72 protein-coding genes (1 of these 72 only partly in view) are annotated in these 106,388 nt (G+C 47.7%); 68 read left to right on the plus strand and 4 right to left on the minus strand.

The features are described 5' to 3' along the window. The 19 genes from K8S19_07325 to K8S19_07415 form a co-directional block, all read left to right on the plus strand. A protein-coding gene (locus K8S19_07325) for a flagellar biosynthetic protein FliR (GenBank protein ID MCD4813485.1) crosses the window boundary here: on the plus strand, positions 1-674 show its 3' portion. It extends 100 nt beyond the left edge of the window; only the last 674 of its 774 coding nucleotides appear in the window; its start codon lies beyond the left edge, outside the window; the stop codon is at positions 672-674. A 22-nt stretch (positions 675-696) separates the two neighbouring features. Further along, positions 697-1,764, plus strand: a complete 1,068-nt coding sequence (gene flhB / locus K8S19_07330) for a flagellar biosynthesis protein FlhB (protein MCD4813486.1) — start codon at positions 697-699, stop codon at positions 1,762-1,764. Continuing rightward, a complete protein-coding gene (flhA, locus tag K8S19_07335; protein ID MCD4813487.1) occupies positions 1,752-3,833 on the plus strand; it encodes a flagellar biosynthesis protein FlhA in 2,082 nt (693 codons plus the stop codon). The genes flhB and flhA overlap by 13 nt, the downstream gene beginning before the upstream one ends. 44 nt (positions 3,834-3,877) lie before the next feature. Beyond that, the gene (locus K8S19_07340) at positions 3,878-5,362 is read left to right on the plus strand and encodes a sigma-54 dependent transcriptional regulator (protein ID MCD4813488.1); all 1,485 of its coding nucleotides are present in this window, start codon (positions 3,878-3,880) and stop codon (positions 5,360-5,362) included. Positions 5,363-5,383: 21 nt separating this feature from the next. Beyond that, on the plus strand, positions 5,384-5,680 hold the full coding sequence (locus K8S19_07345; GenBank protein ID MCD4813489.1) for a hypothetical protein: 297 nt from the start codon (positions 5,384-5,386) through the stop codon (positions 5,678-5,680). 50 nt (positions 5,681-5,730) lie between these two features. Then, complete coding sequence (locus tag K8S19_07350; protein MCD4813490.1) at positions 5,731-6,519, plus strand: FliA/WhiG family RNA polymerase sigma factor; 789 nt, start codon at positions 5,731-5,733, stop codon at positions 6,517-6,519. Positions 6,520-6,589: 70 nt separating this feature from the next. Next, on the plus strand, positions 6,590-6,901 hold the full coding sequence (locus K8S19_07355) for a hypothetical protein (GenBank protein ID MCD4813491.1): 312 nt from the start codon (positions 6,590-6,592) through the stop codon (positions 6,899-6,901). 19 nt (positions 6,902-6,920) lie between these two features. Then, complete coding sequence (locus tag K8S19_07360) at positions 6,921-7,658, plus strand: PilZ domain-containing protein (protein ID MCD4813492.1); 738 nt, start codon at positions 6,921-6,923, stop codon at positions 7,656-7,658. 63 nt (positions 7,659-7,721) lie between these two features. Then, complete coding sequence (locus K8S19_07365; protein ID MCD4813493.1) at positions 7,722-8,579, plus strand: HDOD domain-containing protein; 858 nt, start codon at positions 7,722-7,724, stop codon at positions 8,577-8,579. Between the two features lie 17 nt (positions 8,580-8,596). Next, positions 8,597-9,640 carry a HAMP domain-containing histidine kinase gene (locus tag K8S19_07370; protein ID MCD4813494.1) on the plus strand — a complete coding sequence of 348 codons (1,044 nt, stop codon included), beginning with the start codon at positions 8,597-8,599 and terminating at the stop codon, positions 9,638-9,640. A gap of 237 nt (positions 9,641-9,877) precedes the next feature. Then, entirely contained in the window at positions 9,878-11,338 is a 1,461-nt protein-coding gene (locus K8S19_07375) for an SH3 domain-containing protein (protein ID MCD4813495.1), read from the plus strand. Between the two features lie 121 nt (positions 11,339-11,459). Further along, entirely contained in the window at positions 11,460-12,758 is a 1,299-nt protein-coding gene (locus K8S19_07380; protein ID MCD4813496.1) for an SH3 domain-containing protein, read from the plus strand. A gap of 122 nt (positions 12,759-12,880) precedes the next feature. Beyond that, the gene (locus tag K8S19_07385; protein MCD4813497.1) at positions 12,881-13,870 is read left to right on the plus strand and encodes an AAA family ATPase; all 990 of its coding nucleotides are present in this window, start codon (positions 12,881-12,883) and stop codon (positions 13,868-13,870) included. Positions 13,871-14,282: 412 nt separating this feature from the next. Then, complete coding sequence (locus tag K8S19_07390; GenBank protein ID MCD4813498.1) at positions 14,283-15,161, plus strand: DUF58 domain-containing protein; 879 nt, start codon at positions 14,283-14,285, stop codon at positions 15,159-15,161. A 20-nt stretch (positions 15,162-15,181) separates the two neighbouring features. Then, positions 15,182-16,225, plus strand: a complete 1,044-nt coding sequence (locus tag K8S19_07395) for a hypothetical protein (GenBank protein ID MCD4813499.1) — start codon at positions 15,182-15,184, stop codon at positions 16,223-16,225. Continuing rightward, entirely contained in the window at positions 16,222-17,211 is a 990-nt protein-coding gene (locus tag K8S19_07400) for a VWA domain-containing protein (GenBank protein ID MCD4813500.1), read from the plus strand. The genes K8S19_07395 and K8S19_07400 overlap by 4 nt, the downstream gene beginning before the upstream one ends. A 24-nt stretch (positions 17,212-17,235) precedes the next feature. Then, a complete protein-coding gene (locus tag K8S19_07405) occupies positions 17,236-19,035 on the plus strand; it encodes a VWA domain-containing protein (GenBank protein ID MCD4813501.1) in 1,800 nt (599 codons plus the stop codon). Between the two features lie 44 nt (positions 19,036-19,079). After that, entirely contained in the window at positions 19,080-20,942 is a 1,863-nt protein-coding gene (locus tag K8S19_07410) for a BatD family protein (GenBank protein ID MCD4813502.1), read from the plus strand. Then, the gene (locus K8S19_07415; protein ID MCD4813503.1) at positions 20,939-21,703 is read left to right on the plus strand and encodes a tetratricopeptide repeat protein; all 765 of its coding nucleotides are present in this window, start codon (positions 20,939-20,941) and stop codon (positions 21,701-21,703) included. Before K8S19_07410 ends, K8S19_07415 begins: the two co-directional genes overlap by 4 nt. Here the strand turns inward: K8S19_07415 and K8S19_07420 are convergent. Then, entirely contained in the window at positions 21,660-22,088 is a 429-nt protein-coding gene (locus tag K8S19_07420) for a transposase (protein ID MCD4813504.1), read from the minus strand. The two genes, K8S19_07415 and K8S19_07420, sit on opposite strands and share 44 nt — an antisense overlap. An 80-nt stretch (positions 22,089-22,168) precedes the next feature. On the opposite strand from K8S19_07420, the gene K8S19_07425 reads away from it, so the two are divergent. From K8S19_07425 to K8S19_07595, 35 genes are all read left to right on the plus strand, one after another. Continuing rightward, positions 22,169-22,417: a T9SS type A sorting domain-containing protein gene (locus K8S19_07425; protein ID MCD4813505.1), complete on the plus strand. Its 249-nt coding sequence runs from the start codon at positions 22,169-22,171 to the stop codon at positions 22,415-22,417. A 594-nt stretch (positions 22,418-23,011) separates the two neighbouring features. Beyond that, positions 23,012-23,755, plus strand: a complete 744-nt coding sequence (locus tag K8S19_07430; protein ID MCD4813506.1) for an outer membrane lipoprotein carrier protein LolA — start codon at positions 23,012-23,014, stop codon at positions 23,753-23,755. Between the two features lie 37 nt (positions 23,756-23,792). Continuing rightward, entirely contained in the window at positions 23,793-24,164 is a 372-nt protein-coding gene (locus tag K8S19_07435; protein ID MCD4813507.1) for a GxxExxY protein, read from the plus strand. A 95-nt stretch (positions 24,165-24,259) separates the two neighbouring features. Then, the gene (locus K8S19_07440; protein ID MCD4813508.1) at positions 24,260-25,855 is read left to right on the plus strand and encodes a T9SS type A sorting domain-containing protein; all 1,596 of its coding nucleotides are present in this window, start codon (positions 24,260-24,262) and stop codon (positions 25,853-25,855) included. Positions 25,856-25,944: 89 nt separating this feature from the next. Further along, complete coding sequence (locus K8S19_07445; GenBank protein MCD4813509.1) at positions 25,945-27,543, plus strand: T9SS type A sorting domain-containing protein; 1,599 nt, start codon at positions 25,945-25,947, stop codon at positions 27,541-27,543. Between the two features lie 44 nt (positions 27,544-27,587). Then, entirely contained in the window at positions 27,588-28,538 is a 951-nt protein-coding gene (locus tag K8S19_07450) for a hypothetical protein (GenBank protein ID MCD4813510.1), read from the plus strand. 35 nt (positions 28,539-28,573) lie between these two features. Continuing rightward, entirely contained in the window at positions 28,574-50,098 is a 21,525-nt protein-coding gene (locus K8S19_07455; protein MCD4813511.1) for an Ig-like domain repeat protein, read from the plus strand. Next, positions 50,089-51,306 carry a hypothetical protein gene (locus tag K8S19_07460; protein ID MCD4813512.1) on the plus strand — a complete coding sequence of 406 codons (1,218 nt, stop codon included), beginning with the start codon at positions 50,089-50,091 and terminating at the stop codon, positions 51,304-51,306. Before K8S19_07455 ends, K8S19_07460 begins: the two co-directional genes overlap by 10 nt. Before the next feature lie 143 nt (positions 51,307-51,449). After that, positions 51,450-52,436: a hypothetical protein gene (locus K8S19_07465; protein ID MCD4813513.1), complete on the plus strand. Its 987-nt coding sequence runs from the start codon at positions 51,450-51,452 to the stop codon at positions 52,434-52,436. A gap of 182 nt (positions 52,437-52,618) precedes the next feature. Beyond that, complete coding sequence (locus tag K8S19_07470; protein ID MCD4813514.1) at positions 52,619-53,584, plus strand: NHL repeat-containing protein; 966 nt, start codon at positions 52,619-52,621, stop codon at positions 53,582-53,584. 322 nt (positions 53,585-53,906) lie between these two features. Then, on the plus strand, positions 53,907-56,864 hold the full coding sequence (locus tag K8S19_07475; protein ID MCD4813515.1) for a LysM peptidoglycan-binding domain-containing protein: 2,958 nt from the start codon (positions 53,907-53,909) through the stop codon (positions 56,862-56,864). A gap of 198 nt (positions 56,865-57,062) precedes the next feature. Beyond that, positions 57,063-57,230 (plus strand): hypothetical protein, encoded by a 168-nt coding sequence (locus K8S19_07480; protein MCD4813516.1) that lies wholly within the window; start codon positions 57,063-57,065, stop codon positions 57,228-57,230. 109 nt (positions 57,231-57,339) lie between these two features. Beyond that, positions 57,340-58,731, plus strand: coding sequence for a 2-isopropylmalate synthase (locus K8S19_07485; GenBank protein ID MCD4813517.1), 1,392 nt, complete (start codon positions 57,340-57,342; stop codon positions 58,729-58,731). A 3-nt stretch (positions 58,732-58,734) separates the two neighbouring features. Beyond that, positions 58,735-59,979, plus strand: a complete 1,245-nt coding sequence (icd, locus tag K8S19_07490; protein ID MCD4813518.1) for an isocitrate dehydrogenase (NADP(+)) — start codon at positions 58,735-58,737, stop codon at positions 59,977-59,979. Positions 59,980-60,110: 131 nt separating this feature from the next. Further along, the gene (locus K8S19_07495) at positions 60,111-60,365 is read left to right on the plus strand and encodes a hypothetical protein (protein MCD4813519.1); all 255 of its coding nucleotides are present in this window, start codon (positions 60,111-60,113) and stop codon (positions 60,363-60,365) included. A gap of 267 nt (positions 60,366-60,632) precedes the next feature. Next, the gene (mdh, locus tag K8S19_07500) at positions 60,633-61,583 is read left to right on the plus strand and encodes a malate dehydrogenase (GenBank protein MCD4813520.1); all 951 of its coding nucleotides are present in this window, start codon (positions 60,633-60,635) and stop codon (positions 61,581-61,583) included. Positions 61,584-61,621: 38 nt separating this feature from the next. Then, on the plus strand, positions 61,622-62,464 hold the full coding sequence (locus K8S19_07505; GenBank protein MCD4813521.1) for a fumarate hydratase: 843 nt from the start codon (positions 61,622-61,624) through the stop codon (positions 62,462-62,464). Further along, entirely contained in the window at positions 62,461-63,015 is a 555-nt protein-coding gene (locus tag K8S19_07510) for a FumA C-terminus/TtdB family hydratase beta subunit (protein MCD4813522.1), read from the plus strand. The genes K8S19_07505 and K8S19_07510 overlap by 4 nt, the downstream gene beginning before the upstream one ends. Positions 63,016-63,103: 88 nt before the next feature. Further along, on the plus strand, positions 63,104-65,053 hold the full coding sequence (locus K8S19_07515; GenBank protein ID MCD4813523.1) for an aconitate hydratase: 1,950 nt from the start codon (positions 63,104-63,106) through the stop codon (positions 65,051-65,053). A gap of 551 nt (positions 65,054-65,604) precedes the next feature. Next, complete coding sequence (locus K8S19_07520; protein ID MCD4813524.1) at positions 65,605-66,828, plus strand: hypothetical protein; 1,224 nt, start codon at positions 65,605-65,607, stop codon at positions 66,826-66,828. A 23-nt stretch (positions 66,829-66,851) separates the two neighbouring features. Then, the gene (locus tag K8S19_07525; GenBank protein MCD4813525.1) at positions 66,852-68,198 is read left to right on the plus strand and encodes a hypothetical protein; all 1,347 of its coding nucleotides are present in this window, start codon (positions 66,852-66,854) and stop codon (positions 68,196-68,198) included. Positions 68,199-68,602: 404 nt separating this feature from the next. Further along, positions 68,603-69,148 carry a peptidylprolyl isomerase gene (locus K8S19_07530; GenBank protein ID MCD4813526.1) on the plus strand — a complete coding sequence of 182 codons (546 nt, stop codon included), beginning with the start codon at positions 68,603-68,605 and terminating at the stop codon, positions 69,146-69,148. A 694-nt stretch (positions 69,149-69,842) separates the two neighbouring features. Beyond that, the gene (gene pyrR, locus K8S19_07535) at positions 69,843-70,463 is read left to right on the plus strand and encodes a bifunctional pyr operon transcriptional regulator/uracil phosphoribosyltransferase PyrR (GenBank protein MCD4813527.1); all 621 of its coding nucleotides are present in this window, start codon (positions 69,843-69,845) and stop codon (positions 70,461-70,463) included. Between the two features lie 4 nt (positions 70,464-70,467). Next, on the plus strand, positions 70,468-71,406 hold the full coding sequence (locus K8S19_07540; GenBank protein ID MCD4813528.1) for an aspartate carbamoyltransferase catalytic subunit: 939 nt from the start codon (positions 70,468-70,470) through the stop codon (positions 71,404-71,406). Further along, positions 71,390-72,682: a dihydroorotase gene (locus K8S19_07545; GenBank protein ID MCD4813529.1), complete on the plus strand. Its 1,293-nt coding sequence runs from the start codon at positions 71,390-71,392 to the stop codon at positions 72,680-72,682. The genes K8S19_07540 and K8S19_07545 overlap by 17 nt, the downstream gene beginning before the upstream one ends. Before the next feature lie 12 nt (positions 72,683-72,694). Further along, complete coding sequence (locus tag K8S19_07550; GenBank protein ID MCD4813530.1) at positions 72,695-73,453, plus strand: dihydroorotate dehydrogenase electron transfer subunit; 759 nt, start codon at positions 72,695-72,697, stop codon at positions 73,451-73,453. After that, entirely contained in the window at positions 73,450-74,376 is a 927-nt protein-coding gene (locus K8S19_07555; GenBank protein ID MCD4813531.1) for a dihydroorotate dehydrogenase, read from the plus strand. Before K8S19_07550 ends, K8S19_07555 begins: the two co-directional genes overlap by 4 nt. Further along, positions 74,373-74,942 carry a phosphatase PAP2 family protein gene (locus tag K8S19_07560; protein ID MCD4813532.1) on the plus strand — a complete coding sequence of 190 codons (570 nt, stop codon included), beginning with the start codon at positions 74,373-74,375 and terminating at the stop codon, positions 74,940-74,942. The genes K8S19_07555 and K8S19_07560 overlap by 4 nt, the downstream gene beginning before the upstream one ends. Positions 74,943-75,495: 553 nt before the next feature. After that, positions 75,496-76,596 (plus strand): polysaccharide deacetylase family protein, encoded by a 1,101-nt coding sequence (locus tag K8S19_07565; GenBank protein ID MCD4813533.1) that lies wholly within the window; start codon positions 75,496-75,498, stop codon positions 76,594-76,596. Between the two features lie 15 nt (positions 76,597-76,611). Further along, positions 76,612-77,340, plus strand: coding sequence for an orotidine-5'-phosphate decarboxylase (gene pyrF / locus K8S19_07570; GenBank protein MCD4813534.1), 729 nt, complete (start codon positions 76,612-76,614; stop codon positions 77,338-77,340). Beyond that, positions 77,337-77,930 (plus strand): orotate phosphoribosyltransferase, encoded by a 594-nt coding sequence (gene pyrE / locus K8S19_07575; protein MCD4813535.1) that lies wholly within the window; start codon positions 77,337-77,339, stop codon positions 77,928-77,930. Before pyrF ends, pyrE begins: the two co-directional genes overlap by 4 nt. Before the next feature lie 23 nt (positions 77,931-77,953). After that, entirely contained in the window at positions 77,954-78,385 is a 432-nt protein-coding gene (locus K8S19_07580) for a peptidylprolyl isomerase (GenBank protein MCD4813536.1), read from the plus strand. A 30-nt stretch (positions 78,386-78,415) separates the two neighbouring features. After that, positions 78,416-79,333: a CPBP family intramembrane metalloprotease gene (locus K8S19_07585; GenBank protein MCD4813537.1), complete on the plus strand. Its 918-nt coding sequence runs from the start codon at positions 78,416-78,418 to the stop codon at positions 79,331-79,333. Between the two features lie 371 nt (positions 79,334-79,704). Further along, complete coding sequence (locus K8S19_07590) at positions 79,705-80,121, plus strand: hypothetical protein (protein ID MCD4813538.1); 417 nt, start codon at positions 79,705-79,707, stop codon at positions 80,119-80,121. 49 nt (positions 80,122-80,170) lie between these two features. Next, positions 80,171-81,472: a SpoIID/LytB domain-containing protein gene (locus K8S19_07595; protein MCD4813539.1), complete on the plus strand. Its 1,302-nt coding sequence runs from the start codon at positions 80,171-80,173 to the stop codon at positions 81,470-81,472. On the opposite strand, the gene K8S19_07600 is transcribed toward K8S19_07595, so the two are convergent. Further along, positions 81,400-83,724, minus strand: coding sequence for a DUF2723 domain-containing protein (locus tag K8S19_07600; protein ID MCD4813540.1), 2,325 nt, complete (start codon positions 83,722-83,724; stop codon positions 81,400-81,402). The two genes, K8S19_07595 and K8S19_07600, sit on opposite strands and share 73 nt — an antisense overlap. Before the next feature lie 232 nt (positions 83,725-83,956). Here K8S19_07600 and K8S19_07605 point away from each other — a divergent pair, with 232 nt between their 5' ends. Both K8S19_07605 and K8S19_07610 read left to right on the plus strand, forming a co-directional pair. After that, the gene (locus K8S19_07605; GenBank protein ID MCD4813541.1) at positions 83,957-85,951 is read left to right on the plus strand and encodes a hypothetical protein; all 1,995 of its coding nucleotides are present in this window, start codon (positions 83,957-83,959) and stop codon (positions 85,949-85,951) included. Between the two features lie 218 nt (positions 85,952-86,169). Beyond that, positions 86,170-86,727 carry a hypothetical protein gene (locus K8S19_07610; GenBank protein ID MCD4813542.1) on the plus strand — a complete coding sequence of 186 codons (558 nt, stop codon included), beginning with the start codon at positions 86,170-86,172 and terminating at the stop codon, positions 86,725-86,727. Positions 86,728-86,767: 40 nt separating this feature from the next. On the opposite strand, the gene K8S19_07615 is transcribed toward K8S19_07610, so the two are convergent. Then, on the minus strand, positions 86,768-87,133 hold the full coding sequence (locus K8S19_07615) for a hypothetical protein (GenBank protein MCD4813543.1): 366 nt from the start codon (positions 87,131-87,133) through the stop codon (positions 86,768-86,770). A 16-nt stretch (positions 87,134-87,149) separates the two neighbouring features. Further along, a complete protein-coding gene (locus K8S19_07620) occupies positions 87,150-88,445 on the minus strand; it encodes an adenylate/guanylate cyclase domain-containing protein (GenBank protein MCD4813544.1) in 1,296 nt (431 codons plus the stop codon). A 520-nt stretch (positions 88,446-88,965) separates the two neighbouring features. Between K8S19_07620 and K8S19_07625 the strand changes: the two genes are divergently transcribed. From K8S19_07625 to K8S19_07680, 12 genes are all read left to right on the plus strand, one after another. Further along, positions 88,966-91,332 carry a DUF2298 domain-containing protein gene (locus K8S19_07625; protein MCD4813545.1) on the plus strand — a complete coding sequence of 789 codons (2,367 nt, stop codon included), beginning with the start codon at positions 88,966-88,968 and terminating at the stop codon, positions 91,330-91,332. 104 nt (positions 91,333-91,436) lie between these two features. Then, positions 91,437-93,392 carry a TIGR03663 family protein gene (locus K8S19_07630; protein ID MCD4813546.1) on the plus strand — a complete coding sequence of 652 codons (1,956 nt, stop codon included), beginning with the start codon at positions 91,437-91,439 and terminating at the stop codon, positions 93,390-93,392. A gap of 73 nt (positions 93,393-93,465) precedes the next feature. Further along, positions 93,466-94,425 carry an NHL repeat-containing protein gene (locus K8S19_07635; GenBank protein ID MCD4813547.1) on the plus strand — a complete coding sequence of 320 codons (960 nt, stop codon included), beginning with the start codon at positions 93,466-93,468 and terminating at the stop codon, positions 94,423-94,425. A 14-nt stretch (positions 94,426-94,439) separates the two neighbouring features. After that, positions 94,440-95,630, plus strand: coding sequence for an NHL repeat-containing protein (locus K8S19_07640; GenBank protein MCD4813548.1), 1,191 nt, complete (start codon positions 94,440-94,442; stop codon positions 95,628-95,630). 211 nt (positions 95,631-95,841) lie between these two features. Then, positions 95,842-97,101: a hypothetical protein gene (locus K8S19_07645; GenBank protein MCD4813549.1), complete on the plus strand. Its 1,260-nt coding sequence runs from the start codon at positions 95,842-95,844 to the stop codon at positions 97,099-97,101. Beyond that, positions 97,098-97,856: a glycosyltransferase gene (locus tag K8S19_07650; protein MCD4813550.1), complete on the plus strand. Its 759-nt coding sequence runs from the start codon at positions 97,098-97,100 to the stop codon at positions 97,854-97,856. The genes K8S19_07645 and K8S19_07650 overlap by 4 nt, the downstream gene beginning before the upstream one ends. 114 nt (positions 97,857-97,970) lie before the next feature. Continuing rightward, positions 97,971-98,627: a class I SAM-dependent methyltransferase gene (locus K8S19_07655; protein ID MCD4813551.1), complete on the plus strand. Its 657-nt coding sequence runs from the start codon at positions 97,971-97,973 to the stop codon at positions 98,625-98,627. A gap of 76 nt (positions 98,628-98,703) precedes the next feature. After that, a complete protein-coding gene (locus K8S19_07660; GenBank protein ID MCD4813552.1) occupies positions 98,704-99,852 on the plus strand; it encodes a glycosyltransferase in 1,149 nt (382 codons plus the stop codon). Between the two features lie 37 nt (positions 99,853-99,889). Beyond that, positions 99,890-100,558, plus strand: a complete 669-nt coding sequence (locus K8S19_07665) for a class I SAM-dependent methyltransferase (protein MCD4813553.1) — start codon at positions 99,890-99,892, stop codon at positions 100,556-100,558. A gap of 8 nt (positions 100,559-100,566) precedes the next feature. Further along, positions 100,567-101,409, plus strand: a complete 843-nt coding sequence (locus K8S19_07670) for a glycosyltransferase (GenBank protein MCD4813554.1) — start codon at positions 100,567-100,569, stop codon at positions 101,407-101,409. Between the two features lie 268 nt (positions 101,410-101,677). Next, positions 101,678-102,640 carry a hypothetical protein gene (locus K8S19_07675; protein MCD4813555.1) on the plus strand — a complete coding sequence of 321 codons (963 nt, stop codon included), beginning with the start codon at positions 101,678-101,680 and terminating at the stop codon, positions 102,638-102,640. A gap of 33 nt (positions 102,641-102,673) precedes the next feature. Beyond that, positions 102,674-106,330 (plus strand): glycosyltransferase family 39 protein, encoded by a 3,657-nt coding sequence (locus K8S19_07680; protein ID MCD4813556.1) that lies wholly within the window; start codon positions 102,674-102,676, stop codon positions 106,328-106,330. Positions 106,331-106,388 lie beyond the last annotated feature (58 nt).

Consider the following 106,388-nt stretch of genomic DNA (forward strand, 5'->3'; position numbering starts at 1 on the left):
CCAATCAGATTAAAGTGGTCATCGCCGTGGTACTCACGTTGGTTTGTATGGGATTGCCGCTGGTGGAAAGTTCAGGGGCCACGTTAAGCATCCCTCTTTTTATGCTGTTTTTGATAAAGGAATTGGTGGTTGGATTTGCCATGGGGCTGTCGATCACATTGATTTTGTTCGCCTTTCAAGCTGCCGGAGAATTTCTGGGATTTCAGATGATGTTTTCAGCGGGCGCCACGTTTATGGCATTTACTCAGGAGCGTGCAACCTTTATTGGTACCTTCTTTTACATTATGGCATTGCTGGTGTTTGTCACCATTGACGGTCATCACTGGTTGATTCAGGGACTGTATCAAAGTTACCGGATTTTGCCGGTTTTTGATATGCCCGCCGGGATCGGAACGTTGTCCATGTGGGTACATATGACCGGGCAGCTTTTTGCGATTGGAATGCAACTGGCGCTCCCGGTGATTATGACGCTTTTTATTACCAATCTTATGCTGGGGATGATGGCAAAAACCATGCCGCAGCTCAATATTTTTATTGTGGGACTACCCATACAAATTGCAGTGGCGTTTTTTTTACTGTTCCTTATTATTTACAACCTTTTGTTTGCAGAGATTACCATTTTTAAACAGTGGGCGGCATCATTTTACAGCTTGATCAGACAATTTGCACCGTAAGTTTAAAAAAGGGAAATGAATTATGGCGGATACCAATAAAACCGAACCATGTACGCCGAAAAAACGGTCGCAAGCAAGGGATCGCGGTGAAGTCGCCCGCAGTATGGAATTGGGTGCAGCCATGAATATGATTGTCGGTCTTTCGGTTGTATTTGTACTGGGAGGATATATTTTCGGTCAATTCTCAAATTTGCTGCATGAAATGCTCAATACCCTGGAAAAGGTCCCTTTGAATCAAGCCAGTGTGGTTGAAGTCATGCGTCTGGCAGGCGGCAAGGTCGTGATGATACTGCTGCCGATTATGGCGGCGATTATGGTTGCTATGACAATCATCAATTTTATTCAAGTCGGGTTTAAAATTACACCTCAAGCGATGCAGCCAAAATTCAGCAAACTAAGTCCGATCAACGGTGTAAAAAAAATATTCGGGATGCGCGGCTGGATTGAGCTGGTGAAGTCAGTCGTCAAAATAGGCATTGTGTCCGTCATCGTATGGTTTACCGTGAAGGAGCATCTGCCGATCATGGTTGCTCACATCGGGTCTCCGCTCAAGCAAAGCCTGCCGGCAGCGACAAAACTTTTTTGGGATGTTATTTGGCGGCTGGGGATGTTTTTTTTTGTGGTGGGAATCGCGGACTATGTTTGGCAAAAGTATGAGTTTGAGCGAAAAATGCGCATGACCAAGCAGGAAGTCAAAGATGAATACCGCCAGGCGGAAGGTGATCAGAAAATAAAGTCGTCACGCCGGGCCAAGCACCGTCGTTTGGCGCAGAGCCGTATGGCGGCCGAGGTTGCCAAAGCCGATGTGGTCACAACCAACCCGACGCATTATGCAGTCGCCCTGCGGTATGATCAATTTAAAATGCGTGCTCCCAAGGTTGTTGCCAAAGGAGAACGGCTCTGGGCAAAAATGATTATCCGGATTGCCCGTAAACATCAGGTGCCGGTGATTGAGAACAAACTTGTGACCCGCGCCATGTACCATAATGTGGAAATAGGCCGGGAAGTTCCACCCAAATTATATCGGGCGGTCGCGGAAGTGCTGGCAGCACTCTACAAGTTAAGGAGTAAACGCGGATGGCGGACATAAAGACGCAACCATCGGGAATTTCATTTGCGAAAATAGGCGAGCTGGGTATTGTTTTTGGGATCATCATGCTCCTGGTCATCATGGTTATTCCACTACCGACCGTGATTCTCAGTTTTCTCATTGTGGCTAATTTGGGGTTGGCACTGGTGATTTTAATGGTGTCTATTTATATTACAAAACCCCTGGAGTTTTCGTCCTTTCCTTCGATTTTATTGATTATGACACTGTTTGATTTAACGCTGCATATTGCAGCCACCCGAAAAATTTTAACCGAGTCACATGCCGGGGAGGTTATCCGCGGTTTTGGTGAGGTGATGACCGGCGGGAATGCCGGTGTGGGGTTGGTCCTTTTCATTATCATAAGCATTGTACAATTCCTGGTTATTACCAAGGGCGCGGAGCGTATTTCCGAGGTCTCGGCCCGGTTCACATTGGATGCAATGCCGGGAAAGCAGATGTCCATTGATGCAGACCTCAATGCCGGAATCATCACCAATGAGGAAGCGAAAGAAAAGCGCACGGAGATCGGGGAAGAGGCTAATTTTTACGGGGCCATGGATGGTGCCAGTAAATTTGTGAAGGGAAATGTCATTGCATCATTTGTTATTATTGTCATTAATATTATTGGCGGTATTATTGTCGGGTTTGTTAAAAGTCAGCTGTCCTGGACAGAGATTTTTAGAACATACACCCTGCTTAGCATCGGCGAAGGTTTGGTGATTATTTTGCCGTCCTTTTTGGTGGCGGTATCCTCAGCGATTATTATTACCCGCGCCGCCTCCCACTCAACCCTGGGGGAGGATACGCTTCAACAAATGACCGCCCGGCCGGTTGCGCTGAAGGTGGTTGCATTTGCCACGTTTCTGTTCGGGTTGTCGGGTTTTTTTACCGAGATGCCGACAATTCCATTCTGGATTATCAGCCTGATGCTTATCCTGACAGCCAAAGTAGTGGAATCATCCCAGAAAAAACAAGTGACACAGCCGGCAGACGGGCAAGCCCGGGAAGAGGAACCTGCGGAAATGGTGGCACCCTTTTTATTGGTGCCGCCGGTAGAACTGGAATTAGGTTACGGACTGCTGGGGATGGTGGACTCCCAACGCAGGGGCAATTTACTCAACCGCATCAAAATGGTCCGGCAGAATTTGGCGGTGGAACTGGGTATTGTTGTGCCGCCCATCCGGGTCAAAGACAATATCAAGCTGGCGCAAAATAAATATATTATCAAGATCAAAGGTGTGGAGCGTTCCAGTGCGGAAATATATCCCGGGCATTTTCTGACAATGAATCCGGCCGGGATCAAAGAAAATATTCCCGGGATTAAGACCAAGGAGCCGACATTTAATTTGGATGCGTATTGGGTTACCGAGACCTGGCGGGACAAGGCAGAGACGCTGGGGCATACGGTGGTAGATGCCGCCACAGTGTTGATTACCAACCTGATGGAAGTGCTCAAGAGCAATGCCCATGAAATTTTGGGACGGCAGGAAGTTCAGGTTTTGGTGGATCACTTGCGTCCAACCTATCCGAGCGTGGTGGATGAACTGCTGCCCAACATGATGACGTTGGGTGAAGTGCAGCAAGTCCTGAAAAATCTGCTGCGGGAGCGCGTACCGATTCGCGACATGGTCACGATTTTAGAGACATTGTCGAATAGTGCTAAAAATAATAAAGATATTGATATGCTGACAGAACAGGTGCGGCTGGCACTGGGAAATTCCATCTGCCAGCAATTCCAGAGTGATAAAAATATTATGTCGGTCTTGACGATTGACCCGGGAATTGAACGCATCATTGCGGAATCCGTTCAAAATACACCGCATGGATTTACCTATAGTGTTGAACCGGGACTGTTGCAGAAACTTTATTCACAACTGGGCAGGATTATGGAAAAAGTTTTGCCGAAAACCAGGATACCCGTAGTGTTGTGTTCTCCGCAGGTGCGGTTTCATTTGAAAAGGTTGACCGAGAGGGTTTTTCCCCAGTTGGTCGTGTTGTCCTACAGCGAAATTCCACAACAATTTAAAGTACAGTCGCTGGGGATGGTGGATTTACCGGCACCCAGTTAGCTGACAGGGCGGACCGGTAAGTTGGAAGAAAGGCGTGAAATAGTATGGAAAGAAATAAAAAAATGAAAATTGCAGCCATTGATGATGAACCGGAAATTTGCTGGTTGATCACCCGGATTTTGGAAGAGGAAGGGCATATTCCACTGGTGGCGGACAATGGTCTCGATGGGCTGGCCATGGTCCAGGCGGAAAATCCTGATGTTGTTTTTTTGGATCTTCGCCTGCCTGGAATGGACGGGTTGGAGGTTTTGCGGAAAATCCGGGAATTTGACAAACAGATGATGGTTATCATCCTTTCGGCGTTTGAGAGTTTTGAAGCCGCAGTTCAGGCAATGAAGCTGGGGTCCTATGATTTTTTAACCAAACCAATCAACGTAGAGGAAATGAAGATCACGTTACGGAACGCCTTGCGGACAAAAAAACTGGTTTCTGAGGTGGAAACGCTCAAACGCCAGGCAGCCTTGACCTGGGAGGCCAAACAAATTATTGGTAATTGCCCGGAGATCCAAAATATTTACCGGCAGATTGAATTGGCCAGTCAGCATAATATCGCGGTTTTAATCCTTGGGGAGAGCGGGACGGGTAAAGAATTATTAGCCAAGGCGGTTCATTTTAACAGTACACGAAAAAAAGGACCCTTCATTTGTATCGATTGTTCCACCATACCTGAAAATTTAATTGAGAGCGAACTTTTTGGATATGAGAAAGGGGCCTTTACCGGTGCGCAGGAGAGAAAAATCGGCAGGCTGGAAATGGCGGACCAAGGAACCCTGTTTTTAGATGAGATCGGAAACATGCCTTTGGCCATGCAGATGAAGCTTCTGCGCGTCATCCAGGAGCGGGTGATATACCGGTTGGGTGGTAAAATACAGATACCCATTGATCTGCGTTTGATCACGGCAACCAATCTTGATTTAAAGCAAAGTATCCGGTCAGGACTGTTTCGCGAGGATTTTTTTTACCGGCTAAATGAATTTCCGCTGCATATTCCACCTTTGCGGGAGCGCGGTGATGATATACAAATTTTGGCAAAATTTTTTCTGGATAAATTCAACCGGGAATTTCAAAAGCAGATTACGGAAATTTCACCGGAGGCGCATCACTGTTTGGCAACCCATCCTTGGCCCGGCAATGTCCGCGAACTCCAGGCGGTAATAAAGCGTGGTGTGATATTGGCTGTCGACCAGTTGCGTCCCGAGCATCTTCCCAGCGAACTTAGCGCAGGTCATAAGCCGAAGCAGCATTCTTTTATGATTGAAGCGGATCTGGACGAAATCCGGCCGATCAAGGAAGTTTCCAAGGAGGTGGTGTCGCGTATTGAGCGGCGCCTTATCCAGCGGGCACTGGAGAAATCCGGCAATAACAAAGTTAAGACCGCCAAGTGGTTGGGGATTGATTACAAGACTTTGTTTAACAAGCTTAAGCAATATCATATCGAGCGCGAGTCGCACCCGGAAGATACGGGTTCCGAACCGGTCCTGCCGTATGTTGGGGAGCAAAATAATTTACGTAATTTTAAACAATTTTAGGGAAAGAGAGGAGGTCATCAGATGGCTTGGATCTGGATTTGGATCAGCACCAGTCTACCGGTCGTATTGGCGGTGAGTATTGTCGTTGAGACGGTTCAGCAACACGCAATATGGACGATTCTATATAGGAGTAGTCTGATTACGTTGATTTATGGGTGCGTGGTTTTTTTAATGGGAGTGTTTATCCTGGCGTATTTACAACCCCGGGAAAGTAAGGAAGAGCAAGTCAGTCAGACAGAAAAACAGACAGCGGGAAACCCGGTACAAAAAAAACCGGCAATTAGTAAAAAGGCAGCGGTCGGACATAAAACCGGATAAAGGCTGTTTTCGACGAAGAGCATCTGTCTGGAAGTGGGGGGCACAAGTTCATGGACCCGGAAGAAGTAAAAGATTGGCAAGCATATAAAGAACAGAATGATCCCGATGCCTATACGCGGATATGCGAACGCCATTTGCGGGCGGTGAAACGCATTGTTGGGCGGATGTATATATATATCAGCGATGGCGCACTTGATCAGGAGGATCTGGTGCATGCGGGTGTGGTGGGATTGATTAATGCGATCGAAAAATTTGATCCCGGTTTCAATATTCCATTTATTGAATTTGCCTATAAGCGTATCCGCGGGGCTGTTTATGATGAGTTACGGACATTGGACGGATTTTCATCCCGCAGTCGGCGCCAAAAACAGAATTTAGAAAAAATAAAAGAATATTTGCAGCACAAATTTTTACGGTCTCCCACAGAAGAGGAAACCGCTGATGAGATGGGAATCAGTCTGGACCAGTTTCGCATTTTGCAGAATAGTCTTAAAACGGTAAAGCCGGAACCATTGGATTGGAAGCATGAAGAGACCATCGGTGTTTCCCGGGGCATGGAAAAAATGAAGAATTGGATTCCCAATGTAGATGGGTTGTCCCAGGCGGAAAAATACCGGATTGTTGCCAGTCAAATTGATCAGCTGCCGAAGCGGTCGCGCCTTGTATTGGGATTGTATTATCGGGAAGGACTTACTTTAAAAGAAATAGCCCGCGTCATGGATTTGACCGAATCCCGAATTTGTCAAATCCATGCTGCAGCGATAGAGGTGCTTCAGCAACAATTGCAGGATATCGAGACGGCATTCGGCGGTAAGATCCGCATAAAAGTAAGCGGATAAGCGGAATAATTCCGTACCCGCCGATACCCGGCCGGTTATTGGCAGCTGAACTGCGGGAGGTGGTGTGAGCATGGTTGAACCGATTGATGCACAAAATATGTTGAGCCGGACACCGCTGGTGGAAAAAGCGGCTGTTGCCCGGAAAGAACAGGCAATTCAACTCAATCAACCGGCGACCCAGATTGAAAAAGAAAAACACCATGAGCAGGATAAGGTGGGAACAAAACACGATCTCCAGCACGTTGAGGATGAAAAACGAAATCAAAGCGGTGCGAAATCACAGCATCAGACTGAACAGCAGGAGAGCGAGGAGACACCGGAGATTGAATTGGTCCGGGAAGCGGCGGAAATTCCGGAGCATAAACTGGATGTAACGATATAAAAAAGGGAGCAGCGAAGCGGTGGCAACAGTCATGCGGCATACTCTGACAGCACAAATTAAATCTGAGGAAATATTTTATCCCGGAGCGGAACTGTATCTTGCGCTGATGAAGGAAAAATATCCGCTTAAATTTAATGCCCGGATTACTTTTTTTAATCAGCACCGGATTGAACTCAATATGCCGGATCATTGGTGGAAACTGGTTCCTTTTGAGGAAGCGATGCCGGTGAATATGGCCCTGTTTCACCAAGGGGGTATGTTTTCGCTACGCGGAAAAATAACAGATTTTCTGCCCGAGCGCATTCCGGGGTTGATTATTACACACACCAACAAAGTAAAGCGCAATCAGCGCCGGATGTTTTTCAGAGTAAAAATGGACAAACCCTTTTTATTAACAAAGGTGGTGCTGCCGGAAAAAGAATGCCTGCGTAATGTTCCGGTCACATTGAGCAATATCAGCGCAGGCGGCATTGGTTTTAAATCGGCGGTTTTTCTTCCGCAGAGGAGTGTGATCAGCACACGTGATTTGGTGGATCCGGTGCTAAAAAAACATATCGGAGAAAATCGCCGGCTGGAAATTATGTGGTGCCGTGTGCAACGGCCGGCGGGCTATCGACTCGGCGCCGCGTTTTTGTACGCATCGCGGCGGGAACAGGATCAAATGGTCCAGATTGTTTATCAATTACAGCGGATGTATCTTTTAAAGAATTATCATATTATTGGAGAAAAACAAGATTGGGAGTCAATGCCCGGTTGAAAGCGACCGATACTGAAACTGTAGCGATCAAAGACGCCGGCGAAGGTTCGAGGAGGGTGTCCTATGGTGGGCAAAGAAAAAATGAAAATAGAGGAACTAACCGATAAGCTGCAGAATGTTTTTCCCATGCCGCAAATATTGGCAAAAATACTTAAGACGATCAATGATCCCGGTGCCAGCTCAGCCAGTGTGGAACTGGTATTTAAATATGAACCGAGCTTCACACTCAAACTATTAACCCTGGCCAATTCGGCATACTATGGTTCGCCGGGCAAGATTACCAATATTCGTGCCGCCATTACGCTGCTGGGATTTAATCTGGTCAAAAGCATCGCGGTTCATGCCAGTGTTAATGAATTTTTTAATTTTGGATCAAATAATTCCATTTTTTCCGGGTATGATTTATGGAAACATTCCGTAGGTGTCGGGGTTTGCGCCAAAATGATTTCGCGGAGGCTTCATCTGGGAAATGCCGAGGACTTTTTTACCCTCGGTATTTTACATGATGTGGGGCTGATTATTGAGTATCAATTTTATCGGGATGAATTTGTTGCGATATTAAGCAAGCTGCAAAATGGCTGGCATGAAATTGTTGAATTGGAACAGGAATTTTTAGGTGTCGATCATACCCTGCTGGCAAAAATGATCTGTGATAAGTGGCAGATGCCGGAAAGCCTGGGAGAGATTATTGTGCATCATCACCAACCGCTGCATGCGCCGGAAGGGTTGCAAAAGCATGCCTGTGCCATGTATGTCGCCAATCACATCGTGAAAAAATGCAGGTATGGATTTTACTATGGCAAGCCGGAGCCCTTCGTTCCCGGTATTTTGGAACGATTGGAAATGGAGGCGGTGGATGTTGAGGTGCTCCAGGAGGACTTTGAGCAGGAAATCAATGAATTGGCTATGTTTTTTGAATAGGGGAAGATCACGACCCTGTGGCTGGAAAGACGACCATGAAAAAACCATCACCTGAACAATCCGGGAATCACACGGCCTCGGCGACAATGGGAAAGCAGCTCCCGTTGGACGGCGATTCGCCGGAAGTCGCCGCCGTCATAAAAAAGTATCAGGCGCGGTTGCGCCAACTCAAGCAGGAAATCATAGCCCGCCAAGAGGAAAACCATCGGATTGTTGAAGAAAATTATCGGCAAAATACGGAACTCCGTCAATTGAATCAGGTACTGGATGAAAAGGTGAAAGAGCGCACACGTGAATTGGAGGCATCCCAAGAACAACTGGTGGCGCAAAACAAGGAATTAAAGGAGCTCGATGAGAGTAAAGAAGCCATGATGCATATGATCGTGCATGATATGAAAAATCCTCTCACCTCGGTGATGGGTGCGCTGAGTCTTTCACAGCGGGATTCTTTTCATGTGGATGCTCAGTTGCGGGAGCTTTTGCAGGATGCGAATATACAGTCGATCAAGCTGCGCACCATGATGGATGATATTTTAACCATGAGTAAGCTGCGTTCCAAGGAATTTGAAATCCAGATTCAGGAAGTCGATATGGTCAGCCTGATGCAGCAAAGTGTCATGCTGATGAATACCACCATGAGCGATCACAAGGTTGTGATTAATTACCAACCACCTGAGAGAACAATCATTTGTAATATTGATTTTCAGATTATTGAACGGGTTATGAATAATCTTATCAACAATGCGATTAAATATGCCCCGCGGCATAGTGAGGTAACGGTGGAAACCCAGGTCGAAAATGGCATGGCGGTCGTGCGAATTTCAAATTGGGGCGAAAGTATTCAGCAGGATTGTCATAAGAAAATATTTGAAATGTTCGGCCGGGCCAAACCTCAGGACACTGAAATCAGAGGGACGGGTCTGGGGCTGGCATTTTGTAAACTGGCGATTGAAGCGCACCAGGGTGAGGTCGGCGTTGTTTCGCCTTTGCCGCCGAAAGATCATGGCGCACAATTTTATTTTACCATTCCATTTTGTTCTGAGTGCAAACCGGAAGATTAAAAGAAAAAGTGTCCCGGCCGTGAACCGTTGCTGCTATAATGGTTTTGCTCGCGGTTGAAATTATTTTACAAGTCGCTTATTTTGATTCTGTGAAAAATGCGGGAGCACTTTGGGGACGACATCATTTAATATGCGAAGGAATCCCCGTGCTCTTGCCCGGCGTAACTTGTCCGGCGCATGCCGGATGCCGGGGGAGTGCGGGGATGATTTATTTGCATATTGCATAAGGAGCCGGTTTTGCTGCAGCGTTTAATCTCTGTTTTTTTGTTGCTCTACATGAGCGGGTGTGCCGTATTGCCGGGTAAGGATGGCCCGCCGCCCCGGCATATTGCCGAGTATCCATTGGCCAATTGTCATCCCGGTATGGAGGATGCCAATTATTGGATCCGGAAATATGTTTTTCGCGACCAACTTTTGCTCTCGCCGGGTGAAATTCAAAAATTAAATCGAAAAAATCATAGTCGTGGATTGTTGACAAATGTTTTTGCGGATAAGCTTTGGGAATACAAGTATGTGGAGGTTGAACGGCCGGGTGAAGATAATCCGGCCGGGGAATGGAATTTAGAGCGGCCGACAGCCTACAGTCCGGGCGCTTTGGGCGGATACACGCTGTATACTTATCTAAAAGATGAGACCGAACGCATCAAGCGGCGGACACGTTGGGACGTCAACGGACGGGCTGTTGCGCGGACCGGATTTTTAGCATTGGATGAAAATTTGAATTTGACTGCGCTGCGTGAGGACAATCCCATTCGTTATGGGCTCACCCGGCAAAGAACCGATGTGCGTTACTATCCAACCGACATGTTGATTACCGGCAGGCGCTGGGATATTGATTTTGATATTTTGCAGGTTTCTGCGGTTCGCGCTTTGCAACCTGTGGCCGTTTTGCATGAAAGCCGCGACAAGAAGTGGGTTTTTGTCGTGACGGCATATTGCCGGGGATGGGTTTTGCGGGAACACATTACAGAGAAATGTAATCCCAGGGCGGTCCGTATGTTTACGGACCCCAAAAAATTTATTATGGTGACCGGTCATTCTGTTGAAGTCCTGGAGGCCGGTGGCAGTACCCAGGTCGCTCAAAAATTGTATATGGGAACCCAATGTCCCTTGTTGCAGACAACAGCAAATTTTTATATTGTCGGGCTGCCGGTGCATACGCCCGCAGGAAATATTCGCCATCACGAAGCTTATATCCCGCGGACAGCGGATGTGCATGTCGGGTATCTGGCGTATACCCCCCGGAATATTTGCCAACAGGCATTTAAACTATTGGAGACACCCTACGCTTGGGGAGGGAAGGGAGAATACCGGGATTGTTCGCAAATGGTGATGGACGTTTATGCCTGCATGGGGATTGTTTTGCCGAGGAATTCTTCGGCGCAGGCGCGTGTCGGCAGCAGCCGATATGCGTTTGATAAAGGCAATACAATTTTACAGCGGCGGGCGGAGTTGGACGGCATTCATTACCCGGTGCTGCTCCAGTTTCCCGGACATATTATGCTTTACTTAGGACGCGAAAATGAGCATTATTATGCTATTCACGATATTTGGGCATATCGCGTATTAGAAAAGCCGAACAAGGATCGGAAAATTATTATTGGCAAGGTTGTGGTGTCGGACCTGTCTTTGGGGGAGGGATCGACGCGTGGGTCGCTTATTCAGAGGTTATCCATTATTAATTTGGTCAGACCTTAATTATTATATATATAATGTAGAAAACGGGTAAAAAAGAGTGGTTATAAAATATCAGGTCAAAAAAGTTATTCAATGGGCAATTGTGCTATGGATTTCCCCCTTACTGCTTGGGGCGGTGAGTGTGCCTAGAATTACAAAAGGTCCTGAGCAATTGCCGCATGTTCTGCCGGTGATGAAAAGCCCGGACTATTGGATTGCCAAATTGGAAAATCCTGATGAAGTTTTGTGCACTGCCAAGCAAATACATGAATTGGAAAGGCACTGGAAATCCCGGGGACTGATTCATGATTTGTTTGCCTATCACCAAGTCATCAGACAGGCGGCATTACTTTCGCTTTTAAAAAGTGATTATTCTTATCTAAAAAGGGTAGGGCGCTTTCGGCAGGACGGCAGCCGCATGCAAGCATCGGATTATGCGCGCATAAAAAAAAATGTGAACACACCTGCGGTTCAGGTGTCTAATTCCGTTAGATGGGGAATGACGGTTCGCCGAACAGCCCTGAGATTATTCCCAACCCAAGAAAGTGTAACCAACAAACCACTGGACCTTGAATTTAATGCACTGCTTCATTCCGGATTGCATTTGGCGGAACCGGTGGTGGTTTTGCACACCAGTTTTGATGGTGCTTGGTATTTTGTTGATTCTGCAGTTGGATTTGGATGGGTGCAAATAAGTGATGTCGCGCTTGCCGGAAAGTCAGAGCAGGTTTTTAAGTATTGTCAAAGGGCAACCTGGGTGGTGGCGGCGCACGAGGCCCTATTCGAAGATGCCTCAGGAGAATTGCCGGCAGAGACGGCGCGGATGGGTTGTCGGCTGGCATTAGACCCTAAAAAAAAGCAACACTTTGAGTTGCCGCAGCGGGATGCGGCGGGAAAGCTGTTTTTTCAATCTGGAAAACTTCGGACATCTGCGGCCATGCTCCCGCAGACGCGGCCGCTGACACCGCGGGGGCTTATTGAGCAGGCCTTTGTAGTACAAGCGCAGACCTATGGCTGGGGCGGCGGCAGCGGTTATGGCGATTGCTCTGAAATGATTCGCCGTATTGGTTTGGTGTGCGGCATAGAATTTCCCCGCAGCACCAGCGCACTGAAGCGTGGGTTGCATGCGACCCGTTTGACCCGGGACCCGGCAGCCAGGAAAAGACAACTTGCCGCAAGCCCGGGAGGTCGGACCTTGTTGTATATGCCCGGGCATATTATGCTGGTGCTGGGGACCGTGGCAGGCAGGACCTATGTGATGCATAATTTGTACGGCATTCATGATTACGATGTTAACGGTGATTTTATCCGGCGGGTTGCCCGAGTGTTGGTATCTGATCTTTCTCTGGGAAAACATAGCCGTAAAGGAACATTGCATCAAAGGATCACGCATCGTCTGGAGATAAAACCGGGACTTGACAAGGAGCGCAATTTTGAATAAATTTAGTAGCACTGTTTTGTAATCGCCCGCGATACGGAGTGCGTGACAAGGCAGTCACTGTAAATTCGATTGCAGTATCTGATGATTTCAACACAATGACACTGTTATTTGGGGAGGCAAAGATGGACAAGGATATTCGTGTGTTAAATGAGAAGGTAAAAAAAGAGAGTGTGTTTATCGAAGAATTACGCCGGGAAGTCGGTAAGGTGATTGTTGGACAGCATGAATTGATTGATGGCTTGCTCATCGGTTTGTTGGCTGACGGACATGTTTTGCTGGAAGGTGTTCCCGGTTTGGCCAAAACCCTGACGATTAAAACACTGTCGGATGTCATTGATGCCCGATTTCAACGGCTTCAATTTACTCCGGACCTGCTTCCGGCGGATTTGATCGGTACGATGATTTATAATCCCAAAGGGGAAGGCTTTAGCGTGAAAAAGGGGCCGATTTTTTCCAACTTGGTTCTGGCGGATGAAATTAATCGCGCACCCGCCAAAGTACAAAGCGCCATGCTCGAAGCAATGCAGGAGCGGCAGGTAACCATCGGCGATAAAACATTTCCTTTGGAAGCTCCGTTTTTAGTTTTGGCCACCCAAAACCCCATTGAACAGCAGGGGACCTATCCTCTGCCGGAGGCCCAAGTTGACCGCTTTTTGTTAAAACTAAAAATTGGTTACCCGACGCGTGAAGAAGAAAAAGAGATCCTCAGGCGTATGACAATGGGCGCTAAGCCTACAGCAGTGAAAAAAATAAGTGTCAAAGATATTCTCAAAGCACGCAAGCTGGTGGAACAGATTTATGTAGATGAAAAAATACAAAATTATATTGTTGATTTAGTGTTTGCCACCCGGGAACCGGAACAGGCCGGGCTCAAGGACTTAAAAGACTTGATTGCTTATGGGGCTTCGCCGCGCGCCACTATCAGTTTAACCATGGCAGCCAAGGCATACGCTTTTCTTTCCGGCCGCGGGTTTATCACGCCGGAGGATGTAAAAACAGTCGGGGCGGATGTTTTGCGTCACCGTATTATTGTTACTTATGAGGCGGAGGCCGAGCAGTTGACCTCCGAGGATATTGTGAAAAGTATTTTTGATGGGGTGGAAGTGCCGTAGTCTGTTACCGCATGGATTGCGGTTGGCACCAGGGTAGTGATGCCGGAGAGTCTATGTTTTATTCAGAGGAACACGGAAATTCCCGGGTTATTTACCCTGGGTATTGCTTGGCAAGTAGTTTTGGTTGGGTCAGTGACACCGCTTCCTCTGAATAAAACATAGACTCTCCGGCATTCGGAAGCAATATGGGGTGTCGGCTACCAGGGTTAAAGCATTTCCGAAAATGTATATCGATTGCTGCTTGGCCGAAAGTTGGAAATGGGCAAAATTCTTTTCCAGTGCTAAAAATAACTCCGGGGTGATTTGCTGTTTTGGTGCCGGCCACGTTTTTTGAGAGTGATTTAAATTTTTTAATATGTTAGCCGTGAATTCCCCGGATTTCAAGCCGGGGATGAAATGGAAGGGGCAGGACATGTTACCCAAAGAAATTATTGCCAAAATCAGGCGTCTGGAAATTCGCACCGGCAGGATCGTCAACGAAATTTTTGCCGGTCAATATGAAAGTGTGTTCAAGGGGCGCGGGATGGAATTTGACGAGGTGAGAGAATATTTGCCCGGCGATGACATTCGCTCGATTGACTGGAATGTCACCGCCCGGACCGGCCATCCTCATATCAAGAAATTTGTTGAGGAGCGTGAACTGAATATTATGCTGTTGGTGGATGCATCCGCTTCCCAGCGGTTTGGGACGCAAGCTTGTACCAAGGCGGATATGACTGCGGAGATTGCCGCGGTACTCAGTTATACGGCTATTAAAAACAATGACCGCATTGGTGCGATTCTTTTTACGGATCGGGTGGAAAAGTTTATTCCGCCGGCCAAAGGCAGCACCCATTTGTCGCGTATTTTACGGGATGTGCTTTATGCCAAACCGGAGGGCAAAAAAACAGATTTGACACCGGCATTGGAATATCTCAATGAAATTATTAAGCGCCGTTGTATTGTATTTGTTTTGTCCGATTTTCATGCGCAGGGGTATGAGAAAGCACTTGCGATCACCAACCGGCGGCATGATGTTATTGCGGTGGAAATTCGCGATCCGCGCGAGATGACCATGCCGGCGGTTCCGTATGTGGCCATGGAGGACGCAGAACAGGGCACCAGTCGGTTGGTGCCGACCGGCTCGCAGGCTTTTCGGGATGCCTATCAGTTGTTTTGTGAGCAGGAACAAAAAGTCCGGCAGGCAATGTTTAAAAAAATCAAGGTGGACAGCATTGAGCTGCAGACGAACCAGTCGTATATTGAACCGCTTGTGAAGTTTTTCCGGATGCGTGCGCGCCGGTTTCATTAAGCAGGTCCCAGGGGATTGAATTGATAAATCGTGGTAGGAATGATTTGAAAATAAGTAGCGTGGTTTGCGCGGTCTTGCTGATGGGTCTGGCCTGGCAGGGAGCTGAAGCGGTCCAGATGGAAATCGGAGACGCACCGGTTAACTCTGTAACCGCGCTGAGCAAACCGCAGGAACTGCCGGTGAAAGTTGACGTGGAAGTGCTGCTCGTGTCACCGAGGGTGGGTGATGAGATTCCCATTGCGGTCAGAATCACTGCACGCCCGGACATAACGATTGAGCCTATGGCGTATAAAAAAGCGCTGGGGGATTGGGATGTTTTGGCAGTCAACAGTACCGGTACGCAGTATGTCGGCAATGCCTGGCAGCGGACCGATCAACTGGTGGTGCAGAATTTTTTAGCCGGTGAGGCGGAATTTCCCGCACTGATTCAGAAATACAAAACCAAGGACGGGAAACCGGGAGAGTTTCGCAGTCTGCCCATAAAAATCACGGTCGCTCCCCTCCCCGTAAAAGAGAGTGATAAACCGGGAAGCATCCGGGGGTTGAAAAAACCCGAAGGTCTGTTTTCCTGGTGGCTCGCCGGCATCATTGCAGGCGTGTGTTTGGTGCTGGGTGCGGGGATTTGGTGGTATTTGCGCCGCACGCAAAGACAATTGTTTGCGCAACGCCCCAAAGTGCCGCCGCGACCGGCACATAGCGTGGCACTCGAAAAATTGGATGCCTTACAACAATCGCAATTGCTGATCCAGGGACAATTCAAGGTTTACTATAGTGTGCTTTCCGATATTTTGCGCCGTTATATTGAGGCGCGTTTTCAAACCCCGGCGATTGATATGACAACGCGTGAATTGATACGCGCACTCAAACCGCAGGAACTCAAGACCCAGGACAATGCTGTGCTTCGGAATGTGTTGACACAGAGTGATATGGTGAAGTTTGCCAAGTTGATCCCCAATGAAAAAGATACGAATAACGATTGGCAGGCGGTTCGTGACATGATCATCCGCACAGCTGAAGCAAGCGGGCCGGAAAAGACAGACTCCGGGGAGGGTGCGGGCGTATGAGGTTTGCCAATCCCTGGTGGTTTCTTTTATTGGTTCCGGTTATCGGACTGGGTGTACTCTTCTGGTTTCGTACACGCAAACCGGGCGGACTGCGATTTCCGCAATTGGCAGGCATCAATAAAATTCTCCCGCAAAAAATAGTTGGCAGCAATGAGATGCTGTATGGGATGGTGGCAGCCGGCATGGTTCTGATGACCGTGGCCATGGCACGTCCTCAATTCGGCACCACGACCGAGCAGATCTCCGGCAAGGGTGTGGATGTGGTCGTTTGTTTGGATACTTCCGGGTCCATGCAATCGGTTGATTTCAAACCGCAAAATCGTCTGGGTGCGGCCAAAGAAGTTGCCAAGATTTTTATTGAGAATCGCAAGCGGGACCGGCTCGGGTTGGTGGTGTTTGGCGGTGTTGCGATGACCATTTGTCCGCTTACCACAGATAAGCGCGCCCTGCTCAACCTGATCGATCAGGTGGCTATTGATATGACCGGCGTGGATGGGACAGCGGTTGGCATGGCACTGGCGACGGCGGCTGAGCGGTTACGTGAATCCAAAGCAGCCAGCAAGATTATTATTTTACTCACCGACGGGAGAAATAATATGGGGGCGATTGATCCGGTGACCGCAGCCAAGGCAGCGGCTGCGCTGGGGGTCAAAGTGTATGCCATCGGCGCAGGGTCACCGCAAGGCGGCATGATGCCGGTCAAAGATTCCTTTGGAAGAGTACGGTATCAACGGGTTCGGAATGATTTGGATGAGACCACCCTGCGCAAGATTGCAGCGGCTACCGGCGGGATCTATTTCCGCGCCAAGGATCAAAAAGGGCTGGAAAGTATTTTTGAGAAAATTAATCGTATGGAAATCAGTGACTATAAAATTGTGGAATTCACAAACTATCGTGATGTCTATTTTTGGTGGCTGGCACTGGGATTGATGTTGATCGGGAGTGCCTTTGTTTTACAGCATACAGTGTTTAGGCAAATACCTTAAGGACGCAAGAGAAGGAAAGAGCACATGCAACTAACCTATCCTTACCTGTTTTACGGCACGCTCGCACTGGGATTGCCGCTGTTGATCGGGCTGGGTCTTTGGGCCGGCTGGCAGCGGCAGCGTGATTTGAAAGCTTTTGGTGATCTGGAATTGGTCAACCGGCTTACCGGCAATCTCAGCAATCCGAAAAGACGCGTGCGTTTTTTGATGATCCTTACGGGGATTTTTCTCAGCAGCCTGGCACTTTCCGGACCGCAGTATGGTACGAAAATGGTGGAAGTGAAGCGTCAGGGGGTGGATGTTATCGTCGCCCTGGATGTCTCCCGCTCCATGCTGGCCGAAGATGTTCAGCCCAACCGGCTGAAACGGGCGCAGCAGGAGTTGACCGCGTTGGTGGACAGTCTCAACGGTGACCGCGTCGGCGTGGTGGCCTTTGCCGGTTCTGCGCAAATCGCGTGTCCTTTGACCACGGATTATGCAGCCGTAAAAATGTTTTTAAATTATCTGACACCCGATACCATTGTGCGTTCGGGAACAAATTTGAGTACAGCGATTCGGGCTGCGATTCAGACATTTCCTGAAGGCAGTGAGGGATTTCGCGTTTTGGTGCTTTTAACCGATGGCGAGGACCATGATTCTGATGTTTTAGAAGCGGCCCGGGAAGCCAAGGCTGTCGGTATCCGGATATTGGGGATAGGATTCGGCAACCCGGCCGGGGAACCGATTCCCATTCGTGATGCCGGGGGTACGATCAGGAACTATGTCAAGGATGATAAAGGACAGACCGTTGTTTCTAAATTAGACGAGGCAACGCTCAAGGAGATCACCGCTTTAACCGCCGGGGCCTATTTGACCGCCTATCAAGGAAGTATTGAAGCGGAGAAGATTGCCGCGATTATCGGGAAAATGCAAAAACGTGAAATATCCGGCGGACAGTTCGGCGCGTTTGAGAACCGTTTTCAGTTTGTACTGCTGCCGGCACTGTTGTTTTTAATCGTGGCATACTGGCTTCCCCAACGGCGCGGTGCGTGGCTGTTTTTTATCCTGATGATGTTGTTTTTCGGGCAATCCGCCTGGGCGGGACCGGCGGCGGAGGACAACAACCAGGGCAATCGTAAGTATCACAAGGGCGACTATGAAGCGGCGCTGGAAGCTTACCGGGATGCGCAAATAAAGAATCCGGATGAACCGGTTGTGGAGTATAATCTTGGCAATGTGCTCAACCGGTTGGAACGGCATGAGGATGCGGAAAATTCTTATCAACGGGCTTTAAAAAGCCGGGACAAAAAAGTACGCGCGAAGACATTGTATAATTTAGGTAACAATTTTTTTTCGCAGCAAAAGTATAAGGAAGCTGTCGAACACTATAAAGCGGCGCTCAAACTCAAACCGCGTGATGAGGATACAATTTATAATTTGTCACAGGCCATGGCATTTTTGAAAAATCCGCCTCCCCGGCAAAAAAAACAAAAATCACAGGACGAGGATAAGGAGAAGGCGGAACAAAAAAAAGACGGTCAAGCCCGGCCGTCTCAAGCAGACCCGGAAAAGCAGGGGCAACAGGACAAGCAACACCCTGGGGATGACAAAGAAAAATCTGAGGATGCCAAGCTGGATAAAAAAGGCGAGGCCAAACCTGACAATGAAAAAGCAGATGCAACCCCGCAAAAGGATGTGCGGGATGCACCCAAGCCCGGTGAGATGTCGCGCCAGGAGGCTGAAAATCTCTTGAATGCGGTGAGAGAAGCGGAAAAAGAGGCACAGAAGGAACGCATGAAGCAATTGAAACGGCAACCGGCAACCAAAGGCAGGCAGGATTGGTAATGGACCGGCGGGAATACCCTGGGATGGCTTAAGGAATGAAATCTATGCAAATTCGAAAAATTATTTTGGGCATCATGATCAGCCTGCTGCCAACCGGATATCTCTTTGCAGCGGATATTAAAGTCACGGCAGAGGTCAGTCCGCGACAGGCTGTGGTCGGAAAGCAGCTGCGTTTTGTTGTGATTGTAGAAGGCAAAGCCAACATCAAAGCAAATCCGGAACTCCCGGATTTAAGCGACTTCCGTGTTTTCGGTGGAAGCCGGTCGTCGAATTTTTCATTCGTGAATGGAGAGGTTTCCTCGTCGTTAACCTTTACCTATGTGCTTATTCCCAATAAACCGGGCAAGCAGGTTATTGGACCGGTGAAAGTACACTACAAGGGACAGATTTATGCCTCGCCGCCGGTTACGGTGATTATTTTTAATCCCAATCAAAATAGACCGGCCCAATCGCAACCGGCACCCCAAGGCCAATCTGTGATGCCGCAATCAACCGCACCCCAGTCAATCAACCGCCGGACCCAGGAACCGGTTTTTATCACCACGGAGGTGAATAAAAAGCGTGCATGTGTCAATGAACCGATTATTCTCAAGTTTAAATATTTCCGGCGCATCCCGGTGCTTTCCCAGCCGCAGTATACGGCGCCGGCTCTCAGTGGTTTTTGGAAAGAAGATCTGCCGCCCCAGCGGGAATACGCAGTACGGGTGAATGGACAGGAATATTTTGTCACGGAACTGCGGGTGATTTTATATCCCACCACCTCAGGGAAGTTGACCATTGGTCCTGCCCGGCTTCAGGTCGCAATTCAGGGTGCTTCCCGCCAGAGCAGGGATCCTTTTAACAGTTTTTTTGGCAGCGGTTTGTTTTCGCGCGGGCAGCAGGTCAGCCTTACTTCTGAACCGATTAGCATTCAGGTTGATCCGGTTCCGGTGGAAGGAAAACCCAGTGATTATTCCGGGACAGTTGGCAAGTGGTCCATGTCTGCCAAACTTGACCGCAAGCAAGCCAAGGTGGGTGAGGCATTGACCCTGGAAGTGCGGATTTTTGGTGAGGGCAATGTCAAATCCGTGGGGCAGCCTAAATTGCCCGATCTTCCGGGGTTTAAAGTCTATGAGACCGTGTCTTCTTCAGAAGTACAAAAAAAAGAGGATACGATTCGGGGTGTGAAAATTTACCGGACACTCCTCAGGCCGCAAGTGACGGGAAAATTATCCATTCCACCGATTCATTTTAGTTATTTTAATCATGGGCGTAAAAAATACGAGCGCATCAGCGTTCCGAAAATGGAATTGAATGTTCTGGCGGGCGAGACCCAGGCTGAGAATTCCGGCATGACCCAGACCGAAGAACCTGCTGTGGATTTAGGTGTGAAAATTATTTCTAAGGATATTCGTTATTTAAAGACAAATCTGCCTTTAAAACCGGGTCAGGCGGTTTTACCCGGCTGGTTCTGGGTCTTGGGGTTCCTTGTTCCGCCAATTTTACTTGTTCTGCTCCGTTTTTGGCAGCAGCATCAGGCCCGGCTGGCGGCAGATCCGCGTTATGCCCGGAAAATTATTGCGGATAAAAGTGCGCAAAAAGCACTGAATCAGGCTCGGCATGCGCGGAAACAAAAAGATGCCAAACTATTTTATACAGTATTGGCACAAGCTGTCTCCAGTTATTTGGCGGATCGGATGGGGGTCTCCCGGTCCGGTATTACGCAGCGTGAAATGATTCAGAAGCTGCATAGCCGGGGGGCAGGGAAATCGTTGACAGACGAATTAGTGAAGTTGTTTGATGAAACTGATTTTGCACGATTTGCACCCGGGCAAGCGGACCCGGAAGCCATGGCGATGTTGGAAAAGAGAGCGGAGGATTTATTGCTCCGGTTCAAACCCATTTTGTCAAAGGAGGCCAAACAATGAAGCGGGTTTTTGTGATTGGCCTGCTGTTGGCGGCAGTGCTGAGTTGGGTTCCGGTCCACGCAGTGGAGAGTGTCTTTGAGCAAAAGAGCGTTCAGGCCCGGGAGGCGTATGATCAGGGGGATTATGCCCAGGCATTGGCGTATTACCGGGAATTGCAGTTAAAAGGGTTGGCCAGTGCTGAGCTTTACTATAATCTGGGGAACACAGCGTTTAAACTGGGAAAGCTTGGACAGGCCATAGCTTACTACCGTTGGGCGCTGCGAAGAGATCCGAGTGATGCGGATATTTTTTATAATTTGGAATATGCCAGACAGCAGGTGAAGCGGCCCGGGGATAAAGCAGGACCGATTAGTCGCTGGCTTTTAAAGGTTTTTAATCGTTTTTCCGGACAAACCATCACCTTGGGCGCATGGGGGGCATATGTTCTTTTTTGCGTCTGTTTGGGCGGCATCATCCTGACGAACCGGAAAAAATACTTTTGGCAGTGGGCTGCCAGTATTGTTAGTGCGTTATTTTTAATTTTAGCGGTATGGGCAGCTGTCCGGATCACAGTTGAGCGCCAGGTGCGCTGGGGCGTGGTTGTGAACAATCAGGTTGAGGCCAGAAATGGTCCGGGCAAGGAGTATCAAGTTGGATTTATTGTTCCGGAAGGGCGTGAGGTTAGAATATTAGGGCAGGACAAAGAGTGGCAGGCTATCGGACTCTCGCCGGAAGGGTTTAAAGGTTGGATTCAACGTACAGAAGTATGGGAAGACCGGTAAGAGGCAGCATCATCTGAATACGGAATAACTTAAAAAAATTCAAACAAATTCCTTTTAAATGAGTCAAACAGAATACGAACTGAACTAAAAAACCGCCGGTATCAAAGTAGTTAAAAAGAGGAGATTGATATATTAAAATTAATATATCACGCTCCATGGCCACTTCTTTCAGTTCTTTTTCCAGCTGACGCACCTTTTCGTCCTGAGGCATCATATATCCTTTACCAGGAAACGCTGTCTGACCATGTTTCTTGAATTTTTCCACCCAGTTATACAGTGTGCCTCCTTTAATACCCAATTCTCGGGCTACTTCTATCGCCGGCCGACCTCTTTCAACAACCAACTTTACGGCCTCTTGCTTAAATTCTTTGGTATAATTGTTCATGCTTTTCCCCATTCCACACCTCCGATAAGTTATTTTAGTTTTCTTTCTTCGGTGTGTCCACTAAATCAGGGGAAGTTTATATGGCATATCCCAATCCAGCCAGAGATCAGATGAACTTCATGTTTCGGGTAATGGAAGATTGTGATGTGAAGGTTGAGATATATAATATGAATGGTGAAAAAATCGCTGAGATTGAGGAATTCAAGACCGCTTCAGACAATGCGGTTGTGACCTGGAACTGTTCGGATGTGGCAGCAGGGATTTATTTGGTGAAAACGAGTGTGGGAGATAAGGTGCTGGAGATAAAGAAGATTGGGATATTGAAGTAACTGCAAAATCTTATCCGCAGATTACACAGATTACGCAGATTTTAAAGGCAAAGAAATAGTATTAAAAGCCAAAGGAAAAATAGGGTTAAGGCACAATAGAGTCAAAGGTATAAAGCGGAATCAAATTTAAGATATTGAATATATTTTTTAGCAATGAAAAATAGTGAAATTTTTGTGTTTGATTTTAACCCTAATAAAGATTTTAATCTGCGAAATCTGTGTAATCTGTGGATAGCGATTTAAGTGCATGAAAGCCTCTGGATCTCTTGTACTGCAATGCAGTACCGTTTGAAGCACGCGGCGATGACAGGCGCAATTGTCATTCCTGCGGAAGCCCCTGGATAAAATCATCCAGGACGAAGGAATCCAGAGACTTAGAATCAAAGCCACTGGATCCCCGATAAAGACATTCGGGGATGACGGGCTAGAGATTACAGGCGCCAAATATTTTTAAGTTTCCCAATTTTCCCCGCATGGAATTCCAACAATATCAGTCTAACTCAATGATTCCTAAATAAATGGTTCAGCAGGAAGTGCACAAAAAAATGTGATATACTTAAAATTTGTTCCATTTGGAACTCAAGGAGGGCATCAGTGAAATTGGAAATCAAACATTTTACGTATTTTTTCATTCTGATGGGATTGATGCTGGCAGGTACACAATCCGTTTATGCAGGCAACCTATCCACCCAAGAGATTTTGGATCATCTCAAGGCACATCAGGAAAAAATTCAAAGTATCGAAGCGGATTTTACAATGATCGTGTTTGGCATCGGCGGGATGAACCTTGAACATATAGGTCATTACAGCTATGCAGCACCGGATCATGTCCTCATGACCTATACAAAACCAACCCAGCAAGTCATCAAGACGGAAAATGGAAAATCATATATGTCCATCGCCAACGGACCATTTCAAGAAATACCAGTTTCCAGCCAAACAGCGGATATGAATGCCGATCTTTTTCAAAATGCCTTTCTTGCGCAATTTTACCTGGAAATTGACACGGCCACACCGCCTGAAAAGGGCTATTTATACAAGGTGATCGGTTACCACAAAAACAAAGACGGCGGGATAGCGACCAGTGAAACCGTCCGCAATCCAAAGGCCGTAGAAATCATTTATGACAGCAACCGGGGATTGGTCACACAGATGAATTTTACCGGTGCCGGTCCCATGCCGCCCATGGAGGTCAAAACAGTCTATGAGCAAAAGGACGGATGCTGGGTGCCCAAAAGCGTGTTCACGCGGGTGATCACGCCGGCGGGTGCGATCGCGAGTGTGGTTCAATTAGAGAATAAAAGAATTACACGGATAAAAGAGAATTACACGAATTAAAAACAAATGAAAAACGAATTGAAGGTGGATAACACGAATGGTTAATCAGAAAGAACCGAAAACATACAGCATTATTGGTGCTGCGATGGAAGTTCATAAAGAGCTGGGATGCGGGTTTCTTGAATCGGTTTATCAGGAGGTGCTGTCCAAAGAGTTGGCCACCAGAGAAATTCCATTTAAACGGGAAGTGAAATTGCCCATAGTCTATAAAGGAGAGAAGATTTGCAAACATTATAAAGCAGACTTTGTTTGCTATGATGAAATAATCGTTGAAATAAAAGCGTTGGAATTTACCGGGAAGTTGGTAAAAGCCCAAGTGGTGAATTATCTGAAAGCAACGGGGTTTAAAGTTGGCTTGTTGCTAAATTTTGGCAAGGAATCGTTGGAGTACAAGAGGTTTATAAACTGAATTGATAAAGAATTACACGAATGAAAAGCGAATTATACGAATGAATTCGTCTTCAATTGATTTTCAATTCGTGAAATTCCAAATCAGGAGGATGAATGCACCGCACACTATTTTCAACCACATTAATTCTATTCACAGCACTTCTGTTATCCACCCAAGTCGCAAGAGCGCAATGGGTCCTGGACGGGGACATGAATGCAGACGGAAGCCTGAATGTTGATCCCGGGCAAAACGCGTACTATCCCAAGATCGCGACGGACGGGACGTATCCCTACGTGGCGTGGAAAGAAAACAGCGGCACAGCCTACCAGGTTTATGTCAAGCGGTACAATGGCATCCAGTGGGAGCAGCTGCCCAATGACGGCACTAGCCTGAACACGGATTCAAGTAACAGCGCGGACCGTCCTGCGATTGATATCTCGGACGGGATACCCTTTGTGACTTGGACTGAAGTGGAAGCAAGCGGCAATACCTTGGTGTATGTGAAGCAGTGGAACGGAAGCGCCTGGGAGCAGATGGGTACCGGTGCGCTGAATTTGGTGGCAGGAGACGAGACCGGTGAACCGGATGTGGCCGGATACAACGGCACACCCTATGTGGCTTGGCGTGAATTTAACAAAGTGTATGTAAAAATGTGGAACGGCTCGGACTGGGACCAGATCGGCGGAGAATTGAACATCCCCGCAAATCCTGCCAGAAATCCGGATATCGAAATGGATGGTGCAACCCCCTATGTGGCATTCATGCGTACTTATGGATCGTATTCCTATGTAAAAAAATACAATGGCAGCAATTGGGAACTGGTTGGTTCGGGATTTATCAACAACAGCATCAATGAAAGCGCTGATTGGCCGAGCTTGGAAATTTATAATGGGACACCTTATGTCGCTTTCCAAGCAAGCTCAACCGGAAATCCGGAAAAAATCTACGCCAAATATTTCAATGGCACAGCCTGGGAACAACTGGGCGGGGCATTGAATGTGGATGAAAATCGGGATGGTTACGGACCTATATTATCACTATTAAATGGCGTTCCCTATGTTCTGTGGAATGAAGATTATCCAGGTTCTTTATATTTGTATATGAAACACTATACTGGTATTGGTTGGGAACTGGATGAAGGCCCTTTGAATATTGATATTAATGAATATGCCCGTTATTGTTATCTGGATTGCAAAAGTGGGACTCCATACGCTGTTTGGTATGAAGATGTGGGTGTGTTACGGCGAGTATTTGTAAAACACTATATTACCCCTACCGCATCGCAGACTGCCACAATCACTGAAACCGCCACGATCAGCCCGACGGCGACGATCACGCCGACCGCAACCATCACACCGACCATAACTCAGACTTCGACAATCACCCAGACCGCGACGATTAGTCCCACATCAACGATCTCGCCGACTGCGAGTCCGGGAATTGTCGTGGCAGAGGATGAGGTCCTGGCGTATCCCAATCCAGCACAGGACCGGATGTATTTCAGGTTCAATTTCAGCGGAGAGGCTGAAGTCTTGGTGGAGATATTCAACATGACAGGCGACAAAGTGTCCCAAATTCGTGAAATTGTATCTCATTCGAGTAATTCCATATTATGGGAGTGTGGCGACATGGCGGCAGGGATTTATCTTGTAAAAGTCAAAGTGGGGGATGAAGTGAAAAAGATCAAGAAGATCGCAATACTGAGGTAAAAACAATTACACGAATTAAAAGCGAATTACACGAATTAATTCGCCTTTAATTGATTTTAAATTTGTGAAATCCCAAATCAGGAGGATGAATGCACCGCACACTATTTTCAACCACATTAATTCTATTCACAGCACTTCTGTTATCCACCCAAGTCGCAAGAGCGCAATGGATCCTGGACGGGGACGTGAATGCAGACGGAAGCCTGAATGTTGATCCGGCACAAAACGCGTACTATCCCAAGATTGCGACGGACGGGATGTATCCCTACGTGGCGTGGAAGGAAAACAGCGCCACAGCCTACCAGGTTTATGTGAAGCGGTACAACGGCATCCAGTGGGAGCAGCTGCCCAATGACGGCACTAGCCTGAACATGGATTCAAGTAACAACGCGGACCGGCCCGCGATCGACATCTCGGACGGCACGCCCTTTGTGACCTGGATGGAAGTGGAGGCAAGCGGCAATACCTTGGTGTATGTCAAGCAGTGGAACGGAAGCGCCTGGGAGCAGATGGGTACCGGTGCGCTGAATCTGGTGGCCAGTGATGAGACCGGCGAACCGGATGTGGCCGGATACAACGGCACACCCTATGTGGCCTGGCGGGAATTTAACAAAGTGTATGTAAAAATGTGGAACGGCACGGACTGGGACCAGCTTGGCGGGGAGTTGAACATCCCCGCAAATCCTGCAAGAAATCCTGATATCGAAATGGATGGTGCAACCCCCTATGTGGCGTTCATGCGTAGTTATGGATCATATTCCTATGTGAAAAAATACAATGGCAGTGATTGGGAGCTGGTTGGTTCGGGATTCATCAACAACAGCAGTGCTGAAAGCGCGGATTGGCCGAGCTTGGAAATTTATAACGGCACACCTTATGTTGCTTTCCAAGCAAGCTCAACCGGAAATCCGGAAAAAATCTATACCAAATACTTTAATGGCACAGCCTGGGAACAACTGGGCGGGGCATTGAATGTGGATGAAAATAGGGATGGTTACGGACCTATATTATCACTATTAAATGGCGTTCCCTATGTTCTGTGGAATGAAGATTATCCAGGATCTTTATATTTGTATATGAAACACTATACTGGTCTTGGTTGGGAATTGGATGAAGGCCCTTTGAATATTGATATTAATGAATATGCTCGTTATTGTTATCTGGATTGCAAAAGTGGGACACCATACGCTGTCTGGTATGAAGATGTGGGTGTGTTACGACGGGTATTTGTAAAACACTATATTACTCCTACTGCATCCCAAACCGCTACAATCACTGAAACCGCTACGTTCAGTCCGACGGCTACGATCACGCCGACCGCAACCGCGACACCAACCATCACACAGACCGCGACGATTAGTCCCACAGCAACGATCTCGCCCACCAGCACATCCACACGGTCATTGGCAGGGATTGATCTGGGCAACAAAGCAGTGATGGCATATCCAAATCCGGCACACAGCGAAATGAATTTCCTGCTGCACCTGGATACAGCTGCCAAAGTAGAAATTATGATCTATACCATCAGCGGGGATTTAGTGGCCAAACTGGAAGAAACCTTGCCGGCCGGGCGCGGGCAGGTTGTGAAGTGGGATTGCCAGACAGTGGCTAGTGGGATCTATCTTGTGAATATTGTTGTGGGTGGCAAAAGTCAAGGCGTGGAAAAAATCGCGGTTTTGAAGAAATAGTTCGAAAGGATTTCATGTTTTGTTGGTCATAACTTAAGAGGATATTGAAAGCCAAAGAACGAGAAAAAAACGATGCAAAAGGAGAAAGTTCAATGAACAAAAAGGGACTTGTAATCATGATGATCGGCATACTCAGCACCTCACTCGTGTTTGGCATGGGCAAAGTCGATGCGGTGGATGAAGGAACCAACGAAGTAAAAGCGACACCGACGGTTGGACATCGCTATTCATTTAACGATTCTGATCGGGCCAAAACAGCTGATGAAAAACGGAGAATTCTTCTGGAAATCATTAAATATGAACCTGAAACCAATGAAGATTGGGCTATTTCTGAAAATGCCCAAACTCAATACAACGCTTTAAATGAGTTCATGGGCCTGGATCCAACCAAGGCGGAAATTGAGACGGTTATTGATAAACTCTATTCAGCAAAAAGTAGCCAGGCAAAAAGAAATATAATGGAATTTTTATCATATTCTCAATACAAAGACATCGTCGCTGTCGCTTTTAAAAAAGTCGCGGAAACAGATGAGGATTTATCTGTCCGTGGGTATGCGATGGGAAGGTTGATTTCAATGGGTGATGAAGAAAAAGGATTTGAGTATATGAAAAAATTAATTGATGTGATGGATATTAAAAAAGAGATTATTAGTAATTTTATAATATTCCTTAATTTTGAAAATGAAGAAATAAAAGAAAAGATGAAATCTTATTTGCTTGCATTGAGAGACAATCAAACCAAAGGTGAAATGATCAGGTGTTATGCCGCGCTAATTTGTAATAAAAAATATAAGGTGCTCCTTTCCCCTTATTATCCAATAATCGAAAAATTCATCCTAAACTCAAATGTCGAAGAAAATGAAGTAAAAATAATTTTAGGAAAAATAGAATATTTAAGCCGAAAAAATGATCCAAATGCCAAAAAAATCATGGCCAAAGCTAAAAAATCAGGAGGCACGGCAGTGAAAGAATTGCTTAAGAAATGGAACAAGTAACATGAAGTGAAATCATGAAGTAGAGGTATAAGGCAATGGGCAGTCGCAGGTTGTTTGGAAGACTATTTTGGTTAGGCATATTGCTGTTGGGCGTTACAGTAAGCGGTAATGCAGCAACTTCTACATATGATGCTACAGAGGCGACAACTTATGCAAATACTTGGTGGGGTATTACAACTTTAAATAATGAATTTAAATGGAAAATATACAACACTTGGAAAAACACCAATGAAGGTGATGATGATATTAGCGAAATTGAAGAAAATGGCGTAACACGTGACCTGCCCAAATACACGACACCTTATTTCAACCACTACATGCGCCCTGATAAAGAAGGTAATTGGTTCACTGATTGCGCGCACTTTGTATCCCAGTGTTTAACTGCTGGTGGACTCAGAGAAGAAATGAATACTTATATTAAACGAATATCACGGACAAAGCCCGACGAGAATACAAGTAAAACACTCCGCGATTATGGCGGGCTCAGATTTGAAGACGGGACAAACGATCACAATCCGAATAACGGTTATATTAAATATCCTGTTGGCAATATCATAGCTGCATATTCACAAAGCATGAATAATAATGATTGGTCGGTTGTTGTCAATACCCGGCCGCGGAATGCAGGGATTTATAAAAACAATGACGGGATTTATGAAAACGAACTGAGCTTGATGTCCTATTTGCTCCATGAATACCATGCACAATATTTTTGTGGCCAAAGGCCAGCCAATTTAGCTGCCGGTGATGTTTATTTTCCGACTAAAAAACACGCAACCATTATCAACAAGGATAGCGCTGATGAAAATAATTTGGTCTACACCGCCCATAATACGGATGTGCGGGATGAACCTATACCGCCAAATTATAAATATGATCGTCATTTTTTCCATATGGTCCGCTCGGTACCTTATGTCAAAAAAGTAATTCTCAAACAAAACGAAAAGACTATTTACCAGGCACAGTGGAATGGCGAAACCGGCGGCAATGCCCGCACATTGAGTCGCACAACCCAAGCTGCGGATTATTCTGCAAATATTACAATTACAGTTGAATTTAATCAATCCGTACAAGATGAAAAAATACCCTATATTGAAAAAGGCGGTGTTGTCGTAAAAATAAAAGGCAACAATAACTATGAGTTTGAAATCAAAAACGGGATCTTGAGCTCCAATGGTCTGGGATGGACCGGCTATTTATTACCCGTGCAAATGAAAGAAGACGGACTCAATGGTATTTATACGCTTGACATCCAGGCGACAAGTTATTCGGATGACTGCAATCAACTAGATGGTAATCCGGGAACAGTTGCGCAATATATCCAGACAGACAGCAACGGCAAGACGACCTTTTCAAATTACGAGAATGCGGCCGGGACCAATGTTCAGCACGATAGGTGTCATGAATTTTCCATTGACAATGGACCGCCCTACATGAAACAGATCAAAATCCTGCAAGCTGAAAACGGGCAGGAGGTTGTCAAATACCAGGCTGATTATCAAATCAACAGTAACCAGGAACTGGAAAAAACCGTTTCCAGTGATTTGCCGCTTTATTCAGGTGAGGCGATCGTGGAAATTCGGTTCAACGAGATGTTCGCCGACCCGGTTAATCAATTGGCCTTTCGCGCTTATTCCAATGACCAGCAAAATTATGTATCCATCCCGGTCACTGGGCAACTAAGCTATACTGCTGACGACCTGCCCAATAGTGCATGGCGCGGTTGGATCGATCCGAAAATTATTGCCGAGCGGGTATTTTCGATTGATCCCGGGACCAATAGCTATACCGTGAATTTGGAATTGGATGAGCTGAACAGTGCGACCAAGATCCGGGATATGCAGGGCAATCCAATGGCCACGCAAGTACAGATTCCCGTGACCTGGCGCGGGTCGTCGGAATGGGTCGTCAACCTGCTGGCTTCATCGTTTCATTTTTCCGACCCGCAACCCATCTTCACCCTTTACAACAATTCAACAGGAACCGGACACTATCAGGTGGAGGCGTCTTTCAAGGGTGCTGGGAACTTTGGTTTGGGACAGGTAAGTTATTTCAATTGGGTGCTGGATTATGATTTAGGCAGTCATAGCATTGTCACAGATACCAGCGACAACACCTCAACAGCGCATGCTGTTTTAGAAAACGGAAAAAAGCTCCTTCGCTTTGACTGGGACGGGGCCAACCGGCAGGGCATCCATTTATATGATGAAGATATTTTCATTGAAGTCAAGGTGACGGACGAAGTCGGCAATGTGACCGTCGACAATTCGCAATCCTTTAAGATCACGCCGGACGGGGTGGTCTATGATCCTGCGGACCCGGCCCGGTCGCGCGAGCAAATGATTGAGCAGTACGGCAACACGGCCAATAAGATGTTCTTTTTGCAAAGCATGTTCTCCATGGGCGGTGCGGAGTTCGGCAATACCCGGGCATTGCTCAAAAAATCCGGCGTGGATTTCCGGCCCTTCAACCTGTTCGGTGAGGCCAAGGCTGGGGACGATATCGAGACCAAAGTCTACAACATCAAAGAGCAGGTGGATGCTTTTGCGGCCAACGCGGCGGACAAAATTACCATGGTGGCCTGGGGCGAGTCCGGGCTTTTGGCGGAAAAGTATTTACAGGACTATATGCCCACGGACAAGGTGGCAAAATTAATCACAATCGGCACACCTTTGCATGGTGTCAACAGCATCCCCATGGCGACTCAATCCACGGCCATCAGCATCCTGTTGAAACCCGCTGTAACGTGGATTGAGCAGCTCCAATTGGACGGCATTTTAAATGCCATCACAGCCAAGGCGGGTAAATACGGGCCGGACATGAACTTTCTCACTGTTCTGCAAAAAATCAACCGCAATGACATGGTGATCAATCCCCTGAATTTCATCGGGCTATTCCTGAAACGCCAAGATTTGGCCAGGCATTTTCAAGCAGATTCCGAACTCCTAAAGGACTTGTCCCGGTTCAGTGCTGAAGATCACGGTTTTGAAACAGCCAGCATTTCCACCGCCCTCTGGCCGGATATGGGTCTGGCGCAACCAGCGATTATTGCGGCTTTTACGGGATTCGGCTTTGCCGGACTTTATCAGAATATGGAACTGTTTTCTTTTGGCAGCAAAACCTACAACAACATCAATGAAGAATTGGCAGAATTGTTGGCCAACCTGGTGGAGGCTGAGATCACGCGGCTTGTGATCAATCCCATCCTGACCCGGATCAATGACGAGATCCGTAAAGTGGATGATCAATATTTAGGCAAGATCTGGAATGACTATGTGGCGGCGCACAAGGATGAGTTTTTGAATAACGTAAACTTCAATCCCAAAACACAGTTGGGAACCTTCATGCGTGAAGAAGTCAAACAGCCGATTGACGACAAGCTGGAGGAACTGCATGATTTCATCTATGCTGATGACGGCGTGTTCAAAAAAATTGACAGCATTGTGAATGAACCCATCCAGGGGGACTTGGGCAATACGATCAGTCAGGTGCTAGGTGACAAAGGCAAAGATATGCTCAATGACATGCTGCACGACATGCTCATCGAGTATGTTCCTGCGCTGGCCTTGATGGATGAGGACAGCGGCCTGATCGCGGCCATCGAACAGGATATAGAAGATTTTCTAAATAATTTTGAGACCAAATTGAAGCAGGAACTGGACCATGTACTCACCTTTGATTTGTCAGATGACGTTGAGGTCAATCTGGCGCAGATGGACCGGGAAGCGGAAAAATTGATGGTGGTTTTTGAAACCTACCGCAAAATGCCCTATGAAATGATCTCTTCCACCATCCAGGAGTTTATCCTGTCCAGCATTCAAATTCCCCTGCGTAAGGCATTGAAAGAGCAGATCATGGAATATATGCCGGACATCAATCAGTGGCTTTCCAGCATACCCTCATTGCGGGTCACCATCCCGAGCAGCTGGCCCGGTGCTGCGATTGTGGGTGTGCTGGCTTATTTGGGCACGGATTATTTAAAAAACACGGACGGTATTTCAGAAGCCGAACCCCTGGTGCTGACCCGGTTGATGGGGCTCAAGGCTGGACAATCGAAGATTGGCCGGCAGAAAAAAACAGTCAGCGGCTGGCATTGGTCCGGTGCCGCGGATTCGGATTCGATCCTGGCCATGGCCGCCAAATCAGCGCCCAAGATATGCCTCATCAGCCTGAACAACAAGGACCTCAGCGAATGGGACACATTTCCCAAGGAAACAGCCGGGCCGGGATTGTATATGATCACGCAGGACAAAATATTAAAAGAGTTCGGCAAGCTCGGTATGAACGCTTTTTTCACGGGACTGCGCGGCAAGATTATTGACAATAACACGCAATTGTGTTCCTTGCAGGTTTCCGTCAATTTCGACGATTACCGCAATGTGGAAGTCAATGACGACGGCGCCTTCACCCTGTATTACAACCACAAGGAAATGGTGCCCGCAGAGACGGCGGGCAACACCTGGACCGCTGTTTCACGGCCCATCAACCTGCTTGACGGCATGAACACTTTTGTGTTCAAGGCAATCAATGAAAAAGGCGGGCAATCGGTGCAGGTGCTGCAACTGGTCCTGGACATGATGCCCATAGACATCGCACCTGTCTATCCGGATTACCAGTCCTATATTCCCGATGTCCGGCCTGCCATCAAGGCGCTGGTGTATAACACGGACATGATCCAATCGCCCCCGGTATTTGAATACGCCTTGACCAATTTTGATGCGCTGCAAAACGATGATCCCAGTGGCGCGGTTATTCCAATCACGATCGATCCAATGATAGGGGAGACGCTGGCCTTTCATGCGAATGAGGATTTGACTGAAGGCTACTATGCTGTGCAGATCAATGCCACGGACGCCCAGGGGAACAAGAGCCAGTCAAGCTGGGGGTTTACAGTTGATCTTGATCCGCCGGCCATCGCGGTCAGCCTGGATCCGGACGGCAAGAGCGTTTTTTCCTATGCAGATGACGACCTGGCCGATAACGCAGAGCCGGAAATGATTGTGCAGTACGAAATCACGGACAGCAAGTCGCCCACTGTGGTGAACACCATCCTGTCGGTTTTGGACCAAAACGGCCAAGTGTTCTATAGTTGGACCATTGACCAACAGACCGTGGGTGAGAAACTGTTCAAGTGGGATTATAAAAATGCGGAGGGCTTGCTGCCGGGGCTGGGGCAAACTCCGGTATCCTTTTTATTGCGCATTGCGACTACGGATTTGGCCGGGCATACCACCCACATGGAATGTCCTTTTATCATGGACCCTATCGCACCGTCTGTGTCCGAGGTTCAATTGTTTGAGGGGATTGTGCTGGAGGATGACACGCAAGGTCATGTTATCAATGTGATCAACAATCAGATGGATAATTTCACCCTAAAATATAAATTGGAAAACGACGATCAGGCCAATGTGCTTTTCACTCTGATCAATACGGATACAAGTTTGCAGTATTGCGCGAGCCAGCGCGCCGCGGCCCAGCCGGAAGTGGCGGATGGATTGAACCCGGACGGTACGATCCATTATTCCCTGATGGATTACAATTATTTTGTATGGGACCTGGGAAACCCCATGATGGCCTTGCCGGACGGGCACTATGAACTCTATCTTCGCGCCACAGACGACGCAGGTAACCAAAGCATTGATCTTTTCTATTATGTGGATGAACAGGATCCGACACAAGTCATCATCATTGACCGCACCAGTCCGGTTGCGGTAGACACTTTTGCCCAGCCCTTTATCCTGTCCCAAACCTCAGTCGAGCAAGGCGGCGTGGGGGTGCGGCTGTTTGGGAAGATCACAGAAGCGATGGACAGTATCAGCGAATTTAAAAAACCGGAAGCGGTTTGGGTGACGATTCAAGCGGTCAACCCCAAAACCGGCGAAGTTGTTCGGACACTGCACGATGCTCAGGGGATCGCCGCTGATGATACGTCCACGGACCCGCTGCCTGTGATCTGGGACGGTAGAAACTCGCAAGGTCAATTTGTGGACATCGGAAAGTACGCATTCAAAATTCGGACCATTGACCAGCACGGCAGCCTGAGCATTCGCTATGCGGACCTTGTCAAAGACGGTATCCGACCAGTCATCAGCTTCCCGGACAGCACCTGCAATACCCTGACCGGCACGGTGACCCTCCGGGGAACCGCGATGGACCCGCTGTGGGATAATGCCAATGGGTTTGCCCGCTACAAAATTTATTACAAAGCAAATGGTAATCACAGTCCGCCGGATGAAGAAATGACGGCTCCGGAAAGTTTCGGATGGCTGCCTGACAGACTCGAGACTCCGGCCATCAGCCGCCAGGCGGATACGGCCCTGAATACGGCCCTGCGTGCAGTGCAAAACGAGGGTGTTCTGGCCTACTGGCATACTGAAAGCCTGACGCCTGGATATTATACGCTGCTGTTGATTGCCGAAGAAGAGGATCTGACCGATGCGGTCGGCGCGAAGCTGCACGATACAGCAGGAGTCTATGTGAACAATGATATTCTGGATCCCGGCAATCCTGATGCGCCGCCAAATCCGGTGATTAGCCTGGACTTTGATTCCCTGGAAACGCCGCTGATCTTCGACGGAGGGAATACTGCTACGGTCAGTTATTCGCTGGGCTTGCAGGATGTCGGGGCTGCCAATGTGTCCTTTGCGATCAAACCCTCTGAGTCACTGCTTGCCGTCTTAGGCGAGAACCAATCTCAGATTCATTATGAGCGCCAGGAAAATGTGACAGGTGAAAATTTTGACACGTTGCCGGCGATCAATATCAATGCTTCAACAGCGGACATGGGCGTCTATATTTGGCAGGATGTATCAGGCTGGCATGTGCGGATCAATGGCGACGGCAACACGTTGACCAGTGACCGGTTTTCCGGCTCACTGACCACGGACGGCTATTTTTCAAATGTTACCACCCAGTTCGAAAAATCGCGCTCCGAAGGGTTGATTGAGAACAGCAGCAGTGTGATCAGTTTTGAGTGTTTTGCGGACAGCATGGACACGACCGAACAGGGATTGGACAACATCGATTTCGAGACCACAGGCGATTTTGTAAATTTTGACCTATTTTATAATGGCACTGAAAAGCTGGCCCTACCGCCTGCGGACAAACTTCACATCCAAGGATCCGTGGTGATTACGGATAATCAGGTGACCAAATATCATGTCAAACCCAAAGGCCGGTTTGCCTGGGACGGCCGGGACACTTACGGTCGCCTGGTGTGCGACGGTGATTATCAATTCAGCCTGACTGCAAGCGGCAAGGACAACCTGGGCTATGCTGCAGTGACCCGGACTGTCCAGGTGGAGACGCCGCTCTATTTTGAGAAGTGCCAGGTTGCGACAGCAGCGTTTTCTCCCTATAGTGCAGCCCTGGGCAACACCGCGGTGTCAGTTGCTTTGCCTGATCATGCAGATTTGGAATTCAGCCTGTCCAAGGACGCACTGGTGGATGTGCGCATCGTGGAGAAAACGAGCCAGACGGTTGTCTGTACACTGGCGCAGGATCAATTTTGTGAAGGCGGCAAGGGCTGGTTACACCGTATCACCTGGCAGGGGAATACACCTCAACCCGACAGCAAGACTCTGGCCGGCGTCAATGACTATCAATTTGTCATCACTGCCAAAGCGCGGGGAAATACACTGAATGCAACGGTCAGCGCACAGGACGTGGCGATTGTCGAACCTGACATGAGCCAGGAACTGCAAGCTGTCATTGAGGGTATCGGAAGCCAGACCGAGACCTTTGACAGCCTGGATGTGGTTTCCGGAAGTCCGGAAATCGAGATGGCCGTCAAGGGCAGCGGATTTTGGTATCCCACCATACCCTTTTCTTACAAGCTGCACGCCAAGGGCTGGCAAAAGGCGGTGCGTTATCCCTACTGGCCTTTCAACAGCAAGGTCAAGCGCTATTATGATCAGATGCGCTTCATCATCGACAGCCCTGGCAACCAATCGCCGGAAAATCATGTGATCTACCGCGGCCACAGACAGGATGGATTTGATGTGCTGCTCAAGGACGATGAAGAGCCGTGGGAAAACCATCTGCTCCAGTTTAATAATCTGGACAGCCTGTTTGAACGTGCTACGGACATGCCGAAAATCGCGTCCAATGAAGACTATGGTATTTCCTTTTACGATGAATTCAGTGAGAGCCAGTGGGTGCAGGGCGGTGCGTTTGAACGGTTTGTGGATATCCAACGGGCCAATTTCAACTTGAAGTTCAAGCAGCCTATTGCCGGATGGCCCATCGTGGAGCCGCTTAATTTTGACTGGACAATACCGCAGAACATGATCCAAGGCGATTTTTACAGCTACGGTGACCAGTTCCGCGTCCGCATTTTACCGGACATTCAACAAAGATTCGACTTGCTCAAGGGTTGGATTTCCTATGAAGAAAAGATCATCCGAAAACATGAGGGTCAAAACAATGCCAAGCTTTATTTCGAGGCTTACTTGCAATATTGCGGATGGAATCCGGATTTCGGCGTCAACAACATCACCCACCGGTTCAGCCAATGGGCTTCAGAAAATGGCTATATTTACGGGGCCGGGAGTGAGGCCGGCAGCGAGACCGGGCTGGATGTGACCCTGACCAACCAGGACCCAGGCGGCGAGGAACCGGACCGCCAGGAACCGCTGCTGCCCGGCGCCAAAACCTATTCTATTGTGTATGACAACGGGCAAGAGGCCAAAGATCTCAGTTCTTCAACGCCCTATCAATATGTCAGTTACCTTCATCCGGTGACTTTTGATTTTGAGCAGTTCACCACGCCCAATGTGTTTTTAAACTTTCCAGCCAACAGCGGCTATCTGGTGGACGGACATGATCATTATGTCATGGAGTTTTACCCGCACAGCAGCAATGCAGCAGCAGATCAGCAATGGCGCCAGCTTGCGGCTGATGAACGGATCGATTACCTGGCAGATGAGGCGGCCGGTTCGGTCAATCAAGCCCGGAAAATATGGTTTGTGCGTGAAGGCGCGGCCCAAGCCTACAGCGTGCATAGTGATCGCTACGAAATCATCAGCAAGCTGCCTTTTCCGCTCGCAGACCAGGAAACCAAAGACGATGCGGCCATTGATTTGGTGTGCAGCCGGCTTAATGCCAATGACGGGTCCATGGATAATTATCCCAAGTACAGTCCGAAAAATCCGGGAGAGATGATCGATCTCACGATGCAAAACAATTTTACAGAGGTCAATCCGGACCTTTCCTTTATCAATTACGGCGGCGAGGGCGTCTCCTGGGCGCAGGTGATTGGCGAACTGCGCTATTGCCTGGATGACGACGGCGGACAGCGGGTCGATGGCTATGCCTATCAATTGGAAAATCCTTTGGGACTCTTTGACCTGCGCACATCCGGTCCCATGCTGCGCGGCGAATCTGTGTCTGACGGCCCGGCAGCGACCCCGGATTGGGCCACAGAATGGGGATCGCCTGATTCGCCGCCCACGGTGTGGTGGAACAATATCACAGTGGATCATTTCACCATGACGGACATCACCAGCCTACGCCAGGACATGCCTTTTGACATCGCGCTTGACGCTCAGGGAACGGGTTCAGTGGATTATTTTCTCATGGACTATGACCGGACCTGGACCACGGACGACGATGTCAGCCTGGTCGACGGGACCTTGTTCAGTGGGCGGCAGAAATTCAATGAACATGAATTCTCCATTGATGCGCTGAGTGCTGTTTTCAACTTGCGGGATTTTTACGGCGCATCATCCGACCAAACAACTGCTCTGTCGGATGTGACGCAGAGTAAATTCGCTTATTTTGTCCACGACCAGGTTGCGGACCAGGATAATCTGGAGACCGTGATCAAGGATTGGGATGTCCAGGTGCGCTATATTGACGGCAGCGCATGCGATGACTTTGATGTGGTGGATGAAGCATGGCACGACAATACGGAAACCGGCGAGGAGCTCAATGACAGATTCCGTCTGCGCCTGCGGCCGGGTGCGACCGGCCGGTGGCTGGTAGACATCCGCGGCGCTGTTACGGGCGACACTTTGGACCACTATGAGTTGTATTACTATGACAATGATGGATGGCATTTGATTCTAAATTCCACGGATGATAAAGGCAATTACGCGAATTATGCGGATGGGGTGTTGGGGTATTGGGATGTGACTAACCTGCTGGGACGGTATACGGTCCTGCTCAAGGCGGTGGATCAAAACCAGGACGTGGCCTTGGCAACGCGGGAGGTGCAGGTCGGGCAAATGATCGAGGCCGACGGCACGACCCTGGCCGGGTCAGCAGCCTATGATCCTTATAAGCGCGTCAAACTGGGATTCACGCTCAACAGTTTCAGCGAAGACACCCTGATCCAGGTCAACAACGTCAGTCTGGATGAGGTGGAGGTGGCCAACAAGCCGGCCTTGATGCCTATCGGCCCGGTGATTGATGTGCGTGCTTCCCAGCCTGTGACCTTTACAGCCGGCACAGAGCCGACCATGGAATTCAGGTTCACCTATGAAGAGGCCAAAAGCTACGGGCTCACGGGTGACGGACTTATGAGCATCTATCACCTGGCAAGCGACGGCAATCTGGAAAAGCTTCCCACAATTGTTTCTTTCTATATTTATGAAAACGGACAACTTGTACCCACGGATTTAGGTGGCTTGAATCAAGCAGGCCAGGGATTGGTGGTGGCCACGGCCACGATCAACCATTTTTCCTATTATATGGTGCTCAAGGGTGACGTGGTCATGCCCAAAGTACCGACCATTGACGCGCTCACCAGCCCGACGACTGCGGAGGTAATTTCGGTCAGCGGCACCGGGGCTATCGGGCAAACCATTGAGGTCTATGTGGATGATGATCCATTCCTGCTGGAGCACTTGCCGGGGTCATCCTATTACTATGGCAGTAACAATCAGGATGCCTATCCGCTGGATATTTCACAGGCTCCGGAAAATGACGCGACACCGGCTGTCAGACAGAATCAAACTTTTGCAGTATCGACTGAGTTGGCAGATGGCATGGGAACATATCAGATTGATGAGGTCGCGCTGCCCTATGATGGAACCCATTATGTTTTGGTGACGTATATGGATTTGGACAACCGGCCGGTGGCAGTGGCGGAGCTGGTCAAGGATGTGCAGCCGGCACAATTTACATTGTTTGCAGTGGAGAATCCGAAGTTTTCGCCAAATGGCGACGGGGTGAAAGATAGTACACGAATTAAATTCGAATTAGACGAAGCGGCGGATGTGATATTCAAATTATATGATACTTCGGGCAATGAAATTGAAACAAAAGAAATAAATTACACGAATTTAAATACAATTACACAAATTGAATGGGATGGGTTAAAACCGGATGGCACACAATATCCGGAAGGGATATATACAATCCGGCTGTTCGTGACGGATGGGATGGGGAATGTGTCAGCAGAATCCTCGCAGGTGCAGTCCATTTGGCTGGACCTGACCCCGCCGAGCATAACCAATACAGTCAGTGATCTGGGTGGGTTCTCGCCTGACTTCGACGGGAACAATGACACAATTGCTTGCCCATTTACCCTATCTGAATACGCATATATCACAGCGACTGTCAGGGATGAGAATAATACAATCGTACATCTAATTACACGAATTGAAAATGATAATTACACGAATGAAAACCTAAATTACACTCATTATTTGGATGCTGGGCAATATACTGTCGAATGGAAAGGTGAGGTGGATGATCCTGGTCAATTTGGGGAAAAGGCATACTACATAAGAATCGAAGCCGTGGATGAGGCCGGGAACAAGGGCCTGTCGGTGACCTGTGAGACGCACATTGACCTGACCAAGCTCATCATCTCCCGCGCCTATTGCACTCCAGACGTTTTCATGCCTGGCTATGGGCAAACCACGTTACATTACCATATCAATGATTCGGCGCAAGTATCCATAAGGGTCAATTCGAGCAATTCGTCTTTAATCCGTGTAATCCAATCTAACCGATATCAGTCAAGCGGATATCAGTCCATCGTATGGGATGGGTTGGATTCAAACTATCAGTCCGTGCCTGAAGGCACCTACACTTTTGTCCTCTCCGCCACAGACGCTTCCGGACAGGCGGCTGATCCGGTGATGGTGGATGTGTCCACGCAGGCAGACAATGCCTTCCCAGAGGTCTCCATTGTCGATGTCTCGCCCAATACCATCACACCCAATTGTCCGTCCAGCCTGGGAAAAAATGATGTGGCTAAAATATCCTTTGTGCTTTCCGATGAAGTGGCAGCAGGCAGCGGGCAGTATGCCGGGGACTTGGAAAAGGTCAACTTGGGGATTTATAAATACGGGAGATTAATTCGTGTAATTCTTCATGATGAAGTTCTTGAACAAGGAATCACACAAATTGAATACTGGGACGGGAAGGATGAGCAGGGTGAGTATGCGGCGGACGGGTTCTACCAGATTTACCTCTCCTGCCAGGATGCGGCAGGGCACAGTACGAGCGACGTGGCTGTCGTGTATGTGGACAATACGGCTCCGGAAATAGTGTCCCCGAGCCACAACCCGCAAGTGTTGAATGGCAGGCAGGACAATGATCAGGTTGTCATCACCTATACATTGAAGGATGAAAAGCAGGAAACACCGCAGTTCCATGTGTCCATCTTGGCGTATGATTATGCTTCGCTGGGAAATCTGCTTGTGGAAATCCTTCCTGAGACCGTGCAATCTGCAGGGCAGCAGTCAGTGAGCTGGGATGTGTCCGGTTTGAGTGAAGGCAATTATTTTTATTGCATCCAGGCCACGGACATGGCCGGGAACCCGGCGCAAAAACGCTACGGCACCGTGCTGATTGACCAAACGCCGCCCGCAGCCGAGATTGTATCTGTACGCACGCCTTTTTCACCCAATGAACCCATGGGTGACGGGTACAAGGACACCAGTGAGGTTCAACTCACTTGCTCGGACAACACAGACAATAACCCGGAGATTACGGTCAATGTATTGGATTGCACGAATGGAGAAATCAATTACCAAAATTTAATTAGAACACTCATTTCACGAATGAAATCACAAGCAGGCATAAATACTATTGTATGGAATGGAAAGAATCAGCAGGGGATCAATCCGCCGGATGGGGAATATTGCTTTGAAGTGATTGTGAGCGATGCGGCCGGGAATTCCATCTATGCCTACAGCACGCCGGTCATGCTGGATACCGTGCCGCCGCCCGGGTTTGAGACCATGAACGTGGACTCGGATATATTCTCACCCAATGGGGATCTTTATAAAGATTCCACAGTCATTGAGTATACGTTGTTGGAAGATCCTGAGTCATCGTCTGGTTCTGTCATTCTTACCCACAAGATCATTGGCGAGGCAGACCGTTTTGATTGGACGGCGGTTGGCGAAGGCGTCTATTATCCATCTCAAACCTATGATTATGAGGTGGAAATCATCGGCCAAAGGACGCATTATCAGGAGGTAACCTTTACCTGTCGGGTGGAAGTAGTAAACTATGATAAGAAAAATGAAGTTTATTCATGGCCGCTTGAACGCGCAGTGACCTATCCGTCTATTGACTATGACTGGACGTTGCATAAGGATTTTTATGCATATGGGATTATCCAGAACCCTGATGAGCCTTATGATCTTGAACCTGCCTTGGGTGATGGCGTGAATGCCTATTATTGGGATGATGTGAATGATTTGCCGCATGTGGAAGATGAAAGCTGGCTGAATATTCATCACGCTGGCGACTATTATTATTGGCGGGATCGGCAGTATTATTATAGCTATCCTTATGCTATTGCACCTGCCACGTGGCAGCGCACAGAAGACACGCCTTATTATGACTGGGGCCTGGGCGGGCCCGAAGGATTGACAGAAGAGATTATCAATGAACACGGCATGCCTGAAGACGTGTCGGTGACAGATGATTTTCAGGCCTGCTGGCGCGGGTATTTGTACATCCCGCCGCATGATCAAACCCTGAAATTCCGCGCCACATCCAATGACGGCCAGGAATTGGTGATGGTCTTGCGGCCTGAAGACATGCAATTGAACGGTTGCCTGATCTGGAACTGGGAGCCCCAGCCTTTGCCTGATCCGGAGTCAGATACCACCACAGCGATCGTCGCGGATACCGGTGAAACCAGCACTTTTGAGCAGACGCGGTTCATCCAGTACTCCATGTTTGAGACGGTGAACACAGCCACGGCCAAACTGGAGTGGAACCTGGGACCCAATGAATCGTGGGAACCCATTCCCAAGCGCTATTGGTACACGCAGGATGTAGGATCAACAGGTCACCAGGAAAGCATCACCGGCACAGCCCAATGCCAGGCAGATCAAAATCCGCAACGTGTGGACAACTTTATTCCTGTGCAGGAAGAATACAATGTGACTTATGATATGATGTCCGGCACCCCGAATGTCAACTATCATGCAGACGCGGATGCTTCGGAAGTGCAATTGTTTGTCCAGGGAAACAGCATCACGGCATTCACCTATGCGCATGACAACACCGGCTATGTACAGGATCCACAAACACTGAGTGAAAAATATTGGCAAGATATCCATCTGCCGGGTTTATATACTGAATTTTATCAGGATTTGGAGCTTTTCGATCTGTCCGCCACAACCATCACGGCCTGCATGTTTTTTAACTGGCAGACCAACCAGAATTTTCTGCCAGGTCCGGTCTACAATGCTGATCCCACAGACAAGCGCAGCGGCCCGCCTCTGCCCCAGGTGAGGGCGAGCGATTTCAGCGTGCGCTGGACAGGCATGATCTATTTGCCTCAGGCAGGATCGTACAAATTTGGGGCTGATTTGAAGAACAACGGCATACGCCTCTGGATCGGCGATGAGCAGGTGATTGATGCCTGGGGGAATTACACAGGCTGGCGCGAAGCTTATACGTCCGATTTGCCGGCCAATACATGGATACCGATCCGCTTTGAGATGAAATACTATGGCGAACTTTCTCCCTATGACCCAGCGCATTGGTATGAGGAGAGGGAATTGCTGTGGGATATTCCTGATAATATTCAGTATACACGCGGGCAAGCCATTGATCCGCAATACCTTAAAGTGCAGTCATGGCAGCAAGATCCGCAGGCTGTGACACATGAGAAAAAAGGCTATTATTCGAAAAAATTAAATGAACTAATCATTGTGCCACATACAATTCACGAAAAAATTACGAACAAGGTAACACCTGTTTCGGTTTTCACCAACACCAATACGGTTTACGCCATATTTTCGACCCAATCAGGGATCTGGGAGCCTGAAGAAAAGACCACCATTACCTATACTGATCCTCATGCGCAGACATACTATATCGTCGCCAAGCCGATTGGCAATGCAGGTCGGACAACAACCGCATGGCGCCGGCAATCGGAGCGACGCCAAGTCACAGCGGACAGCTTGCATAACAGCTCTGTGGTTTACAGTGAATTGGTGTACCCTGAACCCATTCCCAATACTGACAATGATGATATAAAAGATGAAGTCCTGGGTGTGATTGTGCATTTCTATGATCCTCAGTCCGGTGAAGAAGTGACCAACACCATTACCAGTTATTTCCAGCACCAGATTGGTTTGAACGAGATCAGCGGCCTGCCGGATAAAATTGATTTTATCAGCAATACGCACCAGCCCTTTAGCACTGTGACCGTGGGTGAGATTAAAAAGCTTAATGATGAAGCCTATGTGTCTTTTGACGGGTCGGGACAGCCGCGCAATGTATTCGAGGACGCGGGGTTCAGCCTGTCTGAACCTTATGCCAACCGGGTGGAATTCACGGCCTGGCACATTTCACCCACAGCCACGGACGGAACCTATTACAACGACATCATCATCGAAGATATTGTGACCGATGAAAATGAGGACCCGGGCCAGGACCGCTTGTGCGGAGATTTCACAGTGCGCCTGGCTGACAGCCTGGAGATCAAGACCCTGGAAGACGGCGTGACCAAGACCGCACAGGAGGATTACAGCAACACCTGGCTGGGTGACAACAACCAGGGCGTGATCGTGCCGGACGGCACCTATTCCTCCAAGATCTGGGCGTATGATGATGCCTGGAACTGGATGCTGGAGAGCCGGCATGTGATGGTGGATAATACGCCGCCAACAATCCAAATGACACAAATTAATGAGACTGAAATTTTACAAATTGGAAATCCAATTACACCCATTAATGCTACGGGTGTGGTGGAGATATGGGGCAGTGTATCCGACCCGCATTTTGATCATTATAGCCTCAATTACACGAATGGAAGCACACTGACACAAATTGGAAATGGAAATTTACAAATTGAAAATGGATTGTTGGGAATCTGGGATACGGCAGGCATGAATGAACAGGGCACGCTGATAGTGACGGCCTGGGATGTGGCAGGGAATTCGGCGACAACCAGTGTGACTCTGAATCTGATCAATGATACGGATTATGTGATCCGGATGCAGCCGCAGGCGGATACTCTGATTTCTCCCAATGGGGACGGGTATAAGGATGAGTACACGCTCAATTATTCTGCTCCCCAAGGGATTACATTGGATTATGTGGATGTAAGAACAAGGATAGATAACAGCGTTGTTCAATCTCTGGCAATTAATCTGGAACATGTCAATGCGGGCGGGTATTCCTTGGTCTGGGACGGTTCTTTGGCAGCCGGAGGTATTGCACAATCCGGAGATTATTACTATAGCCTTACGGCGACCGCGGATATTGGCGGGAATGCGTTGAAGGCATATCGTGTAGGGCCGATAGAGGTTGATTTGGAAAAACCAATTGCACAAATTGAAATGCCAATTTCACAAATTGTGGAAGGCACAGTGGCTGTGTCCGGGACGGCGAAAGATAAAAACTTTAATTATTATGAAATACGATATCTAAATTACACGAATTTACAAAGCAATTACACGAATTATGCGGATTGGGTGTTGCTGAAAAAGGAGAGCATACAGAAGGACGGCGAAAACCTGTGTTGGTTCAACACCCAGGGCATGAACGGGGATTATCGCGTTGGACTGTTTGTCATGGATGGGGCCGGGAATTCCAGCTATGCTTTTGCGGATGTGGTGGTGGACAATCAGGCGCCCATGGTGGCGATCACTCATCCTGGAGATCAGGATATTTTGGGTGGAATAATTTCCGTTGAAGCCATTATTGACGACCCTCATCTCATATCCTGGACATTAGACTATGGTGAGGGTCAAGCCCCCACTGCCTGGACGCTGCTGACATCAGGAAACACCAATGTTTCCCAGGCTGCGGTCATATGGAGCGGGGATACAAGTGGATTGGACGGGATGTATTCCGTGCGGATTGTTGCCGAGGATGAGGCAGGCAATAAAACTTTCGTATCCAGGAGTTTTGTGTTGGACAATGAGGCGCCGACAGCCCTCATTACCGCACCCGGAGACGGTGGTGTGGTGGGTATGGTGTCTGTGTCAGGAACTGCCACGGATGAACATTTCGGCCAATACACTTTGGATTACACGGATGGAAATTCGCAGATGACGCGGATTGAATCTGGGCTTACACAGATTGAGAACGGTTTGCTTGGGATATGGGATACATCCAATTTGGCGGATGGGACCTATGAACTGCGGTTGATTGTCACGGACCTGGCCGGAAATACAAGTATGGACACGGTTTCGGACATCATCATTGACCGGGAAGGGCCGGTCGTGAGTATTGAGAGTCCGCAAGGCACTGTCGGCGAGACGCCTCTGCTTGCAGGAACGGTTGACATTCGGGGCACAATTAATGGGACGGATCTTGAAAATTATATTTTGGATTACATAAACGCAGATGACTTGGAGTGGGAAGTGCTGCGTGAAGAACAAATATCAGATGCAATCAATAATCAAGTCATCTATTCATGGAATACAAATGAGAATTACACGAATTCAAGTGCAATGATACGGATTCGGCTGCGGGGATACGACACTGCCGGCAATGAAAGCGTGGATGAGGTGACTGTTGAAATCGACAACCAGGCGCCGGTGGTGACGGTTAACGCGCCAACAGACCAGGACTATGTGCACGGGGACGTGGATGTTTTTGGCACGGTTACGGAGACGCACCCCGGAATAACGTATTTTGGGATTGAAAAAGACGGGATTACGCAGGCGCTAACAGGCACTGCAAGACCGCTGGATAATGATCATATCTTTCGGATTTATTCAGAGGATTATGCGGATGGAGAGTATGTCCTGGAATTAAGCCATGTTGATCTGGTGGGGCACAGCGCCAATGACCGGATAACTTTGCACATTGACAATAATCCGCCGCAATTGACGATCAGCGAACCCGGCGGGAACACACCGGTTGGGGACGTTGCAACGATTCGCGGAACAGTGTTTGATCTCAACCTAAGTAATTACATTCTAAATTACGCGAATTCACAAAATCAAATTACACAAATAAATTCGGGGACAAACAATGTAAGTGATACTATATTGGGAACGTTGGATACATCCGTGCTGCCTGAAGGGCAGTATACACTACGATTGTCAGCCGTTGACCAGGCGGGAAATACGAATGCTGTTGAGAGCGATATGGTGGTGGACCATACATTGCCAATCATGACAGTGCTTGGCGCTGATCCGAATCCGTTTAGTCCGGAATCTGCAAATAATAAAATTACACAAATTAAGTTCGAATTAAACGAATCATGCACAGTGTCGGCGTGGATTCTGGATGCCAATGGAAATACAATGACACAAATTGCAAATCAATTGCCAAAAGACAATGGAGAGCAATTTATTGAGTGGAATGGCGTCATCGATTCCATGACCCTGGAAATTGCGGCACCCGGGACATATGCGTATATTTTGATTCCGACCGATTTGGCCGGGAATGTGGGTGAGTATGCTTCCGGAGAGGTTGTGGTTTCCAATGATGTCGCAGCGTCGGTTATTGTCAGCTGTGCCGTGGCGCCTGCATGGATTTCACCGAACCAGGATGGCGTACAGGATGTGGCAAGTATTGCCTATGAGCTTGGGGATGATAGCGAGGGAGCGCTTCGCGTGAATCTTGGAATTACACGAATGGGAGAGATGATTTCACAGATTGTTGATGCGATGCAAAATACGGGAACGGCATACACCGAGGTATGGGACGCGAGGGACGGCAACGGCGATGTGGTGCCGGAAGGGGCGTATCAATACACACTGGCAGTAGCCGATGGGGCGAACAATGTTGCGCAACAATCCGGGACTGTTTATGTGGACAATACCGCGCCGACAGCAACTGCCGTGTTTGCGCCGCAGATCATATCGCCCAACAACGACGGAGTGCTGGACAGCGCATTGGTTGCAATCAACCTGGATGACAATTTCCACACCTATGTGACCTATACAGCAAGGGTCTTGGATGTAACGGACCAGGTTGTCAGGGTTCTGGACAGTGGTGCTGCGGACCTGCCCATTTCAACCCAGCTGCTTTGGGACGGGACCAAAGATGATTTCAGTGCAGCGGCTGATGGTATTTACCATTTGGCAGTCGATATGGCGGATCAGGCCGGCAATAAAGTGGTCAATACGTCCAATCAAAGCATGGTTGACCTGACCCTGCCGGACACCCGAATCAACTTTAATGACGACGCTTATCCCGACAGCCTGGGCAATACTTATGTGAGCATTCATTGCATGCCCTGGCTGAATCAGATCGACCCGTTGGTCAATGATGCTTCGGCCGGCGTGGCCCGGACTTTGTACTATCTGCGCCAAACCGCGGATGCGCCGGTAGCCATGGAAGCTTTTGGACAGTATTCAGGTGGGCCGTTGCTCCTGTTTAATCTTTCCTGGGACGCGGAGGGCAATACGGTAGTCTCCCTGAAGGCGGACGATGAGTATGCTGTGGACTACGTGAGTGTGGACGGGGCCGGGAATACGATGGCTGTTAGGTCATCTGTGTTCCGTATGGACAACACAGCGCCTGATTTACAACTTATGAAAAATTATACGAATTTAGGATCAATTTCACAAATAAATGCTTTGCCGGAGGATGTGTTCTCTCTTGAAGCGACGGATAATTATTCAGGTCTGTCAGCCACAGCCCTGGCAATTGATGCGGGCGATTGGACCTATAATCCGGCACCGTTCAACCTGGGGTTAGGCGAACACACGCTGGCCTACTATGCTGTAGACAATGTGGGTAACAGCAGCACGGTTGAATCAGTCACAATCCTCATCGTTGAACCCACAGCCACACCGACCCCTACTGCAACGCCGACACCAACGGCAACTGTCTCGCCAACCGCTTCGGTGACACCGAGTACTACGGCGACAGCTAGTCCGACAGCAACAACAACACACACACCGACCGGGACAGCGACCGATACGGCAACGCCTTCTGCTACAGCAACCGTGACAGGGACAGCTACGCCGAGCGCGACGGAAACATCAACTGCTACGGCCACGTGGACTCCGACCGGCACAGCCACATGGACGACCACGGATACCGCGACCATGACGTCAACGGCGACAGTTACCGCCACAGCCACAACAACCGGCACAGCGACGTTCACAGGAACGCCGACAGCTTCAGCCACAACGACAGCATCACCCACAGGAACAGCATCGCCAATGGCTAGCTTCACCATCACTGCCACGGCGACAGCTACACCAACAGGCACCAACGGTTGTATGATTTTGAGTCCGTGTGATGGAAGCCTGGTCAACGGTTATGTGCATGTGATTGGGATAGTGAAAACAATTACGCGAATTAAAAAGCAATTTTCGCGAAAGAAGATGAAACGAATGAGGTGGGTGCTGGCATATCGACCGGTGGCAGGTGGAGAGACAGTAACCATCAGCCAAGGCAGGAAACCCGTGATTATCGGCTTGCTCGGCGTGTGGGATACAGGTCATTTGGAGCCGGGATTGTATGAATTGATATTGACGGTGGAAAATAAAAACCTGTCCACAGATTACACAGATTCGCACAGATTAAAAACCAAGATAAATAAGGATGGTAAAAATAATCATTATAATCCGCGAAAAGCTGCGGATGATATTATGCAACATAAAGTCCGCGTGCGGGTGGGTGATTGGACTTTCCAGAGCCAGATCGGAACCGGCAGGCGCGGCAGTGGCAATGATGAATTTCATCTCCCGTGGGATGTCGAGTGCGATCCGTATGGGAATGTCTATGTGGCTGATACAAAAAATAACCGGATCCAGAAATTTGGCGCTGATGACGGGTATATTCTGACCATCGGCGAGAAGGGGAATCGGCCGGGAGAATTCAATGAACCGCAGAACATGGCGGTAGGGAACGGTCGCGACCGTTCCCTACTCTATGTGGTCGATACCAAGAACAATCGTATTCAGATATTAGACCTGGATGGAAATTATATCGGCGAATATAAGAAAATTGACACCGGGAAGGGCAAGCACGGCAAGCCCTGTATGAAACCGCTCAACCCGGTCAGTGTGGTTGTGGATGAAACCGGCCGGCTGCATATCCTAACGGAGAACGGAAAAATATATTACTTGGATGACAATGATAAATTGCGTGAAGTCAAACAATGGCCGGACGGTGTTTCAGCGGCTTGTAACAATACTGACCGGCGGTCATGGAACTGAACGACAGTGAATTCTTCCATGGCAAATTTATTGACCGCATCCATCAGGCGGCACACAAGGTTGAGAAATTGGATGAATACGGAAAGCTCGTGTTCTCTTATAAGGGTACCCAGAATCATTATGAACCGCAAAACATCCAACTCGGCCCCTTGGGCAATGTGTGGATTTCGGACTTGAAATACCACCGCATACAAGAGTTCGGCCCTTATGGTAATCTGATCGGCACCTTCGGATCATTCGGCGCCACTGCCGGGAAATTCGACCGCCCGCATGGGATTGCGTTTAAACAAGAATTACACGAATTAAATACAATTACACGAATGTATGTAGTGGATACAGGAAATCAGCGGGTGCAAAAGTTCGGGCTGGACCTGTCCAGCGGCTGGCCTACACCCGGACCTACAGCCACCCCGGCGGCCCGGCTGGAAGTGCTTGCGCTCTCGGCACAGCCTGCGGCGTTTATTGCCGAAGACGGGCAGAAGACAACCATCAGTTACCTGGTCACCAAACCGGCGCTCGTGCGCGTGATGGTTATGGACCGGTTTGGCAGCATGATCCGTGATCTGGGTGAGCAGGAAAGCAAAAGAGCAGGGGAGCTGTGTTATCGTACTTGGGATGGTCGCAACAATTTCGGTCAAGTCGTATTGCCGGATGTTTATACGGTTCGGACCGAAGCAACGAGCGGTCAAGAGCAAGCCGTGGCCACTACTCTGGTAATCGTGCTGGCCCAGGGCCAGGAGCCGCCCACACCCATACCCACGCCCACGGGTGTGATCACGCCGGTCTGGACACCCACGCCCCAGCCTACGCCGAGTCCCACCTGGACCGCGACGCCGCAACCCACACCGACAGCCACGCCGGATCTGGAACTGGATGATTGCCATGCTGTACCTAATCCGTTTCGACCGGATGAAGGTCAAGTGACGCATATTAAGTATACATTGAATATAGACGCGCAGATTTTGATCCGGATTCGCGAGAAAAAAACCGGGCGACTGGTAAAGACGTTTGGCGCCTTTGCGCCGGGGGGGACGCATAGTCATGCCGGACAAAATCAGGTCACATGGGATGGCGGTGAAGATGATAGTGATGAGGTACATGCCGCCTGCCATTGGCGGAAATATAAATATATCTGCACTATCCGGGCGGAGATGGCGTGGCAAGTTGAAGAAAAAACACTTGTGATTGTGAAAGAAATATTTAAATAGATTTATTAGCTGGAAACATCCGGCACCCGGCATTCGCCCCCGCATACGCTGGGCAAGTTCGTCTCTGCGTGCGCGGGGCAAGCCGGACATGGTGCGGGAATGACATAGTAAAAAATGATCTGTTTAGGATGAAATATTCTGTAATGAACAAATTGACTGTTTTTTTTATATTGATTTATTTCTTCTGTGGCGTTTCCGGACAGGCTGCTGATGTGCGTGAGTTTGACATCAACGCCCACTCAGTCAGTCTGGGGTATAGTGCGCTGGCTTTGACCGGAGATTTCCGCGCGTCCAATAATCCAGCCAGTCTTGGTTTTGCTCTGCCACCTATCCTGATTGTTGATAGTTCTGAAAACAGCATTACACCGGAAGTTGAACCGAAATACCGGCAACCGCTATCCTTATCTCTCAGTCAGGCACGTTTGGCTTATGACCAATACGGTTACCAGGTGATGCTTACCGTGCCGTGTTTCGGCAATTTGGCATTTAAATTTGATCAGATGATTACTCAAAATACTATTTATTATCGGTTGCTTTTTAATGCTGACGGCACAGCTGTGATTGATTCCATCACCAACCAACAGGCTACCGTACTTACCTATGATACACAGGTTGATTCATTATTTGCTTTGGCATACGGATTACAACTTTTTCCTCGGCTTGCACTGGGGATAGAGGCCCAAGCGATTTATCTCAAAATCGGGGAAGATTATGCCTGGGGATTTGATGGGGATGTTGGCGTGGTGTATCAGTGGCCGGATGACAAAGGGTTGAGCGCAGGTTTGGTGATGCGTCACTGCAACGCACAGTGGCAGGCCTGGCATAAACCCTATAGAGAAGAAACGGGTTTGCGGAAATTAGAAGGTGGTGTGAATATTCCGCTGCTGGATTGGCAAACCACGCTCACGGCGATGATGACTCAGTGGATCAAACCGGATGAACTCCCCAAAGCCAGCGTGGGACTGGCGTACAAAGGATTTGATCCTTTGACGTTGCGTATTGGCTGGGATGCGGACCATATCAATCTGGGTGCCGGGTTTGTCTGGCAACAGGTGCGGGTGGATTATGCTGCTGTGATTGGTAATGCATTGTACGATGCCAACCGGATCACGATTCAAATATTTTGGTAAGCTCATAAAGCTACTTACCACGGAGATCACGGAGCACACGGAGAAAAACAAAAAAAGTAAGGATAAAGATGAAACATTTTTTTAAAACTTTTGCCCTAAAAACATTTATGGCTTTTTCTTTCTCCGTGTGCTCCGTGATCTCCGTGGTAAAAAGAATTTGATTTAAAATGTTGAGGTGGGTTATGAAACGGTTATCAGTCTTGCTGGCTTGTTTACTTGTGTCAGGTTGTGCATCCCTCTCGGTTCAGACAGCAACGTTTGATTTGGCGCAGGGTGAATTGCTGGTGGAGTATCAAGGCAGTATTGGACGCTCGGGTAGCGGTCATGCTCAATTTCTCCAGCCGCACGGGATCATAGCACATCAAGCAGGAAACCTGGGATACCTCTTTGTAGCGGATACCGGGAATCAACGCATCCAGGTGTTGGGCACAGACGGTACCTTTCGGTTTGAGTTTGGCCGTTTTGGGATTGATCCGGGCAGGTTCAATGATCCCATGGGACTGGCGTTTGACGGCACCAGGTTGTATATCTCCGATCAAAAAAATCACCGTATTCAGCAATTTGATTGGCAGGGAAATTATATTACTGCATTTGGCTCGCAAGGCAGCGGCAAGCAGGAAATGCATCGCCCCCATGGGGTGGCCGTTGACAGCTTGGGGTATTTATATATTGCTGATACAGAAAACGACCGGGTGCTTAAGGTTGATGCCCAGGGCAATCAGATTAAAATAATCGGCGGATTTGGGACCGGACCGGGATTTATGCTGCGTCCCTCAGCAGTAATTGCTGAGCCGGGCGGCCGGGTGCTGGTGCTGGATGCACGCAATCATAGAGTACAACGGTTTACGGAAGAGGGCGATTTCCTGAGTATGTTTGGAAGTCCGGGCAAAGCGGTCGGCCAATTACGGGAACCGCAAAGTATGGCGCGTTCTAAAGACGGCTTGCTCTTTATTGCCGATACCGGCAATAACCGGATTACCGTTTTTGATACGCAGGGCAAGTGGGTGCGTGAGATTACCGCCCCTGCCATGAAATCACCAAGCGGGCTGGCCGTCGGCCAGGACAATATGCTTTATGTGGCTGATACTGGCAATGACAGGATATTGAAATACAAGATTACAAGGATAAAAACGATAATGAAAAAATAGAGTTTTTTTACCACGGAGGCGCGGAGAACACGGAGAAAAAAACTTTTTAGGGTAAATACTTAAAGACTTTAAAGGCTTTTAAAGTTTTTAAAACCTTTAAAGCTTTTTAAAGCTTTAAACCCTATTTGTTTTTCATATTTTTATTTTAAAAGATTTCTCCGTGAGCTCCGTGCCTCCGTGGTGGGAAGCCTTTGAATTATATATTTTAATGAATTGGGAACAAATGATGAAAAAAGCAATATTAATCACATTTTGTGTATTATGTTTTCCTGTGCTTTCCCATGCCGTGGCCCTGCCCGGTGATCCGGCATTGCTGGAACCTATGGGCACCACGCCGGTGGCGCAGACGCAGGAGAAAGTACTCTTCGCCTATACCATCCGGCCCGGCGACACGCTCTGGGATATTGCCAAGTGGGTATTGAAAGATCCTTTCCAGTGGCCTGAGATGCTTAAATATAATTATATTGAAAATCCTGATCTTATTTATCCAGGTGACCGTTTGATTGTTCCCAGTCCGGATGTTTTGGAACAAGTGCGTCAGGCACGGGATGTGCGGGAAATTGCCGCCATCCGGAAAGCTGCTGAGTCAGGTGCGCGGGTTGAGGAGCTTCAGCCCCTGCCGGAAGGCTTGAGCCGTAGTTTGAGTCCAACCGCGAGTGAATTGGTTCGCGTGCCATTGTATGAAACCAAAGAGGAAGATGACGAACGATCATCTGATTTAAAACTATCAGGTCGAAAAAACATCACTTTGGAATGTCGTGAATACAAGGGCGGAACATCACCAAATTATTTTTCATCCGGCTATACACGGCGAGAGTCGTTGAACCTGACGCTTTCCGGTCAGATCATGAAAACCATTAAGGTGGAAGGGGAGTTTTATCAATCCGACCAAAGTCTGGAAAACACCTATATGCTTAAACTCTCGACCGATCGGATGGAATTGTTGCTGGGTGATTTTTCCGCAACCCTGCCGGATACGGAATTTGTTCTGGAGAACCGGAATATTTCGGGTGGGCGTTTCACTGCTGATTTTGCGTCCAGCGGTGGCATCGCGATTGTAGGCGCGTCCAAAGGGATTGACAGGTATGAAAAATTTTATGGTGATCGGACACAAGGACCGTATTATCTGGCCAACGCTCCGGTGGTTTTCGGATCGGAAATGATTATGCTCAACAAAAATAAGCTTATACGCGGTACGGAGTATGAATTTGATTATTTTTCCGGAAGAATAATATTTTTGAAACAGGTTGTGGATGATGTGACGCTGGTGGAAGTGATTTATGAATCACGCCAGACAATTTATCCGCGAAGTTTGTATGCCGCTCGTTTATGGAGCAAACCGTTTTCATGGTTACGCTTGGCAGGTTCAATGGTGCGAGAGGAAGATCCCGAAGAAGCGGGTGTTGTTGATGTCGGCGTGGGCAACACACTGACCCCGATCGGGCATTGGGTGCTGGGGACGGATGTACAATCCGAAATTCCGGGATTCGGAAAAGTGAGCGGGGAGTTTGCGTTTAGCCGGTATCAGGCAAACCGGCTGGTGTCTGACAAAACCGAAGGGCAGGCACTCAAGGCGGCGGCCACCGGCAGCATCGGTCCGGTGGGGATGAAAGGTTATTATCGCAGGACTTCACCGGAGTTCATGCGGGTCGGCGGCTCAGAGCAAGGCAGCGACCTGCTCAATTACGGGGGCAGCACAGATTTTAAAACCGGCGGTCCCTACACCCTGGCCGGTGCGTATGATTATAAAGAAGTACTGCAAAATGGTATTTGTGAACTGACCCAACAGAGCAGTGTCCAGGCCAGGGTGTTTCCCCAAGCATGGCCCTCATTGGGATATGAATATTTTTTTCTGGATGAACAAAATGATGCGCAGGAAAGCAGCCGGAAACTGGACCATGAAACCATCCGGCATACCGGGATCGTGGGTGTGGAGCAGGATTATTATGCAGCTTCAATTCGCGGTGAGCAGGAAAAGCGTGAAGGAAAATTGGCGGATCGGAATTCAGCACAAACCCGGCGTTTGGAAATTTCCGCCAATTCAAAAAATCTCAGTTGGTTGACCATGAGCGGCTTGTTTAATTATCAGAGAGTAGATGCATCCGGTGATAGTCTGGCAGCATTGGAAGATTACGCAGTCACCAAAGTTAAGGTCAATGGTGCTTTCAAGCCTTCGGAGCGTTACTCACTGACCCTGGCCAATGAATGGGTCTGGGATGAGGCATACGGATCGACCCGGACGCTGGACACGAAACTTAATCTTCGGCCGATTGACACCATCCGGCTGGATGCGGATTACACCTGGGAAACACTCCAGAGTTTGGTCGGAAGTGTTTATCAGCCGGTTTATACGCAGACCGCTTCCGGGCAATTGGAAATAACCCCCTGGCAGCCGCTTTCCGTGCGGCTCTCACCCAGCCTGCGCTGGACCGGTCTGGCGCAAGGCGGCGGACTGTTGAATAAAACCCGGACTGATTTGGGAACTGTGAAATGGGCGCAAATGGCCCAACTTACGCATGAACTGGAAGGCAAGCGCGAGCTGTATATTCTGACTGACAGCACAGACCCGGGGCTGCGTTTCCAGACGGAGCAGGAGACCCGCAAAGCTGCCTATGCAGCCAGGATTGTTTTTTCCAATGCCTTGTCCGGGGATGCCAAAGCATCGTATGAACAGTTTCAAAAACAGAATTACAATTCATCTTTTCTGGAGTATGACCGGTTACAGGGTAGGGAACGCGACTTTAGTCTGGGCCTGCACTCCTCAGTGCAGGCGGTTTGGCGGATGGATGGTAGCTATACGCTCACCTTACGTGATCAGGACGGCACCAGTGCCGAGTCAGTCACCCGGACAGCGTATGCCATTTCTGAGACCAGTCAGACGACCCAGTCCTATGACCTGCTTAATTCCTACGGTTCCTTGCATACGCGTCAGGACACGGCAGACGGCAAAGTCACCTATCAATGGAACGAAATTGTTTCCAGTTATCTCGAAGGATTGTACAGTCGCAACGAGGACCAAACCGGTCGGGAACCCATCATTCATACCGCTTCTGTGGGTGCAGGACTGGTCCTGCGCTGGACCAGGTTCCGCGCTGAAGCAGTTGCCAAACTGGCCGAATCTTGGGGCGGCGCAGATACGCATCAGGAAGACTACACCCTGACGCTGAATTATAATCCTGTCAAACTGCTCGCTCTGAGCCTGCGCGGCAAACACGGCCTGACCCGCGATCCGGATACCCGTGCCACCGAAGTCACCATGAATTGTAGTGTGCAGTTTTAAAGTCAGAGTTAGAGGATGTATTCCAAATAACTAAAAAATATATATATTGGCATAATCGTATTACTTTATCCACGCCGCATATACTATTTTATTGAAATAAGCCTACATATTATATAGTATTATCCAGTAACAGGATGGATACTGACAGTATGGGTTGTTTTAAATGATTTTTAAAGAATTGTGAAGGGGGATAGGGTCATGAAAGATCATTCTCAAGCCGGATGGTTCTATTTTACAGGATTTATTGGTGCAATGGTCTATTTTATTGGACAGGCAGATGGATTTTGGCCCTCTGTTCTGGGAATTGTAAAGGCAGCTATATGGCCGGCCTTCCTCATTTATAAAGTATTTCTTTACATCTCCTGATCAAAAAAGAATTTTTCCTAGGTTGACAATCTCGAAAGCCTCTCGTATATTGGAGCACCTTTAAAAAAGGTGCTGTTTTTTTGTATGTTTTATTTATTAGGAGGCAAAAATGCTTAAATTTGACAAACATCGTAGGACTCTCATGCGCGAGGAATACCATTATGAGTTGCAGGAAGTCCAGGAACCAAATCTTTACCGGGACATCTATACCTATGAGATGCCGCCGTTAATGTGTTTTAATCATCGGGTTTCACCGCTGATGCCGGCTGAGGATATCTGGATCACGGATACAACGTTTCGTGACGGCCAGCAGGCCATGCCGCCATTTAGCGTAGAGCAGATCGTGAAGCTTTTTGAGCTGGAGCACAAGCTTGCCGGCCCCCACGGTATTATCCGCCAATCGGAGTTTTTTCTTTATACAGATAAGGATAAGCAGGCGGTTACGAAATGTATGGAAAAAGGCTATGAGTTCCCGGAGGTTACCGGTTGGATCCGGGCGAAAAAAGAAGATTTAAAATTGGTCAAGGAAATGGGGCTGCAAGAAACCGGTATTTTGACCTCAGCCTCGGATTACCATATTTTTAACAAACTGAAGAAAACCCGGAAACAAGCCATGGAAGGGTACTTGGATATCGTCCGGTCCGCCCTGGAAATGGGCGTTATCCCGCGCTGTCACTTTGAAGATATTACCCGGGCTGATTTCTACGGTTTTGTCATCCCTTTTGCTCAGGAATTGATGCGTCTTTCCCGTGAATCAGGCATTCCGGTGAAGATCCGCGCCTGCGATACACTGGGTTATGGTGTTAGTGTTCCGGGTGTCATGCTGCCGAGAAATGTCAATGGGATTATCTATGGACTGAACAAATATGCCGGTGTTCCGTCTGAATTGCTGGAATGGCACGGTCATAATGACTTTTACCGGGCGCTTTCCAATTCTACCGCAGCGTGGCTCTACGGCTGCTCAGCTGTCAACGGGACGTTGCTGGGGATTGGCGAACGAACCGGCAATACTCCGATTGAGGCGCTGCTGATTGAATATATCGGTCTGCGCGGCAGTATGGAAGATATTGATACTTCGGTGATCACGGAAGTGGCGGAGTATTTTGAGAAAGAAATGGGGTACAAAGTTCCGGCCAATCAGCCCTTGGTGGGTGCGAATTTTAATGTGACCCGCGCAGGAATTCATGCCGATGGTTTGCTGAAGGACCAGGAAATTTATAATATTTTTGATACAGAAAAGGTGCTCAACCGCCCGGTGGATATCGGTATTACGGATAAATCCGGCGTGGCGGGAATTGCTTACTGGGTGAATGCGCGCCTGAAAATCCCGGAAAAAGTTAAGATCCAGAAAAATGATTCCGGCGTTATGGCGATCAAAGAATGGGTGGATGCGGAATATGAGAACGGACGCATCACAGGTATTTCAGATGATGAAATGTGGGACCAGGCACGTATCCATTTTTCCGAATGGGTCGGTTATTTACATCATGAAAGAGGGTAGGGTATGACGACATTGAATTATGCACCACCTGCCACTGGCAGTAAGATTGAATGGAAGGAAAACCAGCTGGTTGTACCGGACAAGCCGATTATTCCGTTTATAGAGGGTGATGGCATCGGTCCGGATATTTGGGCGGCAACCCGGAAGGTCCTGGATGCGGCGGTGGCCAAGGCCTATCACGGCAGCAAGGAAATTCAGTGGATGGAAATTTTGTGCGGGGAAAAGGCGGTCACCCAGGGTGTCTCAGCCTTGCCGGACGAAACCTTAGCAGCGATTCAAGCGTACCGGGTTGCCATCAAGGGACCCTTGACCACGCCGGTAGGCGGCGGGTTTCGTTCTTTGAATGTTAGTCTGCGCCAGTTGCTGGACCTGTATGCCTGTGTCCGCCCGGTACGGTATTACGGCGGCACACCGGCGCCGGTGAAACATCCGGAGAAGCTTGATGTGGTTATCTTCCGTGAAAACACAGAAGATGTTTATGCGGGTATTGAGTGGGCTTCGGGCAGTGTTGAGGCTAAAAAATTGGCGGCTTTCATTACAGAAGAATTAAAGATGCCGGTCAATAGCGAAGCCGGTATTGGCATCAAACCCATGACTCGTGTTAATACTCATCGGATTGTGAGCGCGGCCATCCGTCATGCGATTGAACACAATTGTCCCAGCGTAACCCTGGTGCATAAAGGAAATATTATGAAATACACTGAGGGCGCTTTTCGTGATTGGGGTTATGAGGTCGCGCAGCTGAATTTTTCCGAGCAGACCGTGAGTGAAAAAGATCTCTGGGAAAAATATGACGGTAAGATGCCCGCCGGCAAGGTTTTGATTAAGGACCGGATTGCGGATGCCATGTTTCAGCAGGTACTCTTGCGCCCGGATGAATATTCAGTGCTGGCAACGCCGAATCTTAATGGTGATTATATCTCCGATGCATGTGCCGCTCAGGTGGGTGGATTGGGGATCGCACCCGGTGCGAATATCGGCGATGGGGTTGCACTGTTTGAGGCTACGCACGGTACAGCGCCCAAGTATGCCGGTCAGGACAAGGTCAATCCCGGATCATTGATTTTATCCGGGGTCATGATGGTCGAGTATTTGGGATGGCAGGAAGCTGCGGATGCGATTAAGGTCGCGCTGGAAAAAACTATTTTGAGTAAAATCGTAACCTATGATTTGGCCCGTCAGTTGGACAATGCCCGGGAAGTCAAATGCAGCCAATTTGCCCAGGCGATCACTGAAAATTTGGTATAAGCGGTTTTTTGCCGGCAGCAAAGGCTGAAGGGCCGTTGCTGCCGGTTTATTTTTAAGCCATAGTTTCTCCATGCAGCCGGACCATCAAAAAGCAGCCATTGCAATCGGGTTGTCAGTAAAGGATTATGAAAATGAAGAATAAAAAAACCAACCAACCGGCAGCCAAACAAGCAGTGCTGCGGGATAAAAAAACCGCAAAAAAGATCCGGGATAAGTTTAATTCACTGGAAATGACGATCGGCGGCCTGCAACAGGAACTTCAGGAAACACTGACGTATATGGAATTGCGGCTGGAAAACCTGGAACTGTATGTCGCCGAGATACAGGCGGAACTCAATAAACACTCGAAATCCCGTGACGTGAATTCACGTTTATATTATCATTGAATCAAGTTTGAAAAACGGTCTTGTCCGAATTAAACTATCCGGAGTTCAATGAAATCGTCCGGGGAGGTTGATTTTTACAGGAAAACCGGCACGGTGTACACACGCTAGAGCCCGTAATGCCGATTTTGGTCTCGGCTGCCCGACCAGACACTTGGGGTGCGTTTTTTCCTGGAAAAATCAACCTCCCCGGACGATTTAGCTGCAAGAGCCTGCATTCATTCGGACAGCAGTGTTTGGAAAAGTGAAATGAAAAGGGAGGGTGAAACCATGGCAAGGAATAAAGTGACTGTGATTGGCGCCGGTAATGTGGGTGCTTCTGTGGCGCAACAGGTACTGGCCCAACACCTGGGCGATGTGGTCCTGGTGGATATTGCCGAGGGGATTGCCCGGGGCAAGGCATTGGATATGAACCAATCAGCCCCTATTTTAGGATATCAGGGAAGAGTCGTGGGCACAGGCTGCTATGAAGACACGATTGATTCCGATGTGATTGTGGTGACGTCCGGTTCGCCGCGTAAACCGGGCATGAGCCGGGATGATTTACTCAAAATTAATTTTGAAATTGTGCATACCGTTACCGGACATGCAGCTTCCGCTTCGCCGGATGCGGTGATTATTGTGGTGACCAATCCGCTTGATGCCATGACCTATACTGCCTTGAAAACATCACACTTTGAAAAAAAACGGGTGATCGGTATGGCCGGCATCCTGGATACCGCCCGCTATCGAACGTTTCTTGCCGAGGCACTCGATGTTTCCAGCCATGTCATTGATGCAATGGTTTTGGGGGGTCATGGTGATGAAATGGTCCCCTGTATTCCACTGACACGCGTGGCCGGTGCGCCTGTCACCGAGTTATTACCCCAAAATGAATTGGATGCGATTATTCAGCGGACCCGAGGCGGCGGCGGTGAGATTGTGAAGTTGCTTCAGACCGGGAGCGCCTATTACGCACCGGCAGCATCGGCTGTACGCATGGTCTCAGCAGTGCTGCATGATGAAAAAGCGATTTTGCCCTGTGCGACATTGTTGGAGGGGGACTATGGCTTTTCGGATCTCGTGCTCGGCGTACCGGTTGTGATTGGACGTGCGGGGGTTGAGAAAATTGTCAATCTTGCATTGACCCCGGAGGACAAAAAGGCATTGGCCCAATCCGCAGATGCGGTCGCGCCGCTTTGCCGTAAAGTCGATGCCTGGTTAAAGGAAAAAGCAGCTTAAGACAGCACGGTTTATTTTTGATTCGAGGAGGTATGTCTATGCGGGAGATATCCACAGAAGCGATTAAAACCGGAATTATGCATGCACTGAAAGAAATTCATTTTCAAATTCGTCCTGATGTAAAAGCGGCATTGCAAAAAGCGTTGGATGAGGAAGCCTCGCCGCTTGGCCGGCAGGCATTGGAACTCTTGCTGGAAAATGCCAAAATGGCATCCGCCGGTATTCATCCCCTTTGTCAGGATACCGGACTTACCATTATTTTTGCTGAAGTGGGACAAGAAGTCGCGATTACCGGCGGCGCCTTAAATGATGCAATTCAGGCGGGTGTGCGTGCGGCAACCCAGGAAGTGCGCCTGCGCCACTCGATCTCGGTTCATCCCTTCAAACGTGTTAATACCGGGGACAACACCCCGGCGGTGGTTCATTATCATATTGTTCCGGGAAAAGGATGTAAGCTTCATGTGATGGCAAAAGGCGGCGGCAGTGAGAATGCCAGTGCGATGGCGATGCTGTTGCCTTCGGCCGGGACGCATGGTGTGATGGATTTCGTTGTGGATCGAATTCGCCGGACCGGTGCGGCTGCCTGTCCGCCGTTGATAATTGGTGTTGGTGTGGGGGGGAGTTTTGATACTGCGCCCCTGCTGGCAAAAAAAGCGCTGCTGCGCAAGGTGGGTGAACCATCATTGGATGTCGAGACCGCAAATCTGGAAAAAAAATTATTGGAAAGAATCAATCAACAGGGCATCGGTCCGCAAGGGTGGGGCGGTACGGTCACGGCGCTTTCGGTGGCAGTTGAGACTGCACCGTGTCACATTGCTTCCATGCCGGTCGCATTGAATGTGGAGTGTCACAGTCATCGTTTGGCGGAGGTGAAATTATGAGCAGTGTTTGGCTGAAACTTCCCCTGCAATCCAATGAATTGAAAAAATTGACCATCGGGCAATGGGTCAATCTTAGCGGTCCGCTGTATACGGCCCGGGATGCAGCGCTCAAAAGAATTCATGGTTTGGTTACTGAGGGGAAAACTCCGCCGGTTGATTTTAAGGACCAGCTGGTTTATTTTGTAGGACCCACCCCGGCTGCGCCGGGGGAGCCGCTCGGCTCAGCCGGTCCGACAACCAGCTTGCGCATGGAGCCGTTTTTGCCTGCGATGATGGATGCCGGTGTGGTGGCTGTGATGGGCAAGGGGCCGCTCTCAAAATTGATGGTGGCTGAGCTTCAGCGACGCGGCGTCATCTATTTATCCGCTGCCGGCGGTGCCGGTGCATTTTATGGATCGCGTGTGCATGGTGCAGCGGTGGTCGCTTATGAGGAGCTGGGGCCGGAGGCCATTTACAGCCTTAAAGTGGAAAGTTTTCCGGCAGTGGTGGCAGTTGATTTAAATGGCGGGGATCTGTTTGAACAAGGCCCCAAGGACTATCGGAAGGAATAAAAGCATGGCAGTGAAAAGAAATAAGCAGCGTAATCCCGGCGGGAGCAAAAATTCCCCAGGTGTTTCAAAACGACGTTCAACAAAAAAAATGAGCCGGCGGTCGGGAGTACCCTTGACGGTGACGGAAAAAATATTGCAAGCGCATTGTGTGGAAGGTGAATGCAAACCGGGGAATCCAGTCGGACTGCGTATTGATCAGACCTTGACTCAGGATGCGACCGGGACCATGGCATGGCTCCAGTTTGAAGCATTGGGACTGGCGCGGGTACGCACCGATCTTTCAGTCTCCTATGTTGACCATAATACGCTCCAAACCGGATTTGAAAATGCTGATGATCATTTGTTTTTACAGAGCACAGCGAAAAAATACGGGGCTTATTTTTCCCGGCCCGGAAACGGCATCTGTCATCAGCTGCATCTGGAGCGCTTCGGTAAACCCGGGACAACCCTGCTGGGTTCTGATTCACATACGCCTACGGCGGGTGGTTTGGGGATGATCGCCATTGGTGCCGGCGGGCTGGATGTTGCCGCTGCCATGGGCGGCGCGCCGTTTTACCTGGGTTTTCCGAAGATAATAAAAATTTATTTAACCGGGCGCTTGTCCAAGCAGGTCTCGGCCAAGGATGTGATTCTCGAGGTTTTGCGCAAGATTTCGGTCAAGGGCGGTGTGGGAAAAATTCTGGAATATACCGGACCGGGTGTAAAAATGCTATCCATTCCCGAACGGGCCACGATTACCAATATGGGGGCTGAGACCGGCGCGACCACCAGCATTTTTCCGTCAGACGATGTGACCCGGGTGTTTTTAGAATATCAGGGACGGGGAAAAGATTTCAAAGCACTGTCTGCGGATTCCCAAGCGGTTTATACGGGCGGCGAGATTAAACTTGATCTTGGGAAATTGGAGCCTCTGGCTGCGCAACCGCATTCACCGGATGCTGTTATTGAAGTGAAAAAACTCAAGGGTTTAAAACCCCGGCAGGTTGTGATCGGTTCTTGTACCAATTCTTCTTTGAAAGATTTGGTGACCGTTGCCGGCATTTTGGCAGGCAAGAAGGTTCATCCGGATGTCTCCTTGGTGATTACGCCCGGTTCCCAGCAAGTCCTCAATGCGATGGCCAAGAACAACGCGCTGGCGGCTTTAATTGCTTCCGGCGCCCGGGTTATGGAACCATCCTGTGGTGCTTGTATTGGCATGGGGCAGGCGCCCAGTACGGGTGCGATCAGCCTGAGAACATTTAACCGCAATTTCAAGGGGCGTTCCGGAACAGCGGATGCCGGGGTTTATCTGGTCTCGCCGGAGACGGCAGCGGCGGCCGCATTGTTTGGTACTGTGGTGGATCCCCGCAATATAAAAAGCATTAAAAAATTTAGGATGCCTAAAAAAGCGGAAACATCGGATAGTCTGTTGATCAAACCAATGAAACAGGCTAAAACGGTTGAGGTTGTACGCGGGCCCAATATTCAAGCATTGCCCCAGTTTAAGGAACTGGCGGCACAAGATGCCGGGCAGGTATTATCAAAATTTGGCGATAATATAACCACAGATGATATTATGCCGGCAGGCGCCAAAATACTTCCTTTGCGTTCGAATATTACAGCTATTTCCGAATTCGTTTTTTCCGGACTGGACAGTGACTTCAGTGTGCGGGCCAAATCCGCTCAAGGCGGTTATGTGGTCGGAGGAGAAAATTATGGTCAGGGATCTTCGCGCGAGCATGCGGCTTTGGCGCCGCGCTATCTGGGTGTGCGCGCTGTGCTGGTCAAGTCATTTGCGCGAATTCATCTGGCAAATTTGATTAATTTTGGAATTCTGCCGATTACGTTTAAACATGCCGGGGACTATGAAAAAGTGGAGCAGGGTCAGCAGCTTTCCATGCCTGGTTTAAAGGCCAGACTTATTGCGGGTCAATCGCTTTTGGTTCGCAATGAAACAACCCAAGATGAATGGGAGATGGAATGCAGCCTCTCTCCCCGCCAGCTGAAAATTATACTGGCCGGCGGCACACTTAATTTTTTAAAAGAATCCCTCACCTGATACACGTGTCTTTCCGTCCGAGTCTGATCAAGATCGCAGAGCACCTATTTTTTTCATATACCCACAAAAAATCCTGAAGGATTTAAATAGTCGATCCTGAAAAAATCAAATTGAAGCTGCAACATCACACGGGCCGGACCTTTGTGCATTGTTTCTCTTCTTTGCTGCAAATGGGCCATATGATAATACGGGGACATCAAAATAACCGCCTGCGATAAACCAATAAATATCAGGCCAAGTTGGCAGGCCATACCCATGCAGCGCATTCATTCAACAATACACAAAGGTCTGATTACAATTTGCAAGGGAGTTTGACTTTTTTGTGCGTTTTCTTGCAAATTGTACTATGCCTTTTCTACTGTTTTTTCAATATTACAATACTTTTCGTGTTTTTCAGGATCGACTAAATAGTGATAAGGAAATTTGGTGTTCATTTTAAGGAACCTAAAAAATAATGGATGAGTCTATAAAATGTGTCGAAAAAACTATGCAGCCCTGGCAGCATACACTATAATAATTGTGTTTTTACGTACACTTTAAGGAGGAGAACCATGTTCCGAAAAACAGTCGGTATTGCTTTGATCCTGGTTTTTTCCCTGACCGGAATCGCTCAGGCGTTAACTAAAATCCCCCAGAAAATGAACTACCAGGGCTATATCACATCCAGTGGTTTGCCGGTCACGGCGGGTCTTCAGATTGATTTTAACATCTATGATGCACCCACGGCAGGTAATCTGCTTTGGTCTGAGACAATTAATCCAGTGACAGTGACCAATGGGATTTTTAATGAAGTGCTGGGTGAAACCATTGCCATTGATCTACCGTTTCGTTCCACCTACTGGCTCACATTTCAGGTCTCGGGAGATACCGAAATGGCGCCCCGGCATAAGCTTACCTGCGCAGCGTATGCCAATGCCAGCCGTAAAATTGTCTATCAGCAGGTGTTGACTGTGGCGGCGGACGGCGGAGATACCATCACTGTCAGCGCAGCCATTGACATGCTCAATGGTGTTGTACCCTTCGGTGCCTTACAGCCGCAACCCAACGCCAATCTCCAATGGGTGATTGAGGTCCAGGCCGGAACATTTAATGAACCGGGGACGAACGGCGGCGGCGGACAAATTATGGTGCCGCAATGGGTCACCATTCGCGGCCGGGGATGGGATGACACGGAGCTCGACGTGCAGGGGATTAAGCTGGCTCCTGGCAGTGCGCTCGAATCCCTGCTCATCCGAACCGGCGGAATGACTACAAGCGTTGATATGAATGCGATAAATATGGCTTACTTACGCGAAGTGAAAATTGAGGCTGATGCGCCGGTAGGACGCGTGGTGGATATGCGAACTTCCCAATTTTGTGAATTGATTGATTGTACTGTGGTGGCGACTGGCGGCGGTTTCAATGTGAATCTTATTGAAATTGATGGATCGGTGGAGACGCGGATTGAAAATTGTGTGGTGGATTTACGTCAATTGGCACCGACCACTAACGGTGGTATTAGTGAAAACATAATTTTTGCCATAGATGTTTTTATTTTGGAAAATACTTTTTTATATACCACCAGCGGTGATAATACAGGAACCTTTGGCGTTGGCACCAATATAGGCAGCAGCGGACGGATCAGCCATAATGTGTTTTATGGGATGTCAAGTGGAAGCGGCAATGAGATTATAGACGTTACCACGGGTGTTTTTCCGGCATGGACAGCACCTGGTCCGGGCACGCACGGTGCATTTAATCAAGCCCTGAATGGCACGGTTTTGGGCGGGTTTTAATTCGTAGAAAGCGGAGAGGAACTTTGGGAAAAAAACGCGCTAGCATCTTCATATTGGCATTAGGCATGCTGCTTGGGATGGAACAGGGAATAGCCGATGCACACCATGGATTCGGTTCGTCGCTTTACGGAGGACGGGATGATGTGCAGGATAGTGCTGGTAATACAGCATCCTCGGTTAATTATGAAGTGATTAGTGCCATTGCGCAGATCGGGATCGGCAGCAACATGGGTGGGAGCACCTATTTTGCAGATGCCGGGTTTTTACGGTACCAACTTTATTTTACGCCGACAGCGACGGTAACACCGACTTGTACGATTACGCCATCGCCTTTACCGACGGCTACTGTGACCTCGACGTTATCCATCACGCCATCACCCTCGCCGTCCGAGTCGCCGACATTCACCACCACACCGTCGCCCCCGCCGTCTGAGTCGCCGACCTCGACATTATCCATCACGCCATCACCCTCGCCGTCCGAGTCGCCGACATTCACCATCACACCGTCGCCCTCGCCAATGATTTCAACTACCAATACCCCAACCGCAACCCCGACTGACACACCGGATGGAACATTAACATTTACACCGACTGTTTCTCCGACATCCAGTATTACGCTGACCGGGACTGCCACACCCACATTCACACCGAGCGGAACCGTTACAATTACAGCATCGCCTACAGCAACACCCACTCCCAGCGGCACACATACTTTGACCGCTACAATGACCGTATCACCGACTGAGAGCAGTACCTATACATATACGCCAACCGTAACTGAAACCATGACATCCACAGCAACCCCGACGGAGAGTGCCACTGTAACGCACACCCCGACCTCGACTGAGACTGCCACAGTGACTGCCTCGCCGACACACACGCCGACCCGGACGGCGAGTGCGACGATCACACTTACGCCTACCGAGTCGGCAACCTATACGGCAACACCGACTATAACCATGACTCCGACAATTACGATTTCGCCCACCATTACGATGACATTAACGGTTTCATCCACGTCAACCATCTCACCGACTGCCAGTCACACGCCGCGTATCACGGCCACACCAACACCGCAGCCCAATGAGGAGGTTGTGGTGATTTACCCCAATCCCGGGAAAATCGGGGACCCGATGTGGATTCAAATTAACATAAAAGATCAAATCTACGCCGATCAATCCTGTTTGGTCCATTTGGAATTTTACAATCCGGCCGGCGAGCGGGTTGCGAGCTTTACAGAAGACTGTTACGCCGGTATGAACTTTTTTACATTCGATACTACCGGGTTGGCGGGTGGTATTTATTTTTACCGGATTATTCTTGATGGGAAAGCCAATGGGACGCGCAAGCTTGTATTGTATAAGTACTAAGCGAACAAGGATTTGAATTTTGTTTGTTTTTGAATTTACTGAGGGCCAAAAATAAAATACCGGCTTTCGGAAATCCCTTCGTTCATTTCCGCAAACATCGCCGCTTAAACATTTATGTTTTTACAGTCGCATAATTTTTTAATATGTTAGCTGCGAATTCCCCGGATTTCCCTGGGAAATCATCCGGGACAGGTAAACCGGGGCTGGAGCGGGATACAGATCATATCCAAATTCTCCGAGCAGATGGATGAGTAAAGGCCGGGATTTCTATTGGTCGCCCGCTTTTTAGAACGGGGAAATTGAACAAACAAAGTTCTTTTGGCGACTTTTTTTTCCGCAAAAACAATTTTTACGGTACTATAAATTGTTTTTAAATCAATGACCATGGGACAAGGGGGCGGAGAATGAGAAAAGTATTTGTGGCAGGCTTTATGGCTGTGTTCATGATACAGGGATGTGCAAGTGTGCCGACTGAAAAATCACCTGAGAAAGGAAACGTGAAGAAAATGGAAGAGGCAAAAGCAACCATCACCGAAGCTGCTATTCAGACCGGCAAAGGGGAAATTGTATTTAAGTTTTATCCCAAGGACGCGCCGAACACAGTTGCGAATTTTACCAAGCTGGCGCAAAAAGGATTTTATGACGGTCTGACTTTTCATCGCGTGGAACCTGGATTTGTCATACAAGGCGGAGACCCCAAAGGGGATGGTACCGGCGGGCCGGGATATACAATTAATGCGGAGTTTAATAAACAGTCGCATATTACAGGTGCGGTTGCCATGGCACGCAGTATGGACCCGAATTCAGCCGGGAGTCAGTTTTATATTTGTTTGGGACGCGCACCTCACCTTGACGGTAATTACACCGTCTTTGGTCAAGTAACAAAAGGAATGGATGTGGTGCAAGCCATACGTGTTGGAGACAGCATGACAAAAGTAAGCGTGCGTTAATGTTGACGTGTTGTTGGATAAAATAATTGAGTTGTGAATCGTGCGGCAGGTTGATTTTTTAAAATAGTTGGCCGATTAAACTTTTTTTGGAAAGTTACGATACTCATGATATGAAAAAAGATGAATAAAAAAAATACAAAACTTTTAAAAAAGTATTTTGAAAGTCCGCATTGTATGATATAAATAAATTAACGCGATGATTGTTAAAAAAATAAAAACATTGCGCAAGAAAAGGAGGTGAGAGAATGGCAGTGAAAAAAGCGGCGAAAAAAAAGGTGGCTAAGAAAAAAGTAGCGAAAAAGGTTGCTAAGAAAAAAGTAGCGAAAAAGGTCGCCAAGAAAAAAGTAGCAAAAAAGAAAGTCGCTAAAAAAAAGAAGTAAGATAACACCAGTAGGTGAAGTTATATTTATAAAAACCGGGGAAATGATTTTGTTTCCCCGGTTTTTATTTTTGGCGGGAAACAATCTTGACAGATTGGTTATTGCAATGTATTGTCGTTAACAACATACCGTGATGAATCCTTTAAACTGGTTCTGCGAGACCAAAAAGGGTGATAAGCATATGCTGGAAGCAGCCGCAAAACCTCCCTTTTGAAAATGCCGGGGAGGTTTTTTTCATTTCGGGAATTTTGGTGCGAACCGGCTGAAAAAAGCAATGCGGATTGTTTTGCATCAGGTGTCGGTGTATGCGGAAGATGCTACAATGCTTGCCGACGATAAACCGGGAATTGGAGGAGAGTGCCGTGTCCGTTTTGAAAAAAAATCAAATCATGGATGCAGAAAATATCCGCAGAGCCATTACACGGATCGCGCATGAAATATGCGAGCATACCAAAGGGGTGTCAGATCTTGTTTTGATTGGTATTCTACAGCGCGGCGATATTTTGGCTGAGCGGATTGCGCAGCAGATTGAGAAAATTGAGGGAACCCCGCCCCCGGTGGGCGCACTTGATGTGACGTTTCATCGGGATGATACCATGACGCACAGCGGCCGGAATGCAAATAAAAAACCGAGTCATATTCCTTTTGATCTGGACAATAAGCATGTTGTGTTGGTTGATGATGTTTTGTATACCGGACGAACGGTCCGTGCGGCAATGGATGAGCTCAATGATTATGGGCGGCCGCAGAGCATTCGGCTGGCGGTCATGGTTGACCGTGGACATCGCGAACTGCCAATTCATGCGGATTTTATTGGGAGAAATGTGCCCACATCGCATCTTGAAAAGATTGGTGTTGATCTGGTTGAAACAGCCGGCAAAGATAGTATTGTGTTGGTGCAAGCCAACCTTGAGGAAAGTCAGAAAGGGGCGTGAGGTCTTGGAATTTAATCGGAAAGATCTTTTAGACCTGGAAGAATTGCAGGTGGAGGAAATTGTTCGAATTTTGGATACGGCGGCCTCATTCAAAGAAGTCGTGCAAAGGCCGATTAAAAAAGTCCCGGCATTGCGGGGAAAAACGGTTATCAATTTATTTTTTGAACCTTCCACGCGGACGCGAACGTCTTTCGAACTGGCGGCCAAACGTCTTTCGGCGGATGTTGTTAATTTTACCGCCTCAGCGTCATCCCTGGTGAAAGGTGAATGTCTGCTGGACACAGTTCGCAATATTGAAGCCATGAATGTTCAGACAATCATCATGCGGCATGGTTGTTCCGGGGCGGTTCATTTGGTTGCCAAGCACAGCAAAGCTTGTGTGGTTAATGCCGGCGACGGCACCCATGCGCATCCTACTCAGGCATTGTTGGATATGTATACGATTCGGGAGTGTAAGAAAAAATTTAAAAATTTGATTGTGACCTTGGTGGGGGATATTACCCATTCCCGGGTAGCCCGTTCCAATATTCATGGTTTGCTGAAATTGGGCGCTACGGTGCGCTTGGTTGGGCCGGCGACCCTGGTCCCCAAAAGTTTAACCCGTCTGGGGGTTGAGATCCATCACCGCCTTGAGGATGCAATCGCGGATACGGATGTTATTAATATTTTGCGCATTCAACTGGAAAGACAAAACGGGCAATATTTTCCCAGTGCGCGCGAATATGCCAATCTCTATGGGATTAATGCCCGCCGGCTAAAATTGGCCAAACCCGATGTGCTGATCATGCACCCGGGACCGATGAATCGGGGAATCGAGATATCGCCCAGAGTTGCTGATGGACCCAATGCGGTTATTTTAGATCAAGTGACCAACGGCGTGGCGGTACGCATGGCGGTACTTTATCTGCTTTCCGGAGGTACATCTGATGAAACAAGTGATTAAAGGAGGAAGAATTCTCGATCCGGCAACCGGCCATGATGCCGCAGGTGATCTTTGGATTGAGCAGGGTAAGATTACGGAAATCACCCCTCCTGGGGCAGTCAAACCAAGCAAAGAAGATACGGTTATTGATGCAGCCAATCAGGTGGTGGCTCCGGGGTTGGTGGATATGCATGTACATCTGCGTGAGCCGGGATCCGAATACAAAGAAACCATTGCATCGGGAACGCGGGCAGCCGCAGCCGGTGGAGTGACCAGTGTCGCCTGTATGCCCAATACGAATCCCCCGATTGATAATTTGGCCATGGTGGAGTTGGTTCTTTCCAAAGCGAAATCTCAGGGGGTGGTGAATGTCTATCCCATCGCCGCGATTACCAAAGGGCGGGAAGGAAAAAACCTTACCGAGATGGGTGAACTTAAATTCGCCGGTGTGGTAGCGGTTTCTGATGATGGCGATCCTGTATCCTCACCGACTTTAATGCGTTCGGCGATGCAGTATGCCGGTATGCTGGACCTGTTGGTCATCAATCATGCTGAAGAAAAATCCTTGTCCGGCAAAGGGGTGGCGCATGCCGGTTTTTATGCAACCAAGTTGGGGTTGGGCGGGATTCCGCGCTCGGCCATGGAGGTGATGATCGCCCGGGATATTTTATTGGCGGAAGAAACCGATAGCCGGATTCATATCCCGCATGTTTCCACCTGCGGGGCCGTGCGTATGATTCGCGAAGCCAAGGCACGCGGCGTGCAGGTTACGGGCGAGACCGCGCCGCATTATTTGGCGCTGACCGATGAATGTCTGGCTGGTTATGATACTAATGTGCGGGTGAGTCCGCCGATTGCCGAAGACACGGACCAGGCAGCCTTGATGACAGCCATTGCGGACGGAACATTGGATGCTATTGCGACCGACCATGCTCCGCATTCACGCCGGGAAAAAGAAATGGAGTTTGCGCTTTCCGCACCGGGCATATGTGGTCTGGAAACATCGTTGTCATTGGTGTTGACCACCATGGTGGCGACAGGAAAAATTTCTCTGCTGGATGCATTGCGGACTATGAGTTTTAATCCTGCAAAAATCCTTAAGATTCCTAAAGGGACACTGGCCAAAGGTGCTGATGCGGATATTGTGATTTTTAATCCGGATACCGAGCGGGAAGTAAAGGCGTCAGCGTTTTTCAGCCAGTCGGATAACACCCCGTTTGATGGGTGGAAAGTCAAGGGCGTGGTGCACCGGACCTTGGTGGCAGGTGTAACTGTTTTTGAGAATAATACTATTTGAGTGAGGCGTTTTGTGAAAGCAGCAATTACCTATGTCCGTAAATCCGGACTTTATAATTATATTTCCCTGGCAGTGCCGGCGATTGCCCGCAAGGCCAAACCGGGTCAGTTTGTGGAAATTCAAATTAAGGGAACGGGTGCGCCTTTTTGGCGGCGGCCCTTTTCAATTTGTAATGCCCGGGAAAATTATCTGGAGTTATTGATTAAGACGGTGGGCCCGGGGACAGGTCTGATTGCCAATATGCAGTCTGGCAATCAGATGGATATCACCGGGCCGTTTGGCAATACGTTTACCCTGCCGGGCAAAGCTCCGGTTTTATTGGTTGGTGGAGGATTTGGAGTGGCACCGCTTTTCTTTTTAGCCAACCGGTTGCGCCGAACGGGACGAGACGTCGAAGCATTAATCGGCGGACGAACCGCGCAGGACCTTTTATTACGGCATGCCATGCAGCGTCTCGGGGTAAAAGTTTTCTGTTCGACCAATGATGGTAGTTTTGGCACCAAGGGATTGATTACACAGGTACTTCAACAGAGATTGGACGTATTGGGCGGGAAACCCCGGCTGGCAGCTGCGGGTCCGAAAGCGATGCTGCGCGCAGTGGCTGATGTGGCGAAAGCGTATGCCGTTGTCGCACAGGTTTCATTGGAAGAGGTGATGGCTTGCGGTATGGGGGTTTGCAACGGTTGTGTTGTGAAAATTGCCGGGGAGTATAAGCGGGTTTGTAAAGACGGGACAATATTTAATGCGGATGAGGTGGATTGGGACGTATGACAAAAAAAACACAACCGAATCTTAGTGTCACGGTAGGCGGTATTCGTTTGCGAAATCCGGTTTTGCTGGCGTCGGGAACCTGTGGATACGGAACTGAGCTGCGAGACTGGGTGGATTTTTCTGCGATCGGTGGTTTGGCGGCAAAGAGTGTGACTCTGCATCCTCGCGCGGGAAATCCCATGCCCCGCGTAGCAGAATGCCGGTCGGGTATGCTCAATGCCATCGGTTTGGCCAATGTAGGCATTGATGTATTTTGTGAAGAAAAAATGCCGGTATTGAAAAAAATGCCCTGTGCGGTCATTGCCAATGTTGCCGGGTCAACACCTGAAGAATATTTGCAGGTCGTTAAAAAACTTAACCGGACGCCCGGGGTTGATGGGTTGGAAATAAACGTATCCTGTCCCAATGTACATGCCGGCGGGATTGAATTCGGCCGGGACCCCAACGTGCTGCAAAAACTGGTAGGGCGTTTGCGGCGTGCAACCGCCTTGCCATTGTGGGTGAAGCTTTCGCCGAATGTTACAGATATCATCAGTATTGCCAAAGCAGCGGAAGCGGGCGGTGCCGATGCCTTGACCGTGATGAATACATTGATCGGCATGCAGATTGATATTGTCAAACGTCGTCCGGTACTTGCCAACCGGACCGGCGGATTATCCGGACCGGCTGTAAAACCAGTGGCACTGCACCTGGTGTATAAAGTCAGCCAGGCTGTCGCCATCCCGGTTGTGGGTGTGGGGGGGATTGAATTGTATACGGATGCGCTGGAATTTATTCTTGCGGGTGCGACCGCGATTCAGGTCGGCACGGCAACCTTTCGTAATCCGGCAGCTGCCCGGGAAATCGTATCCGGGTTGAGCACATACTGCCGAAAGCATGGTATTTCTAAAATCCAGGAAATTATTGGAGCTGCGCAAACGTGAGCATTCAATCCATCGTGGGAATCATTGTTGCGGCAGACGTGGCGGTATTTCGTTTTATAAACGACACATTGTTTGTGCGGTGGATTGGGGATGTCATTTTCTTTATCGGCCGGGATCAAATTATTTTGCTTGTGCTGCTCGTTGCCGGGGCAGGGTATGTTTTTTTGACGCATTGGAAGAAAGTATTACAGGTTATGGTCTGGGCGGCATTGGCGGTTGTGGTGTCCAATTTTTTGCACAATCATTTATTAAAATTATTTTTTAACCGCCAGCGCCCGTTTATAAAGCTTTCCGAAGTGCATCTGTGTGTGCCGCTTAATGATCTTTCGACTGTTTCACTGTCTTTTCCGTCAACCCATGCGGCCAGTGCGGCTGCATTGGCAATCGTGGTCATGAAAATGGATTCGAGGTTGCGCTGGCCGGGCACAGTGTTTGCACTGGTGATTGGGGGGGGGACAATTTATTCGGGCGGGCATTACCCTTTGGATGTTTTGGCAGGCTATATCATCGGAAGTGTGATCGGCGTGTTGCTTTATCGCATCAGCCGGGTGATCTGGCCGGCATGAGGGGAATACCATCATGCATTGCTTTTATTCATACGAACACGAAAAATCCCGGATGATTTACCTTAGGTGCTGCTTGGCAAATCGTTTTATTCTGACCGCTACTATCGTTTCGTAAGAATAAAAGTAATGCGTGATGGTATTTGAGTGTTGGTGAAAACGTAACGCGGTAAACATATTCCCGGTGAGTATTCTTTTTGTTCATGCAAGCTACGACATCAAGGAATCGGCACAAGTATTTGTAAAGCAGCAGTTATTGTGAATTTACCGGGTTTTCGTTTTTGCAGGAACAAAAAGAATACTCACCGGGAATGGTTTTCAGTATGCCGGAGGATGCGGGTTGAATCCTTCAGAAACCGTTTTTAGTATTGCACAACGAAAAAGCCTGGGAATGAATACCGGGTGCTGCTTGGAATACAGTTGGTTGCTGAGCGGAAACTTTTTGTGCAACACTGAAAACGGTTTCTGAAGGATTTAGACAGTCGTTGGTAGGTTGTCTTACCGGGAATAGCCGTGTTCCAGTATACGGGTGGGTGAAAAAATCAGGAGTGATTACATGCAGAATAAAATTATTCGTTGGGGATTGGTTGTTTTGCTCGGGAGTGTTGCCGTTTGGCCGGTGACAGGCGGGGCGGAACAGACGCCGGCAGCAGCTTCGGCCGTGCGCAGTGTCCAAATGATTCCGGTGCTTTGTTATCATCGCTTTGGACCTTACGGCGCCAAGGATGCTTATTCTGTTTCAAAAGCGGAGTTCTCCGGGCAACTGGAAATCATCCGGCAAGAACAGTGTACGCCGATTACCGTAACCGAGTTGGCCCGCGTCATGCGTGGAAAATCCGAACTTCCGGAAAATCCGGTTTTGATTACCATTGATGACGGATACCGGGATTTTTTAAGCCAGGCCAAACCCCTGCTGGATCAGTACGGTTATCCGGCCACCTTATTTATTTACACTGATTTTGTGGGTGCCCGCTTGGGTCTGAAAAAATATGAATTGCAGGCATTGCAGGCAGAGGGCTTTGATATCGGGTCGCATTCTGTTTCTCATCCGAAATTAAATCGATTGAAAAAAGGCGAGACGCAGGCGGCATGGCAAGTACGCATGAAAAAAGAATTGGCAGGTTCCCGGGAAAAATTATTAGCCTGGTCACAAGGCGAGGTGTTGGGGATGGCCTATCCTTATGGCCTATGGAATGCTGAGATCGCGGAAATCGGTCAAACAGCTGGATACGAGTTGCTGTTTACGGTGAATCCGGGAACCAACATACTTAGCAGTGAAAAAAAGTGTCTCAAAAGAAGTATGGTTTTAAGGGGGACGCGCAAGAGTACATTTCGCGCCATGTTGCATGTCCGCGATTTAACCGTGATGTCATGGAATCCTGAGTTGGGCGAGGTGACGCACGGTTCGCTGGCGGGAATAAATTTGGTTGTTGAAAGAACGTTGTGGCCGCTGCTTGACCCGGCCAGTCTGCAGGCAACAACGGGCCAAACGGTGATTCCTACACGTTACGATACACAAAGCGGCAAAGTCGTGATGACCTTTGCCAAACCATGGACACGAGGGACGGATTTAATCGTCTTGACGGCCCGAGACCGCAAGGGTATGCTGCACTATAAACAAAGCCGGTTGGTACAAGTAGTTTCGGCAGATGAATAGAAAGGAATACAGGGAATGATTCCATTAAAGGATCGTTTGTTTGTTGCGTTGGATGTGGATGATATCCGCGCGGCTGATTTGTTGATGAATAAGATGCAGGGTGTTGTGAGTCAGTATAAGCTTGGCGCACAGTTGCTCTCGGCGGCAGGACCTGAAGCGGTGATGCATGTTCGGCGCAGGGGTTTCGGTGTTTTTTATGACGCTAAATTTCATGATATTCCCAATACGGTGGCCTCGGCAGTTACATCCGCCTGCCGGATTGGCGCAACCATCGTCAATGTACACACCACCGGCGGCAAGACCATGATGGCCGCGGCGGCCAAGGCGAGCCGGGATGTTGCCAAGAAACTGCGTCAGTCCAAAACCATGGTGCTGGGGGTCACGGTTTTAACTTCCATCAACCAGCCGGCTTTGGAAAAAGAGTTATGCCTTAAGCGTAAAATCCAGACCCACGTGGTTCATCTGGCCAAGCTGGCGCAATCCGCCGGTTTGGACGGCGTGGTGGCCAGCCCGCAGGAAATCATCGCAATTCGCAAAGCTTGTGGACCGGATTTCATTATTTTGACCCCGGGCATCCGGCCGACCGGATCATCCAAGGGTGATCAAAAAAGAATTATGACGCCCAAGCAGGCGATGGCGGCGGGTGCGGATTATATTGTTGTGGGGCGACCTATTTATCAGGCAACCAATCCATTGCAGGTAGTGCGTTCTATTTATCGTGAAATGGAGGAAGCGTTGAAATGAGTTCTGACTGGGTACGAGAAAAATTTGAAAAAGCCGAAGCGCTTTTAACCGGCCATTTTTTACTGAGCTCGGGAAATCATTCCAATTGCTACTTGCAGTGTGCGCTGGTCACCCAGTACCCCGGATTGGCGCGTGAACTGGCGGACCGGTTGGCTGCAAAGCTGGCCAACAAAGAGATTGATGTTGTTTTGGGTCCTGCGGTAGGCGGTATTGTTTTTGCCCAGGAGATGGCGCAGGCGCTTTCGCGCCAGAGTTGTCCTGATATTCGGGCAATTTTTTGTGAACGGGTGGACGGCAAAATGGCATTGCGGCGCGGCTTTTCGCTTAAACCCGGGGAAAAAGTTTTGGCAGTGGAAGATGTGATTACAACCGGAGGTTCCGTCAAAGAAGCGATAGCACTTGCCAAGACCTTTGATGTGACCATCATCGGTGTGGCCAGTCTGGTTGACCGCTCGGCAACAGCACCTGATTTGGGGGCTCCCCTGACGGCGTTGATGAAAGTTCAGGCGGATATCTATTCGCCTGAAAAGTGTCCGCTTTGCAGGCAGGGTATTCCGGCAGTCAAGCCGGGTAGCCGGGGTCTGAAATAACCGGTTTTTTTCAAGGAGGCGGTATGGCAGTTGTAAAAGCAGGCGATACGGTACAAGTGCATTATACGGGGTTACTGGAGGACGGGACGGTTTTTGATACAACGTACGAGAAGGATCCGCTCCGGTTTACCCTGGGGGAAAAAAAAGTGATTGTGGGTGTGGAAAAAGCCATGATCGGGATGACAGTGGGTGAAAAAAAGCGGATCACCCTTTCGCCGGAAGAGGCCTATGGCAGCTATGAAAAAAATAAGGAAGTGGTGATGGACAAGGATAAATTGTCCTGTGGAGATGCGCCAAAAGCAGGCATGTTGGTTGAAATTCGCGGCACAGACGGCGGTTGTGTGGTGACCCCGATTAAATCGATCAATGGCGATAAGATTACATTGGATGCCAACCATCCCTTGGCAGGCAAAACATTGGTGTTTGAAATTGAATTACTCCAGATCATGGGATGAGGAAAGTTTTTTAGGTATAGGAGAAAGCGTATGCATATCAGAATGAAAAAAACGCTTTGGTATCTGGCGCTGACATTTGGATTGAGTTACGGACTGTTCGGCATTGTATTCGCGCTGGTTCCGGGAGAAATGCATAAGAAAATACTGATGCCCCTGTCCCTGGTTTATATGTTTATGCCCATGGTGGCAGTCTTGCTTGTCCAGAAAGTTGTTTTTCGGGAACCGTTTAAAATTTCCTTGGGAATATCTTTTCGCTTCAACCGTTGGTTTGTAGTGGCTGCACTTTTGCCGCCGGTCATTGCCTTGCTGACACTGGGATGCTCATTGTTTTTACCTGGGGTGACATTTTCCTGGGAAATGGAGGGAGTGTTTGCGCGGTTTGCCAACCAGATTACCCCCGAGCAATTCAGCGTTATGCAGGCCCAAGCTCAGGCCTGGCCCATACACCCTTTTTGGCTGGCACTTTTTTCAGGGATTTTGGCCGGCGCCACCATCAACGCAGTTGCCGGATTTGGTGAGGAACTGGGCTGGCGGGGTCTTTTACAGAAGGAATTGAATTTTCTGGGATTTTGGCGTTCATCGCTTATGATCGGATTGATTTGGGGCATCTGGCATGCGCCTATCATCTGGCAGGGTCATAATTACCCCAGCCATCCGCGCGAGGGTGTTTTTTACATGATTTATTTTACGGTTTTACTCTCGCCGCTGTTTGCCTATATCCGGGTTAAATCAAAATCCGTGATCGCCTGCGCCATCATGCACGGAACCCTCAACGGTACGGCCGGAATATCGTTTATGTTGATTAAAGGCGGGAACGATCTTTCGACCGGGATTACCGGGATAGCCGGATTTATTGTTCTGGCAATGGCCAATGCAGGACTGCTGGTTTATGACCGTTTTTTTTCTAAAGAGCCGGTGATTTCCACCTTTAAAAATACAGCGGTTTAAAAAACCCCTCCCGGGGCACCGGAAGGGGTTAAGAGGGGGAAGCCCCTCGCTTATCCCTCTTTTGTGCTCCAAAAGAGGGGAATCACGCAGTCTGTCGTTGTTTGCATCTATTAAAATAGTAGTCCTGTTTATTCATTCGGTCAAGTGTCAAATATAGAAATATATTTTTGCACAGCTAAGCCGGCCCATTATTTAGTCATACAGAAAAACTGTCTTTGCGGTTATTGCAATGACGTTATTGCTGTTTTTTCAGGATTAACTATTTATTGTTTTATAAAACAAATACCCTCAGTAGTTTTATTCATTGAGTTTCCCTCTCCCGGCGTGTAGAATAATTTCAGCTTAACAATCCAAGCGGGGAGGAACCAACCATGCGCAAATATCTCAGCACGCTTGAGGACGAGACAACCCAGCGGAGTATTGAAGAATATTTGGGTGCGTTTACCGAGAGTTTTAAGCTTATTTTGCAGCAAAATCCAGTCGAGCGAATGGGGTATGCTGTTTTGTTGGCATCCAAAACCGCGTTGCGGCTTAAAGCTGCGAATCCCAAGCTAAGAGAACATGAAATTGCCGGCCGTCTTCAGGTTATTGCCCGAAATGTCCGTTTGACCACGATTCTCAATGACCTTACACCGGAAGAAAAACGTATTCTTCAGCTTCATCCAATGAATCCCCTGGGTATTAAGAAAAGCAAATCCGCAACATCGCCGGTGCGGCAAAGCGTTCGCCGGCTGGGACATAAAAAGTCAAAAAAAACAAAAAAAGCCGGCACCCGGAAGCGTGTCTAAATTATATTGGTGTGTCATACTATCCTGCCTGCTCACCCTCGGGGGGGTGATGCTGAGCGGGAGTGGTTGTCGCCGTCAGCCGATCGAAGCAGTTCCTGCCTGGACAAAACATTCTTTAGAATCCGGACCGAATGTCCGTGTGCGCCTGATTAGAAAAAAATATTTTGACAATGCCTACATTGACGGGATATCAGATGGTGTAATTTTACAAAATGCCAAAGGCGAGGCGATCCCTATCCCGAAGGGAACCCACCGGGTCTATTTTAAAATGAAAAAAAATCGTGTGGTGGTCGCTTTTAATCGGCACAAAGCGGCATTTGAAAAAGCGGAACGTTATCAACAGGTTTGGGTTCGCATCCGGAACAATAAAATAAAAATATTTAAAGTACATATCCCGTCGCAGCGCTTCATCTGTGACTATGAGGCGAATATATTGGATATTTCCATTAAGTATGGACGGATGGCGATTATTAATCACCTGCCGATGGAGATGTATTTGGCGCGCGTCATTCCCGAAGAGATGGACCCGGAAAATTTTACATTAGAAGCACTCAAGGCGCAGGCGGTGGTCGCCCGGACCTGGGCTTTGAAAAATCTCAAGCGCCATAATCGCTACGGATATGATTATTGCGATGGTCCTCACTGTCAGGTGTATAAAGGCCGCAAGCAGGTTTCCCGCCGGGCAGAGCAGGCTGTCAAGATGACCCTTGGCGAGGTGATCACATACAACCATCGTCTGGCGGAAGCTTTTTATCACAGCACATGCGGGGGGAACACAGTCTATGTCGATGAGGTCTGGGCTAATCGACGTATTCCGTATTTGATGCGGGTGGAGGACCGGTGGAAACCCGGGAACCGTCCTTATTGTTCGCAATCACCTTATGCACAATGGCGTGTGCGTTTGTCGTTGCGCCGGGTGGAGCGGGCTTTGGTAAAAGCGAAGATCATCGCAAAGCAGGAAAAATTGATCACGGCCAGTGTAGATTTTATTAACCGCTCCGGGCGTGTGCTTAAAGTGCGCATTAAAACCGATGAACAAGAAGTGTTCATGACCGGTTATCAGTTTCGCCGTGCCATTAATCGCGAATTCGGACGGCGTAAAATGTTCAGTGATTTTTATCGGCTGGAGACAGACGGCAACCAATTTCGTGCAGTGGGGAATGGCCTGGGGCATGGTGTCGGGCTCTGCCAGTGGGGTGCACGGGGGATGGCGCAGCATGGTTTTGGATATGCAGAAATTTTGTTGCACTATTTTAACGGGACACAGCTTGGCGGCAATTATGGATTGGCGTCCGACACACCTTCAGACGTGGAATCAACCACCCAAAATTCACATGCGGAAATAAAATAAACCGGTTTATCCAGCGCGTCACCGGTTGGCAGCATTTCGTTATTTTGTTTGTCCTGAAGTGCGATCTGGACCTGATAACGTCCGGGGGTTATTTGTTTTGGGACAGGCAATTGGTAGGTCTCATGCAGGATCGAACGAGCGTGAAAGCGTTCCCGCAAACCGTTTCCACCCAATAATCGAGCTTCTTTCCAAACGGTCTTGGCCTTCTCCGCGCGGGGGCTTTCCGGCCGGCCGGTTGCCGGAACAATTCTAAAAAGAACCAGGATTTTTTTATCCTGCAATGGAGTTAATTTTTGCCAGGTCAGGGTGATTTTCAGCAGCGCAAATTGGTGTATCCGCTTGACCGGTTTGTGTAGTTGGGCGGAAACCAGCCTGAATTTACCGTTAAAATCACGGATAAACGTTTTGGTCAGGGGTTTTCTGTCTGTCACCCGATCCTCGTTCGCGCGGCGGCGGATGCGAAACACGGATAAAAACTGTTTGTCCCGGGGCGTCTCCCAGTAGGCAAGCGGCGCGTGTGCCTCTAAAACTTGCAAGGATTGCAATAGAAATTGCAGGGTCGGTTTAGGTTTCATAGGCCGGGTTAGAAGAAATTGGTGGGTGCCCGGACGGGTTTTGCGTGAAAGGATGCGGATCCACTCGCGGGAGAAAGTGATTTCTTTTAAAAAGCGTTGCTGCGGTGTCTGACCTAGGGTCCGAAAAAAAGGATTTTGATCAAGCTGCATATCCGGCCAGCTCTTTGAAAAGGACTTGAAGAAAAGGTCTTGCCGAATATCCATGTGAATTTGTACATAGGTGAAGGGGAACTGCCATTGGGCTCTGGGGAAATACAAGGCTGCGTTTTCCGGAAGTGATTCCATAAAACGTTGGGTCTGGATTAAGGTGCTGTCCGGGTTGGCGGCTTGCGGTATATGTTTTTTTAACAAGCTGTAACTTTGGATAAATGCCAGCAAGGGAATGCACAATACGACCATGATTCCAAACCAGGTAGGCTTGAGACGATGCTGGATCTTTGAAAGCTGCACGTCGGTATGACCAAGAATTTGATAGCAGTACTCCAGACCAATGAAGCTCCAAAAGGCACAGCCCAGCGATAGGTTTAATCGGGTTATATGTGTATGTTCTTGTAAAAGCAATAATTCGCCGCCCAGGGCACACAGCGGAAGAATGGCCAGGGTCAATCGACCGGCGGAATCAATGCCCGAGGTCGTAGTCCCCGGCTGGCGCAGGAGGGCGGTTCGCAGGTTGAGCAGCAACCCGAAAATAATCACCATCAGAGGAAAAAACGGATAGGTCATCGCAAAGCCAACCACGGTTTCCCAGAATTGCCGCACTGCGGCATGGAAATTTTTAATCATCAATAAGGTCTGTGCACCATCGGAACAGTAACTGACGAACCAAAAAAACAGCGCTTTCAAAGATTCCGAGGGCGGGGTTATTCCCGGCAGGGAAACCAAATCCGGATTGAACAGGGCATTCGGAGAAAGTAGCCGCAGGGGAAGATAAAGGTAAGGCAGGCAGGCACCGGCGAGTGCACTTATAATAACCAGCCAATAGAGTTTACTCCGGCTGCGCTGCCGGGGCAGACCGATAACCAATCCCATAATCAGTGCGGTGATAACCCAGGCGATCAGAGCGGGATGCTGGGCGCCTGTCAATCCACAGAGAAAAGCCCAGGCGGTCAGCTTTAATTTTAGATTGCGCAGTGAGCGGGGATTTAGAATATCCAAGGTGGTATAGACGCAGGCCGTGATCAGGAAAACAAGAAAGGTGTCGTAGTGTGCCACCAGGGCTGTTTGCCAGAGGAAGGGAGAAAAAAAGAACAGCAATGCGGCGGCCAGACTGATTAGAGAAGAAAAATACAATCGGCGTCCGGTCAGAAAGATGAGTAGTGCGGCCAAAGCGGCATAGATTAAACTGGCAAAATTAATACGCCAAATTTCAGAGCCATAGGGAACCAGCCAGGTAACTAATTTGGTTGCCATGAGGTAAAGCGGATATCCCGGGAACTGGACAATACCCAGGGTGGATACGCCCAGGGTGAATTCGGCAAAATCGTTGCCGAGTAAATCCGTCCCCAGTAAATGGAGCGAGATAATCAATGGCAGTAAAAGAGCCAACAAAGCAAAAATTGGATCAAGCACCGATGCACTGCCGAGTTTTCCTAATACCCGCGTACGGGACGTAACAGGCAAACCGATCTCCTTTATTCCCTGCGGCCCAAACGAGCCGGGGTGTGTGAATCTGCTCATTATACGCATCCCGTATTGAACATGCCATGAAAAATTGGAAAACCTTTTTAACATTCGTGTGCGAGTAGACGTTGACATTCGATTCCAGGGATTTTATAATTTTTCGAATTAGTGTTGTATCAATCGTATTTATTTTGTCTTGCTCTGACGGATTTTTCGCGGGTTTGAAAGCAAAAAAATGATCGGTGAGAAACTTTAAGTGTGTGTCCCAATATTATGAAGGTAGGTGTCTATGCAGCTGGCAGTTCCTTATATTTTAATTTCTCTGTTGATGGCTGATTTTGTTTTTTTAGGATTTTCTGTTGTGCAGGCAAATCCGTTTAAAGCCTGGCTGGCCGTGCTGGGTTATTTTGTACTTTCAGCAGGATTGATGCTACGCAGCATCCCTGGAAAAAACACAAATACGGATGCGTTGAAACACATGCTCTCACAGATGGCGGGAAAAGTATCCGGGGTAATTTTTTCCCGGAAGATTTTGGCTGGTTTAGCGGCACTGCTGTTTTTGATCGGGCAATTTTTTATTTTGGGTGCAGGTCGTTTGAACAAAATTGAAGGGATGGAATTTGCAGCTGCGCTACGCTGGGGGCTGGGTCTGACGATGGGAGGGTTGTTGCTGGCAGCACCGTATTTCATGAAGCGCGCAGGGCGTATTCATGTCACGCCGCAATTGCTGCAATGGTTTTTGGTAACAGTGTTTTTGGGAGGATTTCTTTGGTGGAGTATGCTGTTTCTTCATGCGGCATCTTTTGATTTCGGGGACCACCGCATGTACAGCTTGTTTGATGATGCCATGATTTCGCTGCGCTATGCCCTTAATTTTACAGAGGGAAATGGTCTGGTCTGGAATATCGGGGAACGGGTGGAAGGGTATACCAATCTGCTGATGGTACTGGTGATGTCTATCGGGACATTCTTATTCAGCCCGAATGGCGCAGTCCTGTATACGCATATTGTAGGTGTTGTCTTTATTGTGGTCATTGCTTTTTGTCTTAGGCGCATCGCGGCGATTGTATTGTGTGACGTGGCGGAGGAGCGACGCGGCATTTATGCGGCCATCGCGTTTTTTTTACCCCTGAGCTATTATCCGTTGGTGTACTGGTCGGTTATGGGCATGGAGACCGGTTTGCTTTCCATGCTGGTGACTGCGGCGGTTTTGGTGGTTGTCCGGCCGGTTTCAACCGCGCGGATCAATCCGTTATTTTCCCTGCTGCTGGGAATGATGGTCCTGGTAAGGCCGGACGCAGTCATTCAGGCCGGGTTATTACTCCTTTTTCGTTTTATAACACTGCTGCCGCATCGCAAGGCATTTTTGGTGATTTTTGTAGAAGGCCTGCTTTTCTGTGTTCTGCCGGCAGCCCAATTATTTTTTAGGCACAGCTATTACAATGAATGGCTGCCCAATACCTACACGTTGAAAATGGTGGGATTGGACATCAAGATTCGTGTCCTGGGCGGTTGGGGGTTTATGAAAATTTTCATTCGTTCTGTCTGGCCGGCGTTGTTGCTGGGTACGGTGGGAACGGTTTGGCAGTTTAAAAAAGAAAAAGCACTTATATTGCTGCTAATGCTTTCGGTTATGGCTTACCAGGTTTATGTGGGTGGTGATCCCTGGCCTTACTGGCGCATTATGGCACCCTATTTACCTTTGTTGCTGCTATTAAATATGTCTGCGTTGGAAAGTTTTTTCAGCTGGATGATTGTACGGAAGTTTCAACCGACACCGCGGTTTCAGCGCGCAGGTGCGATTTTAGTTTCTGTGTTGACAGTGTTATTGCTGGTCATTTCGTGGACTAATTTAAAATTCGGGAAAGAAATATATTTTTTAGAGAAACCTTTTTCCGCTCAATACAATGCATCTCATGTGCGGATTGGACTTAATTTAAAAGAAGTCTGCAAACCGGAAGCCACTGTGGGCGTTTTTTGGGCGGGGACCATCCCCTATTTTTCCGGGCTGCGGGGAATTGATTTTTTAGGCAAGTGCGACAAGACCATTGCCAATTTAGAGCCGGATTCCGGGATGAGCGGACATGGTATGCTCAGCATACCGGGGCACAATAAGTATAATCTCAAGTATTCCATCGTCGAGTTAAAGCCCGATTATATCCAGAACTACTACTGGGTAGGGAATGATGAAACCGTGTATGCCAAGGAACACTACATCATGAAAAACAATATGCTGTTTAAAAAAGACTCAGTGAATATCAACTGGGACCGCTTGCCCGATTAATTTTAAGCACATGCCGCAACGATTGAGGGGAAATCCATACGTTTTTTGAAGTTCGAGAAATAAAGGCAGGGAAATATCCTGAATAATAGTAAAGAATAATCGTGGTTTTTTGTTGTACAACCTTGAAAAATTCCGGTTATAATAGCGTAATTTTAATGGCAATTTCGCAATTCGCGAAAATTGAAATAACCGGGAGTATATTCGAAAGGCGGATGATAATGGGAAATGTCAAAGCAAGCCGCTGGATTGATTGTCATGAATACCTGGTAAAAGAATTCGGTCCCCGATGTGATGAAAAAATTCTGGCAGACCTGAGTCCGGAAGATCAGGCGGTTTTTCAAAAAGAAATTCTTCCCTTTCAGTGGCTTGATTACGGTGCGTATCTTCGTTACGTGTTTGCAGCAGACAAAGTGATGGGAAAAGGTGATAATAATCTTGTGGCCTTGAGCAGTCGCTATACGGCGCGCAAGCACTTCAGTGGTATTTATCGTATTTTTATATCTGTTGCCTCGCCGCAATTTGTTCTTAAACGGTCCGCCCGGGTATGGCGGCAATATTTTGATGTCGGAACAATAGAAACACTGGAAGCCGCTGACAAACATGTGTTGGCCAAGTTGACCGGTTATCCCGATATTCCGCTCAATCATGATCTTTCCCACATACCCTTTATGGAAGAAATTTTGACCATGTGCGGTGCGAAAAATCCTAAGGGAAAGCATCCCAAATGTCAGGCACGCGGTGATGATCATTGCCTTTGGGAATTTCATTGGGAGTGAGTAATTCAAACACCTAAGGATTTTCCGGAAATGCGATTATTTAAAAACTTACCCCGATCATGATATTGGGCGACAGCGAGGGTGCATTGACTGCCGCAGCGGCATCTGAATAAGTATAATCAAGCCGCGGATTTACATTTTGATTGTCTGGATAGTAAATCGTATCATGTCCCACCAAGGCACCCGGGACATAGTAGTCCACACCCGCTAAAAACAGCAGACTTAGCCGGCGGTTGATCGGAAAATCACCTTTGAGCCCGAGTCCCAATCCCCATTGCTTGCCGGTAATATCAAAAGCCTCGTTGGCACCGACATAGTGGAAATGGGCATTAAACAAAGCAAAGCGCGGTCCGGCTAAGATTTGAAATTGTATTTTGACAATGGCCACCGGATAAAGGAAAGTCAAAGGCGGTGCTTTAAATTTATGCGGGTCGAATCCGGAAGGTGAACCAACCCCAGAAAAAACCGGCCAACCCGATTATCAAGGCATAAATATCGAGATTGCGAAAATAAAATCTTCGGGTCAGGGAGATGCGTTTTTCCGGCACACCGATTTGGGGGGGCAGGACACGTGGAATCCAACCGTATTTTTCGCGGCGCACCAGGACTTTGTTCCAGACGATTTTGTTAACCTGTTTAATATCTGCCAGCAGGAGGAGATTACCCGGACCGAGGATCATCAGGGGATCAGAGGTGAAATCGGGATTGCGATGGATGACACTTTTTTCTGCAACGGTTTTGACGAAAAGATGCTTGGATTCGAACTGCGCGGCATGTAAATGGGGTGAAAATGTGTTAGGGATAAGACTGAAAATAGTATACGCAAGGATAAAGAAAACAAAAAAACCGAAACCGCCTTTGATGACTTGCATCATACGCAAAGAGATGGTCCTGGGCTTTAATTTGTAAAGCACGTAAATCGTGCCGCTCAGCAGCAACAGAATCAGTATTAACCACAACGGATAGTCTGTGAATAATAAGAGCGGCTTGAGCATCATTAGCGCGAGGGCTTCGTTTTCTCCCAGAAAAAACCGTAAGTAAAGGAACCCGAGCAGCAGAAGGATTGCCAGACCGCACAGTAAATAAATCATCATGGAGAAACGCTGCCTGGGAATCAGGGGCAGTCGGGTAGGCAGTTTGAGGTTTTCAATCAGATCCGGGGCTTGTTCCCAATGACACTGGAAAATTTCCAGCAGTTCACTTTTGCCTTTGGGTTTAAAAGAACCTTTTTCAGTAATGGGAATATCCGTCTCGCCCAGCTGGTTTTTGGTGGCGGAGGAAAATAAAATTTGGCTGCCCCGGCCTTGGCTCTCGATGCGTGAGGCAATATTGACCGTATCGCCATAGATGTCATTGTGTTCAACAATGGTTTTGCCGGTATGCAGCCCGATCCTGACTTTCAAAGAAAAGTTGAGATTGTTTTGCCGTTCTTTTTCCAGGACTTGCTGCATGGCAATGGATGCCTGGATGGCCAGCCGGGGATCTTTAAATGAGGCGAAGATTGAATCGCCGATGGTTTTGATAATGCGCCCGCGGAATTTTTTTACAATCGGGAAGAGCAGCCAGTTATGCCGGTCAAGCATAAGCCGCCCGCGAACATCGCCGTGCGTGGCCCAGAACTTGGTGGATTGGACAATATCGGAGAAAAGAATTGTACGTTCTTTGCGTGCCAGATTGATATGGCGGATAATACTTTGGTCATCCCGTTTGGAACCCAAGTTTATAATCCTTCCGATACAGGGATAGGTTTAAATAAATCATCCCCGCACTCCCCCGGTACCCGGCATGCGCCGGGCAAGTGCGCCGGACACGGTACGCCGGGCAAGAGTGCGGAGTAGTCAGGTAACCTTCACCCGTTATCCCTCTCCCTAAAAGGGAGAGGGAATGCGGTAACCCCCGACTAAAGTCCGGGGACTCTTTTGGTATATTGAAATCGGAAGTATCTTATCATTAAACACTGAATTATCAAGAAATATCCGTTTTTTTTGAGGGGGCATGGATTTTTATTTGTTTTTTAATGACAATTCGGGAATTTTCGCGGTTGACATTGGATTCCGGCGCTTTTATAATTCTCCAAATATATAATATAGAAGGATCATGCAAAATACTGCGAAAGCAGTGTATTTACAACAGTGGTTGCTGTGTAGTGCTTTGTTTGTGAAGGGTCTTTGAGTCGTGAGATGTTATCAATAGGGGGGATTATTCGGCGTGGGAGGCATTTTTGTTTGGTGGTTATTGATGACTGTTTTTGGAGTTGTGGTTTTACCGATTACCATAAAAACTTTTCAATTTTTACCTGACCGGGGGTATGGTTTTTCCAAGCCGTTGGGCCTGGTGCTTATTGGATTGGTGACGTGGTTGCTGGGGTTTTTACATTTTTCAGCACTGACGATTATTCTGGCAGTGGTGTTGATCTCAGGTTTTTCCTTTTGGCTTTGGATGAAGTATAAGGAAGAAATTTTAGGTGTGTTGCGTGAACGCAAAGGGTATGTTTTGGTCGTGGAGTTGTTTTTTGTTTTTCTCTTTTTGCTCTTTGCCTTTTTTAGAATGTATAATTCGGATATTTTGGGAACAGAAAAATTTATGGACATGGCGTTTTTAAACGCGATCACCCGTTCACCCGCATTCCCGCCGTATGATCCCTGGTTGTCAGGTGCATTCTCGATTAGCTATTATTATTTTGGTTATTTTTTAATGGCACTTTTACTCAAACTCTCAGGCACCGCCCCGGCTATTGGATTCAATCTTTCTTTGGCCATGCTCTTTGCGCTTTCCGGCATCAGTGTCTTTACGGTTATTTATAATCTGACCCGGCGGCTGGCGTTTGCTTTTGGCGGCTGGGCATTTATTTATATGTTGGGGAATTTGGACGGTTTCCGGCAGGTATTGACCACGCGCTCAATTGGAAATTTTAATTGGTGGACACCCTCGCGTGTGGTAGCAGATACAATCAATGAGTTTCCGTTTTTTTCTTTTTTGCTGGGGGATATGCATCCGCATATGCTGGCGGTTCCTTTTATTTTGATCGGACTGGGTCTGGCGCTTAACCACTTACTCTCGCCGGACCGGGAGATCACGATCAAGGCACCGGAGCAGTTGGCCCGTTTTTCACTTTGGGGAATTATCATCGGTTCTTTGGGGTTTTTAAACAGTTGGGATCTTCCGGCGGTCTTTTTCATCGCGGTGCTGTCCATTTTTTTTCAGCAGTATCGCCAGCGTGTCGACTGGAAAGTGTATCCCTGGAAAGGCATGGGGTTGGGCATCGCGGTCATGACGGCATTGATGATTATTCCGTATATTCCGTTTTATATCAGCTTTCAGAGCCAGGCCAAGGGGATTGCCTGGACAACTCAAAATACACGTGTAAATGATTTTCTGCTTATTTTTGGATTATTCACTTTTATGGTGCTGACCTTTATCATGGCGCGTTATCACACCTGGTTTGTGACCATTCTGACCGGTCCGCAAAAAGTTATGCCCGAAGAATTGCCAATGAAAAAATTTTGCGCCCAATGTGGCAGTCATCTGCGGGAAGGTAAATTTATTTGCGGAAAATGCGGCTATCAAGCTGCGGCGACAAAGCAAATGGATATGGCGCAGCCCTTAATCCGGCCGATTAGTGAGCTGCCCCGATGGGTGTCGGCGTTTTTTAGATTTGTGCTCCAACCATTGACCGTTTTGAAAAACAAAGAGAGCCGTCAACCGGCCTGGATAGCCCTGGGATTGCTTGTTGTGATTGGTTTGGCAGTGGTTTTGAAAATGGTTTTTTTTGGCGCCGAAAATAATCCGCAGCCAATTATGTTGGGGCTGGCGCTGTTTTTTATTTTTAGTATTGGTTTTTTGTTGGCCGCCAAGATTGATAAGCCCGAGACGGTTTTTATACTGGTTTTACTTTTGACCGCCGGCCTGTTGGTGTTCGGTTGTGAAACCCTGCATATTAATGATACGTTTAATCCGCCGTTGGACAGGATGAATACGGTGTTTAAATTTTTTTATATGACCTGGTTTTTGTTGGGGCTGGCGGCAGTCTATGGTGTGGCCTGGACATTTCAGTTTTCCATGCGCAACACCAACCTAAAAGTTGTTTGGCTGCTGCCCATGGTACTCTTGATTGCGGCCTCCCTGGTTTATCCGTATGCATCCGTGATGATCAAGACCAATCACTTTTCCAATCGCGCCACCCTGGACGGTTCTGATTATCTGCGCCGGTCCTATCCGGCGGACCGCGCAGGTATTGAGTGGCTGCGCAAAAGCGTACGAGGCAACCCCGTAGTGCTGGAAGCCACCGGCGGGGAATATACCGATTTTGCCCGGGTCTCGACCTTTACCGGTCTGCCCACGGTATTGGGTTGGGGCGGGCATGAGCTGCAATGGCGGGGAAACTATGACGAACCGGGCAAACGTATCCCGGACATTGACACGCTTTATGGATCTGAGGATATTGAATTAACCCGGACCTTAATTGAAAAATATAATATTGTTTTTGTTTTTGTGGGTACCCTGGAGCGCCAAAAATATCCCGGCAAGCAGTTGGATAAGTTCGGGCGCTTTATGGAAAAGGTTTTTGAACACCCCGGCGGTGTCGTGATTTACCGTCGGCGGTAAATGATAGTGTGGAGACACAGCATCCCGCATGCGCCCTGCAAGAGCCGGGCAGGCGGGATAAGTTGCTGTGCTCCTACATGTGTGATTATAATTAGGAGGCAACTGTGAACTGTTCGAAATGTGGTGCTGACAATATCAGTCAGAATATTTTTTGTGATTCCTGTGGAACCAAGCTGCTGAAATCAAACAAATCCAAACCTGCAGTCCCGGCAGCGGTTTTCCCGGCGCAGCCGGTGGCGCCGGTGGCGCCGGGAAAAACCGTGACGCTTCCTGCCTGGCTAACCATGGAGACGATTCTTTGGGCGGTGATTTTTGTCACGGCGGCCTTTTTACTTTTTTTTCAATTGGGCGAAAAACCGCTTCATCATGATGAGAGTCTGCACGCTTTTTATTCCTGGGAATTGTTTAAAGGTATGGGATACGCTTACAATCCCATGATGCACGGCCCGCTGTTGTTTCATTTTAATGCTGTGGCGTATTATCTGTTCGGTGCATCGGATTATACCTGCCGCATTGTTCCGGCACTGATGGGCATGCTGACCATTATCATGGTTTATTTTTTACGTCCGCATTTGGGAAAGACGGCAGCCCTGATCACAGCTATGTTGATTACGGTTTCGCCCTCATTTACTTATTTTGGACGATTCATTCGCAATGATATCCATATTGCGGCGTTTACCATGATTATGGTTTACGGGCTTTTTCGCTATTTAGATACCCGGCGGGCTAAATTTTTATATATCGGGGCGATTGGCCTGGGTCTTTCTTTTTGTACCAAAGAAGTAACCTACATTACCGGATCGATTTTTGTTACCTTTCTCTTTTTTCGCTGGCTCTGGGAATACACCACCCGGCCCAATGGGGATAATGTGTTGGTGACTGTGCTCAATGATCTTTGGAAGGACCGTAAACCCTTATGGATTTCAACCCTGATTGTATTCGGGATTGTATTTGTGCTCTACAGCACCGTGTTTACCCATCCGCAGGGATTTATTGACGCTTTTACCAAATCACTCTCCTATTGGCTGGGGCAGCACGAGGTCCAGCGGGGGTCACAACCGGTTTATTTTTATGCCGGATTGATTCCGCTCTATGAAACCTTGGCCTTTTTAGGAACGATTGGTGCATTGATTTATTATAGTTTTATTAAAAATCAGGGCAGCCGGGCTTGGCATGCTTTGGCATATTTGATTCTCGTTTCCGCCTGGTGGCTGTTTGCGGCACATGGCAATGAGACCTTTGGTCTGATTTTTTCACTTTTATTGGTGGCACTGGGTGTGGGCATGTTGGCTTACTTTTCGTTCCAGACCAAAGATAATTTTACCACATTTTTAATGCTCTGGACCTTGGCCGCCTTTTCGGATTATTCCTTTGCCGGCGAGCGCATGCCCTGGCTGATTTTGCATCCGCTCTTGCCGATGATGCTTTTAAGCGGAAAACTGCTCGGAGAATTATGGGATCAGTTTAAGAAGCAGCGTGTGTGGATTGTGGTTGTGCTGGCTCTTTTTGGTTCCATGATGTTGCACAATACCTCCCTGGTAAATTTTTACGGCAAGGGCGCCAATCCGGCCGAACTGCTGGTGTATGTGCAGTCCTCGCAGGATGTTCCTCAGGTGGTGAAGCAGTTGAAAAACATGTCCATGCGTCTCAAGGGGAACTATGAGATGAAAATCACCTGTGAGGATTATTGCTCCTGGCCGTTTGCCTGGTATTTGCGGGAATTTAAAAATGTGGGGTATCCGAAGTATACAGCCTCCCAGCCCCAGGGAAGTATTGAGGAAAATCCAGTCATCATTACCGGTGTGGAGATGGCCGCGCCCGGCCATGATGATCGGGTGGCTGAGCTGTTGGCGGAAAAGTATATTGCGCAACGCTATAAACTGCGCGTTTGGTGGGCACCGGATAGCAGAGCATTTTTAAATGATACCTTTGGCGGCAAGGTTAAGAAGGCCTGGCGTTTGTTTCTTTATAAAGAACCCTGGAGCGGGTTGGGGTCGTATGACATGATTATCTATATTCGTAAAGATGTGGCACATCTTTACTGGGGCAATGCGGATTAATGTAGGGGCGCGATGATCCGGCATCTGCCGGACAGGTCGCGCTCCTACAGATATTGATAAGGGAGGACGGAATATGCGTCAGCAGGAGAAAGTAGCAGCAATTGTTTTGGCCGTGAGTGTTGTGGTACTGGGTGTGGCCATCGTGGTGGGACTGCGTTCAGGTAAAAGCAATGACGGCAAAGTTGTTAAATCCAATCCGATTGAGCAAAATACCGGTGACCATGGGAAAAAAGCGGGTCAGCTCTGGGATCCCCGCGGTCTGGTGGTGGATGCCAAGGGATTTGTTTATATTGTTGACTCAAGTAATCACCGCATCCAGAAATTTACGGATGAGGGTGTGTTTGTTGCCAAGTGGGGCAGTGAGGGTCAGGCAGAGGGTCAGTTTAAAACACCGGGAGGCATTGATGTCGGCCCGGAAGGAAATATCTATGTGGCGGACACATGGAATCATCGTGTTTTAAAGTTTGATGCCAAGGGCGCTTTTTTAGTGCAGTGGTCCGGGGAGGGTGGTTTCTGGGGACCCCGCGATGTTGCGGTTGATTCCCAGGGGTTTGTCTATGTGACGGATACCGGAAACCGCCGGATTCAGAAATTCACTTCTCAGGGTGAATTTGTGAAAATGTGGGGCAAGAAGGGGAACGGGCCGGATGATTTCGACGAACCGTTTGGGATTAAAATTGACGGTCAGGATCGTCTGTATATCTGTGATCGCTTGAATTTCCGGATTGTGGTTTGCGACACCGAAGGGAAACACCTGGCTTCCTGGCCGGTAGACGGTTGGCAGAAAGAACAGTTTTATATGGAACCCTACCTTGCGATTGATGATAAGCATGACCGGGTCTATGTCACTGATCCGACCAAGCAGCGTGTGCAGGTTTTTGATAAATCAGGAAAGTTTATCCGGCATATCACGAAAGATCCGGCGAACGAACAGGCTTTCAAGACGCCGCTGGGTGTGGCAGTGAATAAAAAAACCGGGATGGTTTATATTACGGATATGACCGCAAACCGTTTATACAAAATTCAACAGTAGGAGGGTGTGACAAAATGGCCATCAGCAGAAAAAGGAAGTCAGCCAAGAAAATTGTTTCCAAGGCTGTGAAAAAAAATGTCAAACCGACAGGTGCGAAAAAAGCCCCGGCAGCAGCTGAGGTTAAACCGGCTGCCAAGCGCGTGAAAAAAGCGGTCACTAAAAAATTTAAATCCGTTGCATCTGCTAAGAAAGGTGTCAAAATTTCGCGGCCGCCGCTTTCCGCTAAAGTGAAAGAGAAGAAAAAGGGAGAGGGTGCACAGAAAAAAAATCGTGGTTTGATCGTATTTGGCGTCATTGTCGGAGTGATCATCAGTTTTGCTGTGATCGGAAAATTACGGCAGGGTCCGCCGATCAAGCTTCTTCCGGTGACGGTCGAAGCGCGATTTACCATGAGCGGACATCAGGACGGCCCCTTGGCATCACCACGGGGCATTGCGCTGGATAGCGGGAAAAATTTATATGTGGCTGATTTAGGAAATCACCGGGTTGTGAAATTTTTGCCCGATGGGTCGGTTGGAGGTGTATGGGGCAAGCAGGGAACCCATGCCGGGGAATTCAAGGAACCGTCAGGGGTTGCGATTGACAATCAGGGAGATGTCTATGTGGCGGATACCTGGAACGGCCGGATACAGAAATTTTCCAATCAGGGAGAGTACTATGGTGAAATTACATCCAAAACGGGTAATTTTTATTCACCCCGCAATGTCGCTGTCGACACCAATGGATTTATTTATGTCTCAGACACAGGCAATTCATGTGTTAAAAAATTTGATGTGGATGCCAATTTGGTAAAACGCTGGGGTGAATACGGGACGGGCCGGGACCGGTTCCAGGAAACCTTTGGATTGTGCAGCGGCCCGGATAATCTTATTTACGTCGGTGATGCCGGTAATCGGAAAATTAAGGTGTATTCATCAGACGGGAAATTTATACAAGAAGTCCGGATCAAAGGTTGGCAGAGCGGTGTTGGCTGGCCGATGATGGCAGTAGACAAAGCAGGCACTGTCTATGCCACCGATGTCCAGCACAACATGGTATGGATTTATAATAAGGAAGGGAAGTATATTGGGAGCTGGGGAAACAAACCGGGAAAAGATTTTTTTGTCTCGCCCTTGGGCATCGCAGTGGATGACCTGGGCAGTGTTTATGTATCCAATATGAATAAGGGCGAAATTATTAAAATTGCGCCTATTCAAACTAAATAGGCTTTTTTAAAAGATCCGGTTTATTTAAAGAGATGATGAGCACGAAAGCCAACGAAAGATATTTTTCTGTATAGCACTGATGTTGACTCATGATGCGAAAGTTTGATTCTAAGTGAATTGATTTTTTGATTTGCGTTTTGGGGCTGTTATAAAGTCAGCTGTATCGATCTAATACATCCCACGTGGCGTATTTTATTTAAGCGGAGGTTGCATGGATCAAAAGACGTCCAATGCAAAACCTGGTCTGATGCAGGCGTCGAGCCTGCTTTTTTTAATGATGATGGGAAATAATTTTTGTAATTATGTTTTTCATGCATTGGCGAGTCGTAACTTAGGGCCTTCTGATTATGGGGGATTAGTAAGCATGCTCGCCTTTTTGTCATTATTGGCAGTGCCAAGTCAAACCATTCAAATTGTAACCGCTAAATGGACAGCGGTGGAGGAATTGACACAGCGTTATGATCGTATTACGCAGTTTGTTCTTCGCGTGATGAAAAAAATGGTGATTGGCGGTATCCTCGGATGGTTGTTTCTCATTATCAGTAGTAAATGGATGGCGGATTTCTTTCATCTTTCATCATTGTTGCCTGTAATTGCAGTGGGTGGGACAGCATTAATTATGCTCACTACACCAATTTTAAGGGGTGTGCTGCAAGGATTTCAACGCTTCAATGCACTAGGGATCAATTTATTGGTTGATGGTCTTGTGCGTGTCGGGGTTGGTGTGCTTGTTTTTTGGGCAGGGTATAAAGTGGCAGGTGGTGTCCTCGCAAGTGCGATGGGAGGAATTGCTGGATTTGTGCTGGCCGTATGGGCCTTGCCTGAATTACGCCGTACATTATTTCAGCGTAAACCTGTCATGGACCTTAAAGAATATAAACAGTATTCTGTTTCAGCATTCGGATGTTTTGGTGCATACATGGCACTTTCAACTATAGATATTATCCTGGTGAAACATTTTTTCCAGCCGGAGGCGGCAGGGTATTACGCAGCAGGATCAATGGTGGGAAAAGCATTTTTGTTTTTGCCCTATGCGGTGGCACATGTACTGTTTCCTAAAGTAAGTGCAGAGCAAGCGCATGGACGAAAAACAATTACTATTTTGAATAAAAGCCTGGGATTGACCGTTCTCGTTCTTGGGTTGGGGATACTTGCTGTTTGGTTTTTGGCGCCATTGGTTATTCAAACTCTTTTTGGTCAAGCTTTTATGTTGCCGCAAACCGTGGTATTAGTGAAATATTTTGGAATTGCAGTGACACCATTGGCATTACTTTTTGTTCTGATGCAGTATAACTTGGCCATTAAAGATAAACTGTTTTTTTGGATTATACTATTTGATTTGCCTGTTTTTTTTGCAGGGCTATGGTTTTTTCATCATCAATTAGAAACGGTTTTGTGGGTGGTTGGATGTAACCATTTACTTGTTTTTGCAGTGGGCATGCTATTAACGGTAAGGAGGGCACGCATTTGACGTCAACTGAAACGATCCGGTTTTCAGTGATTATGCCTGCCTATAATGAAGGCAGACATTTGGCCGGCAACATTGAAGAGACGATGGAAATCATGCGAAAATTCAACGAACCCTTTGAAGTCGTGATTGTTGATGATTGTAGCACAGATAACACAGCCGAAATTATCCGGGATGCGTCACGGAAATATTCGAGGGTAAAAGGATTGGTGCTCACCAAAAATCAAGGCAAGGGGCATGCGCTTAAAGCAGGATTTGAAAAATCAGAGGGAGAAGTCATACTTTTTCTGGATGCGGATTTAGAACTTCATCCACGGCAATTTGAAAATTTTTATAAAATCATGCAAAGCAAAAAAGTTGATATTGTAATTGGATCAAAACGGCATCCGGAATCGGTTTTAAAATATCCATTGCGTCGCCGGGTTATGAGTATGGTTTATTTTCTGCTTGTTAAAATATTATTCGGTCTCCCGGTTCGAGATACTCAAACCGGAATAAAAATATTTAAACGTAATGTTTTGGAATACGCATTTCCAAAAATGTTGGTCAAAAAATATGCATTTGATTTGGAATTGTTGGTATTGGCACACCATGCACGGCATACGATTGCAGAAGCGCCGGTCGAAGTGCACTATAAAGCGCAATTAGGGCATATACGTTTGGGTGATATATTTAATATTTGGTGGGATACGATGGCAATTTTTTATCGTTTGTATATGTTGCATTATTATACTAGAAAAAATGAGGACTCCGGTTAATGTTGGTTTTAAGTATGATTCCAGACTGTAAAAAAGATTATCCCGCTGAAAATAAGAATTGTGTGCCATGCGGAGTTGCAGCGCGGCAATGAGCAACCACTCAGGAGATGCAAAATGGCGCTAAAAAAATTACACCGTATAAAAAATGATATTCAGAGGGATCCAACAATGGATTACGGATATTATGGGCGACAGGCAGTGGGATTAAAGCGGATGCTATTTTGGGGTCGATTGCAAACCGCATTGGCGCTTTATGAAAAATACTGTAACCCAAAGCAGGTTCGAAGTATCCTCGATTTTGGCTGCCAATTTGCATTTGTGTCAGCGGCCCTGGCGAGTCATGTTAAGATAATTTATTTGACCGAAATTGCACAGCCCCTACTTGATTTAGGAATAGGCATTCATAAAAAATACGGCAACCAAAATTATATCCCTTTGATTAACCCTGAGCATAAACCCGCAGAGTATGTCAAATATATTCAATCGGGAGAAAAAATCGATTTATTTCTTATGTTTGATGTATTGGAGCATGTTCGTCCTATTGATGAATTGATGAAATCCATTCGCATGGTCTCGAGCGATGAAGCGAAATTACTTATATCATTACCAACTGAAAATTTTTTTTATATGCTCTTAAATCGGTTTAAACGAGAAGCGGGACATTGTCATCGCTATTACGATGTTGAGTCAAGTTTAAAAAAAATGCAATATCGGATGATTAAAAAGAAAAGCTTGTGGGGATTGTTTAATATCTATTTATATGAAATCTAGTCGTGCGGTTATATATGCGCGCTGCGGATGGTGAATAAGGGATTTTTGATTCGGAACGGGATTCGAGAGGGAAATTATGCTGCAACACCAATCATCTCATACTGAGATTATGATTGCCTCACATGTTGCGGAGGCGCATGGTCCGCAATATGTCTTACATCAGTATTTAAAGGAACGGCAAAAAGAGTTTGTGTTCGTAAGCTGCCCTTTTGATTATGCGAGAACACTCCATGCAGAAGCGAGGATTTATCAACACGGACAGGAAAAAATAATTAACGGACACCGAAATACGAGCACCGGGGTCCTAAGCTGGATTCGTGATGCTTGGTTTGTATGGCGTTGTGGTTGGAAATATCTAAACAAAGCAACTGTTTTTATCGGCATCAATAATTTAAATGTTGCAATCGGCATTTTGTTGAAATGGCTGGGGAAAGGCGGTTATGTAGTGTATTATGTGATTGATTATACCCCGCGTCGTTTTTCCTCCCGCCTCCTGAATTGGATTTATCAAAGTATTGCCCGTTTTGCGGCTAAGCATGCAGATATGGTTTGGAATTTATCCGGACGAATGCAAGCGGTGCATGAAAAATTTGGTGCACCCGCAAAAACAAATATTCTGGTTCCAATCGGCATCGATGACCATGAAGCACGTGTAGTAAATAAAAAAGAAATTAAACAAAATGAAGTAGTGGTGGTAAGCACCTTGTTTGAAAGTAAGGGTGTGCAGTTGATTCTGGATGCAATCACACAACTGCCGGAACTTCATCTGTGCATTATTGGAACCGGTCCGTATCAAGAAACACTTCAGCAGCAGACAGTCAAGTTAGGGATAAGTAAGCAGGTGGAATTTTTGGGAATGGTGGATCGGGAAATATTGTTTCGTCGATTATCACATAGTCGGATTGCTGTGGCGACCTATCAGGAAGATCCGTCCAATTATTCATATTATGCTGATCCGGCGAAACCAAAGGAATACCTGGCATGTGGCATACCGACTATTATTACGCGTGTTCCCTGGATTGCTGAAGCGATTGATCAGCGGCCAATGGGGATCGCCATTGATTATGATAAACATCAATTGATTACGGCCTTGAAACGCCTTATAGAGGATGATGTTTTTTGGAATACATGCCGGAAGAATGCTTTGGATTTTAGTCGGAATATGGGTTGGAATGAAATTTTTGCCGATGCCTTCAAAGCGATTGAAGTCGACCAATCTTCCTGAATACATCCGCGGGGATGATTATATACTGAGGTGAAAGATGAACGAAAAAAATCAACTGAAAGAGATCCTGGATGTTTTGCCGCTCCGTCCCGCAGAAAAAATATATTTGAGGCGTTTGTTGCGGAAGGTTGCGCACTACTTTAAACCGGAAAATAGAGTTTTGGATGTCGGTTGCGGAGACGGGAAACCATCCGAAGTGTTGGCGGCCTTGGGGTGCCATGTTATGGGAATTGACGTTGAGGCGCATCCTGAAAGATGGGAAATGTTACGCAACAAAGGAATTATCTGCCAGGAAGGAAATGCTGAGAAGTTATCCTTTGCGGATGCAAGTTTTGATGCGGTCTGGATCAAGGATGCTTTTCATCATATGGAAAATCCCGCAGTGGCGTTAAGGGAATTACAGCGCGTGGTCAAACCAGGTGGTCCCATCGTGGTCGTGGAAGCCAACCGCTATAATCCGGTTTTTTATATTCACTTAACATTGTTAGGCGATCATCAGCATTACACCCGCCGCGCTTTGAAAAGATTTTTGAGAAAAGCGGACGAAAATTTTGTTTATATGCAAGGTGAGAGCCGTTGTTTGCCTTGGGATGCCAAATGGATACTCATGCTGCTTGAGTTGTTTGAGGAAACGTTGGAACGCGTAAAAATTTTTAATCCGTGGCTGACTTATCAATTTGGGGTTGTAAAGGGGAAGGGACAATAAGAGGTCATATGGAAAGCGCGTCGGTCAGGGAAGAACATCCAAAGGTTTCAGTGATTATGCCTGTTTACAATGCAGAAAAGTTTCTGCCGAAGGCAATAGAAAGTATTGTTCGGCAAACATTTGCGAATTTTGAGTACATCATTATTGATGATGGTAGCACGGATCAAAGTTGGGCAATAATACAGCAATATGCCGTTAAAGATAAGCGTATTGTCGCGAAGCAAAATCAAAAGAATTTACATATTAGCCGGACATTAAACCGTTGTTTGCAATTGGCGCAAGGGGAATACATTGCCCGGATGGATGCGGATGATGTTTCAGACACACAACGGTTGGCAAAGCAAGTTGTGTATATGGATGCAAACCCCGATATAGGCATTTCGGGCGGCACTATGATTTTGATTGATGAACACGGGGACAAGACAGGCCACAAACGCCGCTACCACTTAACGGATGATAAAATACGCAAGTTTATTTTTCGGTATAGTCCGTTTTGCCATCCCGCCATTATGGTGCGTAAAAGGGTATTGGATGTTTGTGGTGATTACAATTCGGAGTATGATTGGGCGGAAGATTACGAGCTTTATTTCAGGCTTGGTCAGCAAACGAAATTCGGGAATATTCAGGATGTGTTACTGTATTACCGCGTGTTGGAAAAATCAATCACAACATCCAGGACAAAGGTTATGGAAACAAAGACGCTCGCTATTCGTCAAAAAGCAGTACGCGAATATGGCTATACGATGACATTGTTCGATAAAGTTTATTGGATTTTACAATATTTATCCATCAGGATGATTCCTTATCAATGGAAGCGATGGATTTATTCGAAGATCGCTTCCTGGCGGTAAAAAAACGAAAAAAAACGGGTCGGATGTTGACATTGACAAGCAAAAAAGCGACTTGTATAATGCGAATTTTAATTTGACTTTATAAGTGTTTCCGGAGTTTTTGGGTGAAAAAGAATGAAACTATTCGATATTTAAAAAATGATAAGGACACTTTCTAATGACCAAATCAAAAAAAAGCATCACCAAAGCAAGAAACTCAGAAAAAAAAACTATCTCCGGCAGGAGGGGGGGGAATAAGCCCCAAAAGCAAAATAGCGCAGGAATACCTTTGGAAAAACCGCAGGATGTTGTGGCTCAAGCTATCGAGCCTTCACAGCGGGGAACTGCTCCCACGAACCACGCTGCTCAATTCCCGCGCTGGATGGGTTGGATGCTATTGGGTATTCTGTTGGTGGTCGGCATTGAGATTGCTTTTATAACGAAAAGCAAAATGGTTAACATACCCACGACAACGCATATTCAGACATTCGGTGTTCGCGGAGCTCCGCCCATGGCCAAAGGCAAGTTCTGGGGCCCCATGTATTTGCGTTTGGATGTCATCAGCAAACGTATTGGATTGGTGGATATTAATTTTAATAAGGTCATTATTTGGAATTATCAAACCGGAAAATTATTACATGAAATCGATGGGAGCCAAATTAAAGAAGGAACATTCAATCCGAGTGGTTTGGAATTTGACCGGGAAGGGAATCTCTATATTTTGGATCGTAAGGGTTCCGGGGTTTATCAATTTTCTACAGAGTATACACTGCAAAGAAAATGGGAGGTTTCTTCTCCGATCGATATCAAGGCAGGGCCGGACAACACCATTTGTATTTATAATGGGAGTAAGAATGAGCTGTTGCAGTTTGATCCGCAAGGACAAGAGGTCGGTCGTATACCCACTAAGCAATTGAAAAATCCTGTACGTTTGGCAATGGATGAGAATGGGACAACATATTTCCTGGATATTGGGCAGAAAGCGATCGTGGTCTATGACGCGCATGGGCGCTACCGGAAAACATGGAAACTGAAGGTGGGGAAACTTTCCCCGGCATCTGCGCTAACTTACAGAAATGGCAGTATTTATTTTTGTGAAACCAACCTTCAGCAAATTTTAATTTTCAATTTAAAAGGAAAATTAGTAAAAAAAATAAACATGGCCTATCCAGTCAATATGGATGTTGACGAAAATAATCGTATTTATTTAACGGGTCATTCCGGTATTGACATTTATGAATTAAATCCATAAAACAGAAAATAAAAAAACGGGTATGGTGAAATAATGAATGGGCTGAATCAATTGGCGGTAAAAATAAAATCACATCCTGAATGGATACTCATTCTTATCAGTGTAGTATTATTTGCACTTGGTCAGGAACGGATATTGAACATGAAATTTATTCCGGGGATGATGTATACATTTCTGGCGATTGTTGTTTTGTTGGTCTATTGGCGCTGGCATCGCAGCATCCGCACGATTGGGTCTGATTTGCGTCGCATAATTGATGCGATTAATCACCGGCTTAAATCACCGGAGAAGGTTCGCCAGGATACCCTTGCTACACCCCAGCCGAGCCGGCCGGCACTATCTTCGTCTACAGGAATAACTACCAGCATCAGCGTGTCAGTTGCGGAGACTGAAGGAGTACCGTCGCATGACCATCCTAAAGCCATGAATTTTTGGACAAAATTTTCTCAACGAGTCATTGTGATACCTAAAAAAGTCTTTTTTAGCATTGCAGTTTTTTTTATTATTGCGGGACAACCGTTTTTTATGCTGGATAAAATATCCGTAGGTATTTTGCTGGTTATCGTGGGTGCAGTCTTGCTTTTTTTACTGCTTTTTCAAAAACAAGAAGCGGTGATTTTGGGCACGGGTGGATTTTTACTGAAACTGTTTTTTTTATTATTACCCGGGATGACTGTTCTCATTGTGGGGAATGTTTTCCTTGTGAAGTGGGTGAACGTTCATTTTATACGTGAAAGTATAGGCTTGGTATTGAATGCAATTGGTGTTTTTTTACTTTATAGTTTGTTTCCGCGGAAATTGAAAGACCCGGAACCGGACAACCAAACATTTTTAGATTCGCCCACCGGAGAAAGCCGGAAATCTTTTCATGTTGGCATTAAAATAGGCTGGGTGATTATAGCAATTGGTTTATATTGGTTTGCGAAAAGTCCAGTAAGTCCACAAGCTCTTTTGCCCGCGACACTATTAAGCTTGTCGGCTTGGATCGCGTTGTTGTTTTCTTTTCCCTGGAAACGCCAATCCATTGATAGGGTTTTATCTACAGAACAACCACTGAAAAAAATATTTATGAAGTGTATTCGTTTGGCGGGATTCGGTTTGGCTTTTTATTTAGCCTATAAAGGACAAAAATTAATCTCGGTCGATCAATTGGCAAAAGGTTTGCATTGTTTTTTATGGGCATCGATTGCATTGATACTTGTTTTTCGTGAACCCGCTTCCCAATGGGTTGACACCATGAAGGAAAAAAATCCGAAATGGTATTGGGAGTTTTTGGCTTTGGCGGTTATTTTGACCATTGCGACTTGGATTCGATTATATCTATTGGATACGATTCCCTATGGGATTGAATGCGATGAAGCCGGGTCGGGGGTTGCAGCCATGCAGGTATTGAATGGTGAAATTCCTTCGTTGACAGTGGCGAAGGAAGGGGGCAGACCCTTGTTTATGCTGCTGCCACGTGTTTTAAGTTTTAAACTTTTCGGTTTGAATCCTGTTGGTTTAAAATTCATGTCAGCGGTCTGGGGTGTGTTTGGTGTTCTTGCGATTTATATTATGGCAAGGCATATGTTTGGTTTTACGGCCGCAGTTGGTGCCGCAACTCTGATGGCGTTTTCGCGCTGGCACATCCATTTTTCGCGATACGGATGGTCAAACATGTTGATGATTTTATTGATCACGCTCGCATTTTATTTTTTTATGAAAGGGATGGAAACCAGAAAAAAAAGCATGTTTTTATGGTCTGGTGTCGCGATGGGTTTGTGCGTCCAGACGGAAACCTCGGCACGCTTATTACCAATCATTGCAGGCATTATTTTTCTGTATGTGGTCCTCACCCAAAGACGTTTTTTAGTAAGACACTGGAAACCACTGGTTGTTTTGATGTTGGGGGTTTGGTTGGCCGGCGCGGCGATTTTTAGTTTTTGGGTTCAAAAACCACAATATCTTATGAAACGTGTCCAGGAAGTTTCGCTTTTTTCGGAGGACGTGAATGCGCCGAAAAATATATGGGAGGGCATGATCAGGAGCAGTAAATTAAGTTTTATGCAATTGAATTCTCATGGTGATTACCGCGGGCGTCATAATGGCGGGCTCTCAGGTGAACCCATGCTGGATTTTTGGTCGGCTATTTTATTCGCATTGGGTGCAGGGCTTTCTTTATATTATTGGCGGCGAATGCGATATTTTATTTTGTTGGTTTTATTTGTAGGCTTTATGTCGGGGTCTGTTTTTTCTCTGGAGGCACCGCAATCACATCGGGCATTCGGTATTGTGCCGGTGGTGTTTTTAATGATTGCTGCCTTTTTTGATCGAAGCCGGAGATTACTAAAAGATGTCCTGGGGCGACTGGGGATAATTCTGGGTGTGCTGGCATTTTTGGCCATGTTGGTTCCTATTGCTAAAACAAATTATTCAAAATATTTTGATACTCAGCCTGCATTTGATGCTAATTGCACAGCGGCTGCGAAATACATGGGGGGTGATTCTTGGCAAAAGGCACAGCATTATGTGTTGTCCGCGTTTTTATGGATGGGCCATCCGCCGTTTTTATTTTATGCACCAAAGTTGGATGCAAGTTTCAAATACCGTCTTTCTGAGATAGTTCCGTTTCATTCGTCAGACGATCAGGATGTGTTGTATACCTCGATTTTGGAGTATCCACCTGTGATGGAATCGATCAAGTGGTTTTATCCGGAAGGGATTGATAAAGAAGAAAAGCATCCCAAATATGGATTGATGTTTAAATCTTGGGGTGTTAGCCGGGAGTCGATACTTAAAAAACAAGGGCTGACTGCACGCTATTATGAAAATACAACATGGCAAGGAAAGCCGATCTTGCAGCGTAAGGATAAGAATCTTGATTTAACCATAACGCCCGAGACGTGGCCATTATCCGGTTCAGGCTCGGTTGCTTGGGAAGGGACGATTTTTATTCCGCATGAAGGGGAGTATACGTTTTATTTATATGGTCAAAGTTTTATTGAAGCAACAATTGGCAAACGAATCAAGCTGCAATCTAATGCCAAACAAGAAGCGGTAAAGAGTATCTGGTTGTCAGGCGGTTTGCATCCTATCCGGGTACGTGCCAAGTATTTTGGGAAATCAACCAAATTTCTGATGGCGTGGAGTTGTCGGGAGGAGGTCGGTTATTACCTGGGTGGGAGCCCGTATAAAAAGCGTTTTTTTAAGCAAGCGATTCCTTTACATCACCTGTTTACTTATCCACAACCGGTAGGATTGCTAGAAACGTTATATGCCAATGATCGTTGGGAAGGAAAGCCGATTCGTCAATTCGTCGAACCCCTTCCATTTTTTTATTGGCACAGTACGCCACATGGATTCAGTCCGCCATTGTCGTATCTCTGGGAAGGATATATTACCGTTGAGAAGGCAGGTCAATATCAATTTGATATCATGACTTCAAATTTCAGTCAGCTGGAAATTGATGGTGAAAAAGTAATTGTCAAAGGGAACCATCCCAACGGAGAAAAAAATCAAGGTCAGTTGGCAAATCCGGTTTTTCTTACACCGGGGCGACATACATTACGCATGCTTTGGTCAGCCAGTAATGGTTGGTATTTTAAATTTTTCTGGAAAGTGCCAGGTGGAAAAAAAGAATTAGTGCCCGCTTGGGTGTTGTCGCCGGCAGAAGAAAACAGAAGGGTTCGACAAAAAAATTGTGAATTGTAATTACAAGTGCGACAAATTGGGATAAAAAAGAGTCCCTCGACTCAAGAAAACTGATAAT

The organism is bacterium, assembly GCA_021108215.1.
Taxonomy (GTDB): Bacteria; Oederibacteriota; JAAXVQ01; order JAAXVQ01; family JAUVAV01; genus JAIORK01.

What these genes read in the sequence shown, in the direction of transcription:
- flhB (MCD4813486.1), top strand. Translation starts at nt 697, where the DNA reads ATGGCGGATACCAATAAAACCGAACCATGTACGCCGAAAAAACGGTCG.
- flhA (MCD4813487.1), top strand. Translation starts at nt 1,752, where the DNA reads ATGGCGGACATAAAGACGCAACCATCGGGAATTTCATTTGCGAAAATA.
- K8S19_07340 (MCD4813488.1), top strand. Translation starts at nt 3,878, where the DNA reads ATGGAAAGAAATAAAAAAATGAAAATTGCAGCCATTGATGATGAACCG.
- K8S19_07345 (MCD4813489.1), top strand. Translation starts at nt 5,384, where the DNA reads ATGGCTTGGATCTGGATTTGGATCAGCACCAGTCTACCGGTCGTATTG.
- K8S19_07350 (MCD4813490.1), top strand. Translation starts at nt 5,731, where the DNA reads ATGGACCCGGAAGAAGTAAAAGATTGGCAAGCATATAAAGAACAGAAT.
- K8S19_07355 (MCD4813491.1), top strand. Translation starts at nt 6,590, where the DNA reads ATGGTTGAACCGATTGATGCACAAAATATGTTGAGCCGGACACCGCTG.
- K8S19_07365 (MCD4813493.1), top strand. Translation starts at nt 7,722, where the DNA reads ATGGTGGGCAAAGAAAAAATGAAAATAGAGGAACTAACCGATAAGCTG.
- K8S19_07385 (MCD4813497.1), top strand. Translation starts at nt 12,881, where the DNA reads ATGGACAAGGATATTCGTGTGTTAAATGAGAAGGTAAAAAAAGAGAGT.
- K8S19_07390 (MCD4813498.1), top strand. Translation starts at nt 14,283, where the DNA reads ATGTTACCCAAAGAAATTATTGCCAAAATCAGGCGTCTGGAAATTCGC.
- K8S19_07400 (MCD4813500.1), top strand. Translation starts at nt 16,222, where the DNA reads ATGAGGTTTGCCAATCCCTGGTGGTTTCTTTTATTGGTTCCGGTTATC.
- K8S19_07405 (MCD4813501.1), top strand. Translation starts at nt 17,236, where the DNA reads ATGCAACTAACCTATCCTTACCTGTTTTACGGCACGCTCGCACTGGGA.
- K8S19_07410 (MCD4813502.1), top strand. Translation starts at nt 19,080, where the DNA reads ATGCAAATTCGAAAAATTATTTTGGGCATCATGATCAGCCTGCTGCCA.
- K8S19_07415 (MCD4813503.1), top strand. Translation starts at nt 20,939, where the DNA reads ATGAAGCGGGTTTTTGTGATTGGCCTGCTGTTGGCGGCAGTGCTGAGT.
- K8S19_07420 (MCD4813504.1), bottom strand. Translation starts at nt 22,088, where the DNA reads ATGAACAATTATACCAAAGAATTTAAGCAAGAGGCCGTAAAGTTGGTT.
- K8S19_07425 (MCD4813505.1), top strand. Translation starts at nt 22,169, where the DNA reads ATGGCATATCCCAATCCAGCCAGAGATCAGATGAACTTCATGTTTCGG.
- K8S19_07435 (MCD4813507.1), top strand. Translation starts at nt 23,793, where the DNA reads ATGGTTAATCAGAAAGAACCGAAAACATACAGCATTATTGGTGCTGCG.
- K8S19_07440 (MCD4813508.1), top strand. Translation starts at nt 24,260, where the DNA reads ATGCACCGCACACTATTTTCAACCACATTAATTCTATTCACAGCACTT.
- K8S19_07445 (MCD4813509.1), top strand. Translation starts at nt 25,945, where the DNA reads ATGCACCGCACACTATTTTCAACCACATTAATTCTATTCACAGCACTT.
- K8S19_07455 (MCD4813511.1), top strand. Translation starts at nt 28,574, where the DNA reads ATGGGCAGTCGCAGGTTGTTTGGAAGACTATTTTGGTTAGGCATATTG.
- K8S19_07460 (MCD4813512.1), top strand. Translation starts at nt 50,089, where the DNA reads ATGGAACTGAACGACAGTGAATTCTTCCATGGCAAATTTATTGACCGC.
- K8S19_07465 (MCD4813513.1), top strand. Translation starts at nt 51,450, where the DNA reads ATGAACAAATTGACTGTTTTTTTTATATTGATTTATTTCTTCTGTGGC.
- K8S19_07470 (MCD4813514.1), top strand. Translation starts at nt 52,619, where the DNA reads ATGAAACGGTTATCAGTCTTGCTGGCTTGTTTACTTGTGTCAGGTTGT.
- K8S19_07475 (MCD4813515.1), top strand. Translation starts at nt 53,907, where the DNA reads ATGGGCACCACGCCGGTGGCGCAGACGCAGGAGAAAGTACTCTTCGCC.
- K8S19_07480 (MCD4813516.1), top strand. Translation starts at nt 57,063, where the DNA reads ATGAAAGATCATTCTCAAGCCGGATGGTTCTATTTTACAGGATTTATT.
- K8S19_07485 (MCD4813517.1), top strand. Translation starts at nt 57,340, where the DNA reads ATGCTTAAATTTGACAAACATCGTAGGACTCTCATGCGCGAGGAATAC.
- icd (MCD4813518.1), top strand. Translation starts at nt 58,735, where the DNA reads ATGACGACATTGAATTATGCACCACCTGCCACTGGCAGTAAGATTGAA.
- K8S19_07495 (MCD4813519.1), top strand. Translation starts at nt 60,111, where the DNA reads ATGAAGAATAAAAAAACCAACCAACCGGCAGCCAAACAAGCAGTGCTG.
- mdh (MCD4813520.1), top strand. Translation starts at nt 60,633, where the DNA reads ATGGCAAGGAATAAAGTGACTGTGATTGGCGCCGGTAATGTGGGTGCT.
- K8S19_07505 (MCD4813521.1), top strand. Translation starts at nt 61,622, where the DNA reads ATGCGGGAGATATCCACAGAAGCGATTAAAACCGGAATTATGCATGCA.
- K8S19_07510 (MCD4813522.1), top strand. Translation starts at nt 62,461, where the DNA reads ATGAGCAGTGTTTGGCTGAAACTTCCCCTGCAATCCAATGAATTGAAA.
- K8S19_07515 (MCD4813523.1), top strand. Translation starts at nt 63,104, where the DNA reads ATGAGCCGGCGGTCGGGAGTACCCTTGACGGTGACGGAAAAAATATTG.
- K8S19_07520 (MCD4813524.1), top strand. Translation starts at nt 65,605, where the DNA reads ATGTTCCGAAAAACAGTCGGTATTGCTTTGATCCTGGTTTTTTCCCTG.
- K8S19_07530 (MCD4813526.1), top strand. Translation starts at nt 68,603, where the DNA reads ATGAGAAAAGTATTTGTGGCAGGCTTTATGGCTGTGTTCATGATACAG.
- pyrR (MCD4813527.1), top strand. Translation starts at nt 69,843, where the DNA reads ATGCTACAATGCTTGCCGACGATAAACCGGGAATTGGAGGAGAGTGCC.
- K8S19_07545 (MCD4813529.1), top strand. Translation starts at nt 71,390, where the DNA reads ATGAAACAAGTGATTAAAGGAGGAAGAATTCTCGATCCGGCAACCGGC.
- K8S19_07555 (MCD4813531.1), top strand. Translation starts at nt 73,450, where the DNA reads ATGACAAAAAAAACACAACCGAATCTTAGTGTCACGGTAGGCGGTATT.
- K8S19_07565 (MCD4813533.1), top strand. Translation starts at nt 75,496, where the DNA reads ATGCAGAATAAAATTATTCGTTGGGGATTGGTTGTTTTGCTCGGGAGT.
- pyrF (MCD4813534.1), top strand. Translation starts at nt 76,612, where the DNA reads ATGATTCCATTAAAGGATCGTTTGTTTGTTGCGTTGGATGTGGATGAT.
- pyrE (MCD4813535.1), top strand. Translation starts at nt 77,337, where the DNA reads ATGAGTTCTGACTGGGTACGAGAAAAATTTGAAAAAGCCGAAGCGCTT.
- K8S19_07580 (MCD4813536.1), top strand. Translation starts at nt 77,954, where the DNA reads ATGGCAGTTGTAAAAGCAGGCGATACGGTACAAGTGCATTATACGGGG.
- K8S19_07585 (MCD4813537.1), top strand. Translation starts at nt 78,416, where the DNA reads ATGCATATCAGAATGAAAAAAACGCTTTGGTATCTGGCGCTGACATTT.
- K8S19_07590 (MCD4813538.1), top strand. Translation starts at nt 79,705, where the DNA reads ATGCGCAAATATCTCAGCACGCTTGAGGACGAGACAACCCAGCGGAGT.
- K8S19_07595 (MCD4813539.1), top strand. Translation starts at nt 80,171, where the DNA reads ATGCTGAGCGGGAGTGGTTGTCGCCGTCAGCCGATCGAAGCAGTTCCT.
- K8S19_07600 (MCD4813540.1), bottom strand. Translation starts at nt 83,724, where the DNA reads ATGAGCAGATTCACACACCCCGGCTCGTTTGGGCCGCAGGGAATAAAG.
- K8S19_07605 (MCD4813541.1), top strand. Translation starts at nt 83,957, where the DNA reads ATGCAGCTGGCAGTTCCTTATATTTTAATTTCTCTGTTGATGGCTGAT.
- K8S19_07610 (MCD4813542.1), top strand. Translation starts at nt 86,170, where the DNA reads ATGGGAAATGTCAAAGCAAGCCGCTGGATTGATTGTCATGAATACCTG.
- K8S19_07625 (MCD4813545.1), top strand. Translation starts at nt 88,966, where the DNA reads ATGACTGTTTTTGGAGTTGTGGTTTTACCGATTACCATAAAAACTTTT.
- K8S19_07635 (MCD4813547.1), top strand. Translation starts at nt 93,466, where the DNA reads ATGCGTCAGCAGGAGAAAGTAGCAGCAATTGTTTTGGCCGTGAGTGTT.
- K8S19_07640 (MCD4813548.1), top strand. Translation starts at nt 94,440, where the DNA reads ATGGCCATCAGCAGAAAAAGGAAGTCAGCCAAGAAAATTGTTTCCAAG.
- K8S19_07645 (MCD4813549.1), top strand. Translation starts at nt 95,842, where the DNA reads ATGGATCAAAAGACGTCCAATGCAAAACCTGGTCTGATGCAGGCGTCG.
- K8S19_07655 (MCD4813551.1), top strand. Translation starts at nt 97,971, where the DNA reads ATGGCGCTAAAAAAATTACACCGTATAAAAAATGATATTCAGAGGGAT.
- K8S19_07660 (MCD4813552.1), top strand. Translation starts at nt 98,704, where the DNA reads ATGCTGCAACACCAATCATCTCATACTGAGATTATGATTGCCTCACAT.
- K8S19_07665 (MCD4813553.1), top strand. Translation starts at nt 99,890, where the DNA reads ATGAACGAAAAAAATCAACTGAAAGAGATCCTGGATGTTTTGCCGCTC.
- K8S19_07670 (MCD4813554.1), top strand. Translation starts at nt 100,567, where the DNA reads ATGGAAAGCGCGTCGGTCAGGGAAGAACATCCAAAGGTTTCAGTGATT.
- K8S19_07680 (MCD4813556.1), top strand. Translation starts at nt 102,674, where the DNA reads ATGAATGGGCTGAATCAATTGGCGGTAAAAATAAAATCACATCCTGAA.